Genomic DNA, 115,343 nt, shown 5'->3' on the forward strand with positions numbered 1-115,343 from the left:
TCATTAAACCATTCTTGCCATTCTGAACTACTATCTCGATTGGTCATATCTCCTCCAAACAATACAGCATGAGGCTTTAGCTTAGCTACCAAACGATTAGCATTTTTTCGGGGTGTACGATTATTACGAGAATCTCCTCCTGCTATAAACGACAATCTACTATTATCAGAAGGAGCTGTTTTGAACCAAAACCGCTGGCTTGTACCTTGACTATCCCTAATTACAAAATAATATGCTGTATTAGGTTGCAAGCCCGTGAGCCTAGCAAAGTTATTGTTCATCCCCTTATAAGAGACCGTTCTGTTAGGGGCTTTAGAGTTTGGATATCTGCTATAATCTGTTCCATAATCGGTTGTTCCATAATATACTTTAGGACTACTCCCTGAAGTTTGATCCCAGCCTACTACAATTGAGGTAGCGGGGTTGCCACGAAGTGTAAGTCGATACTTACCATTTGACGAATACAAATTGATTGCTAATAGAGATATTAGCAACAAGAAAACTCTTTTCATGTTGTGTGAATTTAAGTGGTTAAATATTTATATTAAGTTTAATTAATTCTACAAAAATGTATTAAATAGACAATACATATTAAAATGCGTCTATCTCTATTAATCTAACTAGCAGCAGTTACAACTGCCATAAAAAGATAACCTAGAATCAAATAAGCACTTAACTATTAACCAGTACAAATTTGACTTGACCCAACCTAGTCTTCTCTTCTACCTATTAAGACGTAAAAAAATCAATTACCCCCTAATGATTATTTAAAATATATCTGATAATTATTATCTGTACATACTCTGGATGATAATTATAAAAAAAGGTCACTCAAAAGAATGACCTTTCTTAGTTTTAAAATTGCTTTACAAATAAATCAATTATTCAATAATAAAACGTTCTGTTGATTCTGTTTCTGAAGTTTTAATTTTAAGCATATACATTCCTGCTCCTAAACGATCTAGATTTATAAGACCACTAGTTTTTAGATTTCCTTGCCCAACTACTTGTCCCATAATATTTATGATCGAATACGAAGTATTTGATATTGTTTTACCAGGAATAGACACTTGAAGCAGATGTCCTTTTTTCAATGGGTTTGGAGAAATTCGTATTGCTGACAGAGTTCCTTCATCTTCATCTCCTAGGATAGGTACTGTATTTTCTCCAAATCCAGCTAGCGCCTCTGCAACTAAAGCAGATCCACTGCATGATCCTTCATAAATCTTTACATTAGAAAATATGGAGTTGTTATTACTACCAGCATCAAAATCATTAATAAATACCAGACGGTCCATATTTCCTGTATAAAAATTACCTACAGGGATTACATATTTTTTGGTTCCGCTAGTATAATTATCATAGTTTGTTACCCCATAATTTTGTGTCCCATGAACTTTAAAGTATCTGGTAGAGGTTAATGTATTATCATTTTCAAAACCAACACCATGGATTTCACCTTGAGAAGTACTGCTAAAATCAAATTCGATAACAGTATTTGACGTCACGGTATAATTAAGATTAATATACTTCCATGTATTATTTTGAAGCGATAATGCTGCTCCACCATTTTGAATTGAGAAATTACCCGCACCATCCTGATTAGAGAACGGAGTTATTTGAAAATCATTAAAATTCAACGCATTACATGTAGGTGTTGTAGTTCCATTTTGAATACTTACCGCATCAATAGCGATATCACTTTGCCATCCACTATTACCACTACCAGTAACTACATTAAATCGTAATTGTACACTTGCTTTACCTGCATAAGAAGATAAATCTATATCTGCAGCATTCCAGTTAGTACCTTGAGCACCTGTCTTAGAAAATACGCTTACCCAATTTCCAGTATTATCTGTTCTGGCTTCAACGGTTAAAGAATTAATCGCACTACCATTCATATGATATTGGAATGTAAGATTAGGTGCCGTTAGACTACTAAAGTTTAAGCAAGGAGAATTTAAGATTGCCCTTTTGTTAGGGTATCCTGTTCCATTACCGGAAGCTTCGACATAAAGATAAAAAGTACCATCGGCACCGCTACTTGGTCCTGTTCCGGTAGATGGCGTTCCTCCAGAATCTCTGGTCCAATCCAAGTCATCTCCTGTTGTTGCCTGTGCCCATTGCCCAAGATTAGTTTCAAAGCTTTCAGAGAAAGGGAATGACGCAACATCTCCAGAGCAATTACCTGTTCCAGATCCCGGATCATCACAAGGGTTTACAAAAGAAACAGCTTGATCTGTGTTACTATTAGAACCTCCATTGGTGTTTTCGTTTGCATCTCTTCCTACTCCACGTTCTGCAAATGCTTTCCATATCAAACACTTGTATTTTTCATTATACAAATCTCTATCTGCCTGAAGAATTCCGTCTCTACCAGAAACAAATCCTGGATTATTAGCCGTATTCTTTAAACCTTCAATAACGAGAGCCATAGCAATATTGTTCCCACCTGTACCATTATAAAAATCTGCATCAAAACCTTCTTGTTGAATTAACAACCAGCTCATATCCCATAGAATTGTAGCAAAAGCATATCCAACTCCATGAGGTACCCGAAGGTTGTTTATATCTGCATAATCTGTACCATTAATAGATTTATCTGTAGAGTATCTGGTTGGTCTAATACCATCACCTGTTGTAGGTTGTCCTAGGGCATATGTACCAACACCTCTTCCTGTTGTTCCTACATCACCCGCTTTCATGGTAAGCATTAAACCAAACCAATCAGACCATCCTTCGCCCATTTGCTCAGATCCTCCTAAAGCGTTGGTAGATGGTCCTCCTACTAATCTAGTAGAAATCCCATGCCCATATTCATGAGCTATAATACCATTATCAAAATCTCCATCTCTATTTGGGTTAGTTCGGTTCCAAAGAAACATTTGCATTCTTGGGTTACTACCATCTGGTGGTGTTCCAAAATTAGCATTATTAGTACCACTACCATCCTGCGCATCCGCATTTACAGAATCACTTCCTGCTCCTCCTTTGCCATAATTATTTTCCTGAAAGTTTCCACTAGCTTCATTAAAACCATATTGATACCAAACATCATGCATTATATTATTCCAATAGAACAAATTTGTAATTGCAGCATCCTGATATGCACTCGGTTGTTGATTTAGATTTAAAGGAAAATTAAAATCCAAACTAGCCCCTCCATTAGGAGAAGAACCAGTTCCGTTATTACCGTTAGTATCTTCCTGAGCCCATACATTGTTACCTCTGGTATTTGTATGTTCGGCACCAGCGATACCATTAGTATCATGCCATCCATAAGGTGATGCAGTAGTATTTGCAGGGTTGGTTACAATAGAACGATTACCATGAATCGGACTCTCTACAGGCATTGCCAATACATTATAAGAATCAGGAGCCAAAGCAGTAGTTGGTGCTTCTGCAACTGTCACCATTTTTTTGGTTTCAAAAGCTTCGGTACCATGATTATGTTTTCCATGACCAGCTTCAAAATTACATCTAACTACCCAGTTATCCTCATAGATGATTTTTCCTGTAGTAGCATCGACATAACTGTTCCACCAATTATGACCATTCTTTTCATAAAGATTTACATTCCAACATAAACGTAATTCGCCATTATGTAATTTATAAACTTGTTTTACATTAATAGGTTCATTGTCTCCCGTAATACCAGAATCTAAGAATTGTGAAATTTCACTTCCCTTAGATTTATGCATGGTTTTAGACAATTTTTTTGGAGTCGGCAAGTTATGAGCACGTATCACTGCATTGATTGCTGAAATTTCTGTAGACGATGCTTTTGTAGAAGTAACTTTTTGTTTTACTTCTCTGATAAACTGGTCAATTTCATAAGTAACCTGATTATTCTTTACTGTCAATTTAAACGATCCATCTACAATAGGAATCCCATTATGAAGCTGATTAACATAGACATGTTTTATGCCAGGTTTTAATGAAGGAACCTCATCGGTTATTCTCCATTCTGAAAAATCATTGACCGATGATTTTGAGGTAGTACTTTTAGCAATATCGCTAAAATAATTTCGAACAAGTCCGTTCGAGTTCTGTGCGACAATTGTTTGTCCTATTAAAAATAATAGAAGGACAAACGTGTAGACTTTTTTCATAAAAATAAGTTTTGAGTTTGTGTTTCATAAAATTAACTAAATTTAAGAGTTTATGAACCCATACAGAAAAACCATATTTTACCACTTATAATTAACAATTTTATTAATAAATAATTAACATTTACACGAATTAGGTTATAAATCACTAAAATCTCGACTTAACTATTATAGATACTAATGTTATGCAAAAAACATTTTTTATCTAAAATTATAATTGACTACAAATCAAACACAAATCCCTTTTTTATGTTACGGAAAAAGTGTCGAAATTAACATTTTATTTATGTAAACTAACGTTAGTTCTATTTACCAAAAATTCTGTTATGATTAACAATGTTCAAAAAACTTTAAACAAAATATTCTCGTATTGGGCACTACTCTCTTTGGTTTTTACTTTCTTAAAAATTAATTTTAATCCGTCTTATCTATCCAAAAGCACAAGAAAAACATTAATTGTTCACCACAATTGATCATTACATTTTGGGGTAAGATGTTTTATTATTGTTAAAAAACACTGTCATTTAACACCCCTCTGGGATTTCTCTTTTATTTTTTTTGTCATCAACTAAAACTGCATTATATTACCATAGCAAATGATATACAAATCAAAAACTATGAAAATGTTAAAATTGGTGGTACTTTCTTTCTTCACAATCACAATATTTGGTTGTAAAGGAGAAAAAAAGGAAGCAACAGATCAGGAAAATAATACAGAAACTGTAGAGACGACAACGAAAAAAGAAGAGGTAGACGATACTAAAACGATAGCGTTTGCCCTTGAACCAAAAAGTGATAGTAAGGTTTCGGGAAAAGTTACATTTATAGAATCTGAAGGTATGGTAAATATGGTTGCAGAACTTAATGGTTTAAGTGAAGGAGAACATGCAATTCATATTCATGAGAAAGCTGATTGTAGTTCTGCAGATGGTAAATCTACAGGAGGGCATTGGAACCCAACAATGGAAGCGCATGGTAAATGGGGAGCCAAAGAAGGATATCACAAAGGTGATATTGGGAATTTTAAAGCAGATGCCGATGGTAATGGAAATATTACTTTCGCTACTAATGAATGGTGCATTGGTTGTGATGATGATAAGAAGAATATTCTAGGCAAAGCAATTATCGTACATCAGGGAACAGATGATTTTACTTCGCAACCATCTGGTGCTGCAGGAAGCAGAGTAAGTTGTGGTGGTATTATACAATAATTACCTTATTGACTAGCCAAATTACCGTTACTGGTTTTTACAATAATAATTTTCAATTCCTGAGTGTTTATGCGCTCAGGAATTTTTAGTTTTATTGGATTCAATTTCACCTTTCATTTCATCAATACTTTTTATTTGATGTAACAAATTCTATAGCAAATCGTCATCAAAATAACTAGTGTATAGTTGTATTAACAAATAATACAATTAGAGCTTATAGATCAAGTTATACCCATAGACGGTTATCACTTTAGGGTACTTACTCATACATGATTATCATAATGCATGATAGTTACTAATTTTATACAACCATAAAAGTTTATGAAAACTATTGTTTATTATAAATATGGTTCTCCAGATGTTCTTAAACTCGAAGAACTTCAAAAACCTGTTCCTAAGGATAATGAATTATTAATAAAAGTTAAAGCTGCTTCTATAAATCCTCTTGATAGACACAATATGAGAGGATATCCTTTTTTAACCAGATTAGTATCTGGTTTTTTTAAACCTAAAAACAGAAGGCTGGGTGCAGATATGGCTGGGCAAGTAGAAATGGTTGGTAAAGATGTAAAAGAATTTCAACCTGGAGATTATGTGTTTGGATGCATTTCTAGAGGTAGCTTTTCTGAATACGTATGTGTTCCTAAAAAAGGTCTTGTACCAATACCAAGCAATACATCTTTTGAAACTGCCGCTGTGGTTCCTGTAGCGGCTATTACAGCTTTACAAGGACTTAGAAACCTAAAACAAATTGAATCCGGTCATAAAGTCTTGATTAATGGGGCTTCTGGTGGAGTAGGCACTATTGCAGTACAAATAGCCAAATCATTTGGCGCAGAAGTTACCGGTGTGTGTAGTACTAAAAACTTGAAGATGGTAAAATCTCTTGGTGCTGATAAAGTTATCGATTACACAAAAGAAGATTGCACTCAAGATAAGCAGCTCTATGACCTTATTCTTGATACTGCAGCTTATCGATCTATTTCTGATTATAAAAAAATACTAAATACTAATGGAATTTATGTTTTGATTGGAGGCTCATTGAGCCAGTTATTCCGAGTCTTACTATTTTCAATGTGGGGTTCAATCACAGGAAACCAAAGAATGAGATTTATGATAGCCAACATAAATAAGAAGGATATGTTTTTTATAAAAAAACTTCTGGAAGAAGGCAAAATAACACCGGTAATAAATAGCTACTATTCTTTAAACGAAGTACCTCAAGCTATTCAACATTTTGAAAAAGGGCATATGCAGGGTAAAATTATAATCCAGGTCTGAACAAATATGCCTTTGCTTTACTAATACTAGTTAAACAAAAGTCCATCAGAGAAACTACAATCATACAATTCAAAAATACCGGGAATTGTAAGAATTACTATCCTATTCTTTATCACAAGAATTATGTAACATGTTTTTCTTAAAAAAATCTACAGCAAGATCAAGTGTTTTTTTATGTATTTCCTTTCTACTTACATCAGGGTGATCAATGGTTATTGCAGGGATGGTTTCTTTACCAAACTTGGTAGCCTCGTTTAAGAACACATAATGATCAACATTTTCATTAAAAAGATAAATATTACTAGTTTCTATTAAGCTATGATAGTGTAATGCATTATCCTTAATTGGGGTATTAGAATCTCCTTTTCCTGCAACAATAAAAATTGGAGCAGTAATTTCTTTTGTTTGTTCCTTTGAATAAAACCCAAAACCAATTGCCGGTGACATCACAAAAAAAGCTTTTATTCTTTGATCTTTAACAACATCTTTATACTTATGATATGAAGAAATTATCAAACTATCATTATCAAAATCAATAACCTCATCAGTACTAGGGAATTCAGGAGGCATTTCTCTATTATCATTAATCTTACTGTCTCCTCTATATGTTCTATCTACATATCCACCTGCCAATGCAATATTGGTATAACCTCCTAATGAGAAACCAACTCCTCCTATTCTTGAAGCATCTATTTTTGATCCCAGTTCTTTATCTTCAAGAACCTTGGTTAATACATATTGTATATCGATAGCTCTTTCCCACCATTTTACAAATTCTCGTGGTAACTTATTGAAAGTCGAATTACCATAATGATCTAGAGAAACTACTATGTATCCCTCTTTAACCATTCTTTCAATAAACCAGGTTAAAGAAAATCTATTACCTCCTGTACCATGAGAAACTAACAATAAAGGCATTTTTTTATCCAAAAAACGTGCATTTGGTATTGTATTAATCGTTTTAAAGAGTTGTTTCCTTTTAGATTTCAACTCTTTGTGAGATAATGATTGGGTCGTTGGATACCATATTTCAGTAACCAAAGGACGATCGCGAGATTTATCAAAATAAGTAACAGACTTTTGACCTATTTTATATTCATTCTCTTTCTCCGCTATAAAAGAAAAACATAAAATCGATAATATGATTGTGATTACTCTTATGTGCATAGTTAGAATCTATTTTAATCTAAAGAGATTAAAATTAGTAATTTGTTACACTCCGATTCTAATAAAATAGTTTTATAGATGATTTATAATAGAAAGATCTCTTTAATATCCGTATTTAGTCTCGATTCAAAAGTTCAATGTATGAAAACATAAAAAAACAGTTTAATAACTTTTGGAAATAGCATTTGATCAAAATAAAATTAACTTTGCCATAAAATAAAGCCTATGAATCCATCAACTTCGGGTTGGATAGATAAGTTTTTAAGGGATCTGGATAATGATTCGCGTTTATCGCAATGGTCATTAGATGAGCTATATGCAAGCTTAAGACAAGTTGGTTTTATCTATGGAACTTCTATTAAAACTATCATTGATACTAACTCTAGTATTGTTTATTCTGAAGAAGAAAGAACAAAACTTAATTTATTTACGGCGTTAGTAGTCACTTATTATGACACTATTGAGAATGCAAATAAGAGTGATTGTATAGAAGCTTTACTGCAGTTTTATGATTTTATGGATACCAAAAAATCTCTTTTTTCTTTTGGTAATATATTGGGTTTAAATAAAAATGAGAAACTCGAAAAAATTATACACACCCGTATACAAACTAATGAATCTATTTTTAAGAAAAATTTTAGTCACCTATTAACAAATGCGTTGTTATTTATTGATGTTTTGGCTTTTGATTACTTCTTAATACATGAGAAAAACCCAATTGAATATGCTGCAAAATTAGAAGAGACTCTTACCAATACTGTTTTTTTGGCTTTAAATTCTAAAAAAGAACAAGATGAATATGATGAACTTGTAGTAAAACTATTTTCTTCCTCGGTAAGATACACCAACATCTCTACAGAAGAAGAAGCTAGTTTTGATTATATCGAATTAGATCCTTATACCGACGAAATTGAAAAAAAATATATCATTGACCTTACAAGTCTAGCTGTATGGAATGATCGTGAAATAGATCAAGGTGAGCAAAGTTTTATGTCTGCTTTGGGGGCAGAGCTTCAATTGCCCGAAACGGTTATAAAAGAATCTATCTATCTGGTCCAAACATTTATTGACACCTACAAAGATCAGATTTCATTCTTTAATTATTCTCACCCTGCTTTGCATTTCTATCAACAAACCTCTAGAACGGTAAGTGTATTAATTTTAAGAAATAAGAAACGACTGATAAAAGAAATCTCCGAGAGTAAAGATTTAATGATTTTATTAGGACAATCTACCACGCGAGATCTGTCTAAAGAAGAAAAACAACAAGTAAAAAAACAATTGCTGGATATCTGTAAAACTATCCCTTCATTAGCTATTTTTATTCTTCCAGGTGGTAGTCTTTTGCTACCCCTATTAGTTAAGTTTATTCCTCAATTGTTACCTTCTGCTTTTAATGAAAATAAATAGTCATTTATACTTCAAGTTTTTCTAGTTCTTTATAGTTTTTCTTTAATCTACGAGTTAAAATTCCGTAAATAAGTCTATAGAATAATGCTATTAGTCCAACAAAAAATAAGGTTACCAATAGTGTACTAACTACAATCAGCCATACTGGTGGTTGATTATCGACAGTTCCATTCTCAAATTCTCCTGTAAAGAGGACATAACTCATTGTGGCTATCATTGCCAAAGCAAAAAGGCTAATATTTATCCAAATATATTGTTTTACTGTTCTTCTGGTTTTGAGAATATTCTCCATCAAAACCTTGGTAGAATCTGTTGCTTCTATTTTTTTATAATTCAAATAAAATCTAATAATAAAATATCCTAAAATACTATAGGATACTATAGAAGTAATTAACGTAAACACTCCCATATCTATTTTTTCTATATCAGCATGCATTCCGTTTAGTCTAAATATAATATCCAGAGATGCCCATAATAAAAACTCTATAATACTAATAATAAAGATCCATCTAACAATCGAAGAAGATTTCTTCAATATCATCTGGTATATTTCTTTATAAGACAGTTTTGGGAGCGCATCATCCTGTTTCTGCCAGTCTTTTTTTAACAATTCTAATTCATCCATACGGTTACGGATTTAATATTTTTTTCAACTTCGTTTTTACTCGATTCATCTTCACTCGGGCATTGACTTCACTTATACCCATTGTATTTGCAATTTCTTTATACGATCTGTCTTCCAGATACAAAAACACTAATGCCTTTTCTATATCATTAAGTTGTTTTACAGCAGCATACATTAGTTTTAATTGTTGTTCTACTTCATCATCATATTCTTCTGACTTTATCTTAAAATTCATAGTATCAAGATCGGCGGTCTTAATACTTCTCTTAGACCTTCTATATAAAGTAATTGCAGTATTTAATGCTACTCTATACATCCATGTACTAAATTTTGCATCACCCCTAAACTTTGGGTATGCCTTCCACAATTGAATGGTTATTTCCTGAAACAAATCATTATGCGAGTCTGGATCACTGGTATAAATCCTACAGACCTTGTGCACAATATTCTGATTTTGCTCAAGATTCGTTACAAAACTATGTTCTAATTCTTTATCCACTTTGGTTAGTTACATCTTATATGTAGTCAAGAAAACATTTATGTTACAAATAAAAATAAATATTATTTATTAGAACATAAAAACAGTGATTCTGTAGGGTATATAATCTTATCATTTTATCTTTGCATAACAACACATACATTATGAATATTCCTTACACTAATTTACCCAGATTAGTTATTATTGGTGGTGGTTTTGCCGGGGTTGCTCTGGCAAGAAAAATGGTCAAAGAAGATGTACAACTAGTACTGATTGACAGACACAACTACCACACCTTTCAACCTCTTCTTTATCAAGTATCTACCTCATCATTAGAACCTGATTCTATTGCATATCCGCTTCGTAAAATTGTAAAAAGAGGAAAAAACACCTTCTTTAGAATGGCAGAAGTAGATGCTATAGATCCTGATAAACAAACGGTAAGTACCAATATTGGTAGTATCTCTTATGATTATCTTGCAATTGCTACAGGAGCACGAACCAATTTTTTTGGTAATACTACTATAGAAAATAATGCAATGCGAATGAAAAATCTGCCGCAAGCATTAAATCTACGTAGTTTAATGCTAGAAAACCTGGAGCAAGCGGTTATCACTACAGATCCGGAAGAGCGAAAAGAATTGCTACGTTTTGTACTAGCTGGAGCTGGTCCAACCGGAGTTGAATTGGCAGGTGGTATCGCAGAACTAAAATTAAATGTTCTCCCTCGAGATTATCCTGATATGGATTTTGATGATATGGAAATTCATTTGATAGAGGGCGCTCCACGTGTTCTCCCTCCAATGAGTGAATTTGCTTCAGAAAAAGCAAGTAAGTTTCTAAAAAAACTAGGAGTACATATTCATACCAATACTCAGGTACAAGGGTATGATAATAATATCGTAACCACCAATACAGATTTATCTCTAAGAACAGCAACTTTTATATGGTCTGCCGGGGTAACAGGTGCTCCCGTATCAGGGATAAATGCAGAATCTTTGATCCCCAGAGCAAATCGCTATAAAGTAAATGAGTTCAACCAAATTGAAGGCTATGATACCATTTTTGCTATTGGTGACATTTCTGTAATGGAAACCAAAGGGTACCCAAAAGGGCATCCTATGGTAGCCCAACCTGCTATACAACAAGGAAGTCACCTGGCAAAAAACTTAAAACGCCACTTAAAAGGAAAAACCATGATTCCTTTTAAGTATTTTGACAAAGGGTCTATGGCTACCATTGGTCGTAATAAAGCTGTCGTAGATATAGGAAAATTCAAATTTGGAGGCTTCTTCGCTTGGTTTATCTGGATGTTTATTCATCTCTGGTTTCTGGTAGGCTTTAGAAATCGATTTGTTACCTTTTTTAACTGGTCCTACAACTATATCAATTATGACAAAGCTGCAAGACTAATTGTAAGACCGTTTAAAAATAAACAAAATACTATCGATCGAGTATAACATTAATAAGTCATATTTATAATATAAATAGTTATCAACTTAGAGTCAAATACTCTAATTGAGTAAAATTCCCTTTTTCATACAAATGCGACGTTCTCAAGATTTTGAGCCCACTGATTTAACGTCGGGTTATGATTAAACCGGATTAAAAATGCACACTCCTCTCCTTTTTACACCATTTACAGTTAGTCCATAAAATTCTACAGTTCGGTATTATTCTGTTTCATTTTCTACAAGCATATTAGATTTTTGACCTGTCAATCAAAAAAATAATATACATGAAACTAACACTAACCATAGCATTTATATCTCTTTTACTATCTGTTAATGCCCAAACTACAATTAATGGAAACGTAACTGATCCATCTGGTATCCCTATCCCGGGAGCTAATGTTTACCTCGAAGGCACCTATGACGGAGGGTCGACAGCAGAAAACGGATCTTTTTCTTTTAATTCTTCAGAAACGGGAGAGCAAACATTACTTATTTCATTTTTATCCTTTGAGACCTATACACTGGTAGCTGATGTCGCTACAATGAAGGATCTAAAAATTATGCTACGAGAAGATGTCAATTCTTTGGGTAGTGTGGTTCTTAATGCAGGTACATTTTCTGCTGGTGACAACAGTAAAGCCGCTGTGCTATCACCCATGGACATTGTAACAACAGCAGGAGCAGCAGGAGACTACATTGGCGCCTTTCAAACCTTACCTGGGACATCTAATGTAGCCGAAGATGGTAGACTCTTTGTTCGTGGTGGTGAAGCCAACGAAGCCAATATATATATTGATGGTCTTAGAGTATTCCAACCCTTTACTGCCACTACCAATAATATACCTACTCGTGGTAGGTTTTCTCCTTTCCTGTTCAAAGGTACCAATTTTTCTACCGGAGGCTACTCTGCCGAGTATGGTGATGCCTTATCCAGTGTTTTATCACTAAATACTATTGATGAACCAGATCAAGAAAAGACAGATTTGTCAATTATAAATGTAGGATTAGGAGTTGGAAACACTCAAAAATGGAAGAAAAACTCTATTAGTGTTAATGCTTTTTACCTTAATCTAAAACCATATCAGGAAATCATCTCGCAAAGAGTAGACTGGATAAAGCCATACGAATCTCTATCAGGAGAAACCGTTTATCGCCATGCATTCAAAAAAGGACTATTAAAAGTTTATGGAGGATTAAATTATACAGATTTTAATCTTATCCAGGAAGATATCAATGTAGCCGAAGGAGTTAATTTTGCTCTAAAAAATAGAAACACCTACCTTAATACTTCTTACAAAGGGAGTTTGGGTAATGATTGGGATATTGCTACAGGTACCAGTTTTGCTAATGATTACAATGATATCAAAATAGAAGATACCGATGTCAACGGCGAAGAAAACAGCTTTCATTTTAAACTAAAACTCAGAAAAAGATTCAGCAACCGATTCAAACTTAATTTTGGGGCAGAACAATTTGTAAACACATTTTCGGAAAAAGCTGAAGTTCCTGATTTTGGGACTTTCAGAAGTACTTTTGATAATAATAGTACCGCTGCTTTTACCGAAGCCAATGTGTTTTTTAACAAAAAATTTGCCATGCAAATAGGTGTTAGAGGAGTTCACAATACATTACTGGATTACACCAAAATTTCGCCAAGAGCATCTTTGGCCTACAAGACCTCACCCAAATCACAGATATCTCTGGCATATGGTGACTTTTATCAGGCACCACAACAGGAAATATTAAAATATGACGAAACTCTAGAACCCGAAAAATCTTCGCACTATATTCTTAACTACCTCTATCAAAACGATAAAAGAACCTTTAGAGCAGAAGGATATTACAAATCTTATGATGATCTTATTAAATATAATACCAATACTCCCGAATTTAACAGTTTGTATACTAACGAAGGTGAGGGATATGCTGCTGGTTTAGATATATTCTGGAGAGATAACAAATCTATCAAAAACCTAGAATACTGGGTAAGTTATTCTTATCTCGACACCAAACGTAATTACAAAAACTTCCCAACCAAAGCCACTCCAAATTTTGCAGCAAAACATAACCTATCACTGGTTACCAAATATTGGATTGAAGATTGGAAATCACTAGTGAGCGGAACATATAATTTTGCATCTGGCAGACCTTATAACGATCCTAATCAATCTGTATTTCAGAATCAAAAAGCTAAAGCATTTAACTCCCTCAATTTTAGCTGGGCATATCTACTTAGTCAACAAAAAATCCTGTATTTCTCAGTATCCAATGTACTAGGGTTTGATAATGTATTTAATTACCAATATGCAAGTACTCCAAATATAGACGGAAATTTTGCCAGACGTACTATAAGACCTAATGCTGATAGATTCTTTATCGTTGGATTCTTTTGGACCATCAGTGACAACAAAACCGACAATCAATTAGATAATTTATAAATCAAAACAAACTATTATGAAAACATTCAAAACCTTTTTACTATTATTCAGTATACTCCTATTAGGGATCAAAACAAGTACGGCTCAAGAGTCGCAAAACAACATTAGGGTTACCGTTGTAAATATCCCTTCTGATAAAGGAACCATACAAGTAGGTCTATATGACAATAAAGCTAATTTTTTAAACAAAACCTATCGAGCTACCAATGTAAAAGCTAAGAAAGGAAGTGTACAAGTAGTCTTCAAAAATGTTCCAGTAGGAGTATATGCTATTTCGTTATACCATGATGCTGATAACAACAAAGAACTCAACACTCTTTTTGGAATTCCGACAGAATCCTATGGAACCAGTAATAATGCCAAAGGGATGTTTGGTCCTCCAAAATGGGAAGATGCAAAATTTAGAATTAACAATAAAGAAATTGTGCAATCCATATCACTTTAAAAAAGATCAACATTTCATCCTCAAAAAATTACACTTGGGTAGTTTTTAATTTCTAAAAAGTAGAAAACAGAAGATCTTTACAGTAATACTAACAAACAATCATAACTATGAGAGCGATTATTATTTTATTAACTTTTTTAACCATAGGTTCAATCAATGCACAATCTTCCTACGAAAAAGGAATGGGTAAAGCTTTTGAATTATGGGGAAACAAAAAATCTGACGAGGCTATTAATCTTTTCGAACGTATTGCCAAAGCAGAAAAAGACAACTGGCTACCTTATTATTACGCCGCTCAGATTCATATCACAACCACTTTTGGTAGTAAGGATGCAGAAGCAATAGAATCTAGATTAAAAAAAGCCCAAGATTATCTTAATGAAGCCAAGACATTATCCAAAGAAAATGCAGAAATATTGATTATGGAAGCGTTACTCAATACTGCTTATGTAGCTTACAAGCCTTCTGAATATGCTATGACATTATCTCCAAAAGTTGAGCAATTATATAGAAAAGTAAAGGTACTGGAGCCCAAAAACCCAAGAGGTATTTTATATCATGCAGAATGGAAAATGGGAAGTGCAAGATTCTTTGGTAATGACCCAAAAGCCTTTTGCCCTGAAGTAGAAAAAGCTATATTGTACTTTGAAAATGAGTCTCACGATACTCCTTTTTATCCTCAATGGGGAAAAAACGAAGTAAAACGTGTTCAGAAAAACTGTAAAGGGTAATTCTTTCTGCTAAGAAACCAAACCCCAAAACAATAAAGAATCTAAAAGAAATGAATATGACCGAATTAAAAAAAATAGCAATAATCTCCTTTATAATTTCAATTGGGGTTGCATTAATTACTTTGCTATCGAATGAGTTTAGTTTTGAGGAGATTCTTACCATAAAGTGGTGGACTATTTCTTTTTTTTACTGCTTCTTCTTAACCTATCTTAATTCGTGGTATTTTAATCTTCTGAACACTCGGTTTGAATGGAAAAACAAAGGATTACAAAGAGTACTAGTTGGTGCAGGAGGATCTATCATCCTTACTATGATAGGATATGCGATATGTCAATTTGTTTTGGCTGTGATTGTATTCAAGGCACAAACTGTTTCTGAGTTTATAGCCAATCAATCTTTTAAGGATTATCTATTTCCATTATTGCTTACCATTATCATTTCATTGTTTTTTCATACTGTATATTTTTATAAAGCACTACAGGAAAAAAAAGTTACCGAACAAAAAATCATTGTAGGAACGGTGTCTGCCAAATTTGCTGCGCTAAAAAATCAATTAGACCCTCATTTTTTGTTCAACAGTCTTAATGTGTTAACCTCATTAATAGAGGAAAACCCAAGAATGGCTCAGAAGTTTACCACTTCGTTATCAAAGGTATATCGATATGTTTTAGAACAAAAAGACAAAGAACTTGTAACCGTAGATGAAGAGTTAAAATTTGCAAGAACTTACATGACCTTAATACAATTACGTTTTGAAGATAGTATTGTATTTGACATTCCGGATCGAGCCTCTAATCCAGAGGCTAAGGTGGTGCCATTATCATTACAAATTCTACTCGAAAACACTGTAAAACACAATATAGTAATGCCAGAAAACCCATTACATATTAAGATCTATGAAAAAGAAGGTTTTCTAGTAGTAGAAAACAACCTTCAGCCCAAAGAAATTATTAAACAAAGTAGTGGTGTCGGTTTAGGAAATGTGCAACAGCGATATGCATTATTAACAAAAAGAAAATTCACTGTATATAAAACAGAAGAGGCCTTTATTGCAGAGTTACCAATATTAACAAAACAAATTAAAGCAATAGACATGACAGTATCACAAAATATCGAAGATGCAAAAAGCCTTAAGTATAAAAGAGCTCAAGATCGAGTAAAAAAGATAAAAGATTTTTATAGCAGTCTGACTGCATATTGTATTGTAATACCATTTTTGGTATTTGTAAATTATAAAACCACAGGTTTTAACCTTCCATGGTTTTTGTTTCCTATGGCAGGATGGGGAATCGGGCTTTTGTTTCATGCTTCAGATGCATTTGGTTTTCACATCTTAGGCAAAGACTGGGAGAAAAAGAAAATTCAAAAATATATGGAAGAATCTAAACGTAAATAGATATGAATAATCAAAACCAACAAGAGCGTTATGACAAAGCAAAAAAACGGGTAGAAGATGAAAAAGGATTTTATAGTCACCTTACCACATATATTATTATAAATATTGTCATATTAATAGTCAATCGATATATATACACCAATGCAGATTCGATCAATACAGATGTAGGATTTACCAAGTGGCTAAACTGGCATATATTTATTACACCCGCTCTATGGGGAATTGGTTTAGTATGTCATGGCATATGGGTATTTAAGAAAAACTCTTTGCTGAATAAAGGCTATAAAAAATCAATTTTTAGCAAAGAATGGGAAGAGCGCAAGATTAAAGAATTAATGGATAAAGACGATTTTTAAAAAACGATAAACAAATGAAAGATTATAACGAACAAAAAAGATATGAACGCGCTAAGAATCGCGTCGAAGAATTAAAGAAATTTTATAATAACCTAATATCGTATATAGTGATCATAGGTTTTCTGGCAGGATTAAACTATTATCAAAATGAATGGAGATATGCCTGGTTTTTGTGGGCTGCATTTGGATGGGGAATTGGTTTAGCATTTCATGCTGTAAAAGCCTACCGATTAAACCCTATGTTTGATAAAGATTGGGAAGAACGTAAGATCAGAGAATACATGGATGAAGATCAAAATCGCCAGGAACAACAACGTTGGGAATAATACCAAATTAATATAATAAATCGTTAATCAATGAATACTCGAATTACTTTTATTTTATTCTTTTTATCTACTTACCTGTTTGCTCAGGAATCTTCTAATATGCAAACGATCACAACCATATGGAAAGCCGAAAAAAAAGTACAACAAAAAAAATAAACGCTACAAAAAAATGAATGTTATCATTATTGAAGACGAAAAACCTGCTGCAAGACGTCTTGGCAGAATGCTTAATGACCTAAACATAGAAGTTTCTACCATGCTACACTCGGTACAAGAATCAATCGCCTGGTTTAGTACTAATCAGCACCCTGATTTAATTTTTCTGGATATTCAATTAAGTGATGGATTATCATTTGAGATATTTGATACAATTACGATTAAAAGCTCTATCATATTCACTACTGCTTATGATGAATATGCCTTAAAAGCTTTTAAGCTAAATAGTATTGACTACCTACTTAAACCTATTGACGATGAAGAGCTTGAAACAGCTGTAGAAAAATACAAAGAGAGACTTCCTCAAAAACAGCAGCTACAGGTAGATTTTGAAGACATTAAAAAACTGTTAATAAATCCTATGGATCGTGTCTACAAAAAGCGTTTTACTGCCAAAGTGGGGCAACACCTAAAAATATTTATGGTAGAGGATATAGAGTGTTTTTATTCTGAAAACAAAGGTACTTATTTACATACTACTGATAATAGAAATTATCTTATTGATACCACTCTAGAATCACTCGAAGAAGAGCTAAACCCTCAGCAGTTTTTTAGAACCAGTAGAAAGTTTTATGTTAATATAAATGCGATCAAAGATATTATCTCGTACACCAACTCCAGGTTACAAATCAAACTAAATCACTTTAATGAACAAGAGATTATTGTAGCCAGAGAACGAGTAAAGGACTTTAAAATGTGGTTAGAATAGTTTTTCTATCAATATCTACATAGACTTGCATCTAACAGTTTTTATCTCCATAGCATAATTTCTATTGTCATATTGAGTCCTTTGACAGGCTCTGGCTGGTAACTAAAAGTTTATACCCCCAACACCAGACCTCGATCTTCAAACCCCAAAAATACAACAACACTAAAGCCGAAGTACTACAGTCATAAATCCTGTGTACTTCGGCTTTGAGATCAATAGTTATTGTTAGGGGTAACTAAAATGGAAAACTAATATGTAATTGTTACTTTATAGAGATAAGCAAAGCTCAGCTACTTTCTCTTTTGTTTTAACAACAATGTATTTACTTAAACCATGTGATAAAAGTATAGTAAACACAGTACTATTATGATAAGAATTAGATCAATGAAAAATTTCTATCGACCAATAAAATAAAGTATATAGATGAGTGGAAAACAAAGATCAAACTACGCCCGTCCTCTATCTTCAAACCTCAAAAGCATAACAACACTAAAGCCGAAGTACTACAGTCATAAATCCTGTGTACTTCGGCTTTGAGATCAATAGTTATTGTTAGGGGTAATTTAAACGAAAACTAATATGTAATTGCTACTTTATAGAGATGAGTAAAAACTCATGTGTACTCTGTTTTTGTATTGATAACAATGTATTTACTTAAACCATGTGATAAAAGTATAGTAAACATAGTACTATTATGATAAGAATTAGATCAATGAAAAATTTCTATCGACCAATGGGATAAAGTATATGGACGAATGGAAAACAGCAAAACTAAGACAAAGACCTAACTTTGATTTTAATGTATATACGATAAAGAAACACTCACTTACAGTAAAGAAATATACTCTTACGTTGAAGAAATAGGGGTTTACAGCAAAGAAATGTACACTTACACTCAAGAAATATGCATCTACAATAAAGAAATGAGGATTTACTATACTACAAGACACGTTTACATTACTGCAATAGTCCTTCAGTGATAAAGTAAATATATATTACTCAAAAAAGAGAGTAAATACAGAATTCTGTAATATGTGTAAGATACTAATCATTATTTTAGCCGTTGGGAACAGATAAATAATAGTAAGGGGAATTCTTTTTTAAAGGGTTTTACTTCGTTTGGGCATTGTATAAACTAGTGCCGGTTTGCAACTAGTATTGTATATAAATAAACGGTAAGAGTACAAAAAAAGAAACTCAGTAGCCTCATGATAGGTTACAGGTTTTATCTACAAAAAATAAAAACAACATAATTTACAAGAAACAAATGAAAACAATTCTACGGCTTTTATTAATTACATTAAATATTATTACACTAAATTCTTGCAGCAGTGATGATGACAAAGAATACCCAAATACAATTACCGTAGATGGACAGTCTATAGAATTAAAAGGGGCATCTATACTACCCATTAAAGAGCGACAGGAAGATTTTACTTATAAGTATTATCACTATTTAGAGGTGTTTGGTGGTGATATCAAGTATGTAAACTTAGAAGAACTGTATAATGGCACTGGATTTTTATTCTCTGTATTACTAAACGCCAAATCAGAAGATATAGAGGGAGCGACTTATACCTTTAATGAAAAAAATGGTCCCAATACTTTTTCACAAGCAGGATATTGGACTTCTTTTGATCCAGATGACAAGAACCTACCTGCACCTAGTGTTATAACCTCGGGTACGGTTAAAATTGTACGTACCGGAGAAGATGCTATTTATATAGATGTAATCGACAGCAATGGTAAACATATAAAAGGGAGTTATAACTTATTTATTCGAGGATTGTATGTTCGTAGAGATTAATTAGATAATACTTCAACTCAGACATAGTATAAGCCAGAGCTATTTTTGTAATAAGTACCGTGTTTAACTAAGCGCGATACAAAGAATAAAAAAATCCAGTAACCTGATGAATAGGTTGCTGGTTGGAACTATAAAACTACTAGTTTTTAGTATCTACAATAAGAAATTTACATTTACATCGTGTACAATTTCCTAGATTCACACCTAAAAATTTGAAAAAAGAAAATAGCTAAAACTCTCAAAACTAAAAAATCAAAAAATCGAGTACATTTATATATAAATTGAAACTTTATGAAGTTACATTTTTCCTGCAAACACTGTAATTTTTTACTATTACTCAGTTTTTCTTTACTCCAAATTAGCTGTGATAGCAATGATGAGGAAGTGATTCCTTCGCCTGAAAATGATTTCCTTGGAAAGGATTATTTCTATTATACGTTTGATGGAAGTAAAGAATATGAATATTCGGACAAGATTTATGTCGACGTCAGACAACATTCAGAACCTTCAACAATATACAATATAACAAGCGGTCCGAATACAAGATCAGGTTTCGGAGAACTTGGGACAGGTGAATCAGAAGGTTTTTCAACATCCTACTATTTTTGGCTGCCTGTAACAGAGGATCAAATTCAAAGTCTTGTATTACCATATAAGAGTGAAACAACTAGTTTTATTGGATTTCCGAGCTCTTCAACGGATAGTAATCGTGTCTTTCAATTAAGCATGACTGTTTATAAAGAAAACACTATATGGCGAAGTTTAAACAGTGAAGAGTGGTTGAATTTTAGCTCGGAAGGTTTCCTACAAAAAAATTATCACATTTTAAAAAATATTACTTTACTAGATTCATCAGATTCAGAAGTAAATATTTATAAAATTGAAGGCGAGTTTGAAATAAACCTAAACTATGAAGGAACTTCTATGTTAAAACCTGTGTATGGAAAATATAGGATTGAGCTTTTAGTATATAAATAACATATAACAAAACTACATACAACTATTCAATACCATGACAAAAAAAAGGTAACAAAACCATAGCTTATAACATATACTAAAAACAGTTTCTGTATTTAACACTACAACAAGGATTTGTAATCTGTATAATATAACACTTAGAAAAAGTCAAATTAATGAAAAGCAATTGTATAATCTTACTCCTTTTATTATCGACCATCGTTTATAGTCAAGAAGATATACAAGAGGTACTTAAACAAGATGTATGTGAATGTTTTGGAGAAAAAACAAAGCACTCCTTAAGTTCTGGAGATGCTTATGTCATAAAAATATGTTTGTTAGCAAAAATTAGAAACTACTCTCCTGAGTTCCAAGATATCCTCAAAGAAGAGCATTTTATAGAAGTTAGTAAGCGTAAAAGCCAGAAATATGAGATTAACTTTAAAAACTTAGGTCTATTTATTGCAGGACACTTAGAATATTTTATTCAAGAATGTGATGTGTATTATCTGTATTCTTCTGCATCACGCATTCAGAACCTTGCTATAAGGGCAGGAACCTACAGATATAAAAAAACTATGCTGGTAAAAAAAAAGAAAAAATCAGAAAGTGATCCAGCATTTTTTTATGAAAGTGGTATGACGCATCTTGCCACGGGTAAGTATGAAATGGCAAAACAAGATTTTTATAAATATCTGGATAAGTATCCTAATGATGAAAAAGCTCTCTATGGTCTGGCTTGGGCTTGTGAATTAAATGAGGAGTTTGGTGTAGCTATTGGATGGTATAAGCAATTAACAAAAAAAGGAAATCGCTATGAAGCTGCCAAAGGATTAGAAATTACTAAACGAAAAGTAAAAGACAAAGAAGCTTTTGAATCACTTGAAACATTAAACCGACTAATAGCAATAAAAAGTGCTGCGATTCCTAAAGGTGAAAAATCGATCCCAAAAGGAAGTTCTGTTCCAGTAATGCAAGGATGTGAAGGTTTAACCGATCAAAACCAAATCAAGCGTTGTATGAATGATTTGGTAAAAAAACACGTAAATGAGAATTTTAATGGCGATATGGTCATTACCAATTCTAACTTAAAGCCAGGAAAACACACTATACATGCTGCTTTCAAGATATCTAAACACGGAAAAATCGAAGATATCAAAGTGCTTTTTAATGATCCATTCGCTATTTATGCCACAAAAAGAGTATTAAGTTCACTTCCTCCAATTATAAAACCTGCAACATCAGCCAACGGAGAGCCTGTAGAAGTTTACTACTCAGTACCAATTTATTTTTTAATATCGGATTAGATACTTTCTCACTGCTCAGACAAGTAACTTAACAAAAGAAAAACCGGCTATATTTATATGCCAATCTTATAAAAACAAAATTATGATTAGATTACTATGTATTACTTTTTTATACACATCTTTGATCTTTGGTCAAAAAGATATACAAGTTAGTCCTAACATCATTCAATGGGAAAAAGGGGTGTTTTTGAAACCTAGTGATTTTAAAATTAATAAAGATGTTGATCCATTTAAAGTTAAGAATGCATTGACCACTTATAAAATAGAAATTCTACCCAAAGAAGTTATTGTTGATGAAAAAAATAATATTGTAAATTATTTAAAAATGAATCTTGCCACTTATTTTTATAAAAAAAAGTCGTGGTTAGGCAATAAGAAAGACCCTAAGCATTTGGCACACGAACAGCTACATTTTGATATCGCAGAGTTATTTGCCAGAAAAATGCGTAAAGCCTTTAAGGAACTTAAAAATAAAAGGATTAAGAATTTTGATGATTATCAAAAAGTATACAATAAGTACTGGAAGGCTTGCAAAACATACCAAAACACATATGATCGCGAAACTTTTAATGGATCTATGCCCATACCGAGCAATGATTGGTTATTAAAAGTAGATAAAGAGCTATATGAACTAGAGGAATATACGTATAAGAAAGTAAAAAGTCGTTGGAGGGAGAGAATGAAGAAATCTTAATTTCACTTAATTATAGTATGACTTAATACTGCTTTGAATTAATATCCATGAGGTTTTTAATAGTTTAAAAACTCATAATATAAAAAAAAACAAAAGTTCAAGATATATGTAAATATGCATAAAATTATAAATAATTATATAGAGAACCTTTCAACTTACATTAAAAAAGAATTTTCGTCTGAGTGTATCATTGATTTAAAAAATCATGAGGTAATAATACACCGTGAAACCTTAGTTAGTCAAAAAAGAGCTTTGAATTTTTATTCTGAAAAATATGAAATGCAATTATTTTTAAATGAAGAAAATCGACTAAAAGGTTTTAAAGATCTTTTGACAAATATAGAAAAAGTAAATTTTGAAAAACAAATTAGAATATCGAGTATAGTTTCTTCTAATGCTGAATATATAATATTTGAAATAGAAAAAGAAGGAATGATTTTAGGAATCTTAAAAAATCAATTTGGGACATTGAAAAAAACAGAAAAACACATTAAAACATTGAAACATTGAAAAGTAGACAAAATACAATTTCTCTATCTATTAATTACTATAGGTTTATTAAAGGGCAATTAATCGAATATATAAAATAAGCTACGAGCTCCGCTCCCGCAATATGAAATCTAAGTTAAAAATATCGTTCACCACTTAAAGAATAGAAGAGGAATGTATTTACTCAATAGAGATTCATATGTATCCTTGATCTCTTTTTTGATAGGTTTTGATCTTGGGGCTGAAGAACAAAACAAAAATGTTTTCGGTGAATTTCATGATTGGCTTCAAGAAAAAAGAAAGAAACATTTTAGTTTACATTGGTCGAGCTATATTCTTAATGAAATGTGTGAAGGAAATGAACAAAGAGCGATTGAATTAGTTCTTGATTTGATGAAAGATTTTACAGATGATGTTGAATGGAGTAAGAAATATTCAACTCCTAGTTCCCCTACTCCCGCTAGCTTCAAAATAAGCAATGATCATAAATAAACAGTACCAGTAAAAAAATTTGATTCTAAATAAATTATCTCCTTTTGAAAATTAAGAAAAAAATATTCATATTTCTGAGTGTCTCGCTTATGGTACCTACATCGGTTATTTTACATATTTATTTAAAAAGGGTAACATATAGTAAAGAAAGGGCAATGAAAGTATGGGAAGAAAGAATTGAAGAATTTAATAAAAATTACGACATTATACATCAAAAGAAGGTAATAAGATCTACATCGGATAGTTTGAAGTAATTAGATTACCCTAGTATTCGTTTTGATAGTAATAGCATTAATTGTAAATCTACTAATCTGGAATCGTATTAAAGAATTAGATATATTGCTAAAAGTAATTGAGAAAAAATAATATCGTGGACAATTTAAAAGACTTTTTTGCCTACTTAAACCAATCTTTGTCAAGTGATGTAAGTTATAACGACTTAGCAAATCTATGCTTAACACTATTTTGTACCATCAGCATTCTACCTGAGAAATTTCATAATGTTATTCTTAATAAGGAAAACCTGGCAATTATCTTTTCTAAAATAGCTAAAGAGAAAAATATCCCTTCCTACTCGCCTACTTCTTCGTTTTATGGAGCTTCATTTCATAACAGTCATGATAAAGGGCATTGGTTAGAAGTAATGGCTAGTGTTCTAAAATTATCCAATGAACCTAATACAAAAGAAGCTAAAAAATTGCTGATATCCTCTGATCAGATATAGTATGAATTTTTCTAGTTTAAATAGAGTAGTAATATTCTAAAAAATTGGGTAATATTTCTCCGTTTCCAACACTTAATATATAAAATACTTAATTTTTAAAACTTTTTTTATGTTAGAATCAATTTCAAAAGTAGGATCAGTAATTAGTAAAAAGGAACAAAAATCTATTCATGGAGGGGAGATTTTGATTAGATGTCGTAGGGGAGAATGCCCTGTTTTTTTAAACGGACGCGTTGTAGCCTGTTATCAATGTTCTGCTTCTTAACTATTAATAGATCGGTAGCCATACAACTCTAACTCTGCAAAGAATGATTAAGCAAAAGAAAATGCTTCTGATCTCGTAGTAGTAATGGCAACAATCAAAATGATCCGGTAACCTTTATCTGGTTACTGGACTTTTTTTGAATTAAAGATATTGGATCAACATCATCCTGATCTCTTGGGTAAGGTTTCTTCCCTAACTAGAATGATATAACTAATTCGTATCCAAACTTAATAACTCATTACTGTACTATAACTTAAACCCATAACCAAAGCTAAAGCATAACAATTATATCTATTGTATACTTCAGCTTTATGATGTATTCTTTTTATTTAGGGGTAAAAATATGTGACAAAAACTACTATTTATATGTTTCTTTTTAGAGGCAAATCGTTGCTTACTTTATGTTTCATATAAAAACAATGTATTATTTAAAACTTATAGTATAAAAGTATAATTAATACCCGTATATAACGATCTAGCTTAGATCACAGTTAAATATCTATAGACGAGCAGAAATATCCAATACATTACTCCAAAATAGGATGATAATAGATTAGTAGCCAGAATGAGAATGAAGACAGAGTGCGTCTATTCTTTACATTTTACAAAAAAACACTAGTACTCCCACTGTCTTTTCTTATTTAATTCTTCCTCAGCTTCTATTTCTGATTGCGGAATCACTTTAAGAAAAGATGGGTGTTGCTCTATAGCATACTCTAGTTTACTTACGATATCATCTATTGAATCATTATCGTAGTCAATATCTAATGCTTCTTTGATAACCATAGATTGTAAAATCCCTCGTTTTTTGATACGAATACCCTTTTTATCAAAAGATCTTCTAAACCCATCAATCACTATCGGAATTACAATAGGTCTATACTTTCTAATGATATGGGCAGTTCCTTTTCTAATTGGTTTAAAAGGTTTGGTTGTTCCTTGCGGAAAAGTAATTACCCAACCGTCTTCAAGAGCTCTAGATATATTGGTAATATCGCTCATTTTTACCTGGCGATTCACATCTTTTCCTTTTTCTCTCCATGTGCGCTCTACTGTTATAGCTCCTGCATAAGCAAGTATTCTTGCCAACAATCCTGCTCTCATGGTCTCCTTTGCCGCTACATAATACAAGTTCATCTTTGGTTGCCATAGATATCCTACATTTTTTATAGAGTCTGTACGCCCACTCAAACTAGCATTAAACACATGAAACATGGCTACTACATCGGCAAAATAAGTTTGATGATTCGAAACAAATAAGACATTATTATCAGGAAGATTCTTAAAAACTTCACTTCCTTCTATCTGCAATTCATTAAATCCTCTATAGCGTCTATGTGTTAGCCCACCCATAATTCGGATAAGCCATTTTTTTAAAAATAATATATGACCAAATGGATTTCTTTTAAATAATCCCATATGCTTTAAAAAACTGGTTGTATTTAGAACGCCAAATATACAAAATCATAACTCCATTGACGTCTTTAAAAGCATTTTAAGCTCACTAAGCATCATTGCCGTCGCTCCCCAAACCACATAACCATTTAATTCAAAGGAAGGTACCTCTATGTTTTTGGCATAAGAAGTGGTTAATTTTTGAGGAACTACATTATTCTCATTAAGTAATTCTTCTAATGGTACTTCAATAACTTTTGCTACTTCTTCTTTTTGAAGAACAAAATCAGGTCTGCTTTCTGCAAACCCCATAAACGGATGTACCCAAAAATTAGAAGGTGGTATGTATACTTTGGTCAACGGTTTTAGTACATTAACCATACTAATCTTAACTCCTACCTCTTCCTCGGTTTCACGCAAGGCCGTATCGGTATAGTTCAAATCATAAGTCTCTACCTTTCCTCCTGGTAATGCAACCTGTCCAGAATGTACTCCCTCATATTCTGGTCGTAGAATCAAAACAAAGTGAGTTACAGATTCTTTTGGGTAAAAAAGCATCATTACTGCAGCATTTCGCGGGTTTTTCTCTTCTATCTTAAGGCTATTCAGTTCTCTCATTCTAATCTCTGGAGCCATAATAAAATGAGAAGATTCTCCCGGTACTGACATTTTTTTTACTTTTGGAATTAAATTTTTAAATGTTTCAAATGTCATTTACCAAATCAATTTTATGCTTTTGCATATTTATTATCATATTCTCTAGTTGTGAAGATACACATTCTAAAAAAAATAAACAGAATGTGACAACAAATACAGATTCGATTTCTGTAAATGATCACAAATCAAAAAAGAACGATGCCAAAATACAATCCTCTAAGAAATCTGGCTCCGTAGATAATGTTATCGACGAAGAGCCTTTTAAACTTACCAATGAAAACCTTAGAGAGTTTATGGCTCGCTACGGAAAAGAAAACCCCGAGACTTTGGTAAATATAAAAACGCTCTATGGAGATATTCATATCAAACTACATAAGGAAACACCATTGCACAGAGCTAATTTTATTTATTTAGTAAAACAAAAATATTTTGATGAAACATTTTTTTATCGCGTAGCCCGTGGTTTTGTAATTCAGGCTGGAAATAGTGATCGCCAACAGATGGCTAATAAACGTTTTGAAATTGGAGAGTATACTATTCCTCAAGAGCCCGTAAAAGGGTTAAAACATAAAAGAGGTGCTGTTGCTTTATCCAAACAATGGGTAGACAATCCTTCTAATCGCTCTACTCCGTTTGAATTCTTTATTGTAATTGCCAAAAATGGAGCATTTCATTTGGATGGTGAACATACTATCTTTGGAAAAGTTGTAAAAGGAATGGACGTTGCCGATAAAATCTCTAATGTACCTGTAGATAGTAGCGAATGGCCAATTGAGAATATTTTTATAAAAGCCGAAGTTATAAAATAATCCCCATGTACAGTAAAGCTTTAATCAAACAAAATATGATATTAGATTATAACTTCTGCGTATAATAATTATAATCTGCTATGACTCTATCAACAAACTGTAAAGGTTTTTCCTGAGGTACTACATCCATCAAGGAACTTACTTTTTTAGAGAGTTCTAATATAATGTTATGATCAGCATGTCGTCTTGCTTCGGTATATATAGTTTTGATTTTACGCATCTCTTCATCACTAAAAACTGTAACCTGTGGATAGACTGCTACATAGTCATCAGGGATATCAACCAAAATAGTTTGATTAAATCGTACTCGTTGTCGTTCACTTATTACCGTAGTACCTGCTGCCATATCTCCAAGACGTTGACCTCTCCCATTTAATAAAATAGCCACTACGGCAATACCACCAAATGCCAAAGAAATATCTAACAAACGAAGTAACCACCTTATCAAATAATTAGAAAAAGCTGGTCTTGAACCGTCTAATCTTACAACTTTTAACTTCATTGTAGCTTTACCAGGCGTTTTACCATCCCAAAAGGTTTCCCACATCAAAAAATATAGGAAAGAAGGCAAACTTAAGATTAGCCAAAAAGCCCATTGATCTCCCATATCTATATCCAATACACCAATAATAAATAGTATTACGATAAAATATGCTATGATAATCAATAGATCAATTAGATACGCCAAAATACGTTCTCCTATTCCAGAAGCATTTTGTTGTATACTAACATTTTGAGCGGTTTCTATTTGAAAATTATCCATTAATTATGTTTCTTTGATCCTCTTAATCTATGATTCATGCGTGAGGCGGCTTTTGTAAAGCAAAATAAAGATAAATGGTTAAAATTTGAAAGTGTTCTGGTTAATAATACTCAAATAACTCCAGATGAGCTTTCTAGTTTATATATAGAAATAACCGATCACCTTAGCTATGCACAAACATTTTACCCTAATAGCCAAACACTTAATTATCTAAATGGTTTAGCCTCCAACGCACATCAAAAAATATATAAAACAAAAAAAGAAAAAAAAAACCGATTATATTCGTTTTGGGTTAAAGAATTCCCATTAGCATTCTATGCGTATCAAAAAGAACTTCTAATTGCTTTTTTAATATCCGCTTTGTTTACTGCTATTGGTGTATATTCTTCGGCTACAGACGGTGCTTTTGTAAGATCTATATTAGGAGATGGCTATGTAAATATGACTTTAGAAAATATTGCTAATGAAGATCCTATGGCGGTATACAAGAAAATGGGAGAAACCAATATGTTTTTGGGGATTACTATAAACAATATTAAAGTGGCTCTAAATTGCTTTATTTTGGGAGTAATTTTTGGTATAGGAACCGTGTATATGCTTATGAGTAATTTTATTATGCTAGGGTCTTTTCAATATTTTTTCTATGATAAAGGGTTATTATGGGAAAGTGCCCGAACAATATGGATTCATGGAACAATTGAAATTTCTGTTATTATCATTGCAGGGTGTGCAGGGTTAGTCGTAGGCAATTCAATTTTATTTCCTAAAACGTATACCCGTCTCACCTCATTTGTTAATGGAGTTAAAGCTGGATTAAAAATTGTAATCAGTACGATTCCCTTCTTTATACTTGCTGGTTTTCTGGAAGGTTTTGTAACCAGACATACCGAAATGCCAGATTGGCTAGCAATTCTAATCATCTCTGGATCATTAGCCTTAATACTTTTTTATTACGTAATTTACCCTAGACAATTATATAACAAATTAAAAGATGAACAATAACCACATAGAGTTTAAGAAAAAGAGAGAACTAGGAGATATCCTTACCGATACTTTTGCTTTTTTAAGACAAAATGGTAAATCTTTGTTATCCATTTTAGTAAAAACTTCAGGCATTCCTTTTTTATTACTTTTACTTGCCTCAGCATATTATACCCATGCTTCTGCCAATGTATTTGATCCTATAAGTATTAGAAATGGAAATATGCTTAATTCTGGAGCTATAATCATTGCTCTTTTTTCTATGTTAGCAACACTACTGGTGTTTTATGGTATTCTCTTTGGTACCGTTTTACACTACATTAAGGTATATATTGATACAAGAGGTAATGTAGATAGTGAAATAGTAGTACAAAGTGTAAAAAAAGATTTTGGAAAATTAATAGGGTTGGGACTTCTCTCGGGGCTAATTGTCTTTATTGGAATGTTGTTTTGTGTCATCCCTGGTATATATCTCTATGTGCCTATGAGTTTGGTTTTTTCGATTTTGGTTTTTCGTAACACCTCAGTTTCAGATGCAATAAGTGATAGTTTTGAGTTAGTAAAGAATGAATGGTGGATTACCTTTGCTACATTTTTTATCGTAGGACTTATTATTTGGGTAATAAGTATGGTATTTTCTATTCCTGCTGTAATCTACACCCTTACCAAAACATTCACGGCTGCCTCTGAAGGATCTATGGTTGATTCTTCAGAAATGTTTGATTGGGTGTTTATAGTCTTAAATACATTAGCATCGGCCGCTCAGTATGTATTATATATTATTACTGCTATTTCGACAGCATTTATCTTCTACAATTTAAATGAAAGAAAACATGCTACCGGAGCATTAGAACAAATAGATTCATTAGGAAAATCTGAGTAAATTGAAAATTCTATATTGCCTATTATTTTTGATCCCCTTTTCTGTATCTTCAAAGATACAGGATAGTACGGCTACTGTTTCTCGAGAATTAATATATGATTCAGACTCTAGTCAAAAAATACAGCAATTTGACCATCAAAAAATAGTTGAATTTCTAAAACAAGATGATTTTGACTATACAGAATATCAAGAACCAGATAACTGGTGGATACGGTTAAAGAAATGGTTAAATCAACTCTGGAATAAATTTATCTCATGGGTATTTGGTGCAGATGAAGTTACAGGATTCTGGGCTATAGTATTAAAAATCTTACCCTATGTATTGGTTGTTGGCGTATTATTTTTACTTGGTTGGTTATTTATGAAAGTAAATCCCGCGGATATGCTTCTTGAAAAGCAACAACCTCCGCAAATTGAACTTACAGAAGACGAGGATATTATTCAAAATCAGGATATCCAACAGCTAATCAATAAAGCGCTCCAACAGAAAAATTATAGATTAGCCATTAGATATTATTATCTATCTATATTAAAAAAACTATCAGACCAAGAATTAATTCAATGGGAAGCCCAAAAAACAAATACTGACTATATCAAAGAGTTAACAGATAATCATATGCAAGATCAGTTCAAATCTATCACCAAATTATACGATTTTATCTGGTATGGTAACTTTGAGGTTAATGAAAAGGCGTACCAAAAAGCCGAAAAAGAATTTACAACCTTAACCCATTTTATTCAACAATAATTCGATGGCTAAAAGCTCTAAAATATTTATCATTATTATTATAGCTGCCATCAGCATACTTACTTACTTAGAAGCTAGTGAGCCAGAACCTATAAATTGGTATCCCAGTTATGCAAAAACGGATAAAATCCCTCTGGGTACCTTTGCTTCATATCATTTGATCAAAGAAGCATTTGATAGTAAGGGACTCAAGGATATCAATCAACCACCATATGAGTTTCTTGCAGATAATGATACCTTAACTGGTGTATATTTTTTTGTTAATGGAGCTATCAATTTTGATAAAGATGAACTAAACAAAGTGCTAAACTGGGTAGAAAGGGGCAATACCTTGTTTGTCTCTGCAAAAACGATAGAAAGCAAGTTACTAGATACTCTTAATATTGAAATTGACAATCTTATATCTCTCGACGAAATCTCTACTAAACCACTTGTAGAACTAACAAATAACAACCTAAAAAGCACATCGCCTTTTTTATACGATAGAGATGTATACAATCCGTTTTTCAGTAAATTAGATACAATAAACACTACTATTTTAGGAGTATCGCAATTGTATAACGATACTTTGAGGATAAAAGATCTTAATGCTAATTATATACAACAACCCTTTGGTGACGGTAAAATCCTCCTTCATACGTTCCCAGAAGCTTTTGGGAATTATTTTATGTTAAAAGATAAAAATTATCAATACACACAAAATCTCTTAGCTTACCTCGATCCTAATCAAAAAATCCTTTGGGACAATTATTATAAGTCGGGAAAAACATTTTATACCTCTCCCCTTTTCTTACTTTTGAATAATCGATATCTGAAATGGGCCTATTATTTTATTCTTATAGGAGTTGTATTGTTTGTGTTTTTTGAAGGAAAACGAAAACAACGTAGTATTCCTATTATTGCGCCTTTAAAAAATCAAACCTTATCTTTTACAAGAACAATTAGTGGAATGTATTTTGAAAAAGAGAAACACAAAGAAATTGCGACTAAACAAAACTTATTATTCCTGGATTATGTTCGTAATACTCTTAGAATCCCAACGGATACACTAGACGAAAAAACAATCATCGATATTGCCGCAAGAAGTAATAATAGTGTTGAGGATACAAAGACAATATTCAGGTACTTTGATGAATTGGATAAAAAATTGAAAATTGAAAAAGAAGAGTTAATACGCCTTTATGAATTAATAAGCACATTTAAAGGTCAATCTTAAAACGGTATAAGTATTTTAAACGAATTATAGATGGAAAACGAAGAAATCACTAATAACCAAAATCAGGAACAAACTTCGCAAGAAGCTTCAGTAGAGCAAAACATTAGTTTTCAAAATAGAATTGATCTTAGTGAATTGCAACAAGCAGTAGAAAAACTTAAGACAGAACTGTCTAAAGTGATTGTTGGGCAACAAGATTTTATCGAGTTATTAATAGTATCTCTTTTATCCAATGGTCATGTATTGATAGAAGGAGTACCAGGGATTGCAAAAACGGTTACAGCCAAACTGTTTGCCAAAACATTAAAAACTGATTTTAATCGAATTCAATTCACTCCGGATTTAATGCCTAGTGATGTATTAGGAACTTCTATACTTAATATGAAGACTAGTGATTTTGAGTTTAAAAAAGGACCTATATTTTCTAATATGGTTCTTATTGATGAAATCAACAGAGCCCCTGCCAAGACACAAGCCGCCTTATTTGAAGTTATGGAAGAAAGACAGGTAACTATTGATGGTATTCGATATCCTATGGAACCTCCTTTTATGGTTTTGGCAACTCAAAACCCAGTAGAACAAGAAGGTACTTATGCCTTGCCTGAAGCACAACTAGATCGGTTTTTGTTTAAAATCAAAGTAGATTACCCAACGTTTGAAGATGAAGTAAATATTCTAAAAACTCATCATGAAAGAAAAACAACCAAGCCATTAGAGATTATTGATTCTGTGTTAACACCACAACAATTATTAGAATTTAAGGCTAAAACGCAAGAGGTTATTATTGAAGAAAAAATATTAGGATATATAGCTCAAATCGTAACAAAAACCAGAACGCATCCCCACTTATATTTAGGAGGTTCTCCTCGTGCATCTATAGCCGTTATGAACGCGTCAAAAGCATTTGCTGCAATTAACGGAAGGGATTTTGTAACTCCAGAGGATATAAAAAAATCCCTTTTCCCAGTGCTGCGCCATCGCTTAATTTTATCTCCAGAACGAGAAATGGAAGGAATGACGACAGAAAATGTTATTGAAATGATACTGCAATCTGTAGAAATACCTCGCTAGTTTTGATCAAATTTATAAAATCACTATATCTAAGTTCTAGAGTATTTTATATACTCACACTAATATCAGTGTGCTTTTTGCTATCCTATTGGTTTAATGCATTATATCCTATAGCCTGGTTATTGGTCTGGGGATTGATAATTATATTTTTGTTTGACATCATAGCATTATACAATACAAAAAAAGGAATTGATGCCAGTAGGATTTTACCTGAAAAATTTTCGAATAGTGATTTTAATGCAGTTCCAGTACGCATAAAAAACAATTATCGCTTTACTACTAATGTAGAAATTATCGATGAGATCCCGATACAATTTCAAAAACGTGATTTTCTTAAAACTGGTAATATTTCCACAAAATCCGTCCTAGATTTTGAATACTCTTTACGTCCTGTAAAACGAGGAGAATATATTTTTGGCAACCTACATGTCTATGCCATGACCAGAATAGGTCTCACCAAGCGTCGTTATAGTTTTGATAAATCTGCAATGGTAAAAGTATACCCTTCTTTTATCCAGATGAAGAAATATGATTTTTTGGCTATTGATAACAAATTAACGCAAATAGGTCTTAAAAAAATAAGACGTATAGGTCATACCATGGAGTTTGAACAAATAAAGGATTATGTAATCGGAGATGATATTCGCACTATAAACTGGAAAGCTACGGCAAAACATGGTAATCTAATGATTAATCAGTTTCAGGATGAAAAATCTCAACCTATCTATTCTATAATAGATAGTAGCCGCGTTATGAAGATGCCTTTTAACGGATTAAGCCTTCTTGATTATGCCGTAAATAGCACTCTTGCTTTTTCTAATATTGCTTTGAAGAAACATGATAAAGTGGGTATGTTGTCTTTCTCTAATGTAGTAAGTGATTTCTTGCCTTCTAGCGGAAAAAAAACCTACATAAACAATGTATCTGAAACATTATATAATATCAAAACCCAATTTCTTGATTCTGATTTTGGATTGCTGTACGGACAAGTTAAACGGCAAATAAATCACAGGAGTTTACTACTTTTATACACTAATTTTGAACATATTTCGTCTCTAAAAAGGCAACTTCCCTTTTTACAGGCATTAGCAAAAAAACACTTACTGGTCGTTATATTTTTTCAGAATACAGAATTAGATCATCTTATCCGACAAAAAGCAGAAGATGTACTAACTATCTATGATCAAACTATTGCTCAGCAGTTTGCTTACGATAAAAAAGTGATGGTAAAAGAACTTCAAAAGCATGGAATTCAAACAGTATTGACCGCTCCAGAAAATCTTACGGTAAATACTATAAACAAATACCTAGAGATTAAAGCTCGTGGGCTTTTATAACTGGATAGATCATTTACATTTTACCCAATTCATAAAAGAGAGTAATCCCCCCTAGAAGACATCTCTAACTCTATATACAATTCATCCAAAAAAAACAACAGCTCAGTAACTTCTATTCGTTTACATACAAAGGTTTATTGATATTTGAATCAGCAAACAACAAATAACAATAAAAACTCTTACTATATGAAAACTCTTATCTTATTAGCATCACTTTTAGTTTCTCATTTTCTTACGTATGCTCAAGAACCCAACCAAGGAATAACAATTACTGTAACCGTTCCCAATGTAACCAGTTCTGAAGGAGAAGTTCTTTTTGGTCTCTATGATGAAAACACTTTTATGAAATCTGCCCCTATCAAAACAGGTAAAAGTACTATTGTAGAAGGTACTGCAAAGGTTACATTTACTAATATACCAGAGGGAGTATTTGCAATTTCTTGTTTTCATGATGTAAATGGTAATTATACTATGGATTTTGAACCCAACAGGATGCCAAAAGAAAACTATGGGGTGTCCAATAATAATATGAGCTATGGACCGCCTATATGGAATGATGCCAAATTTGAGGTAAAAACAGAAAACTTGGATCTCGAAATCAGAATGTAACCCCACTACTCTATCATCAATCAAAAAAAGAGTTACACCCTGCTAGGTGTAACTTTTTTACATCTAAAACAATAGATAAAATAAATTTTTTGTGTTTTTTTAATAAATAATATCAATAGCTTTTATATTTTTGTTACCCAAAATATGTACTATGACCATAACACAATTAAAATATGTTTTAGCAGTAGCTGAACATAAGAATTTCACCAAAGCTGCAGAAAAAACTTTTGTTACTCAACCTACGTTAAGTATGCAAATTCAAAAACTCGAAGAAGAATTAGATATTCTTATTTTTGATCGTAGCAAAAAACCTATTGAACTTACAGAGGTAGGTAATAAGCTGGTTCGACAGGCAAGGAATATTGTAAATGAAAGTGAACGTATACAGGATATTGTAGATCAACAAAAAGGATTTATAGGTGGAGAGTTTAAGCTTGGTGTTATTCCTACGGTGATGCCCACTTTGCTTCCTATGTTTTTAAATAATTTTATAAAAAAATACCCAAAGGTTAAATTAAAAATCGAGGAATTAAATACCGAAACTATAATAGAATACTTGCAGGACGGTCATCTTGATGCAGCCATTGCTGCTACTCCTTTAGAAAACGATTCTATAAAAGAACGTGTGTTATACTATGAGCCTTTTGTAGGATATATTCCCTCTACCCACAGATTAAATCAAAAGAAAAAAATAGACACTACAGACCTCGACATTGATGATATGCTTCTACTAGAGGATGGACATTGTTTTAGAGATGGAATTGTTAATTTATGTAAAACCAAAAAGAGTTATGAAGAAGATCACTTTCAGTTAGAAAGCGGAAGTTTTGAAACACTTGTAAAACTAGCTAATGAAGGTTTAGGGATGACTCTTCTTCCTTACTTACATACTTTGGATATAAAAGATACTGAAAAAAATAACTTACATTATTTTAACGAACCTTCTCCTGCCAGAGAAGTTAGTTTGATTTTTAACAAAAGTGAGTTAAAAATGCAAATCATCGAAGCTTTGTACGCTACGATTGCTGGAGTTGTAAAAGGCGCTATTGCCTTCCAGAATGTGCAAATTATTAGTCCTTTAGCAAAAATAAAAAGCGACTAGAAAGTCGCTTTTTTGTTATGGTTTTAAATAGATTAGACAAGATTGTAATTCTGGTTGTTTTTCTGTTAGAGATTGAATCCAAATTTTTAATTCTTCAATCTCATGCGGAAGTAGTCTGTTTAGTGCTTTTAGAACTTCCTTTGTAAAAAGATTAACATCAAAACTTACTTTTCTAAGCACAGTTTTTGTGTAATCAAACATTGCTCTAGCCATAAATTAATAGGGGTTTAAAAACATTATGTTTAAACTAGTAATTGTAGGAATAATCTTATAAATTTTAAAGTTGCTATAGCTAATATATGCAAATAAAACCAAAAAAACAGTCTTTTGGCGCTTATTTAACATTGTTAAAAACTATTGTCGCCATCCAAAAGATCCCCCAAACCGCCAAGAATACTGCCTTCACCTTTACTTTTACCTCCTCCTCTTGGTGCCAAAGCCAATACTCTATTTGCAAGTCTGCTAAAAGGTAATGATTGAATATATACTACCCCGGGACCGGTTAAAGTTGCAAAAAACAACCCTTCTCCGCCAAAAATTGTATTTTTAATTCCACCTACAAGCTCTATATCATAATGTACCCCTTTAGAAAAACCTATAATACATCCTGTATCTACTTTCAATTTTTCGCCAGCTTGTAATTCCTTTCTACATGTTGTTCCCCCAGCATGAACAAAAGCCATTCCATCTCCTTCCAGTTTTTGCATAATGAAGCCTTCTCCTCCAAATAATCCTCTACCTAGCTTTCTTGAAAACTCTATTCCTACAGAAACTCCTTTGGCTGCACATAAAAATGCATCTTTTTGACAGATAAACTTCCCTCCATAATTTGTTAAATCTACTGGAATAATTTTTCCTGGATAAGGTGAAGCAAAACTTACTTTCTTTTTTCCTCCCACTTGATTATAAAATGCAGTCATAAACAAGCTCTCACCTGTTAATAATCTCTTTCCTGCACCAAATATTTTGCCCATCACTCCTTTATCCTTATTAGAACCATCTCCAAAGATAGTATCCATTTTTATCCCATCGTCCATCATCATAAAACTCCCTGCTTCTGCAATCACCCCTTCTTGTGGGTCAAGTTCTATCTCTACATATTGCATTTCTTCACCAATAATTTCGTAGTCGATCTCGTGTGCTGTCATAATTAATTAAGTTTTTACATCATTTATACATAATGATGCTTTTTTGGTATTTTGATTAATGAATTGTTTCTTTATCAGTAAACAATTGTGGTAAAGTGTTACAGGATACTTGTTATTTAATGATAAATTTTATTTCCTATTTTGATTTTTTGCTTTTTACCTTAATTGTCCATTCAAAATTAAACTCAGAAACTTCTACTCCATCTTTATTTGTCCCAACAGATTTCATCCAAACCGTCTGTCCTTCCCCTGTTTCTACAGCTTTTTTAATTGCATCTTCAACCAAATGCCCATCTGTACAGAGAAACGTAATTCTGCCCGTAGCTTTTTTGGTAAAGGTTGCATTATTGTTTGCTACCAGCATGGATATTTTTTTTCCACTATTTCTAATATACCCAGTTACCAAAGCGCCTGTAGTCAATTCTGCCGCCATCCCCTGTACTGCCCAAAACATAGAATTAAAAGGATTTTGATTGATCCATCGATGCTTTACATTAACAGTACAGCTTGTTTTATCAATATTTTTTACTCGAACTCCACATATCCATGCAGAAGGTAATTTGAATAGTAAAAAGGTATTAAGTTTTCTGGGAGTAATATTCATGAGTTTCTTTTTTAGATATCACAATATAGGTAAAAGAAACAGTGCAAAAAATAGTTAAATTTCTTAAAATTATGTTAAATTATGGTACTATGTTTTGCATAATACCTTTTTTTAACCATATATTTGCATAAGAAACTATTATATACTTTTTAAAATGTCAATCAAAAATCACAAAAATATCGCAACATTTATGCACTTAGGTGCATTCTCCAAATACTTCATCCCATTTGGAAATTATATCATCCCTATTCTTTTATGGTCTACTAATAAAGACAAATCAGAGTTTATAGATGATCATGGTAAAGAGGCTATAAATTTTCAATTAAGTATTCTCTTATATACAGTCATACTCGGGATATTTTCATTTCCATTTTTTATCTTTAATGTTTTTGGAGATGCGACCATTACAGATTTATTTCACTTTAACGATATATCTATTAATTTTTCTGATGCAGGAGGATTTAGAACACTTATTGGAGCGTCATTTATTGGAATTATAGCGCTAATTGGTTTTTTTCTGGAGATAATTTTTATAATTACCGCAGCTCTTAAAGCAAACAAAGGAGAGTCGTACAAATACCCTTTATCAATACGATTTATAAAGTAATAAGAACCGTAAAGAACAGAGATCTAGCTTAAAACATAACTTAATCAATTAGTTTTAATCAAAGTTTCATGTAAACCATAATAACAGACTCTGATCTATTTTTAAATAACCATCAAACATCAATCAAAAAATGAACAGTTTAACAATTAAAAATTAGTTTTATGAAGATCGAAAACACAAAAGCGCAAATGCGCAAAGGTGTTCTGGAATATTGCATACTTTCTATCCTAAAGGACGATGATGCCTATGTAGCTGAAATTTTAGAGGCCCTTAAAGACGCAAAAATGCTTGTGGTAGAAGGTACAATATATCCCTTACTGACTAGACTTAAGAATGCCGGATTACTAAGTTACCGTTGGGAAGAATCTACATCAGGACCACCACGTAAATATTATGGCCTCACAGAAACAGGAAAACTGTTCCTAAAAGAATTAAATACCACTTGGAGTGAATTACAGAATGCTGTAAATCTGGTAACCAAACAAAAAAAGAAGTAAAATGAACAAGACAGTTAATATAAATTTAGCAGGCATATTTTTTCATATAGACGAAGAAGCTTATCTAAAACTGCAACGTTATCTAAGTGCTATAAAACGCTCTTTTACTGACTCACAGGGAAGAGACGAGATTATAGCAGATATCGAAGCCCGTATTGCAGAGTTGTTTAGTGAAAGAATAAAGGATGAAAGACAGGTTATCGGAACTAAAGAAGTAGATGAAGTAATCACCGTAATGGGGCAACCAGAAGACTACAGACTAGATGAAGAAATCTTTGAAGACGAACCGAGCACCACATATCAAAAGGCAAAAACATCAAGATCTCTGTTTAGAGATATGACAAACTCTTATGTGGGAGGTGTTAGTTCTGGTTTAGGTCACTATCTAGGTATAGATGTAATGTGGGTTAGATTAGCATGGATATTATTTACCATTTTCTCTAGTGGTGCTTTTGTACTAATATATATTGCATTTTGGATTTTTGTACCAGAAGCAAAAACAACAGCCGATTTTTTGGCAATGAAAGGTGAAGCTGTTAACATTAGTAATATCGAAAAGAAAATAAAAGAAGGATTTGATGGAGTAGCAGATTCTGTAAAAAATGTAGATTATCAAAAGTACAGTAGTAAAGTAAAAAGTAGCTCAACTACCTTTTTTGAAGCTTTAGGAGATGTATTATTATTCTTGCTAAAAATCTTTGTTAAATTTATAGGAGCGCTTCTTATCATCATTGCCGGTGTTACTTTGATCAGCCTATTTATTGGTTTATTTACAGTAGGAACATTTGGATTTATGGATGCTCCTTGGGTAGAATATCTAGAAGTAGGAAGTCACCCAGAAGTTCCGTTATGGTTAGTTTCTCTATTAGCATTTTTTGCAGTCGGAATACCTTTTTTCTTCCTGTTTATTGTAGGGTTAAAAATTCTGATTAAAAACCTAAAATCTATAGGAACACCTGCAAAATTAGGTTTATTAGGAGTATGGATACTATCGCTGATCGGATTAGGAATTATCGGTATAAAACAAGCTACTCTTGAAGCTTTTGATGCAGAAATAATTACCGAACAAAAAATGCTTCCTATCACTAGTAATGATACACTAACGATAAAAATGCAAGGAAATAATCGATATGCTAAACACCTTCGTCACGGAAATGATTATAAAATCAAAAGAGATGATCAAGGCAACAGAATGATTGTTACTAAGGATATTGAACTATACTTAAAGACAACTAAAAAAGATTCTACCGTTGGGATCATAATAGAGAAAAAAGCAGAAGGAAAATCGTATGATGAAGCTTCTAAAAGAGCTGAAGACCTTAAATATGGATATGAAGTCGAAGGAAACACCTTACTCCTAGATGGATATGCCATTACCGATTATGCTAATAAATATAGAGATCAAGAAGTAAATATAATTCTATCATTACCAGAAGGGATTACAGTATTTGCAGATGATAATACATCTAGATTTAATAACACATGGACATACGATGATTATATCACTATAGATGATAAAGAAGGAAAGTTTTTAAAGTTAATTAATGGAAAATTAGAATGTGATAAATGTCCAGAAGAGGAAGAAAATGATTGGGAATATGATGAATGGGATGAAGACACTGATGATGACGGAGTAAAGATTAATATAAATTCTGACGATCAAGACTTTAATTTAAAAATCGATGAGGATGGAGTTGAATTAAACAATGAGCCAGTAAAAGTAAAAATAGACGAGAACGGAATAGAAATTAAAACCGAGAATTAAATCAATCAAAAAACTCTTTGCTCCTTCTTTAATATAGAAGAGGGAGCAAAGAACAGAACAGCAAAATCAATAAAACAAAAAATCATGACTACACTAGCCAAAATTTTAGTAACCTTTTTCTTATCACTTGCGTGTTTTTCCTGCAACACAGTTTTTAATGGAGTAAAAGGTCAGGGAGAAGTACTTAAAAAAGAAAGAACAATTAGTAAAGACTTTAACGCAGTAAAAGCAAGTAGAGGTCTGGATGTAATTCTGGTAAACAATGATGATAAAAAAGTTATTGTAGAAGCCAACAAAAATTTACATGAGCATATAGAAGTATATGTAGAAGGAAATACCCTGCATGTAACCTCTGATCAAAACATATACTACGCAGATGAAAAAAATGTATATGTTTCGTATAACAAACTAAACAAAGTACATGTTAATAGTGGTGCCAGCATATCTTCTGAAGCTACTGTGGTTCAAAAAGATCTCGATCTAAGTGCAACCAGTGGTGCAGACATCAAATTAGATGTAAAAGCTGAAACGATCACAACCTCTGTTACCAGTGGAGCTATGATGGATCTTGCCGGAAAAGTAAATAATCATACAGCAAGTGCTACAAGTGGTGCAAATATTAGAGCAGAAGATTTACTAAGTCTTAGGTCTGAAGCAAAAGCAACCAGTGGGGCATCAATAAGAATCTACGCAAAAGATGAATTTACAGGAAAAGCTACAAGCGGTGCTGATGTTGTATATTACGGAAAACCAGAGAAAGTATCCGAAGTAGATAATTCTGGAGGAAACGTTAGAAGACATTAAAATATCTAACAACCTAGTCAATCAACCAAATAAAGCTGTCTGATAAGCATATACTAACCAACCTTTGCTATTCAGGCAGTTTTTATATCTGCTCAATAGATTAAATTTGATAAGGACTGGTTATTCATTTAAATCATTTATCTTATCTAGGACAGTACCGCGCTCTCCCAACCTTATTATTATAAGTATTATCCTAGCAATAAGCCCTGGATCGGTTATAATATTAGCCTTTTCTCCAACTTTATTATCTCTATTCTTAATAAGAATTTCAGTTTCGCTTTTCGGTGTACCAGCAATTTCTTTAGCAAATTTCCATGCACCGTCTCTAGCCAATTCCATGCTAAAATCTATCAAGAAATTATCCACTTTGCGAGTTAGCTTTAATATCTTCTTTAAAGTAGGCCAAATCTCAGCCAAATCATTTTCTACATCTTTTACCAACGATGACAAAATATCATTGATTTTATCAAAATCACCTTTAAGATCTTCAATATTATTGCCTTTAGAAACTTCGGCAGCAGCAATACCCAAATCTAAATTAATATGAGCATTCATACCGATTAACAAATGTTGTAATACTATTGGCCAATATCTTTTGGAGAGATCAAATGCTTTTTTCCAGGATATTGTCACAGCTTTATTTTCCTGATAAGCAAAATAGGCATCAATATATCTACTCGCAAAAATCACATCAAGCCTCTCCATTCTTGGTCCATCAGCAAAAAAATTATCTTCTATACCCTCTTTTACTTTAATAGTCACTTTCTTATATAATGCAGCAAAATACCCTAAAGGGTCATTATTTGTCTTTGATTCTGCTATAATATCATCTAAAACTGCAATGACATCATCTATAGTATGGATTGGTTTCAAGATCTTGGTTTGGTTTTAAGTTTTAAAAATAGGTTTTAAAAGCTTTTTTATCTCTATAAAATAGAACATTTTTTGATCCGCCCTGTAACTCCTTTTCAAATCATGAGTCTGTTTATATTTGTAACAAGTTTTATTGGACTATACTTAAAAACAAAAAAAACTGTTTATTATCATATAAATTTCACGCAAACATGAGAACACTATTGTCATTAATAGCACTTCTAGTAATAGGAAGTACATACGGCCAAAAAGAAAAAATTAAAGGTAACAAAATTGTAAGCACAGAACAATTTGATGTTGAAAGCTTTCATACAATAGAAATTTATGAAGGTTTTGAGGTAATGCTAGACGAGAATAGTGATAATCAAGTAAAGGTTGAAGCAGATAGTAACCTACAAGAAGTTATACAGATAGAAGTGTTAGATAGTGTTTTAACCATAAAATCAGACAAAGACATCCGACGTGCAAAAGCTTTAAACATAGATATTTCATATGCATCAGAACTAAAAGAAATTATTGTCTATGATAAAGTAAATCTAAAATCATTAACACCTATAAAGACCGATGAATTATCGGTTAGTATAAATGATTATGCCGAAGTTTTTTTAACAACCGATGTAACTAAAATCAATTGTACAGTAAATGGAAAATCAACAGCAGATCTACATACTACTGCGCAAGAAGCAATATACCAAATCAACGAGAACTCAGAATTAAAAGGAATAATAACTGCAGATAGCCTAAAAATAGACTTATATCAAAAAGGAACAATAAAAATTGAAGGAGAGGTTAAATCAATGTTAGTAAGGGCAGATAATGATTCTGATTTTTATGGAGAAAAACTTAACAGTATCAAAGCATCTTTAATTGCAGAAGGTAATAGCGATTGCTATATCCTTACGAATGAAGAAATTAGTATTGAAGCGAAAGATAAAACTGAAATATACCTCCTTGGTGAACCTAAGGTAACTATGAGAAGTTTTACTAATGAAGCGATTCTGTATAAGAAAAATATAGACTACGTTCCTAGTAAGTTTAAGCTAAACTAAAAAGACATCTCGCTAAATGCGAGATGTCTTTTAATGCTGTATTCTTTTGGTTTACGCAGAAACCTCACTACTTGATTCTACAGTTGCCAGATATCTTTCTGCATCTAGTGCAGCCATACACCCTGTTCCTGCAGCAGTAACTGCTTGTCTGTATTCTTTGTCCTGAACATCTCCTGATGCAAATACTCCAGGAATATTAGTTCTTGTAGATTTTCCTTCAGTAATTAGATACCCTGTATCATCCATATCCAATTGCCCTTTAAAAATATCAGTATTAGGTTTATGACCAATTGCTATAAACAAACCAGTAATTTCTATTTCTTCCTTCTCTCCTGTTTGATTATTTACCATTCGTAATCCTTCTACAACCTGATCCCCTAACACCTCATCAACTTCTGTATTATACTTTACTGTAAGGTTTGGAGTATTATTTACTCTATGCTGCATTGCTTTAGAAGCTCTCATATAGTCTTTACGTACTAACATAGTAACACTAGAACATATATTAGCAAGATAAGTAGCTTCCTCTGCAGCAGTATCCCCTGCTCCTACTATAGCAACATCTTGATTTTTATAAAAGAATCCATCACAAACTGCACATGCCGAAACACCACCACCTCTAAGTTTTTGCTCGCTAGGTAATCCAAGATATTTTGCTGTAGCTCCTGTAGAAATAATAACAGTTTCGGCTTCTATTTGTGTTGTATTATCGACAGTTATTTTATGTATCCCTCCAACTTCTTTATTAAAATCAACAGCAGTAACCATCCCGATACGGACTTCTGTTCCAAACCGTTCTGCTTGCTGTTGCAACTGCACCATCATTGTTGGTCCATCAATCCCTTCTGGGTATCCAGGAAAATTATCAACCTCTGTTGTTGTTGTTAATTGCCCCCCTGGTTCCATACCTGTATACATAATCGGTTTAAGATCTGCTCTAGCTGCATATATCGCTGCAGTATATCCTGCAGGTCCTGAGCCTATGATAAGGCATTTTATTCTTTCTATTGTATCAGACATATTCTTATCGTTTTATATGATGTAAAAGTAGCAATTTGATCATAAACCTTACAGTAAAGTTATTAAGAATTATTATACAGATATAAAGTCTTGTTATTTATATTTTTTTTTAAAGAAGTTATTACGATTAACCCAATACTATTACATTTACATAGTGTAACTGCTAAATAGGCTAAAATGACAATTTTTGACATCTTGGATATTCTAGGAACCATTGCGTTTGTAATATCAGGTTCATTAAGTGCTATGAATAGAAGATTAGATCTCTTTGGCATTTTTATTATCGCTTTTGTTACTTCTATTGGTGGAGGCACTATCAGAGATATTCTTATTGGTAATACCCCCGTTTCCTGGATGCAAAATACAACTACGATTTATTTGATAGGTGGTGTAACCGTCTTTTCTATAATTTTTAGAAATAAACTGGACTATCTCAAAGGATCAATTTTTCTATTTGATACTATTGGTTTAGGCGTTTTTACCATAATAGGAGTAGAAACAGGAATTAATGCAGGACTAGAGCCTATTGTTTCTGTTGCCCTAGGAGCCACAACAGGTTGTTTTGGAGGAGTTGTCAGAGATATTTTATGTAATGAGATTCCTGTTATTTTTAGAAAAGAAATATATGCTACTGCTTCTATTGCTGGTGGAATATGTTTTATGATTCTATATTCATTTAATATAGATCAAAATATTACACATATTTCTACAGCTATGCTTATTATTATCATTCGCTTAATCGTAGTCAAATTTAAAGTTTCTCTACCTCTGTTTACCGTAAGAAGTCATAATAATATCAAATAATTATTAGTATCTTATCATTCTATAGTGTAACTATTTTTCTCGCGAATGAATTTTAAACCAAAATCCGATCATTATAAGAAAAAAGTATCAGAAAGTTTTGATCGACAGAAATTCATGAACCTTATCAATGCCGAATTAATAGATGTTCGACCAGGCTATTGCGAAATTCATGTACCGTACCATTCAAGTTTAACACAGCAACATGGTTTTTTTCATGCAGGTATAATTAGTACTATTGCCGATAATACTGCAGGATATGCTGCTTTTTCATTAATGGAAGAAAATTCTTCTGTTTTAACAGTAGAGTTTAAGATCAATTTAATTGCTCCAGGAGATGGAGAATTATTAATTGGAAAATCAAATGTCATAAAAAATGGAAAAACACTAACAATATGTTCGTCAGAAGTGTTTATCATTAAGGACGGAAATGAAAAATTATGCGCTGTCTCTCAATTAACACTTATAGAGCTTAAAAACAGTACGGACAGGAATAAGAATAAAACTATTGAAAATTGAAATCAGCTAATCTTAATATATCTAATGACAGAAGAACAACTTAAAAACATAGCTCAGCAACTACGAAAACCAGAAGGAGAATGGGGAGTAACAATTGGCGAAAAAATGAATATTGGGAATAAATTTATTAATCTATATACTATCGATGCATTAGATATAAAAACCAATGATCATATATTAGAAATAGGTATGGGAAATGGTTTTTTTGTAAAAGACATTTTTGATGTAAATCATAATATTAAGTATAAAGGTTGTGATTATTCTGATGAAATGGTGACAAGGTCTAAGAAATTGAATGAAAGATGGGTAAAAAATGGTAAAGCTGATTTTCTTTTATCTAATGCAGATAAACTACCGTTTAAAGACTCTGAGTTTGATACCGTCTTTACGATAAATACAATATACTTTTGGGATAACCCAGAACGTATTCTAAATGAAATTCGGAGAGTGTTAAAACCTGATGGGAAAATAGTGATCTCTTTAAGACCTAAATCAAGCATGGAAGCCTATCCATTTGTGAAATATGGGTTTGATATGTTTAATCGATCTGATGTCTCCAAATTACTTCTAGAACATGGTTTTACAACTGTAAAACATATAGAAAAAGAGGAGCCAGAACAAGAGGTGAATGGTGTGTTTATGAAGGTCGAAACTTTAATCGTATCTGCTCAAAAAAAGAATCAGAACTTATAGATCAAGCCTGATTCGAAAACATAGTGATCTAGGCCACAATTTTAATAGGAGCTACACTAATTAAAGTTAGTGTAATATTTTAGTGTTTTAGGTTTTACATCTATGACTATCTTCACATTGTACGCTATTAATATTTTATAAAAACCTTAATATTTAGATTAGATAATAATATTTATATTTCGTTGATCATCAATCTAAATCCACTATGAAAAAAAAACTCATTACCCTCCTTCTTTTTGTTATAGCTTCTCAGCTATCTAGTCAAGAAAATAACGAACCTAAACCAGTATTTCCAGAAATTATCAAGCAGTTTCCTACTGCAAGAGATTTTACAATATCTCCAATGCAGGATGAACTATATTTTACTGCACAGGGATATTCTGGGGAACTCTCCACTATTATCAAAGTGGTAAAAAAGGGAGATTCCTGGTCTTCTCCAGAAATTGCGCCTTTTTCTGGCAGATTTAAGGATATGGAAGCCATGTTTTCTCCAGATGGTTTAAAATTGTTTTTTGTATCTAATCGCCCAATAAAAAAATCAACAACAGCAACAAAAGACTTTGATATCTGGTTTATTCACAGATCAAATACTTCTTCCGAATGGTCTGCTCCTAAAAATATAGGAAGCCCAATAAATACAAAAGGAGATGAGTTCTATCCATCTCAATCAATAAACGGTAATTTATATTTTACCGGTACTGCTTCTACGTCAAAAGGAAAAGATGATATTTTTGTTAGTAAGTGGGAAAATAACCAATATTTATCTCCTGTATCCCTAAGTGAATCTATTAATTCTGAAGGATATGAGTACAATTCTTATATAGCACCCGACGAATCTTTTTTAATTTTTGGTGGCTACAAAAGAAAAGATGGTCTAGGTAGTGGTGATCTTTATATTTCGTACCAAAATAAAGATGGAATCTGGTCAAAAGCTAAAAATCTAAGTAAACGTGTAAACTCTGACAAAATGGATTATTGCCCATTTTATCTTGAAAAAACACATACACTTTACTTTACTAGTAAAAGAAATACTATTAACGATAATAATCGAACCTCAGAAAGTATAAAACAACTTTTGGAAGTTATGAATTCGTATCAAAACGGGTTAAGTAGAATTTATAGTGTTTCTCTAAAACTATAATGCAATCTGTAATATTATTTTAATCGCTCTTATTTCTCTTTTTTAAGGTAAAAGAACAATTCAAATTTGTAATTTTGCACAAATTCTAACGCATATTAATGAGAATTTTATTCTCTATATTATTATTTGCATCCTTTGCCATACGTCCTGCTATGCAAATTAGCACGGTATTGTATTATCAATTAAATATTGATACTATAATTGAGAAATATTGTGTAAACAAAGAACGTCCTCGTCTTAATTGTAATGGTAAGTGTTATTTGATGAGCCAGATGAAAGCGAAAACCCAATCATCTACAGAAGATACCAACTTTATAGTAATGGCAGAAGCTTTTATCCCTCTTTTTTTTCAGGATAATGCAATACAAATAAAAAACACAAACCCTTTAGACTCTGAAAAAACTGAGAATTGGAAACTAAAATACTTTCACTTGAAAGGAATTTCTAAAGATATTGATCACCCTCCTGAAAATACATTCTCATAAATATTCCAACATATTTCTATTTTTTGAATAGAGAGTTCTCTTGTATTCAATAGTTAACACAATAAATAGAGTAATTCTTCTTTATATACTTTTTATGTTATAATGACAATGGCATCGGTATTTTAGCTATTTGTGTATCACAGTTATGATACCCAAAAACATATAAAGCAAGAAAAAATCTCAAAAGACTTTAATGAGACTTTCTTAATGAAGAAACTACCTATTTAGCACTATTAATAGAATATATTCTGTAAACACATTAACATTAAAATTAAGTATGCTTTGCTAATCTAAACGAAGCATTTCTAAAGAAAACATAAAATGAAAAACGTAGTAGTTTTTGTCATTGCCCTATGTCTGGGAGTATATGGCAATGCACAACAATTATATAAAGGAAAAATAGTAGATAATTCTAATGTTCCATTATCTGGTGCAACAATAGTTTCATCTAATAATAGTAACAATGGAGTAATGAGTGATAATGCCGGTGAGTTTAAAATTACCCTAGAAAACACCACTGAGGTAACAATTAGCTTTTTAGGATACACCACAAAAAAGCTAAACCTATCCAATAGTTTTAATACCATAACGTTGACTTCTGAAAATGTAATTTTAGAAGAGGTTCTTGTTACATCTGCGAGCCGAGAGGTACAAAGACGTTCTGAGGTACCTGGTTCAATTTCTACAATAAATGGACAAACAATTCAGGAAACCAAAGCTTTTGGTATCGATCAGTTAGTCAATCAAGTCCCAGGTGTATTTATGTCTACCTCTCGAGTAGTTAGCAATGAACAACACTTTATGGCGGTACGCTCTCCTATTTCTACTAAAGCACTATTCTTATACCTGGAAGACGGAATACAAATTAGACCAACATCTGTATTTAACCACAATGCATTACTAGAGATGAATACAACATCTATTGGTAGAGTTGAAGTTTTAAAAGGGCCAGCGTCTAGTATATATGGTAGTGAGGCTATTGGAGGTAGTTTTAATTTTATTACCAAAAATCCATCAGAAAAACTTGGTGGTAGTCTAAGTTTTCAAACTAATGATTTAGGGTTTACCAGATATGAAGCTGAAATTTCTGATCAAACCAGTAAAAATTTCGGTTTTTATCTTGGTAGTCATTATGCCCAACGTAATGACGGACCTATAGAGCATAGTGATTATGAAAAGCTTGCAATTACCCTTAAAACGGTTTATGACATAAATCAAAGTACAAAGTGGACAACAGTTTTGGATCTGATAGATTATCGTTCAGACATGACCGGTTCACTAAGTGAATCCGATTATAATGAAGGGAATTATCAAAGTGACCAGACATTTACAAAAAGACAAGCAAATACTTTCAGAATCAGAACAACCTTGGATAAGTTTTGGAATGATCATAATAAAACTTCTTTCAACTTTATCTTCAGAAACAATAGAATGGATCAAAATCCTTCTTATAGAATACGACAATTTAGAAATCAGGGACAACTAACTGGTTTTGGTTCTGGAGAACTGAACTCTAATAGGTTCAAAAGTTTTGTAGGATTAATCCAGCACAAAATAGATTTTAATTTTGCCAAATCATCTCTAATATTGGGTACCACAGCGGATTATTCACCTCAGGATTATGCAGCAGAAACTATAGATGTAATTGTAAATCCTGAAACAGGGAGAAACGTAAACTTTAACGTTAACCCAGGAGATTTTATCCTTAATTATAAAGCTAACATATTTAACTATGCAGGCTTTTTCCAATATGAAATATCTCCTATTGACCCTCTTAAAATTACCGCTGCTTTGCGTTATGACGGTTTTGAGTATGATTATAACAATCGAATAGATGAGACAACAGAAACAACCAATTCTATTGATAATTTTAACAACCTTACTCCAAAACTAGGGGTTAATTATAACTTTAATACCAGAACAGGGATTTATGCTAATTACTCGCAAGGTTTTACACCTCCACAAGTCTCTACCCTGTATCGCAATAGAAATGAACTAAGAGGTATAAGACCAAGTCGATATCACAACTATGAGATTGGTGGATATTCCAGACTTTCTTCTAAGGTAAAACTTGATGCAGCTGTTTATACGTTAGAAGGTCAAAATACCTTGATTACGTTAAGAGATGAGAATGATAATTTTTTTAATACCAACGCTGGTAAAACCAGATCATATGGTATAGAATACGGGATCACCTGGATGCCTATAAAAGAGTTGTCTATAACTCATAATGGGAGTTATGCAAAACATCGATACATTGAATTTTTTGACAGAGGTACCGATTACTCTGACACCGATAGAAATACAGCACCAAGCCTTTTAGGAACTTCATTAATCACTTATCGCAAAGAGTTAAAAAACAACTTTGGGTTTAGTGTAACCGCAGAACATGAATTAGTGGGAAAATACAACACAAGTTTCGAGGGGCAGATAGATAACGAAGATGGCACTTTTAGTACGGCAACATATGATGGGCATAGTGTTTTCAATCTTAGAGCTACCGCCCACTTTAAAGGTTTTGAAGTATGGGGGCATGCTCTCAATATTTTTGATGAATTATACGCTGCCAGAGCCTCTTATAATAGATTTAGAGGAGAGAATAGTTTTACTATAGGTAACCCCAGGGCTTTTCATATGGGAGTAAAATATAATTTTTAAGTAACAAGATCTCACAGGTTACTACAACTGTAGCTAGCCTGTGAGATTAAACTTCATACGAAATGAAAAAAAATGAAAAACTAAACAAATGGTTTTGGAAATGGCACTTTATTGCTGGGCTGATCTCCCTCCCTTTTATTCTACTTCTTTCAATAACCGGAGCTATATACTTATTCAAAGCTGATTATGAGGCACCCAGACAACAACACATTAAAGAGGTGACTATTCAAGGATCTCCAATTTCCTTGCAAGAACAATGGGAAATAGCCAATAAAAATGCTGTCAAAAAACCAAATGCAGTTATTTTATCCTCCTCTAGAAGTCAGGCAACAGAATTTATCTCTGGTCGGTTTGCTGGGCAAAGTAGCCTATACATAAACCCATACTCTGGAGAAGTTTCAGGAGAGATCATTTCTAGAAAAACCGATATGTTTAAAGTAAGGAAATTGCATGGTGAACTTTTAATGGGAAAATTTGGAACCAAAATCGTAGAACTTATTGCCAGTTGGATGGTCGTTTTGATTCTTACAGGTTTATTTATTTGGTGGCCGGTCCGCGGATGGAAAATAAAAGGTTTATTTATCCCTAGAACAAATGAAGGGCGAAGAACATTTTTTAGAGATGTACATGCGATTATGGGTTTTTGGTTTTCTGGCCTATTGCTTCTTATTTTGGCAGGAGGTTTTCCTTGGACTGATGTCTTTGGTCAAAATTTTAAACAACTTCAAAAAATTACAAATACAGGTTATCCATCTACTTGGAACGCGCATCATATACAATCTCAACCTAAAGGAAAGGCTTTAACATTAGATCAAATGGTTGTAAAAGCAAAAGCTCTTCATCTACCAGGTAAAATAAAAATTCATTTACCCAAAGATCCCAAAAGTGTTTTTAGTGTTTCTAATCAAAACCCTTTAGATCTATATACTCAAAAAAAGATCCACTTTGACCAATACTCCGGGAAACAAATCATAACAAACAATTGGGAAGATGTTGGAGTACTTATGCGAGGAAGAATGTGGGTTATGGCATTTCATCAAGGAGAATTTGGTGCCTGGAGCTGGTGGCTAATGTTATTTACGGCAGTTGCCTTAGCGATAATGAGTATATCAGCATTGATCTCTTATATAATGCGAAAACGAAAAGGAGACTGGGGAACTCCAAAAGTACCTGCTCGTTTTAAAGTTGGATATGGTATTATTATTATGATAACAATTTTGGCTATTCTATTTCCATTATTTGGTATCAATATCATACTACTACTAATTATAGAATATCTAAGAAAAAAGAAACAAAAAAACAATCTTGTCGGCATAAAGCCAATATCCTAAAACATACATACCTATGAATAAGTTTTTAATTACGTTTATTCTTATCATTACAACTATATTTGGGTACGCACAAACCAAAATTAGCGGAACAGTAAAAAATGAACTGGGAGAAAATATTCAATATGCCACAGTAAGAATATTAAACTCATCAGTTGGAACGGTTACTGATACTCAGGGAAAGTTTGAATTAATTACTCCTTCAAAAAAATCTATAATCGAAATTTCCTCTATTGGTTATGCTAACAAAATTATAAATATCAACAATGCGAACATTGATATAGTATTATCAAAAAATATTGAAACACTGGATGAAATTATAGTTTCTGCTCAGAAACGAGAAACCTCACTCATTCAGACTCCAATTGCGGTCACATCACTCAATGCTCAAAAAATAGAAGACACCAGAACCTGGGACTTATCAAGTCTTACGGCCATGGTACCAAACTATTTATATCAAGAACTTGGCGTAGGTTTTCAACAAGTACAATCCATACGAGGTATACAAGTCTTTAGTGAAAATCCAGCTGTTGCTACCTATATTGATGAAGTAAATAACTTGGATATACTAGCAAATGGTTTTGTACTAACAGATATTGAACGTATTGAAGTACTTAGAGGACCACAAGGAACACTTTTTGGTAGAAACACTATAGGTGGTGTAGTAAATATTACCACAAAAAAACCAAAGAACAAAACCGCTGGCTTTGTAAACATGGGAATGGGAAACCTTAATCTTAATCGACATAGCATTGGTCTAAAGACTCCAATTATTAAAAATAAATTATTTATTGGGTTTAACGGATTATTTCAAAATCGTGATGGGTACTGGAAAAATGATACTTCATTATCTATCAATCCAGACATAGAGTCCAACAACCAAACCGTAGGGGATAGTAAGAATTTATATGGCAACCTTTTTGTTAAATGGTTAGCTTCAGACAGGTTCAACCTTTTATTCAATATAAAAGCACAAAAAGATTGGTCAAATGCATCTAGCTTCTTTGTTTCTCAACCCAATGAAGAAATTGCTTTTAAAAATCCAAACAAAATCTATTTAGGAAAACTGGCAAGTCATGAGCGTGATATTATAAATACTTCTATGGTATTAAAATACAATGCAAGTTCGTTTGCTATTAGTTCTATTACAACGTATCAAAACATAGCACTAGCTTTTAAAAATATAGATTTTAATGATGGTGCGTATTATCACTCTTTTGTAGATTCGGATTTTGGAGAAAAGCTCCCAAAACAAGAAGTTTGGAATCAAGAATTCAGGATTAATTCTACCAATTCTTCTTCAAAACTACAATACACTGCCGGAATATATGGTTTTAGCCAATTGGCCTACGAACCATCTTCAAATCTTGCCTTACAACCCGTATCAAATGAATCTTCTATTCTTTTAGGCTTACCCGTCGATACAAGTATCATTACTATTAATAAAGGTGATAATTATGGTTTGGCCGCTTTTGGCGAAATAAGTTATAACATAACAAATAAACTAAAAGTCACTGGAGGGCTTCGCTATGACTATGAAAAACGTAAAAATGAATTTAATGGGTTTGGTGATCTTTTATTACAAAATAACACAAGTACACTTATTGAAAATCAACCTTTAACATCCAAAAGTAATTCTTATGAAGCACTATCTCCAAAACTTGCTTTATCATACGCAATTACAGATCATTCTAATATATACTCTAGTTACACCCGTGGTTTTAGGGCTGGAGGAATTAATATACAACGCTTACAAGACGAAGCCAATCAAACCTTTGATCCAGAATACTCTAATAACTTTGAATTAGGATATAAGCTAAATGTTTTAGACAATAAATTGAATCTAGGTATTACAGCTTTCTATATAGACTGGACAGATCTTCAATTCTTTAATCAAGTGTCCATTGGCACTTTTACTCGAGAAAATGTTGGAGATGCCATGTCAATGGGAGTCGAGATAGAAGCCGTTGCTATTCCTGTTAAGGGATTACAACTAGATGCTAGTTTTGGTTTTAACGATACAGAATACAAAAACTTCATCCTTAATAGAGATAGAATCACTTCACTTATTCCACTTACTATCGAGGAAAACAAAATTGATGTTAGTGGTAACAAGTTAGCTAACACTCCTAATCATACATTCTTTTTCGGAGCTCAATACACAAGTGTTTTTTCAAAAAAAATGAAGATGACCTTGAGAGGTGAAGTCAAAAATATAGGTGAATACTTTACAGATATTCAAAATGATTTAAAACAGCCTTCATACACCATTCTAAACACCAAATTAGGAGTTGAATTAGGGAAATACAATATATCAATTTGGGCACAAAACCTAACAGATGAAACATATTTATCTTTTGGTAGCTCTGATACTAGTTTTGGAAGAAATGTAAGAACAGCCCCCCATTAACTTATGGAACCACTTTTAGTATCAAATTTTGAATCCACAGATGAAAGCAACAATTATAACCTTGTCTATTAGCCTGATAACCCTAAGTAGTTGTCAAAAACAAAATCATACTATAGGAAACTCGATTGAAAATACACTTGAAACCAAAAGTAATAAAGATCAAGTTTCTAACTTGAAAAAAGAATACAATCTAAAACCAGACGGAACATCTTACACAGATGCTGAATTAGATGCAATATCTCATACCGAATTAATGATGATGATTCATGAACCTCCTAGAGACACAATTCAAACTGTTGGGATACTTCTATACGATGGATATTTCTCTTTAGATGCCATGGGACCACTTTCTGTACTAAGCCATATGAGTCCTACCAAAACCATCTTAGTTGGTAGAAAAAAAGGAATCATTGCCAGTAGTAGTAATGTAAAAACACAGGTTGATTATAGTATAGAAGACATTGATCAATTAGATATTTTGATTATTCCTGGCGGCTTTGTAGAAACCTATAAAGCTACACAAGATAAAGAGCTATTAGCATGGGTGCAAAAAATAGATAAAAAAAGTAAATACACTGTAAGCGTATGTACCGGTGCTTGGATCTTGGGAGCTGCGGGATTATTGAATGGTAAAGAAGCGACCACTCACTGGTATAAAGCCAAAGAAAAACTAGCAAACTACGGAGCCAAATATGTCAATAAACGATACACTAATGATGGTAAATATTGGACTAGTGCTGGAGTATCAGCAGGAATCGATATGAGTCTGGCTCTAATAGATCATATCCTAGGTAGGAATTATGCGGCATTTACTGCTTTGGATATAGAATACGACCCAGAACCACCTTTTCAAGGAGGAAACCCCAACAAAACAGATAGAGTAGTTACTTATATGCTTGAGAAAATGTATGACCTAGGTTTAGAACCCTACCTAAATAAAAATTAAAACGAAACTCCATAAATTATTACATATGTTAACGTATATCTTGATTATTGCAATCTCACTTTGCCTTTTTTGTATTCTTATAGAAATGCATAAAATGAATAAAATAGGAAAACACTACAAAGAAGCTAAACTCCAACAAAAAGAAGAAAAACAATATCTTTGAAACGAAAATTTAAAAAAATAAAAAACTCACTGTTTACAGTAGTTATCAAAAACAAAAAAGTAAAAATTACAATTATGAAATTACCTCTTATATATTCAATATTATCAATAACACTATTATTTACATCCTGTAATCAGCTCTCTAAAGAAGAACAAGAATTCGATCTACTTATGCAAAAAGTAATTGATGTACATGATGAAGTTATGCCCAAAATGGGAGAAATGAGTAGCTTAATCAAAGATTTAGAGACCAAGATAGATACGACTAGCCAAGGGAAATCATATGCAAAAGCGCAACAAGACGTCAAAGATTCTTATGATTTTATGATGACCTGGATGAGTGACTTTAGTGATAAGTTTCCTTATGAATCGAAAGAAAACAAAGTAGATGCTGAAAAATTATCTTCGCAAATGGAGTTACTTAAAAAAGAAGAAGTGAAAGTAAACAAACTAAGAGATCAAATTAACTCTAGCATTAAAAATGCAAAGCAATTACTCAAAAAGTCATAACATGCCGTTGCTTTGTTATTTATAAAAATGTTTTACTTTAGCAATTGCAACAAATCATATTAAAAATCGATGAAAAAAAATATCTTTATTGCTTGTGTACTGCTTATCTCAACTATATCTATACAGGCGCAGAAAAAAAAGGATCTTCTTGAAGAAATAGATAAACTGAGAAAAGAGGTAAAAACTACAAAAGCTGAGTTAAATGATTCTCGTAAAAAAGAGAAAGCAACTTTAATACAGGTTCAAACCATGGAAGCCCAGGTAAAGGACTTAAAAGAAACTAATGCTTCTCTTCTAACCAATATGAGTAGTTTTACTCAATTATCTAATCAGAAAGCTAAAAACCTAGAGACATCTCTTACAAGCCTTCAGGAAAAGGATAAACAGATTAAAACTATAAATGATGCGATTAGCAAAAGTGATTCTATCAAATTGACAACGCTAACAGTTTTTAAAAACACTCTTGGAGGTGAAGCAAATATTGCTGTCAAAAATGGTGCTGTATTAATAACTTTGGCAAATACAGCTCTATTTGGTGAAAGCGATAAAAGTTTTGTTATTCAAGACAAAGCAAAAGGTGTTTTAGAAAAAATCGCAAATGCTTTAAATAGTAAGCCTGATCTTAAAATTATTGTTGAAGGTAATAGTAATGCCCTAAATATTAAAGATAAAAGCATTTTAGACAATTGGGATTTAAGCTCTAAACAAGCATCTGCTGTAGTAAGAATGCTACAAAATGATTTTAAAGTAGACCCAAAAAGAATGGAAGTTCTGGGTAAAAGTGAATATGGTTCGCAGAGTATAGAAACTGCTACTCGAATTATAATTGACCCAAAATTTGATGAATTTTACGGATTGGTAAAAGAAAAAATGAAAAACTAATTCTTAATAGACTAGAATATACTTATTATATATAAAATCCGATCGAGAGGTCGGATTTTTTTATTGCCTTCCCTTACTTTTAAAACATTAAAAAAAATTCAGTTTTGATAGAATAAAATATATTATTATATTTACGTAACCAATTACGTAATTAATTATATATATGAGTTTTTTTGATAATGTTGGCATTATTGCAATAGGTACCAGGATGAGAATGCTAAGTGAACGAATGGCTGAAGATGCAGCAAAAATATATGAGATGTACGAGGTTGACTTAAAACCAAAATGGTTTCCTGTCTTTTATGTACTATCTCAAAATGAATCAAAATCTATTACAGAAATAGCCAATTTAATAGGGCATTCGCACCCATCCGTGTGCAAAATCGTTCGAGAGATGGTTCAAGAACAAATCCTCTGTGAAAAAAAAGATAAAAATGACGGCAGAAAAAACAATATTCTATTAGCTCCCAAAGGCAAACAAATGGCCAAGCAAATTGAAGAGCAATATACTGATGTCAAAAAGGCCGTAGAAATTACATTAAACCAAAGTAAACATAATATGTGGCGTGCTATTGAAGAATTTGAATTTCTTTTAGAGCAAAAATCAATGTACCAACGGGTTAAAGAAGAAAAGAAAACCAGAGAAATAGAAGAAGTAGAAATCATCCCATATAATCATAAATATAAAGCCCTTTTCAGGGCACTTAATGAAGAATGGATAACTACTTTCTTTAAAATGGAAGAAACCGATCTCAAGGCGTTAGATCATCCAAAAGAATACATACTGGATAATGGTGGAGAGATCTTAATAGCATTGTATAAAAAAGAACCCGTAGGCGTATGTGCATTACTAAAAATGAATGATTCGCACTATGATTATGAAGTAGCAAAAATGGCCGTTTCTCCAATTGTAAAAGGTAAAGGTATTGGTTGGGCATTAGGTAAAGCCATAATTGACAAAGCACAATCATTAGGTGCCCAAAAAATATATTTAGAAAGCAACACAGTACTAAAGCCCGCAATTAATCTATATCAAAAACTAGGATTCAAAAAAGTGGTAGGTCACCCAACCCCATATGAGCGATGCAATATCCAAATGGAATTGATCCTAGACTAAAAAAATATAGCTATAATCTCGGCGTTACATAAGAATTGAGTTCAGAATCCTTTATAGTGATTTGTTTAGATGTTTTACCTCAGTTCTTCTACGCCGAATTATAGCTTATTGTTTTTAATCTAAAAACAAGTGTTCCCAAAATAGCATTTAATTTTTTAGAATTTTACCAAAACACTACATATTATACTTAATCCGTTTAAAAATAAACAAACCTCGTTTTAATCCATTATATCAAGGTTTAAAACTATCACAAAAGAGGTTCTTTATCATTATGATTTCCATAAAATTTCGTAAATTAATGAGATACAGACTTTAAAGCTCTCGATTATGAAAACTTTTGTACTAATTTTATTCGGCATGTGCTCTCTCCTTGCCCTTACGCAGGAGAAAAAGGATACTGCTACTGAGCCAAATAACCTTGAAGGTGTATGGGAACTAAAACATCAATACTTATATGAAGATAATCAAATATCAGATACTGTTTTAAATCAAAATGGATATCGCCAAGTTAAGATATATAGTAAAGGAAAAGTGATGTGGACCAGGTTTGACCCAAAAGACGATAATGAATGGTTTGGATATGGAACCTATAGTATTAAAGATGGTATTCTTGAAGAACATTTAGAATATGCATCTGGTCCCATGATGAAAATAATAGACACTATGCAGGTCTTTAAATTTGAACTCATTATGAGTAAAAATTCATACCAACAAATCAATATAGACGAAGAAGGGCATTATTCTTTAGCAGAAAATTATCAACGAGTCAATTGATCTTTCTTACCCACTATAAATAGAACACAAAAAATAATGGAGTCCAGTTACCTGGACTCCATTTTTATAATATTACACTTTTAAAATTAACTATTCTTTAATTATTTTACCAGTTGTTTTGTTTTTGGAAACTGATATAGTGTAAAAATACATTCCTGATTCTAAATCTCCGATATCAAAACTTTTAACATCTTCTCCTCTTTGAAGATTATTGTTTTGGAAATCATAAACTTTAATCCCATTAGTATTAAATATCTGAAATCTGAAGTAATCTGAACCTGTAGATTTTGAGAGATTGCCATCTAGTGCTACGTTTATCATATTTCCAGAAAGAGGATTTGGAAATACTTTTCCTACCTCACTTGATCTATTAGCCACGGCAGGGGCTCCTAATCCATCAAGATATGCTCTATGACTTGAAGAGAATCTAGAAGTATTAACTAAATCCCAATTTATTGACCATGTCATTAAACCTCTAAAACTTGGGTAGGTCGCACTTGTAGTATAAGATCTACCTGGATAAGACACTCCTTTAATTAAATAATCCAATGCTTGTTGTACAACTGCCTCAGAAGTATATCCACTTCCTGCTGCCTGTGTTGAAGAAGGCAAACCAATTGCCACCTGATCTGCTCTAAGCCCTGGAAAAGTAAGTCCTGTCTGCGCTACTGGAAATCCTGTTATTAACATTTCTGCCATAGCTACATGAAAATCTGCAGTAGCTGGTTGATACACCTGACCATCTCTACCAAACATAGATCCTGTATTATAATGTTGAACATGAATGTAATTCATCTCATCACGTAATGCATGAATAACCGGCAGGTATGCTCCAAAAATTCCAGAGTAATTACCATAAGCACCTTGTACATAAGCCGTTTCAGGAGCCATACTTAATATAAAGCGATTTGCTCCGATTTTTGTTCTAACAGCTTTTGTCGCTGCAATAAGATTTACAATTTTTGGCGTAGTAGGGCTTCTAAAGTCTGTATCTCCACTAGCCAAAGAAAGAGAACTTCCTTCAAGATCAATATCCAGACCATCAAAACCATAAGTATTGATAATATTAGTCATTGAACTAATAAATTCATTTTTTTCAGTTTCATTTCCTAATTCCACTCTGGCATTAGCTCCTCCAATAGAGATTAAAACTTTTTGTCCTCTACTTCTTACTGTAGCCACATCATCTATAAAGGCTTGTGTATTTCCTGCATAAATTTCATAAGGGCTAAATTGCATATCTGATGTGCTTCCTGCTCTAGGTTCTGCAAAAGCGACACAAATTACATCCCAATCTCTTGAAACTTCGCTAAGCCTCGGAGTTGTAGATCCATTATTGAAATTATGCCAATATCCAACTAATATCTTACTTGGTAAGTTATTGTTTCCTCCATCTACTTTCTTTCTTACAGTTACTGCTTCTGATGTAGTTTGATTAGCCTCATTATCAGTCGCTATAGCTGTTAACGAATAACTAGCAGCCTGAGCATTAGTAATTGTATAAGAATATGGACTAGTGGTGTCCTCTCCTAACTTTGTAGTTCCATTAAAGAATTCTACTTTAGAAACTGTACCGTCATCTGTAGCATTAGCTGTGATTGTAACAGAGTTTCCTGCTGTATATGTAGCTCCATTAGCAGGAGATGTAATATTAACTACAGGAGCATTTCCTCCTGGTCCTCCGCCACAATCTCCGATTTTAGACCATGCATCTTGCCAATGAGCTCCAGTACCCGGTGCATAAGCCCATGCTGCTGCTGAAGAGCACCACCCAGGAATATTACATTTAAATTTTTGATCTACATTTTGCACTTCTTCATTTTGACTATATGAAGTACCTGCAACATATTGTGGTAACCCATTACAGTTCCCTCCGCCGATAGCGGTTACAGAAACCGACACAGCAGAAGAGGTTGAAGTCGCACTACCATTATCTGTCGCCTTAGCTGTTAATACATAATTTCCTACCGCTGCATTAGTAATTGTATAACTATAAGGACTCGAAGCACTCTGTCCTATTTTAGCACCATTATTAAAAAATTCTACCATTGTAATTGTACCATCTGTATCAGAAGCACTTGCTGTAATAGAGATCGAGGCTCCTTCATCAAAAGAAGAATTATTTGCAGGTGAGGTTATACTAACCGAAGGAGGATCATTATTAACCCCATTAACTGAGATATTTACAGCAGAGGATGTGGTTGAAGCTCCTAGATTATCAGTTGCTTTAGCCGTTAATACATAATTTCCTACAGCAGCATTTTGCCATACATATTCATATGGGCTTGTCGTGTCTTCTCCTAGCTTTGTAGGACCATTGTAAAACTCTACTTTAGCAACTGTACCATCTGAGTCTGCAGCATTAGCCGCGATTGAGATTGCAGTTCCTTCTTGAAAAGTACTATTGTTAGCAGGCGAAGTTATGTTTACAGTAGGACTAACATTAGGGTTAGTTCCTCCACAGTCTCCAATTTTTGACCATGCTTGCTCCCAATGTGCTCCAGTACCAGGCGCATATGCCCACGCTGCATTAGAAGAACACCATCCAGGAACATTACATTTGAATTTTTGATCTACATTTTGAACTTCGTCATCTTGACCATAAGATGTTCCCGCAACATATTGAGGAATATTAGCACATCCTCCACCTGTATCACTATTTACAGTAATAGAAACAACTGATGAAGTAGTACTTGCATTTTCATTATCAGTAGCCTTGGCAGTAAGAGCATATTCTCCTACAGCTGCATTAGTAATTGTAAAACTAAATGGGCTAGTGGTATCTTCACCCAACTTTGTGGGACCATTATAAAACTCAACCTTTGAGACAGCTCCATCAATATCCTGAGCATCAGCGGTAATTGCTATTGAAGCTCCTGCAATAAAAGTATCATTATTATTTGGTGAAGTAATACTTACTGTAGGAGGTACATTAGGAGGTCCATTTCCTACTGTTATCGAAACAGCAGCAGAATTTCCTGTAGCATTTTCATTATCTGTAACCTTAGCTGTAAGTGTATAGCTACCCTCGGCTACATTTTGCCAAGAAAACTCATAAGGAGATGTTGTATCCTCTCCTAATTTTACTGGTCCATTATAAAACTCAACTTTTGTAACAGTTCCATCACTATCAGAAGCATTTGCCGTAATTGCAATAGTTGCTCCAACCGCAAAATTAGCATTGTTAGCAGGTGATGTTATATTAACTACAGGTGCTACATTTCCTCCTGGTCCTCCAGTTGCAAAAACTTCATTTATTTTGTTTACTAAAGGTGACTTCACATTAGACCATCTTTTTAGTTTTGGTCCGAATGAAGTTACAGAACCTCCAATTTCGAGATCACCATACACTGTCCAAACTATTGTACCAGCTAATCCATTATCATTAATAAATTTGGCTTTAACTGCAATAGACTCTTCATCATCATAACTCAAAAAATACTTCCCATTAACTAAATAAGGTACTTTAGCCTCATTATCCCATTTTCTGGTCCATCCACTATTAGGAGATAGTGCTTTTTGTTTGATAAAGAAATGGTTTGGTGTACCATCATACACATTTTTAGGCCAATTCGTATAATCCGCACACGTTTCTATTGGTCCATCCGGCTGTATATTCTCAGATCTTTTTACTGTTTTTACATTAAGATCAGCATTACCTTCAGTAATCACACCTCTACCATAGAATGGTGCTCCAAAACAAATTTTATTTTTAGGAACACCTAATTCTACAAGTTTTTGTAAAGTCGATTGCCAGTTAAAAAAAGGTACTTCTGCTCCCGTATATGGATATACTGGTGCATTATGACCAGCAATGTTAGACCACCCACCATTAAAATCGTAGGTCATCATATTAAAATAATCCATGTTTGATGCTACATTAGTCCAATTAAACCCATCCAATTTTCTTGGATCAGCAGACATTGCCGACGTAATCAATTTTGTAGGACCAATGGCAGTACGTAATTCTTGTAATAACGTTTCAAAATTAGCAAAATCTGCCTGGGTTCCTGTAAAATTCATTCCTGCAAAAGGTCCAGGATATTCCCAGTCAAGATCTATTCCATCAAATCCTGTTGCAATTAGTTTTTTACAATCCTCAATAAATTTTGCTCTTTTTACTGGATCAGCTGCCATTTCTGGAAAGTGCTTACACATACTCCATCCTCCTATTGAAGCCATAACTTTAACTCCTTTTTGGTGTGCCAATTCAAGAAGACCAGGAGCACCTGTTTCTTTATGCAATGGTAATGGTAGTGATCCGCTTAGACCCCAAGTTGGATGTGTCCAAGTACTTCCTTGGAGCGCAACCTGAAACCCTTGAGCTTCTGCTCTTCTTTTTGCATCTTCATTAATATATTGAATTGGGTCTATCTCTCCGAATAGAATATGCATATCCCAACTACTATATATATCTGTAAAGAATATATCTTTAGGTGCCTGGGTAACTCCTGCTTGATGAATTTTCTTATCTCTATGATCACCGCTATGTAATGATCCATCTCTTGCTACACCAAAAAACGAATAATTCAAAATAGTATACTTAGAATAATCAATATTAAGGTGAGTCAAAGCTCCTGCCGAAGGAACACCTGCAGTATTAGTTTTCCAGGCGTCCCAGTTAGTTATATAACCTATTACTTGTTTTTGGTGGTTGGAGGTCGTAGCGCTTCCACCGGTATTTACTTGTGCAAAAGCAATGCTCGATATGCACATTAACATTAAAAGCAATGATGCCTTTAAATACATTTTTTGAAACCGCCAGACCATAACAGTTTGGTTTAATTTTTTCATAATTTTCTTCCTTAAGTTAAAATAGTTTGTGTTATTACATACGAAAACGTTGTAGTTTTCCGAATGAAAAATTAGAAATAAACACGAGTTAAAAAAAACTAATTAGCTGAATGGTTACAATTTGTAGATTTTCAGAAGGAAAACAGGAATAAGGTGCATTTTTCATTATTCTACAATTTCTATAGGAAAAAAGGAGTGTTTATATCGTCTTCAAAAAAATGGGGGCAATAAAAAAGAATAAATTTGGTTAAATATCCAGGTAGGAAATAAGTTTTATTCATTATAAAAGATGTAAATTAAGGAATATTTACTCGTAGTATAACTGCTAAAAAAACCTAATGAAATGAAAGTAAAATGTTTACTTATTGATGATGATCCACTGGCTATCAATATTATAAAAAACCATTTAGAGTATTTTGAGCGCTTTGAGGTAGTTTTTACCTGCAATAATGCAATAGATGCTTTCGACTTTATTAATAATAATCCTATTGATTTAGTTTTTGTTGACATTTGTTTACCAATAGTTAATGGCATAGAGTTTATCAAAAGCTTAAATAATCCTCCTCTTATTATCATAACCACTTCAAGTCAGGATTATGCTGTGCAAGGTTTTGAACTAGATGTTGTAGATTATCTTATAAAACCTATTTCGATTAAACGATTGGTTAAATCTTTACATAAAACTTCTAAAATTCTTAATCACGCGAACAAATCTTCACAAATATCCACTCCTGAATTTGAAGATCATATTTTCATCAAAGTAGATAAAAAGATGATAAAGGTATATTTTGAAGATATTCTATACATAAAGAGTTTAAAAGACTATGTTATTATAAAAACAAATTATAAAGACTACGTTACTCACTATAATTTATCTGCCATTACCCGGTTACTCCCCATGCATTTTTTTATTAGGATTCATAGATCTTACACTATAGCCCTTAACAAAATCAAAGCAATTGATAAAAACTGTATTGAGATTGATGACATATTGCTCCCTATAGGAAGAAACTATTTAAAAGAAGTCAAGAATAAAATTATAAACGGAGTTACCAGCTAGCTCATACAACTCCTGAAGGTTCTAAAAAGCTAAAGCTGTATAACCTTTTAACTATTAATATCATAACAACAAAGATCCGGGCATAACCCGGATCTTTCTATGTGTAAACGATTTACATCAATTCACAACATGATTCAAAACATAACAAACAAAATTTTAATCACATCATATATATTCTCAATGCCATGTTTTTCTAACTCAATTTTTATAATCCTTCACTGATCTTCCTATTATACAATCAATTATATCTATCTCTAGAATGGTTCAGAATCATTACTTTGTCAAATACGAGTCTCAATTTGTACTGGAAAATCAGTACGCAAAGACCCTTTTTTGACATTTCTATAACTCCATCACTTTCCTTGTAACTTTTTAAAGACTTTACTCTTATTTTTTTATTATTTTCTTAGTTAATACATTTCCATCGATATTAACTTTATAGATATAAATTCCGCTTTTTAACGTTGATAGGTCTTGTTCAAAGCTTTTACTTCCATTGTATCTTCTATAAGATTTGGTTTTTATCAATTTTCCATATATATCATATAAATCTATTCTTACCTCTGAAGCTTTAGTAGTAGTAATTTGATAGTTTATCGTATTATCAACTAATGTTTGAAAAGAGACAGAGTTATACATATCAACACCATTTTTTGCACAATCAGAAACAAATTCCCATACAGAACTACCTCCAGGAGTTTCTCCTTCTGTCCACCACTTGGCTTTATAAATTTTTGTACTGTGATAAACTTGATCTCCTCCATTGTAAGCTATAGACGACACCCATTGATCAAATCCACAAAAAGTACCTCCTGCTCCACTACAATCTGAGACAAATTCCCAAACAGAACTGCTTCCTGGTGTTTCTCCTTTTGTCCACCATTTATTAGTATACAATTTACCTTGGTAAGTCACTTTTTGCCCTGCAGTAGCATATGTCTTATCAGCTTTCCATGCTTCTACACCATCACAAACTCCACCTCCAACTTTTTTCTTTACAGTAAACGCAGTATTACTCTCTGAAGATAAACCTTCATTATCTGTTGCGGTTATTTTATATGATACATCTCCAAAAGCACTTGGAGTCCAACTAGCTGTATACTGGTTACCATTTTGGGTTGTAGTAACCGCAGTATTATTTACTAAAAATGATACAGAACTAACCTGAGTATCGTCACTTATTGTAGCTTTCAATTGAATTACAGACAATTCTGTTTGCTCGATAACACTTAAGTCTTGTGGTTCGATCATCGAGATTGAAGGTGGTGTATTCCCTCCTATTATCTTTTCTTTTATAGTAAAAACTATTGTCTTTTCTGAAGTTGCATTTTTATTATCTGTAGCAGAAGCCACTAGAGTCACTTCTCCAAAAGCTGTAGGAGTGAAACTGGCAGTATAGCTACTACCATTTGCAGTTGCACTTATAGGTGTATTATTATGTTTAAACACAAAAGATTGAATGGTTCCATCAGAATCTGTAGCATTGGCTTTTAATGCTATTGGTGCTAATGCCGTCAATTCAATTATTTGATTATTAGTTGGCGTTTCCCATGTTACTACAGGTGCGTCATTTATAGGCGTATTATTTCCGGCAGCTTCATTAATTGCTCTTAAAAGACTCGATGAAGAGTTATAGCTAGCATCTTGAGTTAGCTCCCAAATGATCAACCCCTGGTGTCCATAGTTTTTAGAATATTTCATTTTTTCACCAGCTAGCTTTGGTGTATTATAGTATAGCTTCTTATTCTTTTCTCCTATAAACCCACCCAATTTTCTAGCATCCTTAGGATCATAACTTGTAGCAGCATTTGGAAATTCTTCTATAATATCTTTATAAGGGACAAACTTAGCTCCGTTACCTCCATTCGGTTTTTTCTCAGAAAAATCGTATCCATAGATCGGCGCTCCAAATGCAATTTTGGCTTTAGGTACATTAAAACCACCTGCGTGATTCCACGCTGGAGGAGCAAATCCCATCCAATATTCTAAGGCATCCTGAGCAGAATAAATAGGGTTGTCTGCAGTTTGACCAGTATACAATCCTTGAGGAACTTTATGTAATGCAGAATGAGGTCCTTCTGGAGATGCATCCCATGATCCTGTAAAATCATATGTCATTAGCCCTATCCAATCCATATAATCGGCTATTCCATCGTCATAATTGTTTCCGTACCATGAAGTTCCGAACACTGCCGCAGTAATAAGTTTATTAGGCATTTTTGCTCTAAGTTTCTGGCTTAATTTTGTTAGCCCGATTCCCGCAGGGTGAGGTCCTTGATCTCTGTCTCCCCATTTACTTCCTCTTACACGACCTCCTTGATCAGATGTCCCACTTATTGCTGGATCTGCCCACCAGCATTCCATATCCAAATCAATACCATCCAAATTATTAGTGGTTACGTAATTTGCGATTAAAGTGGCAATTTCATCTAATTTGGCATCATTATTATGATATTTATTCATAAGCCATAAGAAAGCAAAATCAGTTGCTCCCCCAAGAGCTACAGAAACTTTTACATTTTTTGCCCTTGCTTTTTGTAAAACTCCAAGATCATTAAGTACTGAATCTACTTTTCTTTCTTGAAATGCATCAAAAGAAACTGAAGCAAAGTTACTACTGTTATAGTCATTGTTATTTTGCTTAAACATCAAAAAAGAAATATTCAAATGTGTAACCACCTCGGGTTTGAAGTTATTCTTAATATCGTAATCAGCTACCCAGGTAGGCAAGTATCCTATAATACGCTGTTTTCCAGAATAATCTGGTCCTAATCCGCCATCCCCACATGGCCCTATTAATTCCCAGGAGCCTGCACCTGGAGCATCACTGGTGTAATATTTACACTTGTAATTAACGCTGTTGTAAGATACTTCCTGCCCTTGAGTATAAGGAACATTACTAGCATTCCATTCTGGATTACAGGTTGGAAAATTGTATTGAGCCTGTATGTATAAGGCACAAAAAAACACTAGTAAAAATGTATAAAAATTTTTCATGATTAATATAGTTAATGGTTTGTGTGTTTGCGATATATAATCGGGTAGCTATGTCACTAAGTAAATAACTACCCGAAATGTTTTTCTTAAAAACTTAGTTTTTAAGGACTTTCTCAAAATAAACATCATTATCTATGTATATTTTAAATACATAAAGACCTTTTTTGAGATTTGACAGATCTTGAGTAAATGAATTAACTTTTTTGGTTTGTCTTCCACTAAAAGTTTCTGTACTAATAAGTTTTCCTGAAATATGGTATAAATTAATTTTTACCCAAGAAGCCTTTTCATTTTTTATTCTAAAGTTTACAATATCCTGAGTTACTGTTGGAAACACAGAATAATCATTCGAAGCTATTTCCAGATTTGTTGTTCTTGCAGCACATGTTCCTGTTTTTGTCCATGCTAATTGCCAGTGAGCACCTGTTCCTGGAGCATATGCCCATGCAGCCGTCGACGAGCACCAGCCTGGTATGTCACATTCAAACTTTTCACCTGCATTTTTAACTTCTTCATGTAATCCGTAAGAAGTACCCGCAACATATTGCTGAACGTTTGCACAGTTTCCGTTTCCTACATCTTTAATTACAATAGTAATGGCAGTAGATGTAGAAGTACCACCCTGGTTATCCGTAGCTTTAGCTGTTAAAATATAATTTCCTACAGTTGTGTTGGTGATTGTATAATCATAAGGACTGGTTAAGCTTTCTCCAACTTTTGTTCCACTATTAAAAAATTCTACTTTAGTTACTGTCCCATCACTATCAGATGCGTTTACAGTTACAGGAATAGAAACTCCTGCATCAAAAGAAGCGTTATTACTTGGTGAAGTAATGGTTATTGATGGTGGAGTATTACCTCCTGTTGTTTTTTCTTTTATAGTAAAAGTGATATTTTTTTCAGCAGTACTATTTTGATTATCTGTAGCTGATGCCGTAATTGTTACATTACCAAACGCTGTCGGAGTAAAACTAGCCGTATAACTATTTCCTGAAGGAGTTGTATTAAGGGTAGTATTATTATGCTTAAATGTAAATGATTGTATTGTACCATCACTATCTGTTGCACTAGCCTTTAAAGTCACGGCTGTAAGTTGGGTTTGCTCTATCACCTGTCCATTACTCGGTGACTCCCAAGTTATTACAGGTGCAACTCCTGTAGAGGTACCACAATCCTTAATTAGTTCCCATACAGAATTGCTTCCTGGAACACTACCAGCACCGGCATACCATTTATTTCTATAAACCTTGTTATTGTGTTTAACGTAATTATCTTTATCTCTATATATTCTAGAATCATCCCATTCTGGAATCTCTTGACAATCAAGATTTACGCCATCCCATATGATAACTTTGATAGAGGATGTTATATTTAGTCCATTTTCAAATACAGCGTTTGCTGTCAAAATATGACTTGAATAATTAGAAGGTGTCCAATTAAATGTAGTACCACTATAAGTTTGACTTCCTATAGATGTGGAAACGCTAACTAATCTAGTATTTTTTTCATCAATTTCTAAATTCACAGGAATAGCTGAAAAACTAGATTGTTCAAACATCTGGTTATTTTTAGGGCTAGAAAATGTTACCACAGGTTTTTGGGCACAAGGCTCTGCTGTAAGATCTGCAGAATCACCACCATACTTAGACATATCTTTGCAACCACAATCGGATAGATCATGTACTCCATCCATATCGGTTCCTATATTGTAAATACCTGTAAATCTTTGATAGTATCCTATTCTATCTAACACCTGAGGTTTTTCAGTGCCTTGACCACACTCGACTCCTCCATTAATAATATTTACTGTCATTCCAAGACCTGGAACTCTGTTTTTTGTTTTATCAAGCTCATTTGGAACCCATTTATTTACCATTACGTTATGAGCCGATGGCTTAGGGTACTGAGGTGTCATCCAAAACCAAATGGCAGTCTGGAATGCTAAAGCTGCATCCTGAATAACCTTTTCTGGATTATCTAATAACACTTGCTTATCTCCAAATATAAATTCACTAGCAGGACCATAATTATAGTTATACGATAGTTGTATTGGTCCACGCCCTTTGTATGATTTTCCAGGAGTTGGGGGATAATTTGTATCTGGGTAGGCATAAGAAGCATTTGTTGGTTCTTCTCTAAAATGTAATCCCCAAGAGAACTGACCACCAGGAGCTGTTGCCCATCCCCCTGTGGTTTCATGAGAGATATTTGCAAAAAAAGCAGTGATTTCTCTTTTTCTGGTTTCTAGATTTCCCTCTGCCAAAAATGACCCATAATCCACCTCTTCGGTCATAATTTCTTTATCAGCATTTCTTGGAGCATCAAAATCAACATCTGTTCGAATAATTGTTGTTGCTCCTGTTACCTTATCAACACGAGTAATTCTATATGCGTTTGTACCACATCTTCTATCAAAAATCACTTTGATCTTGCTCATTCTATTAATAGCCTCAATAAAGGACTCGAATGTATAGAAATCATCTTTGGGGTCAAGTACCCATACACCACCTCCTGTATCTTTAGCTCCAAAGCGATAGGGAAATAATGTATTCCATAAATCTTTATTTATCAAGTCACTTGCTTGAACTGGATTAAAAGAGCTTGAGGTTTCTTCTAGTATAAAAGTATCATTTGCCTTTGATACCTCGGTGTAATTATTAAAACTGTTAGAAAAGGTTAAATTAACGGTTAAGAATAATACCGTAAAAATCATCATCCATGATTTCTCCAATAAAACCCAATGGGTTTTTGGAGTAGTGAGTTTGTGTGCCATTATTAAGATAATTTTGTGTTAAAGAAATAGTTAGTTTCTTTCGTTTGTTTTAGTTACATCCTAAAGTAGTGTATTTACCCCTTTTTAATGAAATAAAATATACGAGTAGCATTATTTGGCATATAAAGACCATCAGATTGGGAATGAGTGAAAGTTTAAATTGATATGTTTATCAATTTTACCATTTCTTTTAAAAAAGGAGAAATAGTTACGAATATGATCAGAAGTTTTTATTAGATATACTGTTTTGATATTGCAATTTTAATTTGCTCTAAAAGTACAACGGGCTCAAAAGGTTTATTTATAATTTTAGTAATTCCTGCGTTTATAAAATGTTCTTTATTTTCAGATTCAGAAATTGCAGTCAAAGCAATAATTGGAGTTTCTTTATCTGATTTACGAATCCTCTTGGTTGTTTCAAATCCATCAATCCCGTCCATCATGATATCCATAAAAATAAGATCGTAACTGTTTTTATCTGTCATTTCTAATGCTTCATAACCGTCTGAAGCAATTTCGCACTGATACCCATAATTGGTTATAATTTTTTGTGTTACCAATTGATTAATCCTATTATCCTCTACAACAAGTATTTTTATTTCTTCATTGCTTTTACTATAGAATTCCTTTTGATTTGTTTTTTCAAGTTCTTTATCAAAAGGTATTTGAAAACTAAAAGTAGCTCCTTCTTTATTACTTGATGTAAACACTAATCTGCTATCACATTGTTGCAGTAGCTTATTTGCTATCACCAATTCTAATGTAGATTGATTACTCTGATCTGACAGAGCAGTAAAGAGTGCAGATCTATTCTCTTGTAATATAGTATTTAATTCTTCTTGCTTTTCTTTTGAAAAATGCAGATCTTTACTTTTTAAAGAAAAAAGAACATTACAGACACTATCTGTCGAAAAAACATTTTTAATAGAAAATCGCAATACACCTCCATTTATATATCTCGAAGCATTAGAAAGAATACTAACAATAATTCTAGATAAATGATCAGAATCTCCCATAATCTTATCTGATAACTTATCATCTAAATCAAATTCAAAAACATTATTATTTTCACGAATAATAAAGAATTTAAGCGATTCTTTAATTGTACCTATCAATTTAACTATACTTAAAGGTTGGTTTTTTAATCGGGTTTTTGTTGATTGATCTGATGTATTCAATTCTATAATATCATTCACAAACCTTAATAGATATCTTCCAGAAAATTGTAGTATCTCTAGCTGTTTTTTTCGTTGGTTTTCATTAGGCTCTTTGTGTTCTAATAAATGGGCTATCCCATTAATTGCATGTAATGGAGTCCTGAGCTCATGAGTGATATTATTAACAAATGCAGTTTTTTGCTTAAATGCTTGTTCTACTTTAATTTTAGCTTCTAATAATTCTTTGTTTTTCTGTCGTAAAAATGTATTGTTTTCTGTTTTGAGTCTTGAATTTTTATATTGTAGTAAACTTAACAAAATCAAGATAACTATAATTACGCCTCCCGAAATCATCAAGTATTTATTGAGTTTTAATTGTGTCTGCTGGTATTGATTTTCAATAAGAATTCTTTCATTGTCTTTATCCTTTAATTGAAGTTCTCTGTAATCCTTTAAATTCTCACTATACTTCTTAAGAAAATAATCATTTTGCTTCACCTGTTCTTCTACATACTTTTTGTAAAATTTATTAGCTACTAAATGCTCTCCTTTTTGGTTGTATACATCTGCAATTCCTGCAAAATAAAGTGCCTGATTAAACCTATTGGTTTTTGTGGAATCTACGTTTTGTTTTATAATCTTCTCCCCTTCTTCAAAAAAAGCAAGGGCTTCTTCATATCTTTGGGTATTCGAGCAGACTTTTCCCATTTGATGATAAAGATATATCAGCCTTAAATTCTTTTTATATTTATGGGCTAAAGCAATTGTTTTTTTCGATATTTCGTAGCAGTTTTCCCAATCTTGCTTTATATAATAGATGGTAGCTAGATTCAATAGTATATCTATCCGTTCCTCTTCATAATTATATTCTTGGGATAAGTCAATAGCTCTTTCTAAGAATGATATTGATCTATCATAGTTTTTTGAAATTACTTTATGATACAACCCCCAAAGGTTATTTAGTTGAATATCTCCATACTCATCTTTTACATATTTTTGCAAAATAGTAGCTTTATCAAGATAATCCTTAACAGCATCAACATCATGAGTAGCCATGGATAACCCACTACGCAACCTAAACACTCTAGCAATATATTTTTTATTATTGCTCTCTAATGCTAGCTTCTCAGCACGATCCACTATCCGGAGTGCCTTATTAACATAATCATTTTCTATCCAGTATTCTAGTGAGTCTAAAGTAGTTTCTATAAGTATATCGTCTTTACTAGAGTAAAAACTATAAACTTTTTGAGTATTAATCAAGGAAAGTACTATCGAAGTAATAATTACTAAAGTGAGTATACTTCTTTTCATAAAACACTTTATTTATCTTTTGCTTAATATTAATGATACTTTAGGTACTTTGGTTACTAGTATAGTTTCAATTTATTACAAAAAAAACTTGCCATTCTAAATGATCTATATCATTTTGAACAGCTAGTGACTAGCATTTTATTAAGCAGGCAGAAAATAAAGCGGGGGCTATTAAATTCTTAATGATTTGGATTATACGTCCATTTTCACCATATTATTTTAACAAAGTTAAACATTTTTTTCTCGGAGCATTTCAAAAACAAATCCTCCGAGAATTTCTAATTTTATATCTATCTACTCTATAACTTATTCCATCTTTATATATTGTAATAACTATAGATTGATTTATACTTTTACAAAAATCTTCTTCTTGTATAATACAAAACCTAGGAGTGTATATATACATACAACGATCAAGGCATAACAAAGAGATGAAAATGATTTGTCAATTGTCGGATACACAAAAAAGGTCTCAAAAAGATATTGATGTATTGATGTTTGAGAGTTGATTTTTATTAAATAGAAAGATTTAGCAATTATACTTGACAAAAAATAAATAATAATTGCATTGGCTCCTACATATTTAACTATGTTACCAAAAGTATATTCTTTATAATCCATCAAATAATGAAACAACACTAAAAACAGAGTTGCATAACCAGAAGTAACCAGTACAAAACTACTACTCCATAACGCCTTATTAATAGGAAAAAACATACTCCATATATATCCGACAGCCACGAGACCAACTCCTACTACTGTTAAGTAAATATGCTTTCTTTTTGTAGTACTCACTAAAATCTCACCTACAAAAATCCCTGTGATCGCAGTTACTATAGCTGGTAGTGTACTTAGAATTCCTTCAGGGTCATAATCGGGTTTCCAGGTATGTCCTTTAAGAATCAGATAATCCAAGTAATTAGCCCAGTTATTTATTCCTCGTTCTAGGGTTGGAATGCTACCATCTGGCAATGGAATATATGCCAACCACACCCAATATCCTATCAGTAGTAACACTGCAAAAAAAAGTAATTGTTTTTTGGTACATTTCAAATATAGAATAGACACGACACAAAATACAATACCAATACGCTGCAATACACCTGGAATACGAATAGATTCAATTTCTATAAATGGAAAATAGGGTAAAAACACATTAAGAAACAATCCTAATAAGATCAATTTTAAACTTCGTATTACAATTTTCTTATATACCTGAAAGTTTCCTTTCTTATTTTTATATACAAAAGAGATCGATATCCCTACAATAAACAAAAAGAAAGGAAATACAAAATCTGCCAAAGTTAATCCATTCCAATCTGCATGCAACAAGGGGGTATACACATGAGACCAATCTCCTGGTGTATTTACCAAGATCATTAGCATTATGGTTAGCCCTCTTAAAAAATCAACAGATTGTATTCGTTTACTTACACTCACGACATTAAATCCTTTCCAATTGATTTCCACACTCTCACTAGTAAGAAACCAGAAACTGCTGCTAATACCCCAACAATTCCGGCTGTTGCATACTCTCCATAAAGTAAATTCCCTACTGTAAACAAACAACTATAGACTAATACACAACCTAGTAACATTGCCAAAATTCCTGAAGGCACAGACCATTTCTCATTAGATTCGACTATCTCTACCCCATCAGCGTTAGCTTCATCGACAACTTTTTTCCAACCTGGTCCTCCAGGCTGAATACTTTTATAAAAAGATCGTAAAGTCTCTTTTGATTCTGGTTTGGTAAGATAAGTTGAAACTATCCAAACAATTGAGGTTATAATCACCATAGCAATAAATCTAAACCAAGAAGGAAAAACTCCTGCAATGATTTCTCCGGCATCACTGGTGTATCCAAATAATGAGTCGCCAAGAGGTGTAAAAGTTAGAATTAACGGAATAAGCATAGCAGAAAACATTACAGATATTTCACTCCATGCATTTATCCTCCACCAAAACCAACGTAAGATATACACTAACCCTGTTCCTGCACCAAACATTAAAATAATATCGAAAAGCTGCTTGGCATTAGTGAGGTAAAGTGCAAATATTGCACTTGTAACCATAAGGACTATAGTTGTAATTCTACCAACATTCACCAGTTCTTTTTCGGTTGCATCTTTTTTAACTTGTTGCTTATAAAAATCATTAACAATATATGATGATCCCCAATTAAGGTGAGTTGATAAAGTTGACATAAATGCTGCTCCTAATGAAGCTAACACCAGCCCTAACAATCCAGCCGGAAGCTTTGTTAACATTGCAGAATATGCCAAATCATGACCTAATTTACTAGACTCTACATTCGGAAAAGCCTCTTGAATACTAGCTATATCTGGATACATTACTAAAGATGCCAAGGCTACCAAGATCCATGGCCACGGACGCAATGCATAATGCATAATATTAAAAAAGAATGTAGCACCTATTGCGTGATTTTCATTTTTAGCTGCAAGCATACGTTGCGCTATATACCCTCCACCTCCTGGCTCAGCTCCAGGATACCAAGAACTCCACCACTGTACAGCTAACGGAATAATCAAAATCCCAATTAATGCCTCGGTATTAGAAAACTCAGGAAAAAACGAAAGTTTATCAGATACATTTGGATGAGAAACCAAATTGCCTAATCCTCCTACTTCAGGAAGGTTAACCAAATAATAAGAAGCACCTACTGCTCCAACTATAGCAACAAAGAAAAGTACAAAATCGGTATAAATAACTCCTCTAAACCCTCCTAACGAACTAAATGCTGCTGTTACCACACCACCTATCAAAACTGTTTGTATTGGTGTGAGTCCAAGCATGATTTGCCCAATTTTAATAGCCGCCAGATTTACTGCAGCCATAGCAATTATATTAAACACCACTCCAAGGTATATTGATCTAAACCCTCTTAAAAACCGAGCAGGTTTGCCACTATATCTCAATGTATAAAATTCTAAATCTGTTGTAACATTTGATTTACGCCATAATTTGGCATAAACAAATACTGTAAGAAGACCTGTCAATAAAAAAGCCCACCATACCCAGTTTCCAGCAACACCATCTTGCCTTACAATATCAGTAACCAAATTTGGGGTATCAGTCGAGAATGTAGTTGCCACCATTGAAAAACCAAGCAACCACCAGGGCATATTACGTCCTGACAAAAAATACTCTGCTGTATTTTTTCCAGACCTTTTAGATACCACAACACCAATAATAAGTGTGGTTAAGAAAAATGAGGCTATGATTATGTAATCCAATGTAGTTAAAACCATTACTTTTATTTTAATAAATTTGATTTGTTTTTTAATATTCGTTGCTTAGCATGCGCAGCATAATTTCTTCCTATAGGAATTCTTTTTTCACCAACTTCTACTAGATTTCCCTCAATAGATTTAACTTTATCTATTGCTATAGTATATGATTTATGAATTCTTATAAAATTTTCTGAAGGTAGTTCTTCACTAATACTAGTTAAAGACTTATGGGACAAAAAGGTATCTTCTATGGTACTTACTCTTATGTAATCCTTTAGACTCTCTATAAAAAGGATATCACTTAAAAGAATTTTAACCAATTTCTTATCAACTTTTAAAAAGATATGAGCTGGTTGAACCAAGTCTATAGCTGGTTCATGTCTTTTAACAGCAATAAGTCGTGAGGTTAATTTATTAATAGATTTTAAGAATCTATTAAAAGAAATAGGCTTGACCAGATAGTCAAGTACTTCTAATTCATAACTTTCCAATGCATATTCTTTGTATGCCGTAGTAATTATAGCCTGCGGATATTCTTTAAGACTTTTTAAAAACTCAAGACCATTCATTCTTGGCAGGTTTATATCAAGAAACAAAGCATCTACATTTCCTTGTTCTAATATTGACAGAGCCTCAATTGGATCTTTAAAAGTACCAATAATTTCTACATTTTTAAATTCCTTCAAAAAGGATTCAATCACTTCAATCGCCAGAGGCTCATCATCAATTATGATACATTTAATAATCATTATACAGGGATTTTAAGTAAAATCGAATATTCATTATTTTCTTTTGCTATGTTTAGAGTATACTTTTTTGGATAAAGAATTTCTAATCTTCTTTTTACATTTTTTATCCCTATTCCATTATGTTTTTCCGAATTAGATTGGTTTTCATAATTATTTTTAGATACAAATATCAGTTCATTTTGTGATCTTTCAAAAGAGATTGACAATTCCATTCTATCATTATTTTTAAGCCCATGTTTAAAAGCATTCTCTATAAATGGTAAAAAAAGCATCGGAACTACCTTAACCCCATCAATATTACCGTTTATACTTACATTAGATGTAACACGATCACCATATCTCATTTTTTCGATCTCAATGTAATTATCTATATGATCAATTTCTTGTAAAAGTGAAATTTTTTTTTGACTTGTGTCATAAATCACATATCGCATAAAATTAGATAATTTCAGAACTAGATTAGGAGCTTGGCTAGATTTTTTTATTGTAAGTGCATATAAACTGTTTAATGTATTAAAAAAGAAATGTGGTTGTATTTGTGCTTTTAAGTATTTTAACTCTGTTTTATACTGTAATTCACTTAAGTGTCTGTTCTTACTTTCTACAATAAGAAAATCTACAGTAAACTTTATTGCAGAAGTCAATCCAATCACATATAGCTCTCCAATTGCTACAGCAACAATATGATTAAAGCCAAACGGGTCTAGCCTTCCTTCAACCTCTGGCCATATATCCTCAGTAACCAATAATAAATTAAGTCCTGACCTTAATATATAATGAACTCCCAAAGACAAGCATAAGAACAATACATAATATACATATTTCTTTTTAAATATAAATTTTGGAGCCAAATAATATATATTAAAATACACTAAAATTATATGCAAGGGAAATTCTACCAGATTCGATTTTATCGAATACCAATAATCATTAAAATAACTTCCCCACCTAATTACGTTAAATAAAAAATAAATAATCCAAAAATACAGGTGATATTTTCGTTTAATAGTCCTTTGCACCTAACCTTTTCTTTTTTTCAAAATCGATAAATATTTACAGTTAAAAACAGTTTTTTAACAAAAAATTTTGAAAAATGTAAGGCTATTTGTAGAGAAAACCAAAAAAATTAAGAATATCAAATTTCAAAAAAACCGTCATCTATTATTGTATGTCGATTGTTCTTAAAACCATGTCGTTTGTCTAAAAAAAATTTTCATAGGCAATTAAAATATTACTTTGAGATCATTCAAAAAAACACTTTTTAATATGAAACAAAAAATTTTAACTCTAACCGCTTTATTATTTTTTTCTTTTCTGAGTTTTGGGCAGGGAACCCAAATCACAGGTACGGTAACAGGAGCTTCTGACGGCGTTCCTTTACCTGGAGTAAACATAATAGTAAAGGGAACAACAAATGGAGTACAAACAGATTTTGATGGAAATTACTCTATTACGGCTGCTGCCGGAGATGTAATTCAATTTTCTTACTTAGGTATGCTAAGTCAGGAAGTAACTGTTGGGGCAGATTCAGTAATTAATGTTCAATTACAAGAAGATGCCGAACAATTAGAAGATGTAGTAGTTACTGCGTTAGGTATTAAGAAAAGTAGAAAATCCTTAACCTATGCTGCGCAAGACATTAATGCAGCTGAATTAACAAAAGTAAAAGATGCTAACCCTATTAACAGCCTTTCTGGTAAAGTAGCAGGAGTTGTTGTTAACAGAAGTGCTTCTGGTGTGGGAGGATCTGTAAAAGTAACTCTAAGAGGTAATACCTCTACAAGAAACAACCAACCTCTTTATGTTGTTGATGGTATTCCACTATTAAACAACTCTGCGATCCAACCAAATAGTACGTTTGGAGATATTGACAATGCAGGAAATAGAGATGGTGGAGATGCATTATCTCTTATAAACCCAGATGACATAGAAAGTCTTACAGTATTAAAAGGAGCTTCTGCATCTGCTTTATATGGTAGTCAAGGTTCTAATGGTGTTATACTTATAACTACCAAAAAAGGAAGATCTGGAAGTTTCAAAGCAAATGTTTCTTCAAGTTTCACGGTTGACTCACCAGCTTATCTACTTGATTTCAACGATCGTACCGAAACTAATCTAGATGATTTCTTAGAAACAGGAACAACTGCAATTAATTCATTATCAGTATCTGGAGGAACAGAAAACGCCCAAACGTATTTCTCATATGCAAATACACAAGCAACAGGGATCATTCCTACGCACAATGTAAAAAAACATACTCTAAATGTAAGAGAAACTGCTAAATTGTTTGACAATAAGTTGACTGTTGATGCTAACATATTGCTTTCAACTCAAAAAATACGTAATAAGCCTGTTTCTGGTTTATACTATAACCCACTGGTTGGAGCAACAGCTTTCAACTCAGACACAGAGAGTTTAAGTGATTATGAAGTGTTTGAAGAGTTCAATGAAGATAGAAATTTAATGGCTCAAAGATGGTTTAGAGGAACATCGGATATTGAGCAAAATCCTTACTGGATTTTGAATAGAAACGCTAGTGAAGATCAAAACCAAAAGGTTTTAGCTTCTGTTTCTTTAAAATATAAATTTAATGATTGGTTTTCTATTCAAACAAGAGGAAGTTACGACAAAAACTTCTATAAGTTTGAAAGAAAAATTCATGCTACCACAGATGGAACGCTTTCAGCTGTAAATGGTCGTTATTTACTAAATGATGTTGAAGATACTCAAATCTATGGAGATATCATTGCTACTATCAACACCCCTATTTCTGAAAATTTCAATTTAACAGCTAACATAGGTACTAGTATAAGACAGTCAGATTTAGGTGATGCAACCTTGTTAGATTCTGGTGTAGGAGGTAATCTAAAAATACCTAATATTTTTACACTATCGAATTTTGAAGTTGGTACTGTAGGATTTAATCCAATATTACAACAATCTCAGGCTGAAAGAAAAGAAGTTCAATCTATTTTCGCAAGTACTACATTAGGTTTTAAAGACATGCTTTACCTAGATGTTACTGCAAGAAATGATTGGTCATCAACAGTTTCAGAATCTTTCTTCTACCCATCTTTTGGTCTTACCGGAGTATTAACAGAGATGTTTGAAATGCCCGAAGCTATATCTTTTGCAAAAGTAAGGACTTCATACGCTGAAGTAGGTAATGATATACAAAGCTTTGCTAATAATCCTATCAACTCTATTGGAACAGGTCAAGGTGGATTAAACCCTCCAAACATTATTCCATTAACTGAATTAAAGCCTGAAAAACAAACTTCTATAGAATTTGGTACAGAATGGAGATTATTTGATAACCGCTTAGGTTTTGATATAGGATATTACAAAACAAATACTATCGATCAATTTATGACAATTGACGGAGGAACTTTCACGGAATTCTTTTCTATTAATGCGGGAGATTTTGAAAACAAAGGTTTTGAAGCCTCTATAACTGCCACTCCTATCCAAAATGATAATTTTTCATGGGATGCAGCAGTAAATTTCGCTAGTAATAAAAATACAATTAAAAAATTAGACGCTAGACTAGGTAGAGATTATTTAGAATTAACCCCAATAAGTGTAAATGCTTATGCTCTATTAATAACTGAGGGAGGTTCTTTTGGTGATATTTATGGGCGACAACTTCGTAAAAATGCTGATGGTTTACCAATTAGAAATGCAGAAGGTAATTTTTCTCAAGCAGAAGCTAATGAAAATACTAGAGGCGGTTTTGATTTATTGGGTAATGCAAATCCCGATTTCTCTTTAGGATTTAGTAATTCTTTCACTTATAAAAATATAACATTAAACTTCTTGGTTGATGGAAAATTTGGTGGAGAAGTAATGAGTCTTACTGAGGCTATTGTTGATGGTTTTGGTACATCTAACAGAACGGGTACGGTAAGAATTTTTGATGAAGTATCTGGTTCGGAAACAACAATGCCTGCTAATGAATATTATCAAGCTATTGGAGGGAGAAATGGACTTACTAGTGAATATGTATATGATGCTACTAACATTCGTTTAGCAGAATTATCCCTAGGGTACAAATTTAATCTTGGAGAAGATAGCTTCTTTAATTCGGTCAACGCTTCTTTAGTTGGAAGAAATTTATTTTTCTTTTATAAAGATGCTCCTTATGACCCAAATATATCTTTAAGTACAGGAAATGGACTTCAAGGTGTTGATGTATTTGGATCGCCATCTACCAGAAGTATCGGTTTAAATGTTGGCTTATCATTTTAATTAATAAGGAATAGAATATCATGAAAAATATATTTAAAAAAACAATTATTACTGCTTTTATTTCGCTCTTCGTGCTCTCTTGCACAGACGATTTTGAAGCATTAAACACAGACCCTAATGGTCTTACTGATGCGCAAAGTGAAGCAGATTTCACTAATGTAGGAGGTCCTTTCAAACCTATGTTTCTAAATCTATACAGATATGATCCTGCATGGCATACACAATTACAGCATAATCTTAACGCAGATACATTTTGTGGATATATGGCTCCTCCTAGACCTTTTGTAGGAGGAACTAATACCACCAATTATGCTTTCGTTGACTTTTGGGATCAATTCCCTTGGGATATCCCCTATTCTTCAACAGGTGTTATGAAAAATGCAGGCTTGGTTAAAGAACGTGGAGAAGAGAAATTTCCATTGATATATGCTGTTGCAAAAATTTTAAGAGTTGAAGGTATGCATCGAGTTACGGATGTCTACGGACCTATCGTGTATTCAAAATTTGGATTAAACCCTACTTTTTCAGAATACGATTCTCAACAAGAAGTATATAATCAGTTCTTTATAGAGTTAGACGAAGCTATCACTACCCTGTCTACTGACCCTACAAATGCGCAGTTTTCAAATTTTGATTTAGTGTATGGCGGGAATTTAGAACAGTGGATAAAATTTGCAAATACATTGAGACTACGTCTTGCCATTAGAATTGCAAAGATTGATGCTGCAAAGGCAAAAACAGAAGGAGAAAAATCATTAGCAAACAGTGGAGGACTTCTTGAGGCTAATACTGATAATTTTCTTATCCAAGGGGGAGCTACTCACCCACTAACAGTTTTCAATTCAAGCTGGAATGATGTACGAATGAATGCTTCTATGGAATCAATACTTGTTGGATATGACGATTCAAGAGGACCAGTATTATTTGAAGAATCAGGAGTAACTCCAGGAGAACTAAAAGGTTTAAGAGGTGGAATGCCTTTATTGCCGGGGTATGCAACTGAATTAGACCAAAAAGAAGATTATGTAGGGTTTTCTAGGTTAGGAGATTCATATATCTCTGATAAAACTCCAACTACTGATATCCAATTAATGACCGCTGCAGAAGCATATTTCTTAAAAGCTGAAGCTGCATTAAGAGGTTGGACTGGTGCTGGAGATGCACAAACTAATTACGAAATGGGGATTTCTACTTCATTTGCTCAACATGGAGTATCTGGAGAAGCTTCAGCTTATATAGCAGATAACACTTCTACTCCTAATGACTATGTAGACCCTGTTAATGCTTCTAACAATTTAAATGCATTAACCAACGTTACGATCGCTTGGGATGCAGGAGCTGATAATGAAACGAAATTAGAGAAAATTATCACTCAAAAGTGGATTGCAATATTCCCTGATGGGCAAGAGGCTTGGAGTGAATTCAGAAGAACAGGGTACCCAAAAATATTCCCAGTAGTTACCAATAATAGTGGTGGTACTGTTGATACTAATCTTCAAGTAAGAAGATTACCTTTCCCTGCTAGTGAAAGAAGTGCTAATCCTCAAGGAGTTGAACAAGCAAGAACACTTCTTGGTGGTCCAGATAATGGAGGAACAAGACTATGGTGGGATGTACCTGGTGGAAATTTTTAATTTGAGTTAGCCACAAATAATTAAATAAAAGAGATGGATAGATTTTCACCTTTCGACTCCATCTCTTTTAATCAAATGCCTTGAAATAATAATAACAATAAAATAATATCAAACTCTTGAGAGCATGATTCAGGAAATTGAATATAAACAAGTAGGACAGTTTGAAAAATCGAAGTTTGAAAAAATTCATAACGAAATCTTTCCAGATTCGTCGATCGCTTCAAAATTAGTTGCACACGAAATTGCAACACTAATCAAACAAAAACAAGAAGAAGGTAAACCTTGCGTACTTGGTTTAGCTACAGGTTCTTCACCAATAAAAGTTTATGAAGAACTAGTAAGTCTACACCGATCTGGAGAGTTAAGCTTTAGTAATGTAGTGACTTTTAATCTAGATGAGTACTATCCAATGGATAGAACACATCAGCAAAGTTATTATCACTTTATGCATCAACACTTATTTGATCATGTAGATATTAACCCAGAGAATATTAATATTCCTGATGGTACCACTCCTCTAACAGAAATGGACCAATACTGTATTGATTATGAAATGAAAATAAAAAAGTATGGTGGACTAGATTTTCAGCTATTAGGAATTGGCAGAACAGGGCATATCGGTTTTAACGAACCTGGATCTCACCCTAATTCTGGTACCCGAATCATTACATTAAATCATGTTACTAGAACAGATGCCTCATCAGATTTTAATGGTTTAGAAAACGTGCCTAAAAAGGCTGTTACCATGGGTATCAATACTATCATGAAATCAAGAAGGGTATTGTTATTGGCTTGGGGTCATAAAAAAGCTACAGTAGTAAAACAAACTATAGAAGGTGAAATTTCATCAAATATCCCTGCAACTTTCTTACAACAACATAAAAATACTACCATAATCTTAGATTCTGAAGCAGCTTCAGAACTAACGCGTATCAAAACGCCATGGCTTGTGGATCAATGTATTTGGAAAGAGCAACTAAAATTTAAGGCAGTTACCTGGTTAAGTCAAGAAGTTAAAAAGCCCATTTTAAAGCTTACTGACAAAGATTATAATGACAATGGAATGTCTGGTCTTTTGGCGGTTGAAGGAACTTCTTACGATTTAAACATTAAGATTTTTAATAAACTTCAGCATACTATTACTGGATGGCCAGGAGGAAAACCAAATGCTGACGATACGAATAGACCAGAAAGAGCAGAACCTGCTAAAAAGAGGGTTCTAATTTTTAGTCCTCATCCTGATGATGATGTAATATCTATGGGAGGAACTTTCCTTAGACTTATTGACCAGGGGCATGATGTTCATGTTGTGTATCAAACATCTGGAAATATTGCAGTTACCGACGATGAAGCATTAAAATTTGCAGAAGTTGCAAATTCTTTTCAATCTAACAGTGAAGCTGATGATACCTATAAAAAAGTTATTGAATTTCTAAAATCCAAAAACCAAGGAGATATTGATATCCCCGAAGTTAGATTAATAAAAGGATTAATCAGAAGAATGGAATCTCTGGGAGCTACCAGATATTTTGGACTAGATGATTCAAAAGTTCACTTTTTAGACCTTCCTTTTTACGAAACAGGAAGAATAAAGAAAAATCCTTTGGGAGAAAAAGATGTAAAAATAACTGAGGATATTATTACACTTTTAAAACCTCATCAGATATATGCAGCCGGAGATTTAGCAGATCCTCATGGAACTCATAAGGTTTGTTTAGATGCCGTTTTTAATGCACTCTCAAACCTAAAAAGTCAAACGTTTATGAATGACTGTTGGGTATGGCTCTATAGAGGAGCATGGCAAGAATGGGATGTATCTGAAATTGAAATGGCCGTACCATTAAGCCCTCTTGAAGTAAATAAGAAAACTAACGCTATTTTATATCACCAATCTCAAAAAGATAGAGTTATGTTTCAAGGTGAAGATTCTAGAGAATTCTGGTTGAGAGCACGAGAAAGAAATAGAAATACTGCGCAACTCTATGATCAGCTTGGATTAGCAGATTATGAAGCAATAGAAGCCTTTAAAAGGTATATATTTTAAAACATTGTGTTTTTGTTTATTAGATGAGTCATTTGCTCAAATAACCCTTCCCTCTATCGCAGAGGGAGGGATTATTTAAAACATTTTAATTCTTCACAAACTTTCCGATAACACTACAATACATAAAATGACACATAAAACAATAGCTAATGATATTATTTGCAGATAGTGGTTCTACCAAATGTGACTGGGTTCTTGTTGATGATGATGGACAACTTATTCATAAGGCTAAAACCGATGGAATAAACCCTCTTTTACTCTCTGGAGATACTATTCTCAACATTATAAAAAAAACAGATCTGATAGTACAAAAAAGTCAGCTCATTAATGAAGTTTACTTTTATGGAGCTGGATGCGGTGAAATTGATGCAAAAAAGAAAATAGACCTTGTGTTGCAATCTATTTTTGAAAATGCAAAACTAATCACCATTGAAGAAGACATCATCGGAGCTGTAAAAGCTACTACTGAAAAGCCTAGTATTGTTTGTATCCTAGGAACAGGAACAAACTGTTGTTTTTATGATGGTTCAAAAGTCATTCAAAAATACCCTGCTTTAGGTTACCTTCTTGCAGATGAAGGAAGCGGTAATTATATCGGAAAAAAGCTAATTAAAGATTATTTCTTAGGCAAAATGCCACAGAATATAGCAACACTTTTTAAAAATGATTATGCTACAGAACTTGATCAACTTCTTGATAAACTATACTGTACTAATCACCCTAATAAATATTTGGCATCATACGCTCAGTTTATTTTTAAAAACAGAGGAGATGCCTATATCGAAAAATTATTAAATATAAGCTTATCCAGATTTATAAGCACTTATCTTTTTCAATACAAAGAAGAACTTTCCAAATACCCAATACATTTTGTTGGATCAATAGCCTACTATTCTCAAGATACTCTAAAAAGTTTATTGGATGACTATGGATATCAAGTAAAAAGTTTTGTCAAAAAACCAATAGACCATTTAGTCAACCGTGTAGTCACACAAAGAACTTCTCTAAAATAAGTTAATAATGAATTTACGAATCATACCTTTCTTTTTTTTAATTTTTATAACCTGTAAAAGTCCCGATAACACCTCTCCTGTGATCGACAAATCATTAAGTATCACTCCAAAACCTCTTAATGTAAAAAAAACTCAAGGGCATTTTGAACTTAATAAAACTACTACTTTCCTATGCCATGAGGAGTCTTCTAAAGTTATTGCAAATTTCTTTATCGAAAAATTAAAAATTTCTACAGGACATTCTTTTTCTATAAGTAATAATGGTGATAACAACAAAAACACCATTCAATTAATAAAAGAAACAAGCTCAGACTTTGATGATGAAGAATATGCTGTTTCTATAACCAAAGATCAGGTAAGTATAAAGGCAAAAACAGACCAGGGATTATTTTACGGTATGCAAACTCTAATGCAACTTCTCCCTCAGTACAACACCACTAATAAGACACAACTTCCTTTTAAGATTCAGGCAGTTGACATAAATGATAAACCACGTTTTGCTTGGAGAGGAATGCACCTGGATGTCTCTAGACATTTTTTCTCTACTGATTTTATAAAAAAACAACTTGATGTATTATCTCTTTTCAAAATCAATAAATTTCATTGGCATCTAACCGATGATCAAGGATGGAGAATAGAAATAAAAAAGTATCCAAAACTTACCTCTATAGGTTCTAAAAGAAAAAATGCAGACGGTACTTTTCATCAAGGATATTATACTCAAGAAGAAATAAAAGAAGTTGTAGCATATGCTAAAGAAAGATTCATCGATGTTATTCCAGAATTTGATACTCCTGGTCATGCAATTGCCATCTTAGCAGCATATCCAGAACTCTCCTGTGAAGACGAAAAATATGAAGTAAGAAATTTATGGGGTGTAGAATCCAGCATACTTTGTGCAGGAAAGGAAGAAACTTATACATTTATTGAAGATGTAATCAAGGAGTTATCATCTCTTTTTCCTTACGAATACTACCATATGGGAGGAGATGAAGTACCCAAAGATCAATGGAAAAATTCTCTAGTGTGCCAAGAGTTAAAAAAACGCGAAGGTCTCAAAGATGAAAAAGAAATTCAAAGCTATTTTATGGCTCGTGTAGAGAAGATCTTGGTAAAATATAAGAAGAAAATGATTGGCTGGGACGAAATTTTAGAAGGAGGTATTACTCCAACTACCAATATTATGTCCTGGCAAGGTGAAGAAGGTGGTATTAAGGCTGCCAATGAGGGGCATGATGTGATTATGACTCCTTCCCAGTTTTGCTATTTTAATTTTTACCAAGGCGATCCAAAAGCAGAGCCTCTGGCATTTGGAGGATACATACCTCTAGAAAAAGTATACAATTACGACCCCATACCGAAAGAAATAGCAGAAGACAAGAAAAAACATATTCTCGGAGCTCAAGGAAACGTATGGACAGAGTATACCTATGAAGACGAAACAATAGAATATCTACTATATCCACGAATACTTGCATTAGCCGAAACTACTTGGACACAAAAGGAAAACAAAGCATATGATAATTTCTTAGATAGACTTGATCCTATATATGAGATATTGGACTACTACAAAATTAATCATCATATCCCTTTACCCGAAGGTCCTACTGCTAATAATATTGTATTTATCGACAGTGTAAATGTTTCATTTTCGACCACACACCCGGTTAAGATGGTATACACTACAGATGGAACAGATCCAAATGCCAATAGTAAAGCATATACAGATCCACTACATTTCACAGAAGATACAGAACTACGAATTGCTTCAATCCTGAAAAATGGGAAAATGAGCAACATTAGAAAAATAACTATAGTAAAAAAGTCCCCTATTGCCCCTATTGGTAAGACTGATTTATCTCAAGGATTAATAATGAAAGAAGTGAAAGGCTATTTTAATAATATCAGTGATATTAGTAATACTACCGAACCACAAACTTCTATCATCAAAAAAATTGAAGATGCTAATACAACTTATCATTGGGGGCATCAAGTAAATAAGGATAATTTTAAAGCTATTTTTCTAGATGGTTTTATTGATATTCCGGAAGATGGAGTGTATTATTTTTCAAGCGCTCAAGATCAAATATGGATAGCGGATCAATTAGTTATTGATTATAAAGAATCATTAAAAAAGCATCCTAAAGAAAATTCGATAGCGTTACAAAAAGGCAAACATAAACTCAAAATAGTATACTTAAATAACGTAGCCAAAGGCTGGGCCACAGATTGGAATACTGTAGAGTTAAAATATAGAAAAGCTTCTGAGGTAGATTATTTGGAAGTTGATGAAAACATGATTTTTCATTAACGAAAAAATAGCCTCGTAATATTCACAAACTCTTTAAATTATTACAGTATGGGCTTACTAAAAAAGTTAAAAATCATATTATTAATGCAGGTGTTTCTATTTTCCTGTACAACTGAAAATCTAATAGAAAACGAAAATTTAGAAACGCAAAATTCAGAGTCTAATCTGAGTTATAAATCCGCGCTTACCCAACCTATTGTACTGGGATATTTTCCTTCCTGGTCAGAAAGTTGGGCTGGTCCCGGACAGGGTTCAAAATTAAGAGATATCCCAAAACATGTTACTCATGTATTTTTAGCATTTGCCAAACCTAATCTTCGTTATCAAAAAGGATCACTGGACATAACGGGTACAGGAATCCAAACTCCATATGATGGAGCCACTTTAAAAGAATCTGTAGCTGCCTTAAAATCAAAAGGTACAAAAGTTATTCTTTCTGTAGGAGGAGAAACATATTGGGGAAGTAATGCTGCATATGATATAGACTATCAACAAATAAAAGACCTAGTTGATGATATGGGGTTTGAAGGTATTGATTGGGATTTTGAACCCAATGGTAGTTTTGCCACAATAGGCGATCCAATAAACGTGCAACGTTTTATCGATTTCTTTACAAATTCGAGAGCTATAATGCCAAAAGGACAATATATATTAGCCTGTGCACCTGCTGGTGTAGGAGCTCTTGGTGGAGTAAACAATAACGATCCCTCTTCTCCATATGCCTATAGTAAAAGGAATGCAGTAACAGGAGAATCTGATGCTAATTTATTTAATGCTACTTCTCCTAATCAAGCCATTAGTTTATTCGGTTTTGCTACAACTGGTCATATGATCCCCGTTATGGAAGCTGTTGGAGATAAAATTGATTTGATAGCATATCAAGGATACAATACAGGTGCGGCAAGTAATCGAAAAATCATGTATGATGCATATAAACATTATTCAAATCAATATGGATTTTCTATAGCCGCTGGTATTCATTATCCTAATGAACCCTGGGGACCCTATTATGAATACACATATCAAAATGTAGCAGAACTCTCTAGTCACATTGCTACCAATAACACTTCTAATGATGGTGTTATGATATGGCAATTATTATTGGGTGATAACACTTCATCTGCTTATGGCTATCTTCATATTGCAAGTCAAATTCTTAATGGTATCCCAGAATCTGAGGCTATTGCAAATGCAGAAAACTATCCAGAATCTCCATATTCTGGAGGCGGTGATGGCGGAGGAAATGGTTCTGGATGTAGTACAGCACAATGGAATGCTTCAACAATTTACAATACCGATCAGGAAGCTGTTTATAACAACAAATTATACAAAGCAAAATGGTGGACTCAAAACGATGTTCCATCATCAAATACAGGAAATGGTAAACCATGGGAACTTGTTCAGGATTGTAATGGAAATGGTGGAGGAAGCAATCAATCTCCATCTGCATCAATTACATCTCCCTCAAATAACCAAAATATAACCGAAGGGCAACCCATAAGCATTACGGCAAATGCTTCTGATACAGATGGTACTATTACAAAAGTTGAATTTTTTGAAGGTACTACTAAATTAGGAGAAGATACAACTAGTCCATACAGTTTTGAATGGACAAATGCGCCTATAGGAAATTATGATTTAAGTGTTATTGCTACCGATAATGACAATTCTACATCTACACCGAGTATCATATCTATTACTATCACTTCTTCTGGAGGAGGTAATGGAGGGGCTTGTAATGGTATAGCTAATTGGGAAGCATATCCTACGGTATACAATACAGGGGACAAAGTAGTGTATCAAGGTGTATTATACGAAGCACAATCAGGACCAATATGGGTAACCCCCGGCAGTGGAGAACACTGGTGGAAAACCATAGGCGCCTGTAATTAAAGATAGTTTTTGATTGTTTTAAAACCCTTTGAGACTGTTTGACCCACAGTTGAGGAGGGTTTTTTACGTATTCACATTATCATCATCTAAGTACAAGTGGTATAAACCTCCTGGTTACTTAGGTTGTTTCCTGTTTTTGATTTTTCTTTATGTATAAAACATTAGCAAAAAGTGTGAGTTTTTTATCTTAATAAGATTTATCAAATATTAGATGCAACTATTATTTCAATTCTATTTCTTCAATTACCTTTTCGATCGCATCATCTCCATCTTTCAAGTCTTCAAGAAGATATTCGTAAAAATCTTTTGACTTTACCGGATAATCTAATTTAAACTCTGGTGTTATACCAATATTCTCATAACTTACTCCATCCAAAGATTCATAAATCATATTGGATAATCCATAAGTCCATCCATTTGGTAGCTTTTTGTGTAAAATATCCGAGAAAACACCTTCTGTTGTAGATCCAATAGTTTTTGAATTTGACACTTCTTTGCTTCCTAAAACTAGTAATTCTGCAGCACTAGCTGTTTGGTGACTTATTAATACATATAAAGTACCAGAAAAAACAGTATCAGATGGAACCAATGTCATCATTTGTTTTTCTGTATACCCCTTGCCTAATCTTACTTTTTTTGTACAAATCGGTGTTTCTTTTTTAACAAAATGGTTTAACATTTCTACTGAAACGTCATCAAACCCTCCTCCATTAAACCTTAAATCAATAATGCAAGCTTTTGCTTTTCCAAGAGTTTTGACTATTGAGTCCATTATAAAACGTGTACCTTCTCTTACATCATCATGATGATTATCACTCCTATTTAGGTTCTGCCACCATTCTTTCCAAAACTCTTTTTTGGATAAACTATCTGCAATATTATAATGAGCAAACCCAATCATATTCGAAGTCTGTAAATATCCAATATCTTTGTTTATCATTCCCCATTTAAAATCACCCCGATTATACAGGTTTACATTTTTCACATACTTTTCAATTATTTTGTTTTTTACTTTTTTTTCTAACCCTTCCGGAATTTCTTCATTAGTATCATTTTCATCATTTGTCAATTGTTCTTCATAACTTTCTTCTAGTTCATCGGGTAAATCAATCGATATATGCCCATCTTTTATTTCACCAAGCATTTTCTCAAAGACTAAGTACAATTCAATAGGTTTAGTATCAGTATTAATCTGGGACTCATACTTCTTATACATGTTATTCCAATCGATATTTCTCTCTTCGAAATAACAATATTGTTCATTAAAGGTATTCCATAAAACCTCAAAATTGTATTTTGGATCATTTGCCAATTTCTCTTTTACATTTACTTCATAATCTTTACTAGTTCGATAAAGTTTAAATGTTTTAACACCATCCTTAAGAAGTATAGTGTCGTTTGATAATGTATCGACAGTATAATACTTAAAAAAATCAGTTGCCTTATTATCTGATCTAGGTACATTTCCTACCGAAGAGATATGATAACTTTTAATGATACTATCTGTAATGGTTATTGCTTTACCAAATCCAAGATATTGCCAATTTCCATTTAAACCAATTTCTTCCTTTACATTATTTTTATTCTCATGTGTTTGACAAGAAATTATCAGAAAGAGAGAGAAGGCTATTATAACTAATTTATTCATTATGGTTTTTATTTTTAGTAAAGAGTACAAAATCAATCATTTGTTACAGTCTATAAGTCTCTAACGACATAACCCTTACTGTTTTATCAACATTTATTTGGGCTAACAAATCAAAAAAACTCTTTTTTTGCAAATTAAAAATACATTAAATAAAGTCTTCTTGCACTTATTTCGCATTATCAAATTATTGAAAAAGCAATATTTCTTGTACTTAAATGTTATTTTATCATTATAAGTTCCTCTCGTACATTTTTATTTTTTGTACGAGAGGACTTACATACTTTCACTTGGGTTTCCCCCCTCTACATCTCTAAATTGTTTTATTTCATGATTTTTACATCCCTTCCATGTAAGGGCTGTTCGCTTCGATAATTATCTATTGGCATAAGATCTCGTAATGTAAGTACTTGTTGTAATGATACTGTGATGGGATTTTTAAGAATAAACCAGTTTACTCCTTCAGTACAAGGTGGCGTTGTTAATGAACCTTTATAAGTATAGTAACTTTTGTTTTCTGGTAAGTTTTCAGTCAAATCAAACGATTCATTAACTTGTTTTACTTCTCCCTTCTTTATAGGTAGAAAGCTTTCAAGAAACTCAAAAGGTGTACTATTCTCTCCTTCTTTTGCCATTACGGCTACTACTAAAAACTCTCCTTTAGTACTAACGTGAACCATATGTATTACAATAGGATAACGAATACCATCAATAGTATGTTCTGCACTTTCATGAAAATGAATTTGTTTTAATACATATTTATTCTTGTTATAATTAATATAATCTCCTTTTTCAAAATTATATTGAATAGAATGACCATTATTAATCACCTCATGTATTTTGGTTTCTTTGGCATAGCGTATATCCAGAGGTTTTAATTTTTTATCTACCACTGCATCTATAGTTATTATATTAATTGGTGATTGAAACGTACCTCCACAATCTGAATCCTTTACTATTTCTGCCCAGTGTTCTGGTCCAGTTTCTCCTTTGTAACTCCAATGTTTTTCGTTCTCAAGAGCTTTGGGTAATTTTTGTTTATGATCTACAACTTCTTTTGATATTACATCAAGAGGTTCTTTTTTACTATTGCTACAGGATGTAATAACTACGACTAACAAAAGTATTTGAATGATGTATTTTGTTTTCATGATATCTTAATTAATATGATATTTTAATGTTGTTTGCATGATGCTGTTAGTTATAGAAGTATTATTCTCTAATGGAGTATAATCACTCATAACACCTATACCTAATGATCCATTTTTAATAATCGGGTATGCTATACCAGTGTAAAACCAATTTTGATTGACTGCTCTTGGAACTATACCTTTTTCGGTATTTAACCAAATCTCATCAAAAGCGATAAAACTTATTTTTTTTATTTCCGTGACTTTCAGTAAAACGATTTTCCAAGTAAAACGATAACGGAACCATGTTGCAAATTTTGTCGCACTATCAGAAGATAATGGGAAAGGTTGTTCAATAAATCGTTCTTCAAACCTAAATCGATGGTCAAATTTTGATTTTCCTAAATGATTCAAAAATGATACTTGTTGCCAAACATTGTTTTCATTAATTTTTTTTATAGTCCTAAAATTTTTGGCGAATGAATATCCCACAGAAAAATCAACTGCCTCAAACGGTCTATAATGAATAGAAGGACGAATAAGTATTTGCTGCCAATTACTTACAAAATCTGTTCGTCTTATATGTGCTTCGTTTTTTACATAAAGCTCATCATTAAGATGGTAATCTACAATGAGTGAGTTCCAGACACTATAATGCTGATTATCAGAATCCTGAGAAAAGGAAAATAATGGAACATATAACAATAGATATGCTATTTTTTTCATAATACGGTATTTATAAAATTAATTGTTCTAGTGTTAGGTATCTGATTCTATATCAAACACCAGCTTAAGAATAACCGCTATTATGATCCTATTTTAAGTTGATGATAGAGAATATAAATTTTCTCTTTGATGTAATTTGAAGTGTAATTTTGTACCCCATTAGAAGTATCAAGAGGTATATTTGCTTTTTTTGAAGTAAAAGTAATGCTACCAAAATAGTCTCTGGTATCTTCTTCTCTATCTACTTCTTCATAGGTGTTATTACCTTGAATATTTTCTTGAAAACTATCCTCAAAATCACCTTGATCAACGTATACCCTATCTATAGAATATGGTAGCGTACTATTGCTTGTATGATATGAATATATTCTATTACTATTCGAGAAGATTAATAGTAATAACAGTAGTTGAGCTATATAATATTTTTTATATAAAAAAAACATTATTGGTTTTGAGAATTAGATTACAAAGTTATGGAGCTTTATGAACATTTGGAACCTTATCTGTCATTTTATTCTTTTTTTAGGGCATTTATAATACCCTCACTTAATGCTTTATAAGTAAAAAAGCTACCGAATTCGGTAGCTTTTTAGTATCCTTTGAGAGTAATCAAAGTTAACGTTTTTTGAATATTAAATTAAGTACAAACAGAATAAGAATTGCTCCTATAGCTCCAGTAAGTATCGCTCCTACCCAACCAGTACCCAAGTTAATACCCAGTTTTCCTAAAAGCCAGTAACCAACAAAACTACCGACAATTCCAACTATAATGTTTCCTATGATTCCTAAATCGCCACCTTTATATATGGTACTACCTAACCAACCCGCAACTGCGCCAATGATAATCGTAACAATTAATTCCATATCCTAAGTTTTAAATTACTAATAAAGTGTTAATATATTCAAAAATAAGAACTTATCCGATACGTTTAACATTTTGGATCTATCCCATTTGATTAACTACTACCTCAATACCCTTTATGACTTCAATCAATGTATTTACCTATTATAGCTATAGTGGTTTTTGGTTTGAAGAGTTAATCAAATCAATAATAAATGTTGAGCCATAGACATATACCTCATACAAATTAGAGGTTATACTTCTACTCAGAGCTAGTTTCTATCCTCCTTTGCGAGTACTTAGTGTCACAATTGTTTTTTTTTTGTTTAGAACAAAAATCATCCATTTTCTTTTGAGTACTTTTTCATCAAAACAGATATTACATTGTAACGATGTAACCTTATACATTATAATAATATAACTTATACTGTCTTCAAATTACTTGACAGTTGATTATTTTATTTCACCATAAATATAGAAACATATTAATCAAAGACTGGTAATAATTTTAAGCTTTCATTTTTACAAAGAAGAAGAAGGTATTTTTTGTCTCCTATAATAATAGTTTCTACTCCTTTAAATTGTAGTCCTTGTAAAGCAGGTAACTTTGCAGAGAAGTTAAGGGCATCTTCTTTATTCCTCATAAGGAAATATCCTTTATTAGCATCATATCGTACGGTTTCTACTTCTGCCTCATATAAAGATCCTACACCAAAAACATCATTGATCCCATCATTGTTAAAATCAGAAACTACAAAATCTGTGGTAGGTCCAAATTGAGCCTGCGCTGGTAATGGTTTTATATTGAAGTTACCTTTTCCATTATTAATCAACATCATAGTATTAAAATTAGTAACCGTATAATGTGTGGCTTCTCTCAAATCCTGCTCTCCGTAAATATCTGATAAGGAAGCGTCAGCAAACTCTCCATATGTCTTAAATTTATTTTTTAACATTGGTAACTGTTCAGAAGAACACTCTTTACCTCTTACTGGTAATAGAACTCCTGTTTTGGACTCCTTACTTAATATCACATCCATATTCTTATTCTGATCAAAATCTTTAGCATAAATATGTAATGGCTTATCTGTTTTGGGTTGAAACTTAGTATTCTGTCCCATATTACCTATCAAGTAATCCTGATCTCCATCATGATCTATATCCACAGGTTGTATCTTAAAGCACCAACCAGATGTATTCTCTAACCCATTATCTTCTTTTTTTATAAAAACACCTTTTTTGTTCTCAAAAACAGTAATAGGCATCCACTCTCCTACTACAAAGAGATCATCATCCCCATCTTGATCATAATCAGAAAAGACTGCATTATTAACCATTTTTAGGGTGTCAAATCCTTTTGAGACTTGATCTGTTACATTTATAAATTTTCCTGATTCATTTTTTAGCATGTAGGAAGGATAGGATAATGGATATTGTCCTGGTATCACTCCCCCACCTACAAAGAGATCAAGATCACCATCTTTATCAAAATCTGTTGCCGTAATCGAGGTAGATACTGTCTTTATTTGTGGTAGGATATCTACTCTTGCAAAATTGCCTTTGCCATCATTGGCATATATTCTATCCATAAGCCATTTACTATTCTCATTATCTTCATAACTACCACTGGTAACATATAAGTCCTGATCTCCGTCATTATCCATATCAAAAAACAGTGCCTGATTGTCTTCAAAATCGATATCTTTTTCAAATACTGTCGTACTTGATGCTCTAAATGTTCCATCTTCTTGCTGGATATAAACGGCTGCAGCTGCACCTTTAGCGTTTCCGACAAAAAAATCATCCTTTTTATCATTATTTACGTCACCAACAATAAGTGCCATTCCTTTTTCACTCTGTTTTTGGGGTAATAATAACTGTAGTTGATAATCATCAAATTCACGTTCACTGTTTTTATAATTCACGCCAAACTCTGTTGCATCCACCAAGGTAGTTCTCGCTTCATCCTTCTTTCTGATATCCTTATTTATTGCATCTTTCTGGCTAATGGTTAGTATCTGGTTACTTTCTACATTCCGTAGTATCGTGCTTTCGCTTAGCGACCATTGTACATGTATACTATCAATTGTGGTCCTATCTCCAACTCCAAAATGTAAGCGCTGACTCACAGAAGACTGAAAACCTCTTACGGAATAAAACTCCTTAGACTGTTGTTGATCTTTGGTATATATATTAACGATAGCACCTATACTATTAGGGTTTTTCTCGGTACCTGATAATTTTATTGAAATAAAATTATTGTTTTGATTATTTTTATACACCCCAGCAGTATCCATTTGATTATTAATAACAAGATCTAAGTCTCCATCATTATCCAAATCTGCATATGCTACCCCATTAGAGTTAACTCTCTTTTGCAGTCCCCATTCTTCGGTAACAGGCAAAAAATCTAACCCTCCATTATTCATAAACATCTTATTAGATAACTGGGTAGAAGGCATCATCTGTATTGCTTGATCCAGAGTTACCTTTTTTCTATTACGAATATTGGTCTTCATTTTATTTCTAAAATCTTGATTGGAAAGATCATGGAGAATCCCATTAGTAACAAAAAGATCGTTATAACCATCATTATTAAAATCCGCTAATACCGGTCCCCAACTCCAATCCGTTTTTGATATTCCTGCCTGTTGTCCAATTTCGCTATACACCCCATCACCCAGGTTGAGCTGTAACATATTAGACATATACTGATAATGATATCCTGCATCTACCAAAGTATTAAAGTTTTCGGTACTCATAGTTGCCATATTTTCCTTGCTTCTCTTATGATCTGCTGATACCATATCTAACACTACAAGATCAGGTTTAAGGTCATTATTTACATCTGCAAAATCAGACCCCATACTATTGGCAGTGATATGATCAAAAGTGGTAAGAATTGTGTTACTAAATGTACCATCCTGATTATTGATGTATAGAAAATCTGATTCCAAAAAATCATTTGCTACATAAATATCTGGCCAATTATCTTCATTAAAATCACCAATAGAAGCACTAAGTCCCCATGCTTTATTAAGTATCCCTGATTTTTGGGTAATATCCTGATATTTTCCATCAATATTTTCAAAGAGTTGATCGGTACTCTCTGGTTGATAATCCATTTGTACTCTGGGATCAATAGTGACATTATTATTAAAGTCAGGTCTATGGTTGACCAAGTAAATATCTATATCACCGTCTTTATCAAAATCAAAATAATATGCCTGAGTTGAAAACGCACTCGAAGCTAACCCGTATTCGCTTGCTTGTTCCAAGAAAGTTCCATCCTTTTGATTGATATACAACTGGTTTTTTCTTTTTTTACTACTTTTTAGGGATCCTGATTTACAGACATAGATATCTAACCATCCATCTGTATTAATATCTACCATAGAAACACCAGTAGACCATCCATCTTGATCTACTACTCCTGCCTTTTTTGTGATATCTTCAAACACAAAATCTCCTTTATTAAGATACAGCTTATTTGTCCCCTGATTAGAACTGAAATACACATCTTCAAGCCCATCATTATCAATATCTCCAATTGCTACTCCCCCTCCGTTATAGATATATGAGTAATTCAGAAAATTAAAATATAATGTCTCTTCAACTTTATTCTTAAAGTTAATATTGCTATGAACTCCAGAAACTAGCTCAAACATCTTGGGTTTCTGTTTTTCATGTACACCCTTCTTTTCTTTTTTTTGAGAATCTGAACACCCAAAAAAAACAAGAACTAATAGTAGCAGGCAAAATATAGTACGCATGATTTTTTTTAAAATAATTTTGTATTCCTTATTGAGAATTCTGAAAGTAAGGAACATTTTTTTTGATTATAAACTTATCTCCTAAACAACATATTTTGATAGACAAACAACACTTATTAATACATGAAGATAGACAAAATAAAAATACATATTTTCTTGCAAAAAGGAATAAGAATACAAGAGTTGTAGATATTTTACAAATATTGTATTTTGGTCAGATACGAAACTTTCTTTTTTTAATAAAACATTTAATAGTTTGCGAATTCTAAAACTTGCTTTTTTTACAGTATTATTTCTTGCCTTTGGTTGTAAAAACCAACAATTACAAACCAAACATAAATTCACCAATGGACTAATTAATGAAACGAGTCCATATTTGTTACAGCATGCCCATAATCCGGTAGACTGGAGACCGTGGAGTGATAATGCTCTAAAAGAAGCTGCCGAAAAAAACAAATTGCTTATCGTAAGTATTGGATATTCTTCTTGCCATTGGTGTCATGTGATGGAGAAAGAAACTTTTGCCGATGAAGATGTTGCCAAAACTATGAACGAAAACTTCATAAATATCAAAGTGGATAGAGAAGAGCGTCCTGATTTGGATCACCTATATATGACCGCAGTACAACTCATGCAAGGTAATGGAGGCTGGCCTCTTAATGTAATTATCCTTCCAAATGGTAAACCTGTATATGGTGGTACATATCATACTAATGAAGAATGGAAAGATATCTTAGGTAAAGTTGCGGATTTATATCAACAAAACCCCGAAAAACTCAATGAATATGCAAATAAAATTTCATCTGGCATACAAGATACGAACCTGATTAAACCTGAAAAAGATAGTACTAACTTATCCAGGGACAACCTTGATCTTAGTGTAAAAAACTGGCAAAAAAAATGGGATCATGAATGGGGCGGAAATCTAGAAAATCAAAAATTCATAAAAGCCCATAACCTTGATTTCTTAATAGATTATGCTACACTAACGACTAATGACACTATAAATAATCATGTGACAAACACTTTAAATAAGATTGCCTCTGGTGGTATTTATGATCATATAGGAGGGGGCTTTTTTAGGTACAGTACTGATCCCCATTGGAAAATTCCTCATTTCGAAAAAATGCTTTATACCAATGCACAATTAATCAGCTTGTATTCTAAAGCTTTTCAAACCTATAAAAAAGTAGCATATAAAAATGTGGTAGTAGAAACTATTGATTTTTTAGAACGCGAAATGAAAGGCAAAGATGGAGGATATTATTCTGCTATAGATGCGGATAGTGAGGGTGAAGAAGGTATTTATTATCAATGGAAAGAAGAAGAGTTAAAATCTATCCTAAAAGAAGAATCTGATCTCTTCTTGGTATATTATAAACTAGAACCATCTGATGACGACAAAAATAAAACCAATTTCATTTTAACACAATCGTCTAATGATAGTGTTTTTATAGCTCAAAACGATCTTTCTATTGATCACCTTACTTCGCTAAAAAAGAAATGGCGTAAATCACTTCTTAATAAAAGACAAAAAAGAACGCATCCTGCTTTTGATGATAAAATCATTACTTCCTGGAATGCATTGTTGATTAATGGTTTTATTGATGCCTATAAAGCTATTGGAGAAAAAGAATATTTGGATAAAGCCATCGCACTTTATGATTTTATTGAAAAAAATAATACAGCAGGTGATTTCTTAGTCCATAGTTTTAAAAAAGGAGATAAACAACAAGAAGGATTTTTAGAAGATTACGCCTTCTTAATCGATGTCAATATCAACCTATTTAGTGTCACTACGGAAACAAAATATCTAGATCGAGCAAATGAACTCAATACTGTTGTCTCCAAATATTTTGCCGATTCGGTAACCGAAATGTATAAATACACCAAGGAAAGTAAACTTATCTCTACACTCATTAAAGTAGATGATGGAGTGATCCCATCACCCAATGCTGTTATGGGGCATAATTTAAAAAGACTTGGTGTTCTAAATTACAATACTGATTTTACAAAAACATCCAAACAAATGCTATCTTCAATGGCAGAATATCTAACAGATAATGCAAAAGATTTTTCAAAATGGAATGCTTTGCAGCTTCATACTGTTTACCCGTTTTATGAAATTGTTATTGTTGGAGAAAAAGCGGATTCTATAGCCAAAGTTTTTAACGTCCGTCATATTCCTAATACTATTGTGGCTGCTAGTACTCATAAAAGCTCACTACCGGTATTTAAGAATAAATATGTCGAAGATGCCACTTTTATCTATGTCTGTCAGGAAGGCTCTTGTAAACTCCCAGTTCAGACCGTAGAACAAGCACTAAAACAATTATAAAATAAAATTAAAAGCCACGGACGATTATAATCATCCGTGGTGCAAGAAGGACAAAAATAGGTTTCGCAACTATTGATGAAACCTATTTTTGCATCTCTTAATACATTCCTCCAGAACTACCATTAGCAACATATATTGTTTTATGTTTCCAAGGTGTCCAGACTCCATCTTTTCGTGCCCTAACTTTCAGGCTTACATATCCGCTCTCGTGCGGACTAAGAAGTATACTACTATGGGTAGATCCATGAATCTCTGACGTAGTATATGAAGGTGTAAGAATGCTCCACTCCCATTCATCAGCTTCAATATTACTATGTACAAAAAATTTAGAATATAGTTTTCCTCCTATCCAGGCATAATGTAATTCTACTCCTATCGACATAAGGAAAAAAGGTTGTGGTACAGGTGCACATTGTAAATCATAATCTACTGTAAATGTTGAAACATTTGGTAGCGTGTCATTTTTCACTACATTTTCGACTCTGTATAACTCTATAGTTTCTGATGTCAATAAATCAATAAATTCTGTATCAGACATCATATTGGATACAGCGCCTGCAGATAACCAACTGTCTTTTACAATCCATTTGGTAGTATCACCTGGTCCGTCTTCCCAACCTATAAGTGTAAATGCGTGGTAGGATAATGTTTCTATACTTGGAGTGGTATAATTCTTGAATTTTTGTAAAGTATATTCTGAACCTATCTTTTCGTTATTGACTTTAATGACAACCGGACCTTTCTCAATAATGATCTCTTTTAGATCTTTTACAGTAGGAATTATATCCATCGGTATTGCAATTACATCATCGACCGATAAATAATCATCTTCTGTAACAAAATCCCCACAGGTATCCAGAACTTCATATGTTGTTGGCGGTTCATCTATAGCAGATACCACAAAATTCCTTCCATCATTAATACAGTTCATAGCTTTTAACCTAAAACTGTTGTATGCAGTATCAAACCAAGAATCTACTCCTGGCAAAAAAGTACTTGGCATATACTCAAAACTACCAGGGATATGTTTAGGAATCTCAAATCCAGATTCGAGTACTGTTTTATATGCGTTCATATCTTCACTAAACACCTTCATATCCAAATATGCATCAGAAAGTTTTAATGGAGACATCTGATCATATTCTATCATATAAGTAGTTTCTATCGCTGCATTAAATGCAAAAGATAAACATGGTCCTTGAAAAGGTTGTTCTCTATGCGCACTGGTAAAGTTTCTCATCCCAGTAGCTGTACGGACAGCTGCCCATGAAAACTCACAGGGCAATTCTTTCTTTAGTGGTCTTTCTTTTATCGTCTGATAATCCCCATTATATTGAGAATACAAAGATTGGGTTAATACTATCCCAATCAACAAAAATAGTTTTGTAGTTTTTTTCATTTAAATAAAATTTTAGTTATCCCTCTATCCTATTTGATATTTCTATACAAATGGAATTATATATAGGTTCGAGAAATAGTATTTTATTACCCACTTTATAGGACTAAAACTTGTTTATAATCTGATTTTCACCTCTTCTTAGTACTTTAAAAAAGTTGAAATCACAATTTTTATTTTTAATAGAAGAGGAATTGATTTATTCTATATTTGGACCAGAAGAGATTAAAACTGAGTTGGTCAATAATTTGATGCTCGTCAAGAACAATGAATACACTGGATTTAAATACTCTAGGTCTATTACATCCACTTTTACTATAAAGGTTTATTCCAAATCCATAGGTTTTTATTCCCTATATAACCACTTATATAGTCTAAAAATTCATCGGCTATATCACTTTTAGCCTCTAAGTCTAATGTTTGATATATCTGCTCTATAAAATGTACCGTATCATAGGTGTTTTGTTGAGACAAACCGTTTTCTTTATATCCTGTTATGCAGGAATATCCTTTTGTTGTCAGTTTATCAAAATTCGAACCATCAAAACGACTTATGAGTTGTTGTATCTCATTAATTAATTCGGATTCTAATGATGTTAGATTTTCTTTTTTGGTAACTGGTAGTATTTTGCCATTAACAATAGGAATCATTATTGTTGTAAACATATTAGTAATACCACCTTTAGAAAGTAATAAATTTGCCAAATCATCAGGGGATTCGACTTTTTGTAAATGATAAGATGGTTGATGATCTATATATGTAAAACAATAATAATCTCCTACAATGGTTATGTTTTCATTTAGTTTAGAATCCCTGCCTTTAATTGGTACTCCTGAGGGTTGATGGATTTGCAATTCTTCGTTTAAAAAACTGTTTTCTCGATCAAAAAGTATCCATTCCCACAATTCTTCGGTTGCAAAATTACCTTCTATTTCTTCAAAATAAATAGCGGATAATTGTTGTAATATGGATGTTAAATTATAGTTCATTGTTTAAATTTCTGGTAGTACTTTACCATCTCGACTTACCTTTTTTAAAATCCATAGAAGACCTTCTAATAATACCTTATGACTTGTTACATATTCATCCTTTTTCTCTTTATTTACAAGAGTTAGTTTAGGATAAGAAACCATATAATTATCTAATTCTTTTTGAATAATTACAGGCTCTATAGCTTTGCTGAAATACACTTCAATCATTTTAGAATTTACCAGATTGATTTCTGCTTGTCAGTATCTACTTTTCAAATCTAGTAATAAATCCTCCATATCCAATAGTTACTGGTTTACTGATTAGCTCAATCGTTTTGTTGTGTTACTTTTATCTTGGTAATATTGCTTAGGTCTATATCAATAATTGTCCCGGTATCTCCATAGCAGATTAAATGCCCATCTACCACTTCTGCTTTATTGATAGGGTTTGAAAATGTAAAAAATATAGCCCAGTTGAGTTCTCCTGTTAATGCTGTAGAAGCCACATATCCTTCATTACCCATACCACCATCACCAAATACAAATTTTTGGTTTTGATATTCAAAGGCTCCGTGAAAAATATCAACCTCTGTCCAGATATCATCATCATACTTTTCTATACTCTCGAGTGTCGTGTCACAGAGAGGCGACCAGTATTGCTTGGTTTCTCCATTATTCGGATCGTAGATACTGTATACACTCCCTATAATGAAATCCCCTTCTCCCATAACGATACAATCAAAACCGGGCAAATAACCTTGTTTCCATTTTTCTTGTATTTTATGATGTAGCATATATTCTAGTTCGTTAAAATTTATTTTTTCTATTTCTTGAATAAAGTATTGTGGTAAATCTTCTAAGAACTGCTCTACTTCTTTTATTTTTTTTGATACAAAATCAGCATCATTAAGTAATTTAATGTCTATCTTTTCTATCTCACTTGGTTGTAGCATAGTATTAAACGAACTACATAATTGATATTTAAAACCGATTGATTCTTTACCAACACTTAGGTACACCAATGCATTTAAGAAATGAGGTTTTACAGTTTCGTTAGACCATTGGTACTCATCAAAATCCAATTCTAATCGCCATTGCTTGTTTCCTCCCCAACTAGCGTATTCAAACTGGCAAATAATAGGTAAAGGGTGCTGAAACTCTTTTTCTTTTAAAATTTGTTCATATTCAGGGGTTATACATTGCTTTATTTCAGAAAACTGTTCTCGTAACAAACTATTGAGTTCGGTATAAAACTGGCTTTTTTTTACATTCTCTAAATCATCCATATCTTATATCAATTTTGTCCAACTTTTATAATACCAATCGTCTTCAGTAGGTAGTTTATGCTCTGAGCAATCAAAGGTTTCTTGTACAGAAAAGATGTCTCCTTTATCCATAGCTTCCTTTGTCCAAATATCTAATAGGTCATGTTTACCATTTAATTCGACTAATTGTTCTTTTATTTTATTAAAGCAGTATATCCCTCCAAACATACCATTTCCAAAAGGACTATAATTAGAATACTTGCAACTCAAACAGGTTTTTAGATAGATATTTTCGGGCAATTGATTTTGCAAAGCTATTAAGGCATCTTCCATCCATTCTAATTTCTTTTTAACTATAAACTCTCCAAAAGAAGTGGTCAATATCAGGCAATCTATTTCGCTTTCTAAACCATCAATTGTTGTCGTTTCTCCTACTTCTATATATGCGGTAAGGTTTTCTGTAAACGTTTTATTGGTTTGCGCATTAAACAGTTGTATGGGTATGTTAACTGTTATTTTGAAATTAGTCAAGTCACCTGAACCATCTTCATATTTTTCATAATCAAATTTGGTTTCATCAATCTCTCCTGATAGCATTTCAAAATCATGTCCTTCAAATTCTATATCTCTTAGCGTAAAGTACATATCACTACCGTCTGATTCTATATCGATCGTTTCTGTTCCTCTTTTATCTTGGTATGTTGCTATGTATTTTCGCATCGTACTTTTTCTTCAGTAATATTATATTTATTGTCTACTTATATCCATATATAATTACAGAGCCATTGTTTTGCTCAAAAGGGATATTTAGGTTGTTTAGTAATTGAATCAATTCTTCTGTTTCATCTACTATTTTTGGTGACACCAAACGCCCTTGATATTTTTGGTGTTTAGGTCTTATTTCGAGCCATTCTATAGTAAAAAATATAGGAAGTCCCTCTTCCCAATAGCTTGACCAGTTTCCAAAAAATGCAGGTTCATTTTCATAATCATTAAACCTAAATTTAGCTTTATCCCACTGAATTAATTTTTCGTTATATGCTGGCGGGAAGGGCAAACCTTCTATCCCTTGTTGTAATTCAATCCACTTAGTATCGTTCATTATGGATGACAAGTTTTTACGTACTGCAATTTCTTTAATTTGTTTTTTCAGTTTTACAATATCCTTATCATTTTCTGTAAGATATTTGTATTTTTCATACAAGGTTAACCCTAATGAATTAACTGACCTGTATATGTTTTCTTTGTTGTCGCTTTCCATAATCAACTGTTTTTCCTTTCTCCAATTCCTATACTTCCATTAACACCTATAATCAATACGTTTCTGCTTTTGGGGTTTACAACAGTATTCATTTCATCTTCGTACATAAATGGAATCCAGTATTTGTATAAGGTTTTCCAGTTTGTTTCTGTTGCTGTATATCTACCCCAGAAGAAGTATATGATGTCATCATCTTTCCAGTCAAGTCTATGTTTTACGTTTTTTTCAAATGCAGGATAATCACCTTCATTCCAACTTGCACCCCAACTCCACTCCTTTGCAAAAGATATAACATTATTAACCTTCCAATCATTATCTGATTTTACTAGTATTAAATGCCGGTGTTTTTCAGAAACATATTCATTCCAAAGTTGTTTAGAATAGTTTTCGGTTAGCGGTTTTACTCTATTTGGAATCGAATCATTGTCATTAAAAAAACGTTGTGAACACTCAACAAAAAATTCCTTAATATAAAACCAGTCTTTAAAATCTATGTACTTCTTATTTTTTTGAAGCACTCCTAGTTCAGTTTGTTTATCCTTCCACTTTTTTATGGCAGATGCGACTGAACCATTCTCCATCAGCAATTGCTTAGCCTCAGTTAAGCCAATACTTAATTCGTCTCTAATATGTTTTATTTTTTCAATACTCATTTAAAACATCAAATTAATGAAGGTGATCTTTATTCTTGATAATCCAGCACTGTGTATTTAATATTTTCGTACGCTATAAATTCTTTTAAGTCCTGTAAGTTTTCCCATAAATTACTAGTATCGTACCTACAAATGTATACTCCGGCATTTTCAAAAGAGATACTAATATTTGGTATTTTACCTTTATTGTTAGAGAGTCTAAAATCCCAAAACATAATAGTATCAAACACGTGCTTTTTGTCGAATTCTTTTTTAGCTTCAAGTAAACTTTGAATCTCACAAATATGTTTTTCAGAAAATTCTGCAATTATTTTATATTCAAACCCCATTAATCTCCTAGTATTTTTATTTCAGTTCCTTTGCCAGAAAAGTATTGCAGCAATGTGCTAAACTCTAAAATATCGATTGTCTGTTGTTTGTTTGCATTCAGGTCTGTCTTATTTATATAAGCATCAATAATTTTTATTAGTACTTTTTGATTATCAACGGTTAGCTTAGTATCTCCATAGGGATCAATATAAACTCCAGACCATTGTTTGTATTCATTAAATATTACTTCAAGATGAGTGCATTTGGAGTCGTCGAGTCCAAACAAATACTCATTACTATCATGTCTATGAAAATCTAATGCCATATGCTTAACTTGAAAATATACTTTTAATCCCATCAAAAATTTTCCAACAGGTTTTTCTATCTAATCCTTCAGGGTGGCTTACTTTCCAATGTCCCATACTGGCTTTTAGTGTTTGATGCATCGAAAACAGTTGATATACCAGTTTTTTTTCTATTACAGATTCATTAGTGTAATGTTCTTCTAAACGCTTTAATGCTTTTAAAAATTCGGTTATTCTTTCTTCTTCTACATCAAAACTCATTCTAAACAATACATCTAAACCGTCATCTGAAACAAATTCTTGATGTATATGTTTTTTGGCTTCTTCTATGGTCATGTTTTTATTATTCTATAGTGAATTCTACAATTTGAATACGCCATTCATTTCCTTTTTTCCATTGGTACCAGCCCTCATAATCTATTCCCTTTTCAAAGTTAAATTCTCTAAGCTCATCTTTTTTAAGCTTTATCCATTCCCCTTCCATAGCAACTACATTGAAAGAGAAAAAGTCATTTGATTTTGAACTGAAAATAATATTCCCATTGGGTTTGTCGTAAACTTCAAGTGTATTTAATTCAATATACTCTACACGTTTAAGGTAGCGTTCCCAGGTTTCATATATAAACCATTCTTCATTAAAAGGTTTTGCGTCCAAACTAGCTTCGAAATCCTTTCGTGTATTGTGATATATGGCTTTGGTATTTTTTTTAATATAGTATTTAGTTCCTTTTGCTTCATTGACAATTACCTTAAAATATGTAGCGGTTTCTTCGGTAACAATAAATTTTAATATAGGACCTATAGTAACCAGTCCACTATTAAATAATTCTTCTGCCTCTTCAACAGATTCACCTTCGGACATTACATATGGATCTAGAACAATAGGGGATTCATAACGAACCTGCCCGTTTTTCATCTGTTTTAAGCGCAATATTGCCTCAGGAATGGTGTCGGTATGATTTTTAAATAATGAAATATCAAAATTAGTATTGGTCTCTAGAATTCCGATACCAATTTCTTTTATTGGTTGTGCTTTGCAATTCAAAAAAATCAAGAGTATAGATACGAATTTTAGTGTTTTAATCATCTTTTACTTGGGTTGGTTTGTTGTTGTGTCAACATGTTTTTTTATCAATCTATAAACAATGATCCCTGTCAGAATCAGTCCAATAAGCGCAAGGATTCCATATACTTCTTTTGCCTGTTTGGTATAAACTACTCCTTCTTCAAGGGATAGAAACTTACCCTCAGTGTTATACTCAAAATTTGCTCTTTGGATGTAGTTCCAAATACAAAAAGAGGTTATCAATCCCATTATTAAAATTACTATGTAGTATATATATTTCATCTCACTAGTATTTAAGAAAAATCTTCAGGATCGTTTCTGTATTCAACTAATTTTTGTTCGTAGCGATTTAGCAATCGTTCTTTTTCGTTTATATCTAATTGTCCAGAGTTTTCTACACCTTCATAGGTTTTAGACCATTCTAGTGCTTTTAATAATGACCAAATGATATGTGTCCCCGCTTGGTAGGCTTCTGGTGTAATTTCGGGATACATCTCTTTTATATTTTCTGGAATTCCTTCGCTTTCGGTTATTAACCCAAACAGATCCGATAGTAGCAAATTAGCATCTTTTAGACCCAGACCTTGTTCTTTTACTTCATTATCTCCCAATTCTATATTTGGTGCTTGTTGTACCCAAGCTAATTGCTCAACTGTTTTCCACATAAAATTTGCTGTAGAACCGTGTAACAATAAGCCCGATTTTATGCGTTCTGTAACTTTTTTTATCTGATTACTCGCTGTCATCTTTTGCGAATATTCACTTAATAAAGATAGTAGTATTTGTTTTCCGCTAGCCATATTTTACTTTTTATGTAATTCTGATTCGTGTCGAATTCCTTTTTCGTCAATACGTATATTCCATTTACAGGTGGTAAATGCACCGCTGTTGTTGGGCTCTACAGTTCCATAGGCAATTAAATTGTCTTGTTTCCCAAATTCGTCTTCATCTTCCATATATACACAGATTTTCATGCCTTCTTTTAGTTTAATAGTATTCTGGTTTGAATCTATTTTGAAATCGGTTTTTGATAACAGAACCAAATTACATTCTATCATCTCATTAAAATCAATTTGTATTGTCGGTTTTTTATACATTTATGTTTCTAAATACAGGTTGATTAATATTTAACAAATCCTTTGTCTTCTCCCCATCTTCTATTATTCTCTATATAAATTAAAGTCCCTTTGTCGTTATATTTGAAACTCGCTATTATTTCTCCATCCCTCGTCTTTTGAATTAAATTTCCATTCTTATCATATATGAAACCTAAGTCTGCATCTGGATAACTAGATTGATGATCCACCTGGACTCGTTTAATCCTATTTTCTGCATCATAATAATAGGTTAAATAGGTGTGTTTATACTCTTTATCCCTCCATGTTTTTACTTGGCTTACCTTTGTAACTTTATCGTGATCATTGTATTCTATTACAATTTTGCTCCTGTCATTTTTTATAATTTCTGATAATAGGCCTTTCTTATTATGAATATATTTTCGTTTACTTGTCTGATTATAAGCTGGATCTGAGTTTATTTTAAGTATAGTACATTCTGCTAACCTCCCATTTTTATAGGTATACACAGTGTTACGATACACTTTTTTGGTTCCCCTATTCCTATTATTTTTTTCAATCAACTGTCCATTATCATTATACTTATATACAGCCGCTTCTCTTTCTATTAACAGCCCATACTTATTGTATTTAAACATGTTTTCGTCTCCAAAATGATTATCTGCCCCCCCTGTATCGTCTGGGCAGATTTCTTTGTAGCCTGTTATTAAGCCCATTTTATTATAAAATATTTGTGTAGAACAAAGTACAACTCCTGCATCAGCATATCTTTCTTTATACAAATAGATGGGGAACGTTTCTGCTGAAACTCCAACTCTCTCAGGGATTTCACCTCTATATATAATGTCTTCTACTTCCTTAGGTAATCCAAAAGGAGTTACTTTTTTGTTTTTTAAATCAATAATCTTTCGTAATTCACCTACACTATTATAAAAGTAAATAGAGTCATTTTGCTTTTTTATAGCAATACTATTGTTTGCAAAACGAACACTACTGTTTTGTTGAGCGTTCGCGTTTATTACTAATAATAACACCACCACTACAGAGCTTATTCTATGTATTAAACATCTTTTCATAATACTATGTTGAGCATGTTTTTTATTAAGGTTTATACATATGTATGGTTTTAAACGCTTTTTGTTCGTCAAGAGTTAATTCAAGCCCCCTAAAATCCCATATTTCTCTAGAATTCACTTCATATTTCTTTGGATATAGGACATAATAATATTCTTTACTATGGTCACTATAGCCAATTCTTTCGTTAAGATCAAACTCCTTTTTTAGTTCTGTTTTTAGCTTATTGACATGCACACCACCACTTCTTCCAATTGCATTAACTACTTTTTTGTAATTCGTAATTGTTAATTCTCTATCTTTAATTACTTTGGCACTAAAATTTGCTTCCAAATAGTACCAGTATGCTAATCCTCCAAGCAGTATTGTTGAAATTGCAAGTAAGATGGTTAGTAGTTTTAGTTTCATTTTGATTTTAAAGGTTTATACCGTTTTTAGTATGTAACTAATTTAAGCTTATTTATGTTACAGTACTATAGCTAACCTATATTCGTAGAGGGAGAATTAATATTTGTAAAAAATCGACTCTTAAAAAGTTTTCTTGTTATTAAATACGAGAAGATTGTTCTAAATCTGAAGTTATCCTTTGATCGAAATCAATATACTCATGATCATTTCAATACTTATTCGATTTTAAAATTATGTATCCAACAGTTTAGTGCTTCTTGCAATTGCATATAGTCCTTGTTGTATTTAACTGCTGTAGGTAATAAACCTATTTCTTTTGCATCATTACTTTTATAATACATTTCTAGTTCACTCAATCTAAACTCAAGGAATTTTATAATGCATTTTAATTGCTTGCCAGAAAATAATGAAAACGGTTCGGTATATAATTGTTGGTACTCTAATGAATCTTGAGCGTATTCGGTAATAGTTTGTAACCTATTTTCAATATCAGGGTCAGAACAGCCATTCAAAAGTCCTTTCTTTTGCAATTCTTCTTGTTCTTTTTGAAAAACTCCTATGGCATATAGTAAAAACATGGGCGTATGAAAACGCATTCCTTTGGCATCAAAAAATGTTAATGAACTACTACATTGATATAGATGAATTAATGGGATATTGTTCCAATCTTCTTTTTCATCTTTAGCTCTTAGCTTTTTACATTCTACATCACTTACTCTATCATCATGTCCTTGTGCTTCCCATAAACCTATACCATTATCTAGCTTTACTCCTTTAAAAGCTTCATTTATCTCCTGGATTAATTCTTCTTTTTTATTCATTTTCAAGAATTCTACTATTATTCTTTTTATTATCCAACCAATCCTCTATACTCTTAAAGTTACTTTTGGATAACTCACTCCCATATACTACTCTAATCGTTTCTCCTCCTTGTCCTTTTTGATATTGTATAGCAAAATTGTTTTCTACCACATTATAACTAACATACACCATTGGCAAGTAATACCTCTCTTCATAGTTTTTTCCCAATGAAAGTCCTAACGCATAATGTGATTGGCTTGGATAATAGCGTTCCCAGAAACCAATTTCTTTACACTCTTTTATGAACTCAAAAAGCGGTTTTAATTTTTTGTTTTCTTCCTCAATCCATAGAATACACCACTTGACCATAGTATGCCATTGCACCTGCTTATCATCAGATTTCATTCCATTAATTATTTCGGTATATCGATCTCTAATGCTCATAATAAAACTATTACTCTTTCCAACGGTATGGATTCTCTGCTATCAAGGCAAAAGAGGTTAATTGATAATCGTTTGAATTTAATCCTTCAACATCATCTACATTTTCAAAAGTTAATTCAATACCACTGTTTAATCGTAACAAAATCCCAAGATTATCGGTTTTCTTCTTATAATCAATATTATGTTCGTTTAGTTTTGTTAAAACAAACAACAGATTGAGTTGGCTGACATCTTCGAAGATCCATTTGTTTAATTCTAGTTGGCTACTGCCATCTAATTTTCCTTCATACCAATAATCAGAAAATATTGCATAGAGTTTTTTGTTTTCAAAAAGCAGCTCAATACCTCCATAAGTCCAAACATTAACTTCTTCAGCTAAAAAATCAGGATCGTAACAATCTGGATCAGGAAAGTTGTTTACAATCCATTCTTTAGTTTGTCCGAGTTTTAGATAGTCAAACTTTCCTGTCTTAAAAAACTCTAGCAAATCAATTTTTATGGGTGTTGTTAGTTTCATTTATAAAATCATTGTTTTTAAGATTTTAGTACTTCGGGAGTTTTATTAATTCTTTCTGAGGAAACAATTTTTGCACAAGCATATCCTCCAAAAATTAAGCGTTTTGTTTCGTATTTGAACCGTATGGTATAATTGTTCTCCTTCATTTTCAATGGGCTTTCGGGATGAAGGTTCTCGAAATCCATTTTAGCAATATATATCCATTTGATATCTTTATTTTGTGTTCTTAAGAACACTCTTTTTCTTCCCAGTAAAGATTCTAATCCTTTTCTAAAAAAATCTTTCTGCCCCAGGTCAATCATTTTATATTTCACTTCTGATTCTCCTCTAATTGTTTTAGCATAAACCAGTCGATATCTTAGCAAAATAAGAATCGGTAAAACCAAAAGCGTTATGATAATAAATAGTATGATTTTCATTTTTAATTATTGCGAAGACTCACTCATAAATGTTCATTAGAGTTTTAGCTCGTATCATAAAAACAACTAAATTTAGTTATAAATAAATTACTGAATCTTACATTCTTATTTTTCTACAATTCGAAATATCGATTGTTCCATATCCAAAAAGGCACATACGGCAATCCATAAAAAACTACTATTTCTGGTTTCTGTAGCTGGGATTTAAATTCTCTTTTATCTAATTTATTACCAGCTACATTGACTTCTTTTAAATTAGGTAAGCTGTTTAATACACTTATATCTGAAATTTTATTACTATATAAATTCAACCGTTCTAAACTCTTTAGCTTCTTTAGACCGTCAATATTTTCTATAGTTCCATTTTCTGAAAGGTCCAACATTTTTAAATTGGTGAGTTTTTCTAAATTTTCTACATGAGATATATTACAGCAACTTAGATCTAACTTTTCAAGATTAGGGAAATTATCAAAACAGTTTGCATCTGCTAAATTCAAATCCCATTCTACTTTCAAAACCTTGAGTTTGTTTAGTTTTCCTAAATTAATTATTGAAGTCCCACTAGTATTTAAGTTTTCGAGATTAGGAAATTGTGCTAAAGAACCTACTTTATACGTTTCTGAAATATCTAGCTCTAATGTCTTAAGCGACTTAATTTCAGGTATTATATTTATATCAGTATCATCATCTATTTGTAGATATTCTAATTTATCTAGTTTATCTAGAGCTGCATTTTTTAAATTGCCATAAAATGTTAGATTTCTAAGCTCTTTTAAGTGCTCTAAGCCTTTAAAATCTACAGAAAAATAGGTCATAAGCTCTAAGGATTCTAAGCTTTTTAAAGCTGTCACATCAAGCGCTACAGGGATTTTCGGTTCTGGCTCAATATCTATGTATAATCGTAATCTTTTAAGTGTTTTAAACTTTAAAATGCTTTTTGCTATTTCGATAGATGTTACGGTCATATCTAACGATTCTAAGGCTGTAAACTCTTTAATAAGTTGGATATTTACCACTTCATCTTCATCAATCTTTAATTTTTTAAGTTGATATTTTAATGGCAATAGTTTTTTAAAATCGATCAATCCTTTTTCGTGTGGATTGGTATAAAATGTGATCTTTTCTAATTGTTTAAAATGTATCAGGTATTCTGATTCGGTCAATTGAGACTGATCAAAAATTATTTCTTTTACTTGATGTGCAATTGGTTTAAAATTACTCGTGGTAACCACACTATCATGAAATTCTAATGTTTCGAGTTGGGTAAAATGTGTTAAAAAGTTCATATCATCAGTTACGTATTGATGAAAGTCCAAACTTTTTATATAATGTGCTATAGGTGCCAAATTTTGTAAATCGACTTTGGCTTTAGTATTCGATCTAGCTTCCCCTACACTACAGTGTTTTATTTGGAATGTCGTTTTTTTGTCTTTGGCTAGTTCTTGATCTTTGATGCACGTACCAGAATCGATCTCCAAAAATTCAAGTTTAGAAAATTTATGAAGGTTTTTAATGGTATTGATGGTGCAACCATTTATATCAATATCTTTTATGTTTTCTGATATGGGTAAAAACATGTCTATCGTGTCAAATACCATATCTCTTAAACAAATTCGGATAAAATTTCTATCTGGTTTTGCTTTATGGATTATATCATTTTCAGATTGTTTGATGGTTACCCCATTGAGTCGTAGATCGTATAGTTTAGGAAATAAGTTGACTTCATAAAAATTATGAATTGTACAGTCTGTAATAAAAATATGATCTATTCTTTTAGCCATGGGTTGTAACACAGCTAGATGGTCAATGGTCATATTTTTTATGTTTAGATGTTTTAAATTACCATCATAAACAGTAGTACAAATCTTGGTATTGTACAACTCATCTATATTACCAATGACCACCTTATCCAAAGTAAATTCGTACAAAATCTCGAACTTAATTAAATCACTAATGTCTTTTATTGTACAATTAACAAAGGTTAATCTGGATACTTCTTTAACCAAGTGTATAAAGAGATCTAGATTATCTATACTTATATCATGAATTTTTAAAGTAACTACTCTATTATCCTCCCCAAAAGTTTCATATACATTTGTTTGTTCTTTTCCATACTCATGCTTTTCAAACTGTATACCGAGTGCCTCTTCTATATTTTTAAGTTTGTCCATACCTCTATTCTTCTTCTTCTTTAAATTCGCTAAGCATTACAGCATGCATCTCTTCTA

104 protein-coding genes (1 of these 104 running past the window's edge) are annotated in these 115,343 nt (G+C 32.6%); 55 read left to right on the forward strand and 49 right to left on the reverse strand.

Annotated elements, in window-relative coordinates; genetic code table 11:
* On the reverse strand, positions 1-512 hold a 512-nt coding region (locus tag C1X07_RS10715), incomplete at its 3' end, for a fibronectin type III domain-containing protein (protein ID WP_206604230.1).
* Positions 513-881: 369 nt separating this feature from the next.
* Positions 882-4,115, reverse strand: coding sequence for a M36 family metallopeptidase (locus C1X07_RS10720; protein ID WP_103070020.1), 3,234 nt, complete (start codon positions 4,113-4,115; stop codon positions 882-884).
* Positions 4,116-4,729: 614 nt separating this feature from the next.
* Between C1X07_RS10720 and C1X07_RS10725 the strand changes: the two genes are divergently transcribed.
* Both C1X07_RS10725 and C1X07_RS10730 read left to right on the forward strand, forming a co-directional pair.
* A complete protein-coding gene (locus C1X07_RS10725; protein WP_241507234.1) occupies positions 4,730-5,323 on the forward strand; it encodes a superoxide dismutase family protein in 594 nt (197 codons plus the stop codon).
* A 321-nt stretch (positions 5,324-5,644) separates the two neighbouring features.
* Positions 5,645-6,604: an NAD(P)-dependent alcohol dehydrogenase gene (locus C1X07_RS10730; RefSeq protein WP_103070021.1), complete on the forward strand. Its 960-nt coding sequence runs from the start codon at positions 5,645-5,647 to the stop codon at positions 6,602-6,604.
* A 102-nt stretch (positions 6,605-6,706) separates the two neighbouring features.
* Here C1X07_RS10730 and C1X07_RS10735 read toward each other — a convergent pair whose 3' ends face one another.
* Positions 6,707-7,771, reverse strand: coding sequence for an alpha/beta hydrolase family protein (locus C1X07_RS10735; protein WP_103070022.1), 1,065 nt, complete (start codon positions 7,769-7,771; stop codon positions 6,707-6,709).
* A 225-nt stretch (positions 7,772-7,996) separates the two neighbouring features.
* Here C1X07_RS10735 and C1X07_RS10740 point away from each other — a divergent pair, with 225 nt between their 5' ends.
* Positions 7,997-9,181 carry an LETM1-related biofilm-associated protein gene (locus C1X07_RS10740; protein WP_103070023.1) on the forward strand — a complete coding sequence of 395 codons (1,185 nt, stop codon included), beginning with the start codon at positions 7,997-7,999 and terminating at the stop codon, positions 9,179-9,181.
* 4 nt (positions 9,182-9,185) lie between these two features.
* Here C1X07_RS10740 and C1X07_RS10745 read toward each other — a convergent pair whose 3' ends face one another.
* Both C1X07_RS10745 and C1X07_RS10750 read right to left on the reverse strand, forming a co-directional pair.
* A complete protein-coding gene (locus C1X07_RS10745) occupies positions 9,186-9,806 on the reverse strand; it encodes a hypothetical protein (protein WP_103070024.1) in 621 nt (206 codons plus the stop codon).
* A gap of 4 nt (positions 9,807-9,810) precedes the next feature.
* Positions 9,811-10,305: an RNA polymerase sigma factor gene (locus C1X07_RS10750; RefSeq protein ID WP_103070025.1), complete on the reverse strand. Its 495-nt coding sequence runs from the start codon at positions 10,303-10,305 to the stop codon at positions 9,811-9,813.
* Positions 10,306-10,448: 143 nt separating this feature from the next.
* Between C1X07_RS10750 and C1X07_RS10755 the strand changes: the two genes are divergently transcribed.
* The 17 genes from C1X07_RS10755 to C1X07_RS25020 all read left to right on the forward strand — a co-directional run bounded on the left by C1X07_RS10755 (position 10,449) and on the right by C1X07_RS25020 (position 25,091).
* Entirely contained in the window at positions 10,449-11,744 is a 1,296-nt protein-coding gene (locus C1X07_RS10755; protein WP_103070026.1) for an NAD(P)/FAD-dependent oxidoreductase, read from the forward strand.
* 278 nt (positions 11,745-12,022) lie between these two features.
* Positions 12,023-14,176: a TonB-dependent receptor gene (locus C1X07_RS10760; RefSeq protein ID WP_103070027.1), complete on the forward strand. Its 2,154-nt coding sequence runs from the start codon at positions 12,023-12,025 to the stop codon at positions 14,174-14,176.
* 16 nt (positions 14,177-14,192) lie between these two features.
* Positions 14,193-14,621, forward strand: a complete 429-nt coding sequence (locus C1X07_RS10765; protein WP_103070028.1) for a DUF2141 domain-containing protein — start codon at positions 14,193-14,195, stop codon at positions 14,619-14,621.
* 107 nt (positions 14,622-14,728) lie between these two features.
* Positions 14,729-15,352, forward strand: a complete 624-nt coding sequence (locus C1X07_RS10770) for a tetratricopeptide repeat protein (protein WP_103070029.1) — start codon at positions 14,729-14,731, stop codon at positions 15,350-15,352.
* Positions 15,353-15,408: 56 nt separating this feature from the next.
* On the forward strand, positions 15,409-16,749 hold the full coding sequence (locus tag C1X07_RS10775) for a 2TM domain-containing protein (protein WP_103070030.1): 1,341 nt from the start codon (positions 15,409-15,411) through the stop codon (positions 16,747-16,749).
* A 2-nt stretch (positions 16,750-16,751) separates the two neighbouring features.
* Complete coding sequence (locus tag C1X07_RS10780; RefSeq protein ID WP_103070031.1) at positions 16,752-17,105, forward strand: 2TM domain-containing protein; 354 nt, start codon at positions 16,752-16,754, stop codon at positions 17,103-17,105.
* A gap of 14 nt (positions 17,106-17,119) precedes the next feature.
* Positions 17,120-17,431, forward strand: a complete 312-nt coding sequence (locus C1X07_RS10785) for a 2TM domain-containing protein (protein ID WP_103070032.1) — start codon at positions 17,120-17,122, stop codon at positions 17,429-17,431.
* Positions 17,432-17,461: 30 nt separating this feature from the next.
* Positions 17,462-17,587, forward strand: a complete 126-nt coding sequence (locus C1X07_RS25375) for a hypothetical protein (RefSeq protein ID WP_262494911.1) — start codon at positions 17,462-17,464, stop codon at positions 17,585-17,587.
* A 13-nt stretch (positions 17,588-17,600) separates the two neighbouring features.
* Positions 17,601-18,356: a LytR/AlgR family response regulator transcription factor gene (locus tag C1X07_RS10790; RefSeq protein WP_103070348.1), complete on the forward strand. Its 756-nt coding sequence runs from the start codon at positions 17,601-17,603 to the stop codon at positions 18,354-18,356.
* Between the two features lie 1,267 nt (positions 18,357-19,623).
* On the forward strand, positions 19,624-20,163 hold the full coding sequence (locus C1X07_RS10795; protein ID WP_103070033.1) for a hypothetical protein: 540 nt from the start codon (positions 19,624-19,626) through the stop codon (positions 20,161-20,163).
* A 291-nt stretch (positions 20,164-20,454) separates the two neighbouring features.
* Positions 20,455-21,141 carry a hypothetical protein gene (locus C1X07_RS10800; protein WP_103070034.1) on the forward strand — a complete coding sequence of 229 codons (687 nt, stop codon included), beginning with the start codon at positions 20,455-20,457 and terminating at the stop codon, positions 21,139-21,141.
* 155 nt (positions 21,142-21,296) lie between these two features.
* The gene (locus tag C1X07_RS10805) at positions 21,297-22,427 is read left to right on the forward strand and encodes a hypothetical protein (protein WP_103070035.1); all 1,131 of its coding nucleotides are present in this window, start codon (positions 21,297-21,299) and stop codon (positions 22,425-22,427) included.
* Between the two features lie 82 nt (positions 22,428-22,509).
* Positions 22,510-23,121 (forward strand): DUF922 domain-containing protein, encoded by a 612-nt coding sequence (locus C1X07_RS10810; protein WP_103070036.1) that lies wholly within the window; start codon positions 22,510-22,512, stop codon positions 23,119-23,121.
* Between the two features lie 114 nt (positions 23,122-23,235).
* Entirely contained in the window at positions 23,236-23,631 is a 396-nt protein-coding gene (locus C1X07_RS10815) for a hypothetical protein (protein WP_103070037.1), read from the forward strand.
* A 153-nt stretch (positions 23,632-23,784) separates the two neighbouring features.
* Positions 23,785-24,102 (forward strand): hypothetical protein, encoded by a 318-nt coding sequence (locus C1X07_RS10820; protein ID WP_128755244.1) that lies wholly within the window; start codon positions 23,785-23,787, stop codon positions 24,100-24,102.
* 370 nt (positions 24,103-24,472) lie between these two features.
* Positions 24,473-24,826 carry a hypothetical protein gene (locus tag C1X07_RS10830; RefSeq protein ID WP_103070040.1) on the forward strand — a complete coding sequence of 118 codons (354 nt, stop codon included), beginning with the start codon at positions 24,473-24,475 and terminating at the stop codon, positions 24,824-24,826.
* Positions 24,827-24,935: 109 nt separating this feature from the next.
* Positions 24,936-25,091, forward strand: a complete 156-nt coding sequence (locus C1X07_RS25020; protein WP_164914143.1) for a hypothetical protein — start codon at positions 24,936-24,938, stop codon at positions 25,089-25,091.
* A 615-nt stretch (positions 25,092-25,706) separates the two neighbouring features.
* Here the strand turns inward: C1X07_RS25020 and C1X07_RS10835 are convergent.
* Both C1X07_RS10835 and C1X07_RS10840 read right to left on the reverse strand, forming a co-directional pair.
* Positions 25,707-26,510, reverse strand: a complete 804-nt coding sequence (locus C1X07_RS10835; RefSeq protein ID WP_103070041.1) for a lysophospholipid acyltransferase family protein — start codon at positions 26,508-26,510, stop codon at positions 25,707-25,709.
* A gap of 45 nt (positions 26,511-26,555) precedes the next feature.
* Positions 26,556-27,155 carry an NUDIX hydrolase gene (locus C1X07_RS10840; RefSeq protein WP_241507235.1) on the reverse strand — a complete coding sequence of 200 codons (600 nt, stop codon included), beginning with the start codon at positions 27,153-27,155 and terminating at the stop codon, positions 26,556-26,558.
* 131 nt (positions 27,156-27,286) lie between these two features.
* On the opposite strand from C1X07_RS10840, the gene C1X07_RS10845 reads away from it, so the two are divergent.
* Complete coding sequence (locus C1X07_RS10845) at positions 27,287-27,952, forward strand: peptidylprolyl isomerase (RefSeq protein ID WP_241507236.1); 666 nt, start codon at positions 27,287-27,289, stop codon at positions 27,950-27,952.
* 46 nt (positions 27,953-27,998) lie between these two features.
* On the opposite strand, the gene C1X07_RS10850 is transcribed toward C1X07_RS10845, so the two are convergent.
* Entirely contained in the window at positions 27,999-28,715 is a 717-nt protein-coding gene (locus C1X07_RS10850) for an RDD family protein (protein ID WP_103070043.1), read from the reverse strand.
* A gap of 36 nt (positions 28,716-28,751) precedes the next feature.
* Here C1X07_RS10850 and C1X07_RS10855 point away from each other — a divergent pair, with 36 nt between their 5' ends.
* From C1X07_RS10855 to C1X07_RS10890, 8 genes are all read left to right on the forward strand, one after another.
* A complete protein-coding gene (locus C1X07_RS10855; protein ID WP_103070044.1) occupies positions 28,752-29,717 on the forward strand; it encodes a stage II sporulation protein M in 966 nt (321 codons plus the stop codon).
* A complete protein-coding gene (locus tag C1X07_RS10860) occupies positions 29,707-30,579 on the forward strand; it encodes a hypothetical protein (RefSeq protein ID WP_103070045.1) in 873 nt (290 codons plus the stop codon). The genes C1X07_RS10855 and C1X07_RS10860 overlap by 11 nt, the downstream gene beginning before the upstream one ends.
* Before the next feature lies 1 nt (position 30,580).
* Positions 30,581-31,327, forward strand: a complete 747-nt coding sequence (locus C1X07_RS10865) for a DUF4129 domain-containing protein (protein WP_128755245.1) — start codon at positions 30,581-30,583, stop codon at positions 31,325-31,327.
* Between the two features lie 4 nt (positions 31,328-31,331).
* Positions 31,332-32,543, forward strand: a complete 1,212-nt coding sequence (locus tag C1X07_RS10870) for a DUF4350 domain-containing protein (RefSeq protein WP_103070047.1) — start codon at positions 31,332-31,334, stop codon at positions 32,541-32,543.
* A gap of 30 nt (positions 32,544-32,573) precedes the next feature.
* Positions 32,574-33,614: an AAA family ATPase gene (locus C1X07_RS10875; protein WP_103070048.1), complete on the forward strand. Its 1,041-nt coding sequence runs from the start codon at positions 32,574-32,576 to the stop codon at positions 33,612-33,614.
* A gap of 5 nt (positions 33,615-33,619) precedes the next feature.
* Entirely contained in the window at positions 33,620-34,951 is a 1,332-nt protein-coding gene (locus C1X07_RS10880; protein ID WP_103070350.1) for a DUF58 domain-containing protein, read from the forward strand.
* A 186-nt stretch (positions 34,952-35,137) separates the two neighbouring features.
* Positions 35,138-35,560 (forward strand): DUF2141 domain-containing protein, encoded by a 423-nt coding sequence (locus C1X07_RS10885; protein ID WP_103070351.1) that lies wholly within the window; start codon positions 35,138-35,140, stop codon positions 35,558-35,560.
* 151 nt (positions 35,561-35,711) lie between these two features.
* Positions 35,712-36,662, forward strand: a complete 951-nt coding sequence (locus tag C1X07_RS10890; RefSeq protein WP_103070049.1) for a LysR family transcriptional regulator — start codon at positions 35,712-35,714, stop codon at positions 36,660-36,662.
* A gap of 15 nt (positions 36,663-36,677) precedes the next feature.
* On the opposite strand, the gene C1X07_RS10895 is transcribed toward C1X07_RS10890, so the two are convergent.
* From C1X07_RS10895 to C1X07_RS10905, 3 genes are all read right to left on the reverse strand, one after another.
* Complete coding sequence (locus C1X07_RS10895; RefSeq protein WP_103070050.1) at positions 36,678-36,875, reverse strand: hypothetical protein; 198 nt, start codon at positions 36,873-36,875, stop codon at positions 36,678-36,680.
* Positions 36,876-37,009: 134 nt separating this feature from the next.
* A complete protein-coding gene (locus C1X07_RS10900) occupies positions 37,010-37,810 on the reverse strand; it encodes a TIGR00266 family protein (RefSeq protein ID WP_103070051.1) in 801 nt (266 codons plus the stop codon).
* A gap of 136 nt (positions 37,811-37,946) precedes the next feature.
* Positions 37,947-38,414 (reverse strand): DUF4442 domain-containing protein, encoded by a 468-nt coding sequence (locus C1X07_RS10905; RefSeq protein ID WP_103070052.1) that lies wholly within the window; start codon positions 38,412-38,414, stop codon positions 37,947-37,949.
* 154 nt (positions 38,415-38,568) lie between these two features.
* Between C1X07_RS10905 and C1X07_RS10910 the strand changes: the two genes are divergently transcribed.
* From C1X07_RS10910 to C1X07_RS10925, 4 genes are all read left to right on the forward strand, one after another.
* Positions 38,569-39,021 carry a DUF4870 domain-containing protein gene (locus C1X07_RS10910; RefSeq protein ID WP_103070053.1) on the forward strand — a complete coding sequence of 151 codons (453 nt, stop codon included), beginning with the start codon at positions 38,569-38,571 and terminating at the stop codon, positions 39,019-39,021.
* A 161-nt stretch (positions 39,022-39,182) separates the two neighbouring features.
* Entirely contained in the window at positions 39,183-39,518 is a 336-nt protein-coding gene (locus C1X07_RS10915; RefSeq protein ID WP_103070054.1) for a PadR family transcriptional regulator, read from the forward strand.
* Position 39,519: 1 nt separating this feature from the next.
* Positions 39,520-41,283 (forward strand): PspC domain-containing protein, encoded by a 1,764-nt coding sequence (locus C1X07_RS10920; RefSeq protein ID WP_103070055.1) that lies wholly within the window; start codon positions 39,520-39,522, stop codon positions 41,281-41,283.
* A gap of 84 nt (positions 41,284-41,367) precedes the next feature.
* A complete protein-coding gene (locus C1X07_RS10925) occupies positions 41,368-42,087 on the forward strand; it encodes a head GIN domain-containing protein (RefSeq protein WP_103070056.1) in 720 nt (239 codons plus the stop codon).
* Between the two features lie 120 nt (positions 42,088-42,207).
* Here C1X07_RS10925 and C1X07_RS10930 read toward each other — a convergent pair whose 3' ends face one another.
* Positions 42,208-42,960 (reverse strand): DUF5995 family protein, encoded by a 753-nt coding sequence (locus C1X07_RS10930; protein WP_103070057.1) that lies wholly within the window; start codon positions 42,958-42,960, stop codon positions 42,208-42,210.
* A gap of 191 nt (positions 42,961-43,151) precedes the next feature.
* On the opposite strand from C1X07_RS10930, the gene C1X07_RS10935 reads away from it, so the two are divergent.
* Positions 43,152-44,009, forward strand: a complete 858-nt coding sequence (locus tag C1X07_RS10935) for a GIN domain-containing protein (RefSeq protein WP_103070058.1) — start codon at positions 43,152-43,154, stop codon at positions 44,007-44,009.
* A gap of 51 nt (positions 44,010-44,060) precedes the next feature.
* On the opposite strand, the gene trxB is transcribed toward C1X07_RS10935, so the two are convergent.
* Positions 44,061-45,029, reverse strand: a complete 969-nt coding sequence (gene trxB, locus C1X07_RS10940) for a thioredoxin-disulfide reductase (RefSeq protein WP_103070059.1) — start codon at positions 45,027-45,029, stop codon at positions 44,061-44,063.
* 177 nt (positions 45,030-45,206) lie between these two features.
* Between trxB and C1X07_RS10945 the strand changes: the two genes are divergently transcribed.
* The 13 genes from C1X07_RS10945 to C1X07_RS11005 all read left to right on the forward strand — a co-directional run bounded on the left by C1X07_RS10945 (position 45,207) and on the right by C1X07_RS11005 (position 59,455).
* Positions 45,207-45,833, forward strand: coding sequence for a trimeric intracellular cation channel family protein (locus tag C1X07_RS10945; protein WP_103070060.1), 627 nt, complete (start codon positions 45,207-45,209; stop codon positions 45,831-45,833).
* Positions 45,834-45,878: 45 nt separating this feature from the next.
* A complete protein-coding gene (locus C1X07_RS10950; RefSeq protein ID WP_103070061.1) occupies positions 45,879-46,349 on the forward strand; it encodes a PaaI family thioesterase in 471 nt (156 codons plus the stop codon).
* Between the two features lie 24 nt (positions 46,350-46,373).
* A complete protein-coding gene (locus tag C1X07_RS10955; RefSeq protein ID WP_103070062.1) occupies positions 46,374-47,042 on the forward strand; it encodes a class I SAM-dependent methyltransferase in 669 nt (222 codons plus the stop codon).
* 205 nt (positions 47,043-47,247) lie between these two features.
* Complete coding sequence (locus C1X07_RS10960; protein WP_103070063.1) at positions 47,248-48,183, forward strand: TolB-like translocation protein; 936 nt, start codon at positions 47,248-47,250, stop codon at positions 48,181-48,183.
* A gap of 98 nt (positions 48,184-48,281) precedes the next feature.
* Positions 48,282-48,668: a hypothetical protein gene (locus C1X07_RS10965; protein ID WP_103070064.1), complete on the forward strand. Its 387-nt coding sequence runs from the start codon at positions 48,282-48,284 to the stop codon at positions 48,666-48,668.
* A gap of 321 nt (positions 48,669-48,989) precedes the next feature.
* On the forward strand, positions 48,990-51,326 hold the full coding sequence (locus C1X07_RS10970; RefSeq protein WP_103070065.1) for a TonB-dependent receptor domain-containing protein: 2,337 nt from the start codon (positions 48,990-48,992) through the stop codon (positions 51,324-51,326).
* 62 nt (positions 51,327-51,388) lie between these two features.
* Complete coding sequence (locus C1X07_RS10975; RefSeq protein WP_103070066.1) at positions 51,389-52,657, forward strand: PepSY-associated TM helix domain-containing protein; 1,269 nt, start codon at positions 51,389-51,391, stop codon at positions 52,655-52,657.
* 13 nt (positions 52,658-52,670) lie between these two features.
* A complete protein-coding gene (locus C1X07_RS10980; protein ID WP_103070067.1) occupies positions 52,671-55,064 on the forward strand; it encodes a TonB-dependent receptor in 2,394 nt (797 codons plus the stop codon).
* Between the two features lie 40 nt (positions 55,065-55,104).
* Positions 55,105-56,010 carry a DJ-1/PfpI family protein gene (locus C1X07_RS10985; RefSeq protein WP_103070068.1) on the forward strand — a complete coding sequence of 302 codons (906 nt, stop codon included), beginning with the start codon at positions 55,105-55,107 and terminating at the stop codon, positions 56,008-56,010.
* Between the two features lie 237 nt (positions 56,011-56,247).
* Complete coding sequence (locus tag C1X07_RS10990) at positions 56,248-56,682, forward strand: hypothetical protein (RefSeq protein ID WP_128755246.1); 435 nt, start codon at positions 56,248-56,250, stop codon at positions 56,680-56,682.
* A gap of 69 nt (positions 56,683-56,751) precedes the next feature.
* The gene (locus tag C1X07_RS10995) at positions 56,752-57,564 is read left to right on the forward strand and encodes an OmpA family protein (protein WP_103070070.1); all 813 of its coding nucleotides are present in this window, start codon (positions 56,752-56,754) and stop codon (positions 57,562-57,564) included.
* A gap of 163 nt (positions 57,565-57,727) precedes the next feature.
* A complete protein-coding gene (locus tag C1X07_RS11000) occupies positions 57,728-58,681 on the forward strand; it encodes a bifunctional helix-turn-helix transcriptional regulator/GNAT family N-acetyltransferase (protein ID WP_103070071.1) in 954 nt (317 codons plus the stop codon).
* A 327-nt stretch (positions 58,682-59,008) separates the two neighbouring features.
* Positions 59,009-59,455 carry a hypothetical protein gene (locus C1X07_RS11005; protein WP_103070072.1) on the forward strand — a complete coding sequence of 149 codons (447 nt, stop codon included), beginning with the start codon at positions 59,009-59,011 and terminating at the stop codon, positions 59,453-59,455.
* 90 nt (positions 59,456-59,545) lie between these two features.
* On the opposite strand, the gene C1X07_RS11010 is transcribed toward C1X07_RS11005, so the two are convergent.
* Positions 59,546-64,249 (reverse strand): Ig-like domain-containing protein, encoded by a 4,704-nt coding sequence (locus C1X07_RS11010; RefSeq protein ID WP_103070073.1) that lies wholly within the window; start codon positions 64,247-64,249, stop codon positions 59,546-59,548.
* 343 nt (positions 64,250-64,592) lie between these two features.
* Here C1X07_RS11010 and C1X07_RS11015 point away from each other — a divergent pair, with 343 nt between their 5' ends.
* Entirely contained in the window at positions 64,593-65,309 is a 717-nt protein-coding gene (locus tag C1X07_RS11015; protein WP_103070074.1) for a LytR/AlgR family response regulator transcription factor, read from the forward strand.
* A 387-nt stretch (positions 65,310-65,696) separates the two neighbouring features.
* On the opposite strand, the gene C1X07_RS11020 is transcribed toward C1X07_RS11015, so the two are convergent.
* The 7 genes from C1X07_RS11020 to C1X07_RS11050 all read right to left on the reverse strand — a co-directional run bounded on the left by C1X07_RS11020 (position 65,697) and on the right by C1X07_RS11050 (position 78,404).
* Positions 65,697-68,306, reverse strand: coding sequence for a glycosyl hydrolase family 18 protein (locus C1X07_RS11020; protein WP_103070075.1), 2,610 nt, complete (start codon positions 68,304-68,306; stop codon positions 65,697-65,699).
* Positions 68,307-68,400: 94 nt separating this feature from the next.
* Entirely contained in the window at positions 68,401-71,079 is a 2,679-nt protein-coding gene (locus tag C1X07_RS11025; RefSeq protein WP_103070076.1) for a glycoside hydrolase family 19 protein, read from the reverse strand.
* 233 nt (positions 71,080-71,312) lie between these two features.
* Positions 71,313-73,550, reverse strand: a complete 2,238-nt coding sequence (locus C1X07_RS11030; RefSeq protein WP_103070077.1) for a response regulator — start codon at positions 73,548-73,550, stop codon at positions 71,313-71,315.
* Between the two features lie 345 nt (positions 73,551-73,895).
* Entirely contained in the window at positions 73,896-75,020 is a 1,125-nt protein-coding gene (locus tag C1X07_RS11035; protein ID WP_241507237.1) for an acyltransferase family protein, read from the reverse strand.
* Positions 74,987-76,822: a sodium:solute symporter family protein gene (locus C1X07_RS11040; RefSeq protein ID WP_103070078.1), complete on the reverse strand. Its 1,836-nt coding sequence runs from the start codon at positions 76,820-76,822 to the stop codon at positions 74,987-74,989. The genes C1X07_RS11035 and C1X07_RS11040 overlap by 34 nt, the downstream gene beginning before the upstream one ends.
* Before the next feature lie 5 nt (positions 76,823-76,827).
* Positions 76,828-77,553: a LytR/AlgR family response regulator transcription factor gene (locus tag C1X07_RS11045; RefSeq protein WP_103070079.1), complete on the reverse strand. Its 726-nt coding sequence runs from the start codon at positions 77,551-77,553 to the stop codon at positions 76,828-76,830.
* Entirely contained in the window at positions 77,553-78,404 is an 852-nt protein-coding gene (locus C1X07_RS11050) for a sensor histidine kinase (protein ID WP_241507238.1), read from the reverse strand. The genes C1X07_RS11045 and C1X07_RS11050 overlap by 1 nt, the downstream gene beginning before the upstream one ends.
* A gap of 415 nt (positions 78,405-78,819) precedes the next feature.
* Here C1X07_RS11050 and C1X07_RS11055 point away from each other — a divergent pair, with 415 nt between their 5' ends.
* The 6 genes from C1X07_RS11055 to C1X07_RS11080 all read left to right on the forward strand — a co-directional run bounded on the left by C1X07_RS11055 (position 78,820) and on the right by C1X07_RS11080 (position 90,696).
* On the forward strand, positions 78,820-81,801 hold the full coding sequence (locus tag C1X07_RS11055) for a carboxypeptidase-like regulatory domain-containing protein (RefSeq protein ID WP_103070081.1): 2,982 nt from the start codon (positions 78,820-78,822) through the stop codon (positions 81,799-81,801).
* Between the two features lie 20 nt (positions 81,802-81,821).
* On the forward strand, positions 81,822-83,435 hold the full coding sequence (locus C1X07_RS11060; RefSeq protein WP_103070082.1) for a RagB/SusD family nutrient uptake outer membrane protein: 1,614 nt from the start codon (positions 81,822-81,824) through the stop codon (positions 83,433-83,435).
* A 124-nt stretch (positions 83,436-83,559) separates the two neighbouring features.
* Positions 83,560-85,479 (forward strand): glucosamine-6-phosphate deaminase, encoded by a 1,920-nt coding sequence (nagB, locus tag C1X07_RS11065; RefSeq protein WP_103070083.1) that lies wholly within the window; start codon positions 83,560-83,562, stop codon positions 85,477-85,479.
* Between the two features lie 149 nt (positions 85,480-85,628).
* Positions 85,629-86,492: an N-acetylglucosamine kinase gene (locus C1X07_RS11070; RefSeq protein ID WP_103070084.1), complete on the forward strand. Its 864-nt coding sequence runs from the start codon at positions 85,629-85,631 to the stop codon at positions 86,490-86,492.
* Positions 86,493-86,499: 7 nt separating this feature from the next.
* Complete coding sequence (locus C1X07_RS11075) at positions 86,500-88,803, forward strand: family 20 glycosylhydrolase (protein WP_103070085.1); 2,304 nt, start codon at positions 86,500-86,502, stop codon at positions 88,801-88,803.
* 48 nt (positions 88,804-88,851) lie between these two features.
* Positions 88,852-90,696: an Ig-like domain-containing protein gene (locus tag C1X07_RS11080; RefSeq protein ID WP_103070086.1), complete on the forward strand. Its 1,845-nt coding sequence runs from the start codon at positions 88,852-88,854 to the stop codon at positions 90,694-90,696.
* A 220-nt stretch (positions 90,697-90,916) separates the two neighbouring features.
* On the opposite strand, the gene C1X07_RS11085 is transcribed toward C1X07_RS11080, so the two are convergent.
* From C1X07_RS11085 to C1X07_RS11110, 6 genes are all read right to left on the reverse strand, one after another.
* A complete protein-coding gene (locus tag C1X07_RS11085; RefSeq protein ID WP_103070087.1) occupies positions 90,917-92,344 on the reverse strand; it encodes a S41 family peptidase in 1,428 nt (475 codons plus the stop codon).
* A gap of 320 nt (positions 92,345-92,664) precedes the next feature.
* The gene (locus C1X07_RS11090) at positions 92,665-93,492 is read right to left on the reverse strand and encodes a carbonic anhydrase (RefSeq protein WP_103070088.1); all 828 of its coding nucleotides are present in this window, start codon (positions 93,490-93,492) and stop codon (positions 92,665-92,667) included.
* A gap of 6 nt (positions 93,493-93,498) precedes the next feature.
* Positions 93,499-94,197 (reverse strand): DUF2490 domain-containing protein, encoded by a 699-nt coding sequence (locus C1X07_RS11095; RefSeq protein WP_103070089.1) that lies wholly within the window; start codon positions 94,195-94,197, stop codon positions 93,499-93,501.
* Positions 94,198-94,277: 80 nt separating this feature from the next.
* On the reverse strand, positions 94,278-94,640 hold the full coding sequence (locus C1X07_RS11100) for a hypothetical protein (RefSeq protein WP_103070090.1): 363 nt from the start codon (positions 94,638-94,640) through the stop codon (positions 94,278-94,280).
* Between the two features lie 172 nt (positions 94,641-94,812).
* Complete coding sequence (locus tag C1X07_RS11105) at positions 94,813-95,061, reverse strand: GlsB/YeaQ/YmgE family stress response membrane protein (RefSeq protein ID WP_103070091.1); 249 nt, start codon at positions 95,059-95,061, stop codon at positions 94,813-94,815.
* A 462-nt stretch (positions 95,062-95,523) separates the two neighbouring features.
* A complete protein-coding gene (locus C1X07_RS11110) occupies positions 95,524-98,811 on the reverse strand; it encodes a VCBS repeat-containing protein (RefSeq protein WP_103070092.1) in 3,288 nt (1,095 codons plus the stop codon).
* Positions 98,812-99,067: 256 nt separating this feature from the next.
* On the opposite strand from C1X07_RS11110, the gene C1X07_RS11115 reads away from it, so the two are divergent.
* Positions 99,068-101,149 carry a thioredoxin domain-containing protein gene (locus tag C1X07_RS11115; RefSeq protein WP_164914144.1) on the forward strand — a complete coding sequence of 694 codons (2,082 nt, stop codon included), beginning with the start codon at positions 99,068-99,070 and terminating at the stop codon, positions 101,147-101,149.
* 97 nt (positions 101,150-101,246) lie between these two features.
* Here the strand turns inward: C1X07_RS11115 and C1X07_RS11120 are convergent, their stop codons facing one another.
* From C1X07_RS11120 to C1X07_RS11225, 22 genes are all read right to left on the reverse strand, one after another.
* On the reverse strand, positions 101,247-102,548 hold the full coding sequence (locus C1X07_RS11120; RefSeq protein WP_103070094.1) for a C1 family peptidase: 1,302 nt from the start codon (positions 102,546-102,548) through the stop codon (positions 101,247-101,249).
* 312 nt (positions 102,549-102,860) lie between these two features.
* Entirely contained in the window at positions 102,861-103,535 is a 675-nt protein-coding gene (locus tag C1X07_RS11125) for a hypothetical protein (protein WP_103070095.1), read from the reverse strand.
* Positions 103,536-103,538: 3 nt separating this feature from the next.
* On the reverse strand, positions 103,539-103,745 hold the full coding sequence (locus tag C1X07_RS11130; protein WP_103070096.1) for a hypothetical protein: 207 nt from the start codon (positions 103,743-103,745) through the stop codon (positions 103,539-103,541).
* Positions 103,746-103,843: 98 nt separating this feature from the next.
* Positions 103,844-104,803, reverse strand: a complete 960-nt coding sequence (locus C1X07_RS11135; protein WP_103070097.1) for a hypothetical protein — start codon at positions 104,801-104,803, stop codon at positions 103,844-103,846.
* Between the two features lie 3 nt (positions 104,804-104,806).
* Positions 104,807-105,502, reverse strand: a complete 696-nt coding sequence (locus tag C1X07_RS11140) for a DUF6304 family protein (protein WP_103070098.1) — start codon at positions 105,500-105,502, stop codon at positions 104,807-104,809.
* A gap of 34 nt (positions 105,503-105,536) precedes the next feature.
* On the reverse strand, positions 105,537-106,043 hold the full coding sequence (locus C1X07_RS11145; protein ID WP_103070099.1) for a DUF6678 family protein: 507 nt from the start codon (positions 106,041-106,043) through the stop codon (positions 105,537-105,539).
* A 2-nt stretch (positions 106,044-106,045) separates the two neighbouring features.
* On the reverse strand, positions 106,046-106,696 hold the full coding sequence (locus C1X07_RS11150) for a DUF2947 family protein (protein ID WP_103070100.1): 651 nt from the start codon (positions 106,694-106,696) through the stop codon (positions 106,046-106,048).
* Between the two features lie 29 nt (positions 106,697-106,725).
* Positions 106,726-107,025, reverse strand: coding sequence for a hypothetical protein (locus tag C1X07_RS11155; protein ID WP_103070101.1), 300 nt, complete (start codon positions 107,023-107,025; stop codon positions 106,726-106,728).
* Positions 107,025-107,330 (reverse strand): hypothetical protein, encoded by a 306-nt coding sequence (locus tag C1X07_RS11160; RefSeq protein WP_128755247.1) that lies wholly within the window; start codon positions 107,328-107,330, stop codon positions 107,025-107,027. Before C1X07_RS11160 ends, C1X07_RS11155 begins: the two co-directional genes overlap by 1 nt.
* A gap of 4 nt (positions 107,331-107,334) precedes the next feature.
* Positions 107,335-107,646 carry a hypothetical protein gene (locus C1X07_RS11165; RefSeq protein ID WP_103070103.1) on the reverse strand — a complete coding sequence of 104 codons (312 nt, stop codon included), beginning with the start codon at positions 107,644-107,646 and terminating at the stop codon, positions 107,335-107,337.
* 7 nt (positions 107,647-107,653) lie between these two features.
* Entirely contained in the window at positions 107,654-108,397 is a 744-nt protein-coding gene (locus C1X07_RS11170) for a hypothetical protein (protein ID WP_103070104.1), read from the reverse strand.
* 3 nt (positions 108,398-108,400) lie between these two features.
* On the reverse strand, positions 108,401-108,658 hold the full coding sequence (locus C1X07_RS11175; protein WP_128755248.1) for a hypothetical protein: 258 nt from the start codon (positions 108,656-108,658) through the stop codon (positions 108,401-108,403).
* 11 nt (positions 108,659-108,669) lie between these two features.
* Entirely contained in the window at positions 108,670-109,176 is a 507-nt protein-coding gene (locus C1X07_RS11180; protein WP_128755249.1) for a hypothetical protein, read from the reverse strand.
* A 3-nt stretch (positions 109,177-109,179) separates the two neighbouring features.
* Positions 109,180-109,473 (reverse strand): hypothetical protein, encoded by a 294-nt coding sequence (locus C1X07_RS11185; RefSeq protein WP_103070107.1) that lies wholly within the window; start codon positions 109,471-109,473, stop codon positions 109,180-109,182.
* A 23-nt stretch (positions 109,474-109,496) separates the two neighbouring features.
* Positions 109,497-110,528, reverse strand: coding sequence for an RHS repeat domain-containing protein (locus tag C1X07_RS11190; RefSeq protein WP_103070108.1), 1,032 nt, complete (start codon positions 110,526-110,528; stop codon positions 109,497-109,499).
* Positions 110,529-110,553: 25 nt separating this feature from the next.
* Complete coding sequence (locus C1X07_RS11195; protein WP_103070109.1) at positions 110,554-110,934, reverse strand: hypothetical protein; 381 nt, start codon at positions 110,932-110,934, stop codon at positions 110,554-110,556.
* Positions 110,935-111,149: 215 nt separating this feature from the next.
* Positions 111,150-111,755 (reverse strand): DUF6714 family protein, encoded by a 606-nt coding sequence (locus C1X07_RS11200; RefSeq protein ID WP_103070110.1) that lies wholly within the window; start codon positions 111,753-111,755, stop codon positions 111,150-111,152.
* Positions 111,748-112,179: a hypothetical protein gene (locus C1X07_RS11205; protein ID WP_103070111.1), complete on the reverse strand. Its 432-nt coding sequence runs from the start codon at positions 112,177-112,179 to the stop codon at positions 111,748-111,750. The genes C1X07_RS11200 and C1X07_RS11205 overlap by 8 nt, the downstream gene beginning before the upstream one ends.
* Positions 112,180-112,189: 10 nt before the next feature.
* Entirely contained in the window at positions 112,190-112,696 is a 507-nt protein-coding gene (locus C1X07_RS11210) for a hypothetical protein (RefSeq protein WP_103070112.1), read from the reverse strand.
* Between the two features lie 17 nt (positions 112,697-112,713).
* Positions 112,714-113,115: a hypothetical protein gene (locus C1X07_RS11215; protein ID WP_103070113.1), complete on the reverse strand. Its 402-nt coding sequence runs from the start codon at positions 113,113-113,115 to the stop codon at positions 112,714-112,716.
* 113 nt (positions 113,116-113,228) lie between these two features.
* Complete coding sequence (locus C1X07_RS11220; RefSeq protein WP_103070114.1) at positions 113,229-115,286, reverse strand: leucine-rich repeat domain-containing protein; 2,058 nt, start codon at positions 115,284-115,286, stop codon at positions 113,229-113,231.
* A 4-nt stretch (positions 115,287-115,290) separates the two neighbouring features.
* Positions 115,291-115,343, reverse strand: the end of a protein-coding gene (locus C1X07_RS11225; RefSeq protein WP_103070115.1) for a hypothetical protein. 211 nt of this gene lie beyond the right edge of the window; 53 of the gene's 264 nt are visible here — the last part of the coding sequence; its start codon lies beyond the right edge, outside the window; it ends in the stop codon at positions 115,291-115,293.

This window comes from Aquimarina sediminis, from assembly GCF_002895435.1.
GTDB lineage: Bacteria > Bacteroidota > Bacteroidia > Flavobacteriales > Flavobacteriaceae > Aquimarina > Aquimarina sediminis.

Bases quoted from the DNA above. Each gene is read 5' to 3' on its own strand.
- C1X07_RS10765 (WP_103070028.1), top strand. From the start codon at position 14,193: ATGAAAACATTCAAAACCTTTTTACTATTATTCAGTATACTCCTATTA.
- C1X07_RS11160 (WP_128755247.1), bottom strand. From the start codon at position 107,330: ATGGCATTAGATTTTCATAGACATGATAGTAATGAGTATTTGTTTGGA.
- C1X07_RS11090 (WP_103070088.1), bottom strand. From the start codon at position 93,492: ATGAAAACAAAATACATCATTCAAATACTTTTGTTAGTCGTAGTTATT.
- C1X07_RS10900 (WP_103070051.1), bottom strand. From the start codon at position 37,810: ATGACAGCACACGAGATCGACTACGAAATTATTGGTGAAGAAATGCAA.
- C1X07_RS11215 (WP_103070113.1), bottom strand. From the start codon at position 113,115: ATGAAAATCATACTATTTATTATCATAACGCTTTTGGTTTTACCGATT.
- C1X07_RS11070 (WP_103070084.1), top strand. From the start codon at position 85,629: ATGATATTATTTGCAGATAGTGGTTCTACCAAATGTGACTGGGTTCTT.
- C1X07_RS11125 (WP_103070095.1), bottom strand. From the start codon at position 103,535: ATGAACTATAATTTAACATCCATATTACAACAATTATCCGCTATTTAT.
- nagB (WP_103070083.1), top strand. From the start codon at position 83,560: ATGATTCAGGAAATTGAATATAAACAAGTAGGACAGTTTGAAAAATCG.
- C1X07_RS10955 (WP_103070062.1), top strand. From the start codon at position 46,374: ATGACAGAAGAACAACTTAAAAACATAGCTCAGCAACTACGAAAACCA.
- C1X07_RS10820 (WP_128755244.1), top strand. From the start codon at position 23,785: ATGTATTTACTCAATAGAGATTCATATGTATCCTTGATCTCTTTTTTG.
- C1X07_RS10890 (WP_103070049.1), top strand. From the start codon at position 35,712: ATGACCATAACACAATTAAAATATGTTTTAGCAGTAGCTGAACATAAG.
- C1X07_RS11175 (WP_128755248.1), bottom strand. From the start codon at position 108,658: ATGAAATATATATACTACATAGTAATTTTAATAATGGGATTGATAACC.
- C1X07_RS11055 (WP_103070081.1), top strand. From the start codon at position 78,820: ATGAAACAAAAAATTTTAACTCTAACCGCTTTATTATTTTTTTCTTTT.
- C1X07_RS10910 (WP_103070053.1), top strand. From the start codon at position 38,569: ATGTCAATCAAAAATCACAAAAATATCGCAACATTTATGCACTTAGGT.
- C1X07_RS11045 (WP_103070079.1), bottom strand. From the start codon at position 77,553: ATGATTATTAAATGTATCATAATTGATGATGAGCCTCTGGCGATTGAA.
- C1X07_RS10730 (WP_103070021.1), top strand. From the start codon at position 5,645: ATGAAAACTATTGTTTATTATAAATATGGTTCTCCAGATGTTCTTAAA.
- C1X07_RS10945 (WP_103070060.1), top strand. From the start codon at position 45,207: ATGACAATTTTTGACATCTTGGATATTCTAGGAACCATTGCGTTTGTA.
- C1X07_RS10800 (WP_103070034.1), top strand. From the start codon at position 20,455: ATGAAGTTACATTTTTCCTGCAAACACTGTAATTTTTTACTATTACTC.
- C1X07_RS10875 (WP_103070048.1), top strand. From the start codon at position 32,574: ATGGAAAACGAAGAAATCACTAATAACCAAAATCAGGAACAAACTTCG.
- C1X07_RS11210 (WP_103070112.1), bottom strand. From the start codon at position 112,696: ATGAAACTAACAACACCCATAAAAATTGATTTGCTAGAGTTTTTTAAG.
- C1X07_RS11200 (WP_103070110.1), bottom strand. From the start codon at position 111,755: ATGAATAAAAAAGAAGAATTAATCCAGGAGATAAATGAAGCTTTTAAA.
- C1X07_RS11030 (WP_103070077.1), bottom strand. From the start codon at position 73,550: ATGAAAAGAAGTATACTCACTTTAGTAATTATTACTTCGATAGTACTT.
- C1X07_RS11150 (WP_103070100.1), bottom strand. From the start codon at position 106,696: ATGAGTATTGAAAAAATAAAACATATTAGAGACGAATTAAGTATTGGC.
- C1X07_RS10780 (WP_103070031.1), top strand. From the start codon at position 16,752: ATGAATAATCAAAACCAACAAGAGCGTTATGACAAAGCAAAAAAACGG.
- C1X07_RS25020 (WP_164914143.1), top strand. From the start codon at position 24,936: ATGTTAGAATCAATTTCAAAAGTAGGATCAGTAATTAGTAAAAAGGAA.
- C1X07_RS10935 (WP_103070058.1), top strand. From the start codon at position 43,152: ATGAGAACACTATTGTCATTAATAGCACTTCTAGTAATAGGAAGTACA.
- C1X07_RS10870 (WP_103070047.1), top strand. From the start codon at position 31,332: ATGGCTAAAAGCTCTAAAATATTTATCATTATTATTATAGCTGCCATC.
- C1X07_RS10990 (WP_128755246.1), top strand. From the start codon at position 56,248: ATGAAATTACCTCTTATATATTCAATATTATCAATAACACTATTATTT.
- C1X07_RS11095 (WP_103070089.1), bottom strand. From the start codon at position 94,197: ATGAAAAAAATAGCATATCTATTGTTATATGTTCCATTATTTTCCTTT.
- C1X07_RS10770 (WP_103070029.1), top strand. From the start codon at position 14,729: ATGAGAGCGATTATTATTTTATTAACTTTTTTAACCATAGGTTCAATC.
- C1X07_RS10855 (WP_103070044.1), top strand. From the start codon at position 28,752: ATGCGTGAGGCGGCTTTTGTAAAGCAAAATAAAGATAAATGGTTAAAA.
- C1X07_RS10995 (WP_103070070.1), top strand. From the start codon at position 56,752: ATGAAAAAAAATATCTTTATTGCTTGTGTACTGCTTATCTCAACTATA.
- C1X07_RS10740 (WP_103070023.1), top strand. From the start codon at position 7,997: ATGAATCCATCAACTTCGGGTTGGATAGATAAGTTTTTAAGGGATCTG.
- C1X07_RS11040 (WP_103070078.1), bottom strand. From the start codon at position 76,822: ATGGTTTTAACTACATTGGATTACATAATCATAGCCTCATTTTTCTTA.
- C1X07_RS10815 (WP_103070037.1), top strand. From the start codon at position 23,236: ATGCATAAAATTATAAATAATTATATAGAGAACCTTTCAACTTACATT.
- C1X07_RS11170 (WP_103070104.1), bottom strand. From the start codon at position 108,397: ATGATTAAAACACTAAAATTCGTATCTATACTCTTGATTTTTTTGAAT.
- C1X07_RS11010 (WP_103070073.1), bottom strand. From the start codon at position 64,249: ATGAAAAAATTAAACCAAACTGTTATGGTCTGGCGGTTTCAAAAAATG.
- C1X07_RS11075 (WP_103070085.1), top strand. From the start codon at position 86,500: ATGAATTTACGAATCATACCTTTCTTTTTTTTAATTTTTATAACCTGT.
- C1X07_RS11015 (WP_103070074.1), top strand. From the start codon at position 64,593: ATGAAAGTAAAATGTTTACTTATTGATGATGATCCACTGGCTATCAAT.
- C1X07_RS11105 (WP_103070091.1), bottom strand. From the start codon at position 95,061: ATGGAATTAATTGTTACGATTATCATTGGCGCAGTTGCGGGTTGGTTA.
- C1X07_RS10725 (WP_241507234.1), top strand. From the start codon at position 4,730: ATGAAAATGTTAAAATTGGTGGTACTTTCTTTCTTCACAATCACAATA.
- C1X07_RS11195 (WP_103070109.1), bottom strand. From the start codon at position 110,934: ATGAAACTAAAACTACTAACCATCTTACTTGCAATTTCAACAATACTG.
- C1X07_RS11120 (WP_103070094.1), bottom strand. From the start codon at position 102,548: ATGAAAAAAACTACAAAACTATTTTTGTTGATTGGGATAGTATTAACC.
- C1X07_RS11000 (WP_103070071.1), top strand. From the start codon at position 57,728: ATGAGTTTTTTTGATAATGTTGGCATTATTGCAATAGGTACCAGGATG.
- C1X07_RS11190 (WP_103070108.1), bottom strand. From the start codon at position 110,528: ATGAAAAGATGTTTAATACATAGAATAAGCTCTGTAGTGGTGGTGTTA.
- C1X07_RS11140 (WP_103070098.1), bottom strand. From the start codon at position 105,502: ATGCGAAAATACATAGCAACATACCAAGATAAAAGAGGAACAGAAACG.
- C1X07_RS10905 (WP_103070052.1), bottom strand. From the start codon at position 38,414: ATGAATATTACTCCCAGAAAACTTAATACCTTTTTACTATTCAAATTA.
- C1X07_RS10885 (WP_103070351.1), top strand. From the start codon at position 35,138: ATGAAAACTCTTATCTTATTAGCATCACTTTTAGTTTCTCATTTTCTT.
- C1X07_RS11005 (WP_103070072.1), top strand. From the start codon at position 59,009: ATGAAAACTTTTGTACTAATTTTATTCGGCATGTGCTCTCTCCTTGCC.
- C1X07_RS11165 (WP_103070103.1), bottom strand. From the start codon at position 107,646: ATGACCATAGAAGAAGCCAAAAAACATATACATCAAGAATTTGTTTCA.
- C1X07_RS10960 (WP_103070063.1), top strand. From the start codon at position 47,248: ATGAAAAAAAAACTCATTACCCTCCTTCTTTTTGTTATAGCTTCTCAG.
- C1X07_RS10755 (WP_103070026.1), top strand. From the start codon at position 10,449: ATGAATATTCCTTACACTAATTTACCCAGATTAGTTATTATTGGTGGT.
- C1X07_RS11085 (WP_103070087.1), bottom strand. From the start codon at position 92,344: ATGAATAAATTAGTTATAATAGCCTTCTCTCTCTTTCTGATAATTTCT.
- C1X07_RS10775 (WP_103070030.1), top strand. From the start codon at position 15,409: ATGACCGAATTAAAAAAAATAGCAATAATCTCCTTTATAATTTCAATT.
- C1X07_RS10915 (WP_103070054.1), top strand. From the start codon at position 39,183: ATGAAGATCGAAAACACAAAAGCGCAAATGCGCAAAGGTGTTCTGGAA.
- C1X07_RS10795 (WP_103070033.1), top strand. From the start codon at position 19,624: ATGAAAACAATTCTACGGCTTTTATTAATTACATTAAATATTATTACA.
- C1X07_RS11080 (WP_103070086.1), top strand. From the start codon at position 88,852: ATGGGCTTACTAAAAAAGTTAAAAATCATATTATTAATGCAGGTGTTT.
- C1X07_RS11110 (WP_103070092.1), bottom strand. From the start codon at position 98,811: ATGCGTACTATATTTTGCCTGCTACTATTAGTTCTTGTTTTTTTTGGG.
- C1X07_RS10925 (WP_103070056.1), top strand. From the start codon at position 41,368: ATGACTACACTAGCCAAAATTTTAGTAACCTTTTTCTTATCACTTGCG.
- C1X07_RS10785 (WP_103070032.1), top strand. From the start codon at position 17,120: ATGAAAGATTATAACGAACAAAAAAGATATGAACGCGCTAAGAATCGC.
- C1X07_RS10760 (WP_103070027.1), top strand. From the start codon at position 12,023: ATGAAACTAACACTAACCATAGCATTTATATCTCTTTTACTATCTGTT.
- C1X07_RS11100 (WP_103070090.1), bottom strand. From the start codon at position 94,640: ATGTTTTTTTTATATAAAAAATATTATATAGCTCAACTACTGTTATTA.
- C1X07_RS11060 (WP_103070082.1), top strand. From the start codon at position 81,822: ATGAAAAATATATTTAAAAAAACAATTATTACTGCTTTTATTTCGCTC.
- C1X07_RS11020 (WP_103070075.1), bottom strand. From the start codon at position 68,306: ATGAAAAATTTTTATACATTTTTACTAGTGTTTTTTTGTGCCTTATAC.
- C1X07_RS10745 (WP_103070024.1), bottom strand. From the start codon at position 9,806: ATGGATGAATTAGAATTGTTAAAAAAAGACTGGCAGAAACAGGATGAT.
- C1X07_RS11205 (WP_103070111.1), bottom strand. From the start codon at position 112,179: ATGAGCATTAGAGATCGATATACCGAAATAATTAATGGAATGAAATCT.
- C1X07_RS10850 (WP_103070043.1), bottom strand. From the start codon at position 28,715: ATGGATAATTTTCAAATAGAAACCGCTCAAAATGTTAGTATACAACAA.
- C1X07_RS10950 (WP_103070061.1), top strand. From the start codon at position 45,879: ATGAATTTTAAACCAAAATCCGATCATTATAAGAAAAAAGTATCAGAA.
- C1X07_RS10975 (WP_103070066.1), top strand. From the start codon at position 51,389: ATGAAAAAAAATGAAAAACTAAACAAATGGTTTTGGAAATGGCACTTT.
- C1X07_RS10965 (WP_103070064.1), top strand. From the start codon at position 48,282: ATGAGAATTTTATTCTCTATATTATTATTTGCATCCTTTGCCATACGT.
- C1X07_RS10970 (WP_103070065.1), top strand. From the start codon at position 48,990: ATGAAAAACGTAGTAGTTTTTGTCATTGCCCTATGTCTGGGAGTATAT.
- C1X07_RS11135 (WP_103070097.1), bottom strand. From the start codon at position 104,803: ATGGATGATTTAGAGAATGTAAAAAAAAGCCAGTTTTATACCGAACTC.
- C1X07_RS11185 (WP_103070107.1), bottom strand. From the start codon at position 109,473: ATGTATAAAAAACCGACAATACAAATTGATTTTAATGAGATGATAGAA.
- C1X07_RS10720 (WP_103070020.1), bottom strand. From the start codon at position 4,115: ATGAAAAAAGTCTACACGTTTGTCCTTCTATTATTTTTAATAGGACAA.
- C1X07_RS10735 (WP_103070022.1), bottom strand. From the start codon at position 7,771: ATGCACATAAGAGTAATCACAATCATATTATCGATTTTATGTTTTTCT.
- C1X07_RS10790 (WP_103070348.1), top strand. From the start codon at position 17,601: ATGAATGTTATCATTATTGAAGACGAAAAACCTGCTGCAAGACGTCTT.
- C1X07_RS10835 (WP_103070041.1), bottom strand. From the start codon at position 26,510: ATGGGATTATTTAAAAGAAATCCATTTGGTCATATATTATTTTTAAAA.
- C1X07_RS11145 (WP_103070099.1), bottom strand. From the start codon at position 106,043: ATGGAAAGCGACAACAAAGAAAACATATACAGGTCAGTTAATTCATTA.
- trxB (WP_103070059.1), bottom strand. From the start codon at position 45,029: ATGTCTGATACAATAGAAAGAATAAAATGCCTTATCATAGGCTCAGGA.
- C1X07_RS11130 (WP_103070096.1), bottom strand. From the start codon at position 103,745: ATGATTGAAGTGTATTTCAGCAAAGCTATAGAGCCTGTAATTATTCAA.
- C1X07_RS11155 (WP_103070101.1), bottom strand. From the start codon at position 107,025: ATGGGGTTTGAATATAAAATAATTGCAGAATTTTCTGAAAAACATATT.
- C1X07_RS11025 (WP_103070076.1), bottom strand. From the start codon at position 71,079: ATGGCACACAAACTCACTACTCCAAAAACCCATTGGGTTTTATTGGAG.
- C1X07_RS10805 (WP_103070035.1), top strand. From the start codon at position 21,297: ATGAAAAGCAATTGTATAATCTTACTCCTTTTATTATCGACCATCGTT.
- C1X07_RS10980 (WP_103070067.1), top strand. From the start codon at position 52,671: ATGAATAAGTTTTTAATTACGTTTATTCTTATCATTACAACTATATTT.
- C1X07_RS10860 (WP_103070045.1), top strand. From the start codon at position 29,707: ATGAACAATAACCACATAGAGTTTAAGAAAAAGAGAGAACTAGGAGAT.
- C1X07_RS25375 (WP_262494911.1), top strand. From the start codon at position 17,462: ATGAATACTCGAATTACTTTTATTTTATTCTTTTTATCTACTTACCTG.
- C1X07_RS10895 (WP_103070050.1), bottom strand. From the start codon at position 36,875: ATGGCTAGAGCAATGTTTGATTACACAAAAACTGTGCTTAGAAAAGTA.
- C1X07_RS10920 (WP_103070055.1), top strand. From the start codon at position 39,520: ATGAACAAGACAGTTAATATAAATTTAGCAGGCATATTTTTTCATATA.
- C1X07_RS10810 (WP_103070036.1), top strand. From the start codon at position 22,510: ATGATTAGATTACTATGTATTACTTTTTTATACACATCTTTGATCTTT.
- C1X07_RS10985 (WP_103070068.1), top strand. From the start codon at position 55,105: ATGAAAGCAACAATTATAACCTTGTCTATTAGCCTGATAACCCTAAGT.
- C1X07_RS11180 (WP_128755249.1), bottom strand. From the start codon at position 109,176: ATGGCTAGCGGAAAACAAATACTACTATCTTTATTAAGTGAATATTCG.
- C1X07_RS11220 (WP_103070114.1), bottom strand. From the start codon at position 115,286: ATGGACAAACTTAAAAATATAGAAGAGGCACTCGGTATACAGTTTGAA.
- C1X07_RS10840 (WP_241507235.1), bottom strand. From the start codon at position 27,155: ATGTCAGTACCGGGAGAATCTTCTCATTTTATTATGGCTCCAGAGATT.